This window comes from Pseudonocardia yunnanensis, assembly GCF_039534065.1.
In the GTDB taxonomy this organism is placed as follows: domain Bacteria; phylum Actinomycetota; class Actinomycetes; order Mycobacteriales; family Pseudonocardiaceae; genus Pseudonocardia; species Pseudonocardia yunnanensis.
In genome coordinates, this window is record NZ_BAAAUS010000027.1 from 227,814 (window position 1) to 340,725 (window position 112,912).

Sequence of the window (112,912 nt, forward strand, 5' to 3'; positions counted from 1 at the left end):
GCATCCAGCCCTTCCGGGTCGGCCGACACGTGCGCCAGCAGCGACTGGCCCATCCCGTTCGAGACCAGGTAGAGCGCGAAGGCGATCGCCCACGCCACGCCGAACGTGGCGGCGGCGTCCGCACCGAGGCGGGCCAGCACGAGCAGCGGCAGGCCGAAGTTGACCGACAGCGAGAAGAGCGTGCCGGCCCAGTCCGCGGACACGAACCCGACGATGGTGCGGGCCTGGAACGCCTCGGCGTTGTCCGAGGTGGCGGTGCCGTGGGCCGGGAGGGCGCGCCACAGCCAGACGCTGACCACCACCACGAGCACCGCGGTGGCCGCCGCCCAGGAGACGGAGATCGCGGTGAACATCGAGAGAGCCGCGCCCACCGGTAGCAGGACGATCTTCAGAACCGCGAAGACGAGGTTCTTGACCGGCACGAGGGTGGCGCGCTTGATCGCCGTGAGCGCGTAGTCCTGCATGACCCAGATCGACCACACGGGGGTGGCCAGCACGAAGAAGGCGAACAGTGGACCGCTTCCGACGGAGTCGAGCAGTTCGGATGCCCACAGTTCCGAGCCGAGCGCGAACACGGCGCCCGTGAGGCAGGCCGCCGCGATGCTGACCGCGTAGCACTTGACCACCAACGAGCGGGCCGAGTTGCCCACCGTGGGCACGAAACGCAGGAGCGCGTTACCCAGGTTGAGCTGCGCCGCGCTGCCGAGCAGCGTGAGCGTCGACGTCATCGTCGAGTTGACGCCGACGGTCTCGGGGTCGAACAGCCGCGCGGCGACCACCCAGTACAACAGGCCGATCCCCGAGGTGACCGCGGAGCTGAGTACAAGGGCCAATCCGTCACGGTGCTGCGGGGCCTTCCAGCTCGCCAAGGCATTTCTCATTTGGCGGCTCTCCTCATGGGAGGGCACAGTAAGGCAGGCGGTGAGGCGTGCACTGATCGCCCCAAGCCCTGGTCGGCCATAACGTCCCCTATGTCCTTGTCGTGCCGATCAGGCTGTTGCGGGCTCCGCTTCGGCGGGTTCCCCGGCCGTGCCCGGACCGCCCACAGCGATGCTGGTGGGGGCGGTGGCGGGGTCCTCCGGCGGGAGCGGGGTGTTGCCGAGGATCATGTCGGCAGCCTTCTCCGCCAACATCAGCACGGGGGCATAGGTGTTGGCGTTGGTGAGCGAGGGGATGATCGCGGCGTCGACGATGCGCAGCCCGTCCAGGCCACGCACCCGCAGCGTGGTGGGGTCCACCACGGCGCCCTCGTCGATGCCCATCCGGGCGCTGCACGCGAGGTGCAGCCCCACACGAGCGGTGCGGGCGACCCAGTCGACGACCTCGTCGTCGGAGCGGACCTCGGGTCCGGGGAGGCTCTCACCGCCGTTCAGCCGCTCCATCGCGGGCTGTGCCAGCAGCTCCCGTCCGATGCGGATGGCGTCCACCCAGCGCTGCCGGTCCTCCGCCCCTGTCAGGAAGTTCAGCCGGATCGCGGGGTGCTGCGACGGATCCGGCGAGGTGATCCGCACCGAGCCGCGGGCCGATGACCGCATGACGCCGACGTGCATCTGGTAGCCGTGCTCGCCGATCGGGATCGACCGCTCGGAGCTGTGCATCGCCAGCGGCGCGAGCAGGAACATCAGGTCGGGGTGGCTCTGGTCGGGGGTGCTGCGGACGAACCCGCCCGCCTGCATCGGGTTGCGGCTCCCCGGACCGGTACCGAGCAGCAGCGCCTCCGCGACGATCCCCGGCCAGTTGACCTTGCGGCGCACATGCGCCATGGACACCGGTTCCCGGCACACGTGCTGCAGATGTACCGCGAGATGATCCTGCAGGGACTCGCCCACACCGGGTAGGTCGTCGACCACGGGGACGCCGAGCCGGGCCAGCTGGTCGGCGTCGCCGACGCCGGAGACCTGCAGCAGTTGGGGCGTACCGATCGCGCCCGCGCACAGGATGATCTCGCGGGCGGTCACCACGCTCTCGGAGTCGTTGCCCTGCCGGTAGCGCACCCCGACAGCGCGGCCGCCGTCGACGTGGATGCGCGTGACCATCACCCGTGAGCGCACCTCGAGGTTGCGCCGGCGCCGCGCCGGATGCAGGTAGGCCCGTGCGGCGGACTCCCGCCTACCACCGCGCACGCCCTGGTCCAGCGGTGCGAAGCCCTCCTGCTCCGCGCCGTTGAGGTCGGGCAGCACCGTATGGCCTGCCTGCTCGGCGGCGGCGAGGAACGCCGCGAAGATCGGGCCGTCGGCCGGGCCGCGGGAGAGCGTGTGCGGACCGCCGTGGCCCCGGTAGGCGTCGTCGCGCTCGTCGAGGCAGTTCTCCAGCCGCCGGAAGTAGGGCAGGCAGTGCGCGTAGTCCCACTCGGGGGTGCCGCACTCCGCGGCCCACCGGTCGAAGTCCGCCCGGTGGCCGCGCTGGTAGATCATCCCGTTGATCGAGCTCGAGCCCCCGATTCCCTTGCCTCGCGGATGGTGCAGTCGCCGTGACTGCAGCCCCGGTTCGGGCTCGGACTCGTAGAGCCAGTCGTGGTGCTCGTTTCCTACGGGCATCCCCATCGCGATCGGCAGCTGGATCGGCAGGTCCCACCAGTAGTCGGGCCGCCCGGCCTCCAGGACGAGAACCCGGATGCGGGGGTCGGCGGTGAGGCGGTTCGCCAGCACACAGCCGGCCGTGCCGCCGCCCACGATCACGAAGTCGAACGGTCTCTGCGCCATGGAGGGTTCGCCCTTCGGGTGTCTGCAGCAAGGGGTGAGGAGCGGCGCCGGTGAGGAGTATGGGCTGAATGGATCACCGACATTGCTCCGATCGGCGGAATCGTAGCCGCCGGGGCGCCGCGGCCGTCTCAGGGCGTGCCGACGCTTCCCCTGGTCGGGTGAGGCGTTGCACGAATCACCACGGAATCGCGCGCTGAACCGCTCCCGCGACCCCCACCGGCCGGTTGATCCTGGCTGTGCCATGGTCCGCGCCGTCGCGACCTGCATCGGCCGGACCCGGCGACGACGAACGTCCAGGGAGGCAGCGCGATGGGGTCGATGACCGGCAGGGCGGGAGTGGTGACGGGGGCGGCGAGCGGGATCGGGCGCGCCACCGCGATCCGGGCGGCGCAGGAGGGCGCGCGGGTGCTCGTCGCGGACCTCGAGTCGGCGCGGGTGGGGGGCGAGGAGACCGTCAAGATCATCCGTGATGCCGGCGGCGAGGCCGATTTCCAGGCATGTGACGTGTCGCGGGCCGCCGACCACGAGGCGCTCGTCGCAGGCGTGCTCGACCGTTTCGGGTCACTCGACTTCGCCCACAACAACGCGGGGATCCCCGGCGGTGGCCGGCTCCTGGCCGACGTCGAGGACGAGGACTTCGATCGCGTCATCGCCGTGAACCTGCGCGGGGTGTTCCTCGGGATGAAGCACCAGATCCGCCAGATGCTGCGCGGGGGAGGGGGCTCGATCGTGAACACCGCCTCCAACGCCGGACTGCGCGGCGTGAAGCGGCTCGGGCCCTACACCGCGGCGAAGCACGGCCTGGTCGGCCTCACCAAGAACGCGGCGGTCGAGTACGCCGAGGACCACATCCGCGTCAACGCGGTCGCTCCGGGCACGATCATGACGGGTTTCGCGCGCGGGGCGACGCCCGAGCGGCTGGCGCAGATCATGAAGCCGCAGGCGATGCAGCGCATCGGCGAGGCCGAGGAGGTCGCGGCGGCCGTGGTCTGGCTCCTGTCCGACGACGCGTCGTTCGTGACGGGTGTGACGCTCCCGGTCGACGCCGGTTCGGTGGCGGGCTGGTAGGGGGAACGGTCCTACGGTGCGGCTCTAGTCGTCATCGTCGGAGTCGTCGTCGGAGTCGTCGTGCCGGTTGCGGTCCCGGTCGCGGTCGATGACGGCCGCGCGGTCGAACTCGCTCTGCCGCATGATCGAGACGCTGCCGAACGCGCCGTCGGCCTCCACCGCCACCTCTCGGAGGTAGGGGCCGGTACGGCAGGCCTCGTTGCAGTTGGTGCTGCCGAAGATGACAGTTCCGGACGGCCGCACGCTCACGTCGTCCGGAACGATGACGCGGAGGCTGCCGAACATCATGCCGACCTCGACCCGCTGCTGGTCGCTGCCGACGTTCACCGTCCTGCTGCCGAAGACGGAGGCGCCGTCGTCGGCGGAGAGAACCTGGATGCCGACGAAGATGCCGCCGCCGATCACCGCCGCGGTGACCAGCCCGCCGATGGCCCGGCCGACCAGCCCTGAGTCCGGCGTGGCCGGGGCGTCGGGAGCGGCCGTCTCGAGAGCGACGGTCGGCTCGGACGGGGGTGGCTCGGGCAGGTCCAGGGTGAGTGCGTTCAGCTCGCTGCGGGTGCGTGCTGCCCAGCAGAGCGCGGCCCGCTCGTCGTACTCGGCGAGCGTCAGCATCCCGTCGGCCAACGCCTCCTGCAGGCGGGCGTCCACCTCCCGCCGCTCGCGGTCGCCGATGCGCATCTCGGGCGGGGGTGGTTCCACCAGGCCATCCTGACGGGTCGGACCCTCACGTGGCGAGTACGGTCCCTCAGGCGCGAATCGTCATCCGGGTGACCAGGTCGTCCTGCACCCGGAACGAGAAGTGGCTCGGCCCGTTGAACCCGTCGCCGCCGACCTGGGCGGTCACCGTCACGACGCCGTCCTCGTCGACGACCTCGGTCGGCGTGAGCGAGACCCGCACCCCGATGAACTCGGCGTCGCTCCACGAGCGGATCCGCGACCGGCCGCGGAACTCCCGCCCCCAGTCGTCCACCACGCCTTCGGGGGTGAAGCCGCTCAGGAAGGCCTCGATGTCACCGCTGTTGGCGGCATCGAGCAGCGTGCGGACGGGGGCGGGAATGGGGGTGCTCACGTCTGCTCCGTTCAGCGGGCCGGTGTCGTACCGGCTCCATGATGGTCAGGCACTCCCGGCGCCGCTTCGGCCGTCCCCTCGATGGGGCCGAATGGCGGTCAGGGTGCCGACAGCTTGCGCAACCAGGCTGCGAGCTCGTCCGTCGTGCTCGACCCCGGCTGGTCGCTGCGCCGCACGAGACCGGCCTGCACCGTGGTCGGTCGGCCCTCCACGTCGAGAAGCGCGAAATCGGCGCATACCGCCTCACGGGCGTGGTCGGGGATGAACGTGGCCAGCACACCGAGCCCGGCGGCGGTGGCGAGGAAGCGGGTCTGCATGCCGTCGACCTCGATCACGGAGTGGTCGCCGGTGAGCCCGAACTCGCGGAGCACCTCACGGTAGAAGCTCTCCTCGACGCCGATGAACGGCGCCGTGATCAAACCCGCTTCGGCGATGTCGCACACCCTGATGGCATGCCGGCCGGCCAGTGGGTGGTCGCGGGATGCGACGAAGGTCAGCCGCAGGTCGTGGAGGAACTCGAACTCCGCATCGGTCGGCAGGTGCCAGCGCATGACGTAGGCGAGGTCGAGCTGGCCGTCCACCACGGCCTGTGCCTCCCGGGGGCTGTGCCCGAACCGCACGGACAACTGCGTGCCCTCGTGCCTGCGGCTGAACGGCCCGATCACGTCCTCGAAGAAGTACTTCTGCTCGAACGCCATGCTCACCCCCAGCCGGACGCGACCTCGTCGCCCGTTCCTGAGATCTCCCAGCGAGTCCTGCAGGCGGTGCTGTTCCGTCAGCATCACCAGTGCGGCCCGGTAGACCTCCCGGCCGGCGGCGGTGAGGTGGATTCCGCGGTCCCGGTACTGCAGGAGCTCGGCGCCGCAGACGCGCTCCAGCTCACTGACGTGACGGGAGACCGAGGGTTGAGCCAGGTTCAGCCGGCGGGCGGCGGCGGAGTAGCCGTTGCGGTCCACGACGGTGACGAAGACCTGCAGACGGAACAGATCCAGGTTCACGACCCGTTCTCCCTCCCCGCCGGTGCCCCCCGCCGGCTCTGTCCGTGCCTGTCAGACCAGGACGACGCTCGCGTAGGCGGAGTCCTTCCCGGGTGCGACCTCCAGGAGACCGTGCTCGTGCATCCACTGCTGCGTCACGTCGTACATCTCCCGCGTGTACGGCTCGAACACGATGCGCTCGCCCGACCCGAAGCGGCGGACGTCGACGAGGGCCGCGATGTCCTCGGGCAGCTCGCGGGTCCAGTACTGCAGGTACCGCTGAGGATGCAGGTCGATGGCCACCTGCGCCTTCTGCAGGGCCCGGAAGTATTTCTTCGTGTCGTCCAGGTCGGCGTCGGGGGCGATGAGGAAGCCGATCGCGAAGGTGGCGTCGGCAAGCTTGCGATACCCGAGCTGCTCGGCCACGTAGCACTGCGCGCCGAACAGGCTCGCGGCCTGCGCCTCCCCGCGCAGGAGCCGGCGCAGCCGGTCGTTCGGCAGGCCCATGAACGACAGCGAGATCTGCTCGAAGGGGATGAACGGCTCGAGCGCCTGAATCGTGGAGTAGTGGCTGCCGGAGTGGTAGCCCACTGCCACCTCCACGCCGGCGAGGTCGTCGGGGCGGTGCAGGTCGGAGTCGGGCGGGACGAAGACACCCGAGGGCGTGATCGAGTAGGCGTGGCCCCACATCTTGCCCACACCGGTGGCGGCCACCGCGTTCACGGCCCAGTGGCACGCGGCCGACACGTCACAGGCGCGCTCGCTCGACATGTCCTCGAATGCGCCCTTGCGAACCTCGACCGGGACGCTGTCGGCGGAGCGCACCGCCGAGGTGGTGTAGGCGCCGCTGGACAGGCCGTCGGCCTGGAACTCGTAGTCCAGCCCCTCTGCCGCGAAGTAGCCGTGCTCCTGCGCGACCCACTCCTGCAGCCGGGTGTGGGGCTGGATCGTGAATTTACCCATCGTGTCCGTTTCCCCTCGATGCGTCGATCGGATTCTCCAGATCGACGCTAAGGTCGCACCGGTCTGCCGACAATGCGCTGCGGTCGATAGCGGTATCGGGCCTTTCTATAGTGCCGCCGCAGAGCAGCGCAGGTGGGACGGTCAGCCCACGGCTGCGCCGACCAGCAGGCCCAGAACGTAGGTCGTAGCGGCGGCGCCCATCCCGATCGCGAGTTGGCGCAACGCGCGTCGCAACGGGGGACCGCCGGACAACACGCCCACGGTGGCGCCGGTGAGCATCAGGGCGAGCCCGACGAGGATCCCCGCGACGATGAGCGCCGGCGCGCCGCCCAGCCCGAACAGGAACGGGATGACCGGCACCGCGGCTCCCGAGGCGAAGAAGCAGAAGCTCGACAGCGCCGCGCTCCATCCGGTGCCGACCACGTCGTGGCCGCCGTCGTCCGCCCCGTCCGGCCCTCCCAGCGACTGTGGGTCGCCGCTGCGCAGCACAGCGGCAGCGCGACGGTCGGCCTCCGCGGCAGGCACCCCTCGCGCGCGGTAGACGAGCGCGAGCTCGTTGGCGTTCACGTCGAGCTCACGCAGCAGGGCATGCGCGTCGCGGACGTCGGGGGAGGAGGCGGCGAGCAGCTCGCGCTGCGACCGCACGGACACGTACTCCCCTGCGCCCATCGACAGGGCTCCGGCCAGCAGTCCGGCCACACCGGTGAGCACGATGGTGCTGGGGGATGCGCCACCGCCGATCACACCGAGCACGAGAGCGAAGTTACTGACCAGCCCGTCGTTCGCGCCGAAGACAGCGGCCCGGAACGTACCCGAGACGCGTGCGCGGCCGCGCGCGGCGAGGCCGCGAACGACCTCCTCGTGGACCCTCTCGTCGGCGGCCATGGCGGCCGTGGCGTCGGCGTCGGACCGGTAGGGCGACCGCGTCTCGGCGCGCTGCGCGAGCGCCAGGACGAACACCGAGCCGAACCGCCGGGCCAGGAACGCGAGCAGGCGCATCCGGGCGGCCCCGCGGCGGACCCTCCCGGCCTCGTCGCCGAGCAGCCGTTTCCAGTGTGCGGCGTGTCGCTCCTCGGCCTCGGCGAGCCCGAGCAGGATCTGCCGTTCCTCCCCGGTGCGGCGGGTGGCGAGGTCGCGGTAGACCTTCGCCTCCTCCCGCTCGTCCGCCAGCCGACGGCGCCAGCGGCGCACAGCCGACGGTGCGGGTGCCCTGGTGGCCGGATCCGGTCCATCCGGCCCACGGTTCTCCGACCCTCGGGACGATGGGGTAGCCACGGGCCCATCCTCCCTGACCAGACCGGGTGTGGCGGGGTGGCGGAGCGGCGCTGCGGACGGGCGTGATCGTCCCTGTGCCTACCGACGGTGACGGTCCACACGTCCGAGGACGAGTGTCCACTGTTCGTGGGCGGTGTGACCTGAGGCAGGCGCCGACCGGCGCGGTCGCCGGGCCGCGGCGCGGCATGGATCACATCACGCGCCGGGGTACGGCCGTGGTCGCCGGCGCGTCGGCGTGGTTACATCCCTTCATGACCTCGGCCGGCGGAATGTCTGGCGCGCCCCTCGATCCTTTCGGGGTCGGTCGCCGAGGGGATCAGTTCGATCGGTCCAGCGACTGATTCCCGCCGTCTGCCCCGTGGTCCGCGGGCAGGCGAACCGCCACCGTTTCCCTGCCGAGGTTGCCCTATGACAGTGAGCCCCGACCCGGACGCCGACCTGCGCGCGGCCTCCGGGAGGAACGTGCTGGTGACCTGGCTGCGCTCACATGCCCGGGTGGCAGAAAGATGGAGGGCCGACGTGCCGGCCCGGCGCGCGTGACGAGCACGCCGGCCGGGGCGTCAGCAGGCTGGTCCTTTGCCACTCGACCGGTGCGTCGTAAGCCATCGGCGGCGCCGACGAGGCAGGACAGAGCGCAACGGGGGAGATCGGCATGATCAGAGGGTGGCTGACCGGTCGCCGGGGCCACATCCACGTCCGGCGGTGGGTGCCCTGTGTCCAGCCGTCGGCTGTGCTGATGCTGCTGCACGGTCTCGGTGAGCACAGTGGCCAGTACGCCCCGCTCGCCGAGGCCGCGGCCGAAGCGGGCATCGAGACCTGGGCGCTCGACCACGCCGGGCACGGCTTCAGTGACGGCGAGCGCATGCTCGTCGAGCGCATCGACGATCTCGTGGCCGACGCGGAGACACTGCTCGGACGCATCACGGGGGCCCGGCCCCGGGTGCCGGTGGTGGTGGCCGGGCACTCGCTCGGGGCAGCGGTGGCCACGCTGCTGGTCGGGGAGATCCGCACAGGGGCGGCCCGCCCGGGGATCGGGGCCGCGGCCCGGCCCACCGACCCCGCCGCCGACATCGCGGGCCTGGTCCTCGCCGATTCCTCGCTGCTCGACGGAGCGCGGGGAGTCACCGCGCCGGCGGCGTCCGACCGGCACCCGGTGCAGGCGAGCAAGGACCACTCCGCGGTGGTGCGCATCCCTGAACAGGCCCGACGGCTGCGGGAGGACCCATCGGCGTGCGAGGGTGGGCTGCGGCCACAGACACTCGCGGCGCTCGCCGCGGCCGCTGCGCGCACTCGCGCGCTGGTCACCGACGGGGCACTCGACCACGTCCCGGTGCTGCTGCTGCACAGTGCGGAGGATGACATCGCGCCCGCATCGGACGCCGTCGCCGTGGCCGACCTGCTGCCGCGGGCGCGGGTCGTCGTGTACCCGCACGTTCGGCACGACGTCCTGCACGAGCTAGACCGGGCCGACGTCCACGCCGAGCTGCTGCGGTTCGTCGCCACCGTCACGTCCGTCCCGACCCGGTAAGGAGAGACCCCGATGCGGGTCAGACGACTCGTTCCCCTGCTGCTCGCTGTGGCGGTGCTCGTGGCGGGCTGCGGTGGCGAGGAGCCCGGTGGTGGCGGCGGCGCGGCCGCCGACACCACGCTCGACGTGCGGCTCGTGCTGGAACCGACCAGCCTGGACATCACCACCGTCGCGGGCGTGGCCCTTCCCCAGCTGCTGCTGGACAACGTCTACCAAGGGTTGCTCACCCGAGACAGCCACGGCACGATCGCACCTCTGCTCGCCGAGCGGTCCGACACCTCGGCCGACGGACTGACCTACACGTTCCGGCTGCGCGACGGCCTGACCTTCGCCGACGGCTCTCCGCTCACCTCCGCCGACGTCGTGTGGTCCTACCGGAACGTGATCGCGCCGGGCTCGAAGAACCCGAACAGAGCGGACTTCGCGGCGGTCAGCGACATCAGCGCACCCGATGCGGAAACGGTGGTGATCACACTCCGGCAACGGGACGCCAACTTCACCTACGGGCTCACCAATCGGGCCGGGGTGGTGCTGAAGCGGGGAACTGACCCCGCGACCCTCGCCGACACGACGAACGGGAGCGGACCGTTCGTGGTCCGATCCTGGCAGCGCGGGTCGTCGATCACGTTGGCGCGCAACGAGCACTACTGGGGCGAACCTGCGCAGCTCGCCACGGTGGTGCTGCACTACATCCCCGACACGACAGCGGCCAACAACGCGCAGCTCACCGGCGAGACCGACGTGATGACGGGCCCGGAGGCGACGTTGCTGGCGCCGTTCCAGGACAACCCGGACTTCACCGTGGCCGAGGGCGTCACGAGCGACAAGTTCGCGCTGGGCATCAACAACAGCCGTGGCGCGCTCGCCGACGCCCGGGTACGGCACGCGATCAGGCAGGCGATCGACAAGGACGGGTTGATCCGCGTGGCTCAGGCCGGCAAGGGGCAGCGGATCGGGAGCGCTGTGGCACCGACCGATCCGTGGTTCGACCCAAGCCTCACCGCGATCGACCCGTACGACCCCCCTGCGGCCCGGGCGCTGCTCGCCCAGGCCGGCTACGCGGGCGGGCTGGACCTGAACCTCGTGGTGCCGAACATCTACAACTCCGTGATCGGCGAGTACGTGGCCTCGCAGCTCGGCCAGGTGGGGATCCGGGTGCGCTTCGAGCCCGTGGAGTTCCCGACCTGGCTCGACCGCGTCTACACCAAGGCGGACTACGACCTGTCGATCGTCGACCACGCCGAAGCGCGTGACATCGCGACCTACGCCAACCCGGCCTACTACTGGCGCTACTCCGACATGCAGGTGCAGGAGTGGGCCGCCCAGGCAGCCACGGCGCCGAGCGACGGAGAGCGCGACGAGCTGTATCGGAAGGTCGCACGGAAGATCTCCGAGGACGCCGCGAGCGACTGGCTCTTCACCTCGAGCGGTCTCGTCGTGCTCCGGAAGGGCGTCACCGGGTTCCCCACCAGGGAGACGAACTCGCGGCTCGACCTCGCGCGCGTGTCGGCGACGCCCGCGCAGTAGCGAGACAGTGGTGACGGTGTTCCTCGTACGTCGCACGGCGCTGTTCGTCGCGTCACTGCTCGCCGCGAGCGTGCTGATCTTCCTGCTGCTCCGCCTGCTGTCCGGCGACATCGCGCAGGTGATCGCCGGGATGCAGGCGACACCCGCGCAGGTTGCGCAGCTGCGTCACGAGCTCGGCACCGACCGGCCGCTGCCCGTGCAGTACGCCGCCTGGATCGGGGGTGTGCTAGCCGGAGACTTCGGCACCTCCGCTCTGAGCGGGGTGTCGGTATCGGCGGAGCTGGGCGCGAAGCTGGCCGTCACCGGGCCGCTGGTCGCTGCGGCGATGCTGCTGTCGCTGCTCGTGGCGGTGCCGCTGGGGGTGCTCGCGGCGGTGGCGCACCGTCGGGGGCTCGGCGTCGTGATCTCGGTGGGGAGCCAGCTCGGCATCGCGCTGCCCACGCTGTGGGTGGGCCTCGTGCTCGCGATCGTGTTCGCGGTGTGGCTGCGCTGGCTGCCCGCACAGGGGTTTCCCGTCGCAGGGTGGGAACAGCCCGGCCGCGCGCTCCGCAGCCTGATCCTGCCGGCCGTCACGCTGGCGCTGGCCGAGGGCGCGGTGCTGCTGCGGTTCGTCCGGTCGGCGACGCTCGGCGTGCTGCACCAGGACTTCCTGCGCACGGCCAGAGCCACCGGCCTGACCAAGGCCGGGGCACTGCTGCGGCACGGGCTGCGCAACGCGGCGCTGCCGGTGGTGTCGATCCTCGGGCTGCAGGTCGCTGCGTTGCTGGTGGGCGCGGTGGTGGTGGAGGCGGTGTTCGCGCTGCCCGGGGTGGGGCAGATGCTGCTCGCCGACGTCGGCAACCGTGATCTCGTGAAGGTGCAGGGCGAGGTGCTGCTGCTCACCGCCGCCGTGCTCACCATCGGCTTCCTCGTGGACCTCGCCCATCGCCTGATCGATCCCCGCCTGCGGGTGCCCAGGTGAGTGTTCTACGCAGGCCGACGGGGCTCCTGGGCGCCGTCGTCGTGGCACTGTTGCTTCTCACCGCGCTGGTATCGCTGGTCTGGACGCCGTTCGACCCGACGCTCGTGGACCCGTCCTCGCCATGGCTTCCGCCGCTGTCGGGCGCGCACCTGCTCGGCACCGACGGCAGTGGCCGCGACCTCGCGAGCCAGCTGCTCGCGGGCGCGCAGATCACGGCGTTCACGGCGGTGACCGCCACGGTGGTGGCCGGGGTCGTCGGAGTGGGACTCGCCGTGCTCGCCGCCGTTCCCCGCCGTGGCGGTGAGCTGGTCGCGCACCTGATCGACGTCCTGGTGGCGCTGCCGACGTTGTTGCTCGCGATGGTGCTGGCCGCCGGTTACGGCGGCTCGGTGGGCACGGCGGTGGTGGCCATCGGCATCGGCGCAGGCGTGAACGTGGCCAGGGTGGCGCGCGCCGAGATGACCTCGGTGCTCGGCACCGACTACGTGCTGGCCGCCCGGGTGGCCGGCGCGGGCACCGCGCGCATCGTCCGCAGGCATGTGCTGCCGAACGTCGCGCCGGTGCTCGTCGTGCAGCTCTCGCTCGTGCTGGCGCTGGCGGTGCTCGCCGAGGCGGCGCTGTCCTACCTCGGGTTCGGCACACCGCCGCCCACGCCGTCCTGGGGACGGATGCTGCAGGACCTCCAGCAGTACGTCACCGTGTACCCGCTCGTGGTCATCTGGCCCGGCCTGTCGATCGCCCTCGTCGTGCTGGGCTTCACCTCGCTCGGCGACGCCCTGCGTGAGGCGATCGACCCGCGGCTGCGGCTCCCGGGGCGGGCGGCCGCTGCTGAGGTGCAGTCGTGACGGCCCTGCTGGAGATCGAGAACCTGACGATCCGGCTGGGCGGCCGGACACTCGTGAACGACGTGTCGCTGCGCCTCGACGCGGGGGAGCGGCTCGGGCTGATCGGCGCATCCGGGTCGGGAAAGTCGCTCACTGCGCTCGCCGCGATCGGGTTGTTGCCCGAGGGCGCGAGCGTCACCGGCAGCATCCGCTTCGACGGGAGGGAGCTGGCCGGCCGCTCCGACCGCGAGCTCGCGCAGGTGCGCGGCTCCCGGATCGGGATGGTGTTCCAGGAGCCGGCGACGGCACTGGACCCACTGATGCGGGTCGGGGCGCAGATCGCCGGGCCGGTGCGCAGGCTCACCGGCGCCACGCGGTCCGCGGCCGCTCGCCGCGCCGTCGAGCTGGCCGCGAGCGTGGGGCTTCCCGACCCGGAGGTGCTCGTGCGCGCCTACCCGCATCAGCTCTCGGGCGGCCAGCGACAGCGCGTGGGTATCGCGATCGCGCTCGCCGGCGGCCCTGACCTGCTGATCGCCGACGAGCCCACCACCGCGCTCGACGTCACCGTGCAGGCCGAGGTGCTTCGCCTGCTCGACGACCTGGTGCGCCGGCGGGGCACGGCCCTGCTGTTCATCAGCCACGATCTCGCCGTGGTGGCGCAGGTGGCGAGGCGGGTGGCGGTGCTGGCCGACGGGCGGTTGCGTGAGCACGGAGCGGTGGAACAGGTCCTGCACCACCCGCGCGACCCGGTGACCCGGGCGATGCTGGAGGCGGCGTGGCGGACGAGCTGGCACGCCCCGGCAGCTCAGGCTGCCCAGCCGGTAGTGGCGGAGTCGGCGCAGCCGTGAGCGACCTGAGCGGCCTATCCGACGCCGCGGTGGACCGCGAGGTGCTGCTGCGCGCCGAGGCGCTGCACCGGACCTATCCGCTGCCCCGGCAGCGGCTGTTCGGCCCGTGGCCGGTGCGGCACGCCCTGCGCGGGGTCGGCCTCGAGCTCGCCGAGGGCGGCAGCATCGGGATCGTCGGAGAATCGGGGTCGGGCAAGTCCACGCTGGTGCGGCTGTTGCTCGCGCTGGACCGGGCCGACTCGGGAACGGTGACCTACCGCGGCAGGCCCGTGAGCCCGGGAAGGCCCCGGACGCTGCGCTGGTTCCGTCGCGAGGTGCAGATGGTGCCGCAGGACCCGTTCACCTCGCTCGACCCGCGGATGCGGGTGGCCGACATCCTCGCCGAACCGCTGGAGTGCCTCGACGTACCCGGCGACCACGCGGCCCTGGTCACCGAGCTGCTCGGGGCCGTCGGACTGATCGCGGCGACGGCCAAGGACCGGTACCCGCACGAGTTCTCGGGCGGTCAGCGGCAGCGGATCGCGATCGCCCGCGCGCTCGCTCCCGGCCCCCGCGTGCTGGTCGGGGACGAGCCGCTCTCGGCGCTCGACGTCACCGTGCGCGAGCAGGTGATGGACCTGCTGCGGGGCCTCGCCACCGACCTCGGCCTGGCGCTGGTTCTCGTCTCGCACGACATCGGCGTGGTGCACCGGCTGTGTGAGCAGATCGTGGTGCTGCACGAGGGAGTGATCGTGGAGCGCGGCCGCACCGCCGACGTGCTCGCCTCACCCGCGGACCCCTACACACGGCGGTTGCTCGCCGCCGTGCCGCAGCTGCCCGAGCGGGAGACGGTATGAACATCAGCGTGCCGTTCACCGCGCCCGTTCCCGGGCCCCACAACGCGATCACGGACGTTCCCGGAGTCCGTGTCGGCCACGTCACACGCATCGGCGACGGGTTCCTCACCGGCACCACCGTCGTGCTGCTACCCCCGTCCGGGGCCCCGGCGGCGGTCGAGGTGGTCGGTGGCGGCCCGGCGACCCGCGACACCGCCGCGCTGGACCTCCGGTCGGGTGGCGCCGTCGCTCATGCCGTGGTGCTCACGGGCGGGAGTGCGTACGGGCTGTCGGCGGCGGGCGGAACGCTGGACTGGCTCGCCGCCCACTGCCGTGGGGCACGAGCGCTGAACGCTGCGTCGGACGTCCTGGTCCCGCTGGTTCCTGCGGCGGCGCTGTACGACCTCGGGCGCGGAGGGACGTTCACCGCCCGGCCGGACGCCGCGTTCGGCCGCGACGCCGCGCAGGCCGCGGCGGACTCACCGCCGTTCTCCCCGGTCGAGCAGGGATGCGTGGGGGCCGGCACCGGAGCCGTCTCCGCCGAGATGAAGGGCGGGCTCGGCACAGCCAGCAGCGTGCTCGCGGGCGGCACGGTCGTCGGGGCGCTCGTGGCCGTCAACGCGCACGGTTCCACCCTCGACCAGGCAACCGGGCTGCCGCTCGCCCTCGATGCCGGGGCCGACGGGGAGTTCGCACTCGCCCGACCTTCCGCCGCTGAACACGCGGCGGCGCAGCGCAGGCTCGCCGAGCCCGCCCGGGGGCGGACCGGCCTCGACCTTCCCAACACAGTGATCGGCGTGGTCGCCACGGATGCTCCGCTCGACCCCGCTGCCCTGCGCCGGGTGGCCGCCGCCGGGCAACGCGGGATGGCGCGCGCGGTGTCCCCGGCCCATGGGATGACCGACGGGGACACCGTGTTCGCGCTCTCGGTGCCCGGATCAGCGATCACCGCCGCCGACCCGCCCGCCGCAGTGCTGGCCGCGGCCGAGGCGGCGTTCGCCCGCGCGATGGTGCACGCCGTGTTGCATGCGGAGTCGGTGGTGACGCCGTTCGGCCACATCGCCTCCTACCGCGAGCTCTACCCGCACGCCACGGCCGGGCCGGCCTGACGCGCGTTCATGTAGCGGACGAGAGACCTCCGCAACGCGGCAGTCGACCACGGCGGTATGAAGGGGACCGTGACCCGGCGTCCCTGCCGGGACCGCGACGATCGAGGGAGAAGTGCTCCGTGCGCTATGACGCCGTGCTCGCCGAAACGGTGGGCATCCTGGGTGCCGGCAACGACGAGATCGAGGCCTACGCGGCCCGTCCCATGGACGGCGCGAGCCGTGGTGGCGTGCTGGTGATCCACCACATGCCCGGTTACGACCGCGAGAGCAAGGAGATCGTGCGGCGGTTCGCCGTCATGGGCTACAACGCCATCTGCCCGAACCTCTACAGCCGTGAGGCCCCTGGCGCGGACCCCGACGACGCCGCGGCCGCCGCGCGCGCCAGCGGCGGGGTGCCCGATGCCCGGTTCGTGGGCGACGCCGCGGGTGCGGTGCGCTGGCTGCGCGCCCTGCCGACCTCCAACGGCAAGGTCGGCACCATCGGCTACTGCTCCGGAGGGCGCCAGGCGTTCCTCACCGCCCTTGAGCTCGACATCCAGGGTGCCGTCGACTGCTACGGGGCGTTCGTCGTCGGCACGCCGCCGGAAGGCTTCCCGCTGCAGGTGGCGCCGCTCGCCGACCGGGTGGCCGAGGTGCGCGCCCCGGTTCTCGGGCTGTTCGGCAACGAGGACTCCTACCCCTCGCCCGACCAGGTCGACGAGCTGGAGAAGCTGATGCAGACGAACGGGAAGGAGTACGAGTTCCACCGCTACGACGACGCCGGGCACGCGTTCTTCTCCGTCGACCGGCCGGCCTACCGCCCGGCGGCGGCGGCCGACGGGTGGCAGCGGGTGGAGGCCTTCTTCGCGAAGAACCTGTCCGGGAAGGACTGAGCCCGCCATGTGCACGTACAGCACCGAGAAGATCGACGTCGCGGCCAGCAGCGGGAAGGGACCGGACGGCTGGTTCCCACTGCGGACGGCGACGGTCTACTACGACCACCCCGTGCACGCGCCGGACGCGCACACCGTGAACATCGACTTCCTCAACCCGGAGCGCGGCCCTGCGGCGCGGGTGGCCGTGGAGCTGAGCCTCGACTCGGCCCGCGCCCTGCTCGAAGCGCTGCAGGTCACCGTGGAGCGCGCCAAGCACCACTGACCGCGGTCCACACGTTCGGTGCGGTCCTCGCAGAGCCCCTGGATCTGCGAGGGCCGCACGCGGCGCGCGCTCAGCCGCCCAGCGTGAGGACGCCGCGGATGTTCTTGCCGTCGAGCAGGTCGCGGTAGCCGTCGTTGATCTGGTCGAGGGAGTAGCGCCGGGTGATCAGCTCGTCGAGCCGCAGGTCGCCCGCCCGGTAGAGGCCGAGCAGCCGGGGGATGTCGTAGAGCGGGTTGCACCCCCCGAACAGGGCGCCCTGCACCTGCCGCTGGTAGGCGACGATCATGGCGTCGTAGGCGACGATCTGGGGCTCGCCGTGGCGCCCCAGCGCCGTGACGGTGACCCGTCCGTCCTTGCCGATGACGCCGATGGCGTTGCCGACGACCTTCTCGTCGTTCACTCCGACCGTGATGATGGCGTGGTCGGCGTACTGGCCCCGGGTGGCGGTCTTGACGAACTCCCGGGCGTACTGCGGGTCGGTGAAGGTGTGGGTGGCACCCACCTCGCGCGCCTTCTCCAGCTTGAACTCGACCGGGTCGACCACGACGACGTGCTCGGCACCGGCGTGGGCGGCGCCCTGCACCGCGTTGATGCCCACGCCGCCGCAGCCGAAGATCACCACGGTCTGCCCGGCCTGCACCCCGGCGGCGTAGACGGCGCTTCCCCAGCCGGTGGGGACGCCGCAGCTCACGAGCGCCGCGACGTCGAACGGGATGTCGTCGTCGAGCTTCACGCAGGAGAATTCGCTGACCACCACACGCTCGGAGAAGGCGCCGACCGCGCACATCCCGCCGACGTCACGACCGTCGGGGCTGTGGAACCGGAAGGTGTCGTCCTGCAGCATGCCGCTCACGGCGTTGCGGCCGGCGTCACAGAGGTTCTGCCGCCCGGTCGAGCAGTAGCGGCAGGTGCCGCAGACGGGGATGAAGGAGCACACGACGCGGTCGCCCACCCCGACACGGCGCACCCCGGCGCCGACCTGCTCCACCACGCCGGCGGCCTCGTGCCCGCCGACCATCGGGTAGCGGACGGGCATGTCGCCGGTGCGGACGTGGTCGTCGGAGTGGCACAGGCCTGCCGCCTCGATGCGGATCAGTACCTCGCCGTCCTTCGGGTCGTCGAGGTCGAGCTCGACGACGTCCCACTGCTGGCCGGCCTCCCACATGACGGCGGCGCGCGTGGTGGTGGGCATGAGCAACTCCAGGAATACGGTCGGTGGAACCGGGGCCCGAGGAACGATCAACTCTCGTCCCCCGACGGTAGCCCGATCAGCCCGGCCGGGGTCCGGGGAGCCGTTTGGGCACCCACCGGGCCATCACTCCTGCCCCCACGGCGGCGAGGCCACCCATCGACAGGGCTGCGGCACCGAGTGCGGCCGCCGCGCTCACCACCGCGATCGCGGCCGGACCGGCGAGCATCCCGAGGTCGTGACACAGTCGCCAGGCGCCGAGGAACTCGGCTCGAGCGTCCGCGGGTGCGGCGTCGGCGCCGAGGGTCATGATCACCCCGTTGCTCAGCCCGTTGCCGACCCCCATCAGCAGAGTGACGGCGCCGAGTGTCACCGCGGTGGTCGCCAACGGCAGCGCGACGTGGGCGGCCGCGAACACCAGCAGCGAGGCGACCGCCACCCCGCGCCGTCCGCGCCGGTCCATGAGGCGCCCGGCGGGGTAGGACAACGCGACGTCGATCGCGGCCCCGATCCCGAACAGCAGGCTCGTCGACACCGCGTCCAGGCCGATGTGGTCGGCCCAGAGCGGCAGCACGGCGGTGCGCGACGCCCGTGCGGCTCCCATCAGCAGGGCCCCGACGCCCAACGTGCGCAGCACGCGGCTGTGAGTCGTGACGACCGTCCGCAGCGAGATCCCCGGCCGCCGCCCGCGCCCGCCGGGCTCGTCCGGACCGTGCTCGAGCCGCGGGAGGCCCGCCATCAGGGCGCCGGACGCGACCACCGCCACCAACTGCACCAGGAAGCCCCCGCGGGTACCGACGAAGTGCACCACCGCGGCGCCGAGGAACGGGCCGAGCAGGAACCCCAATCGCGACAGACCGGCCATCGCCGACAGCGCCCGCGCCCGCATCGCCTCGGGCACGGCGTCGATGACGTAGGACTGCCGGGCCAGCCCCCACACCGCGCTGGCCACCCCGAACAGCCCGACGCCGACGCCGAGCAGCACCACCGACGGCGCCACGAGGCTCAGCGCGACGCCGATCAGCCCGACGGCGCTGCCGAGCAGCACGGCGTTGCGCTCACCGAGCCGTGCCACGATCCGCCCGGCGGGGAGGTCACCGAGCACCTGGCCCAGCCCGAGCAGCGCGACGATCACCCCCGCAGCGGCCACCGAGCCACCGAGCTCGCGGGCGCTCAGCGCCACCACCGGTGCGGCGGCGCCCTGCCCGATCCCGAACACCGCGGCCGGCAGGAACGCGGGGACGACGAGCCGGCGCAGCGGCCGGTCCGCGGTGACCGGGGTGGGAGACGGGCTATGCACTGACCGCTGATGCGGTGATCCGGCCGGTCGGTCGGGGGAGTCCGAAGTGGTCGCGCAGGGTATGGCCCGTGTACTCGGTGCGGAACAGCCCGCGGTCACGCAGGATGGGCACCACGGCCTCGGCGAAGATCGTCAAGCCGCCAGGATAGTACGGCGGCATCACGTTGAAGCCGTCCGCCGCGTTCGACCGGAACCATTCCTCGATCGTGTCGGCGACCTGTTCCGGCGTGCCGGCGAACACGCGGTGGCCCCGTGCCCCGGCCAACCGGTGCAGCAGCCCGCGCACCGTCGGCCGTTCCCGCTCGACGATGCCCGCCACCACCTGCAGGCGGCTGCGCCCGTTGTCCGTGACGTCCCCGGCCCCGGCGAAGAGCGCCGGTGGCACGGGTGCATCGAGGTCGAGGTGGTTCAGCGACGCGCCGGTGATCCGTTCGAGCTGGAGCAGCCCGTACGCCGGCACCGTGAGCTCGTTGAACTCACGTTCCAGGGCCCGCGCCGCCGTCTCGGTGCCGGCGATGAAGGGGCTGATCCCGGGCAGGATCTTCACGTCCTCCGGCCGGCGGCCGAAGCTTGCGGCCCTGGCCTTGATGTCGGCGTAGAAGGCCTGGGCGTCGGCCAGCCGCTGGTGCGCCGTGAAGATCGCCTCGGCGTACCGGCCCGCGAAGGCGCGCCCGTCGTTGGACGCACCGGCCTGTACGAGCACCGGGTGCCCCTGGGGCGGGCGTGGCTGGTTGAACGGGCCCCGCACGCGTACGTACTCGCCCGCGTGACCGATCTCGTGGATCTTGCTCGCGTCGGCGTAGATCCCCGCTTCGCGGTCGAGGACGACCGCGTCGTCCTCCCAGCTGTCCCACAGCGCGATCACGGCGTCGACGAACTCCCGGGCACGCGCGTACCGCTCGGCATGCGGAGGGTGGGCGTCGAGGCCGAAGTTGGCTGCCGCGGCGTCGTTGCCGGTGGTGACGATGTTCCAGCCGGCCCGGCCACCGGAGATGTGGTCGAGCGAGCCGAACAGCCGCGCGAGGTTGTACGGCTCGTAGTACGTGGTCGAGGCGGTGGCGATGAGCCCGATGCGCTCGGTGGCCGCGGCGATCGCCGTGAGGAGGGTGATCGGTTCCAGCCGGCCCACCGCGTTGTGCGCGACGTCACCCTGCAGTGCCGGCCCGTCGGCGAAGAACACCGCGTCGAGGGTGGCGGCCTCGGCGGTTCGGGCGATCTCCTGGTAGTAGGACGCGTCGTAGATCCGTTCCGCAGCGCTCGCGGGGTGCCGCCAGGCCGCCTCGTGGTGCCCCGCGGGGTAGATGAACGCGTTGAGGCTCAGCTGACGCCGGTGCTCACGGTCGCTCACCTGTCCACCCCCAGCGCCGCGAGCAGGAACTCCCGGTGGGCGATGAACGCGGGGTCGCGGTGGGTCCGCGGCCGGTCGAGGCCGATCGCCCGGTCCACGGCGATCCTTCCGCGGTCGAGCACCAGCACCCGGTCGGCGAGCGACACGGCCTCGTCGACGTCGTGCGTGACCAGCAGCACCGCGGGCCGGTGCCGATCGTAGAGCTCACGCAGCAGCGCGTGCATCCGGATCCGGGTGAGGGCGTCGAGCGCCCCGAAGGGCTCGTCGGCGAGCAGCAGGGCGGGCTCACGGACGAGCGAGCGGGCCAGCGCGACCCGTTGCTGCTCGCCTCCCGAGAGCTCGTTCGGCCAGGCCCGCTCGCGCCCGGACAGGCCGACCTCGTCGAGCGCCGCGCTTCCGCGCCTGCGCGCATCGGGACCACCGAGGCCGAGCACGACGTTGTCGAGCACGCGCGCCCACGGCAGCAGCCGTGAGTCCTGGAACACCACCGCGCGCTCGGCGGGCACCCGCAGTTCGCCCGAACCCGCGACGCCGTCGTCGAGCTCCGCGAGGGCACGCAGGAGGGTGGACTTGCCCGACCCGCTGCGCCCGAGGAGCGCCACGAACTCGCCCGCCGTGATGTCCAGGTCGACGTCGTCGAGCACCGTCCGCCCGTCGAACCCGCGGGTCAGGCCGCGCGCCCGCACCGCGGGCGACACCGCCGGGCCGACCGCTCCCGGCAGGCTCGTCAGCTGCCCAGCGTCCGTCGCCATGACAACGCCCTCCTCTCGACGGCGCGGACCAGCGTGTCTCCCACCAGCCCGAAGGCGGCGTAGACGACCAGCCCGACGACGATGATCTCGGTCTGCCCGTAGGTGCGGGCCTGTGTCATCAGATAGCCGATGCCGCTGGTCGCGTTCACCTGCTCGACCACGACCAGCGCGATCCACGAGATCGTCACGGAGAGCCGCAGCCCCGTGAAGAAGCCCGGCAGTGCGCCCGGCAGCGCCACGCGGCGGATGAACTCCGCGCGGGAGAGCCCGACGGTCTCGGCGAGCTCGACGTACCGGTGGTCGACGCCGCGCAGCGCCGCATGGGTGTTGATGTACACCGGAACGAAGACGCTCGCGGCGATCATGATGATCTTCATCTCCTCGCCGATCCCGAACCAGATGATCGCGAGCGGGATGAGGGCCAGCGTCGGGACGGCACGCTTGATCTGCACCGGCCCGTCGATGAGCGCCTCGCCGACGCGGCTCAGCCCCGCGGCGAGCGCGAGCGCCACACCGATCCCGACGCCGAGCACGAGCGAGATCCCGGCGCGCTGCACGGACGTGAGGAGGTTGCTCTGCAACCTGCCGTCGGCGATCAGCTCGCCGAACGTCGTGACGACCGTCCACGGCGCGGAGAGGGTCTGCGGGTCGAGAAGCCCGGTCGCGGAGGTGACGACCCAGGCCAGCAGGAGCAGCACCGGGCCGAGGGCGAGCCCGCCCGGAACGGCCCGCCCGGGCCCGAGCCTGCGGCCGTGCCGGATCCGGTGAGCCAGCCGCGGGTCATCCGCGGCCTCGCCGTGGCGGCCGCGCTCGCGGGGCCGGGAGACCGACAGCTGGGTCATGACGCCCCTGCCGGTCCGTAGGCGGCGCCGACGGCCGGCACCGTGGTCGTCACGACCTGGTCGAAGCGCAGGTCGAAGCCGTCGCTCGCGCGCACCTGCTTCGGGAGCTCCCCGGCGCGGTCGATCACGTCGATCGTCTCCTGCTGGCGCTGCACCACCGCGGCGTCGAGGCGGGGGAACGTGATCTGCCCCAGCGAGTCGACGATCCGCTGCCCGTCGGCCTGGCTGATGCCCTGGTTCTCCACGTAGTACTGCTGCACCCACTCGGCCGGATGCTCGTTGATCCACTGCTGCGAGCGGATGTAGTGGTCGACGTAGGCACGCAGCGCCGCTGCCTTCGCCGGGTCCTCCAAGGCCTCGCGGCGTGCATAGAGATAGTTCAGCCCGGAGGAGGTGTCGGCCGTCTCCGCCGGGTCGATCACACCGCCGCCGCGCGGCCCGGCCTCGGTGAGGAACCGGGTCAGCCGCGGCTCGTTCAGCGGAGCGACGTCCACCTGCCCGGTGCGGACGGCGTCGTTGAAGTCGCCCAGCTGCAGCCGGACGAGCTCGACGTCGGACGTCCGCAGTCCGGCCTTCTCCAGCGCCCTCAGCACGATCACCTGTTGTGCGGTGCCCTCGGCGTAGGCGATCTTCGCTCCCCGCAGGTCGGCGAGCTTGCGGATGTTCTTGCCGGGCGTGACGGCGAGCTGCGTGCTCGACGGGTCGGTCTGGCGGGCCAGGATGATCGGGACGTCCTCACCGGCGGCGAGGGCCTGGATGGGCGGCGTGTCACCGACGCTGGCCACGTCGGCGGCGCCCGCTCGGAACGCCTCGAGGATCGCCGGGCCGCCGGTGAAGTTGGCGAACTGCGCGGTGAAGGGCAGCTTCTCGAGCTCTCCCGACGCCCGCAGCGCCACTTGCTGGGCCTCGGCCTGGTCGGCGATGACGAGGGTGGTGCCTGCGGGGACGTCGGTCGGCAGGGGGGCGTCGGCGGCGAGCCCGCCGCCGGCCGGGGTGGTGGTGGCGCAGGCCGCGACCACCACCGCGGCGAGTACGGCCGCGGTGGTGGCGAGCGTGCGTCGGGAACGGGAGGTGCTCACGGGTCCTCGGTCTCGGTGTCGTCGGGCCGGTCAGTCGACGACGACGGCGTGGTCGGCCGTGAGCGGGCGCCCCGCGAGGAGCTCGGACTCACGGCCGTCGGGCCCGACGGGGCGGTCGCCGATCACCGTGACGCGGTGCAGGGTCCGCCGTACGTCGAGGTGGTCGAGGTCGGCCGGGGCGAGGTGGGCGGTGGCCCGGTTGTCCCAGAAGGCGACACTTCCGGGCTCCCAGCGGAACCGCACGGTGTACTCGGGACGGGTGAGCTCGGCGTAGAGCAGGTCGAGGATCGCCCGGCTCTCCCGCGGCTCGACGTCGACGATGTGGCTGGTGAAGCCGGGGTTGACGAAGAGCGCGCGCTCCCCGGTGACGGGATGGACCCGCACCACCGGGTGGATCGCCACCAGCAGGTTGTCGTTGACACGGCGGGCGTAGGCGGAGCCGCCTGACGGCTTGTCGCTGCCGCCGTAGCGGTGCTCGGCCCGCAGCGTGTCGACGAAAGCGCGGACCGGGGCCGAGAGTCCTTCGTAGGCGGCCACGAGGTTCGTCCAGGTGGTGTCGCCGCCCACCTCGGGCACCACCTCGGCCCGCAGGATGGACGCGGCAGGCGGGTTCACCGCGGCGGTGACATCGGTGTGCCAGCCCGCGACGTAGCTGTACTTCCGCCGGGTGCGGACCGTGTACTCGCCGCCGTAGCGCTTCGCGTACCGCTCGGGGTCGACCGTGAAGATCTCCGGGTGGCCCTCCGGCGGGGTGTCGTCGTGCGGGTGGGCGTAGGTGAGCTCGCCGAAGTGCCTGCCGAAGCGGATCTGCGCGGCGTGATCGAGGTCCTGTCCGCGGAAGAAGATCACCTTGTACCGGTGCAGGGCGTCGGTCAGGCCCGAGACGGTCGTCTCGTCGAGCGGCGCGGACAGGTCGACGCCGGAGATGTCGGCGCCGATGTGTCCGGCCACCGGCCGGACGGAGAGAGCGGTGCGTTCGGGCGCGACGGTCATGTCGGTCCTTTCCTGAAAGTGGCAGCGAACATTCCCCGGCCACGACGCAATGCATGGGACCGGGGTGGTCAAATGTTCGGACTAATGATGCGGAGAGGTTTCAGGCAGCGAGCCGGGTGGCCGCGAATCAGTGGCGCCGAGCGCCGGCGGTCACCCGCAGGTACAGCACCCGGGGCGACATGCCCTGGTCAGGTGCGGCGCGCTCATGTGAACCATCGTGTGTGGGGGACCAGCGGAAGTCAATTTTGCGACTTCTGTAATTAAGTCCGCGCAGGTGGCGGGGCCGAATCCCCATGAGCGCGTATCGGGCTGATCGCTACGAGATCCAGGGTTCGGCCCTGCCGAGGGCGATAACCCGGATCTCGCGGCGATCAGCGACCATCAGGCCCCGGAAGCCGCCTGCCGGCCGAGCCGGCGGGTGCGGTCCTGCGCGTACTGCTCTGCCGAGGCCCGGAGGTACACGCCCCGGGCGACCGGGCCCGGGAACCCGAGGTCCGGCCTGTCGCGCAGCTGGTAGAAGCGGGCCCGGTTGACACCGAGCAACTCGGCGAACTCGTCGACGCCGACCAGGTCGGGGATGGTCGGCTCGTCGGGGCGGTCGTCGATGTCGTCGACGGTCAGTACCCGGAGCTCGATGGGCCGGATCAGGGCGCGCTCCCAGCCCTGGACCTCCCGGACGACAGCGTGGACGGTGCGCTCCAGCTCGAGGAGTGGGTGCGCGTACGCCCCGTCGGTCCGGGGCCGCAGGACGGTCCAGCTGACGCGGCCGTGGTCGGCGGAGAGGGAGGTGCCGGCCAGCGTGGCGTCGGAGCGTCGGGCGATCTCCCGGCCGAGCTGCTGGGCCGCCTGAGGCCCGGCGAGCGGCGGGTCGATGTCGGCGCTCAGCGACAGCGTCAGGGTCACGGGCGGCATCGACCCATCATTCAGCACGGCTGGACACATCATCTGGTTCGGGTGCGTGCTCAGTGCTCAGCTGCTGCCGGCCGGCGGGATCACCCGTTTCGCCTCCAGGCGCTGCAGCAGCTCGACGAACATGTCCTCGGTGTCGATGCATGCGCCGAAACCCGCGTGCCGTACCGCAACGGTGCTGTTCAGCGCCGGCACCGGCTGCCCGGCAGGCGCGCCGCGCATCATGTTGTCCGTGTAGACGAGCGAGTTGTAGCCGACGAGCTCCATGACGTCCGGAGAGCTGGCCAGACCGTACTTCGCGACGATCGCCGCCCACTCCCGCCTGCGGCGGGGCAGCTCCTCGCGCAAGGAGACCTCGCGGGGTTCGCCGAGCGGCATGCCGAGGGTGCGGGCGATGGCCGGCCACACGCCCGCCCACGTGAACACGTCGCCGTTGGTGAGGTTGTACGTGCCACCGGCCGCGGCGGGCGACGTCGCCGCCCAGCTGAGCGCATCGGCCACCAGGTCGGCGTGCACCGCCTCGCGCAGCCACGGCTCGAGGCTGCCGGCCGGATGGTCGAGCGGGCGCCCCTCTTCACGCAGGAGCGCGCCGTACACCGCGATCGGCAGCAGCGGGTTCATGTTGTTGCCTGCGGCCTCCCCGTAGATCACCGTCGGCCGGAAGACGGTCATCTGCCAGGTGCCGTGCACCTGCTTCTCCCGCAGGTAGCTCTCCTGGTCGAAGTAGAAGTTCCGGTGCTCGCGGCGGGGGTCGCGCTCCCGCAACGGGATCCGCAGCCCGTCGTACCCCAGGGACGGGTGGTGCACACCGTACGCCTTGGTGCCGTGCAGCAGGGAGATGTGGCGCAGGCCGGTGGCCACCTCGGAGAGCGGGTCGAACAGGTTGCGCAGCATCAGGGCGTTGCGCTCGATGTTCGTCTCGTCGAGCCAGCCCTCGAACAGCCCCGGCGTCTCCTGCAGCGCCGCGTAGACGAGGTGCGTGACGTCGCCCATCTTCCCGAACAGCTCCCGGGACGCCACCGCGTCGGTGAGGTCGATCGAGTGGAAGGCGGTGTTCCCGGCGTCTTCGGGAACACGCCGGGAGACACCCACGACCTTCCATCCGGGCCGCGCGGCGAACCGCCGGACGGCCGCTTCACCGACGAGGCCGGAGGCTCCTGCCACGAGCACCTTGTTCGTCACGCCTACACCGCAATCTCGTCGAGTTCCTTGCCCGCGTACTCCGTCTTCGCGACGACCAGGCCGATCAGCTGGATGATCAGGAGCACCGGAATGAGGAGGAAAGCCAGCTGGAACGAACCGGTGACGTCGCTGATCAGCAGCGCCAGGAACGGCACACCCTTGCTGATCAAGCCCGCCGTGCCCCACGAGATCCCCTGGCCGAGACCCCGGATCCTCGTCGGGAAGAGCTCGGCCGTGTAGGTCATGATCGTGCCCCACACCCCGATCAACCCGACGTTGGCCAGCAGGCCGAACGTGTAGATCGCCCACGGCTCCGTGCTCAGCGCCCACGGAATGATCGTGACGATACACAGCAGATTGCCCGCGAACATCGCGCTGAGCCGGCTGCGATGGTCGGCGATCCAGCCGAACAGGTAATAGCCGAGCGTGCCGGCGAGCCCCCACCAGATGGTGTACACGCTGTATTCGCTGGTGGTCCACCCGAGTTCGTTGTGCAGGTACAACGGCTGCCAGGCTCCGACGATCGTGAATGCCATCAGGCCGACGACCGGCACGAATATGGCGACGATCGTGCGCCGGCGCTGGTCGGCGAGGAAGAGCTGGCCCAGGCCCGGCTTCTCCGCCTTCCGCTGCCACGCGCTGTCCTCCGCGCTCACCTGCTCGCCGCGTGCCACGGCCGCACGGAGGCGGGTCCTGCGGTCCCGGGCCCGGAGCCAGTACGGCGACTCGGGGCAGAAGAAGCGCACGAACAGGGCGAGGAACGCGACCCCGGCCGGGAGCAGGAAGGCGTACCGCCAGCCGATCGTGGCCACCAGGGTGACGCCGAGCAGGCCGGCGAGTGCCGCGCCGTAGCCGTAGAACGACCGGGCGAAACTCAGCACCGAGGCACGTCGGCGGGCCGGCCACGTCTCGGAGATCAGGCAGGCCGCGACGCCCCACTCACCGACCTGCGCACACAGGTACAGGCCGTAGAACGCGATGAACGACAGCCAGTTCCAGGACAGTGCGACCAGGACGAGCGACAAGGCGCACAGGACGATGTTGATGATGAAGCAGGGCCGCCGCCCGATCCTGTCGGCCAGCCACGGCCAGAAGTAGGTGGCGCCTGCCGACAGGAGCCCGACGAGGAAGAGCGCGAAGGTCAGCTCGTTGAGATCGGCGTCGAAGTCGTCGAGCAGTTGCGGGATGATCAGCGCGTAGACCGCGGTGCCCATCGACTCGATCATGAATCCGAGGCCGCCGGCCCAGGCGATGAACCAGTGCGTCGTCGTGACCCGGTCGCCCGAGATCACATCCTGATATCGCCGCGAATTGATGTGCTTGGATTCAGCCGGACCGACCTGCTGACTCAGCTCTTCGGTGGTCATCGAACACCTGCCTGAATCTCCGCGCGACCCACTCCGTAGGGGGTCGTCCGGCAACGGGGCGTCGCCGAAAGGCGACTGCGATGAAAAGGCTTCCGAAGTTCGAGATGTCGAACGTCGCGGTCCGAGATATCGAATACCGCGTGCTGTGCCGTTCGAATTTAGTCGCGGTACCGAGACGCGTCAACATGGCTGTTTGTACAAATATTACTCATGCTTTACCGGTCGATCGTCCGTAGAACCGGCTCGGACGCCTGACGTACCGGACGCCATGGTCGTGCCTCCGGGGCGGGTCACCCGCGCGCAGGTGGCGGCCCCAATTCCAAGGGGCGCGCATACGCCTCGTGCAACACGATCGATCCCGCCGCCACGCCGAGCGTTCGGGTTCCGAACGAACTCGCCACCACGGTGCGCCGCGGATCGGCGGCGACGTGCGCGCGTTCCGCCACCTCGGTGTGCAGTTCGTCGAGCAGCTCGGGCCGCCGCGTGATCCCGGCCTCGGCCACCACCAGGATCTCCGGGTTGATCACGTCGAGCAGCAGGGCCACTGCGCGGCCGACCAGTCGGGCGCGTTCGCGGAACAGTGCGACAGCCCACGGCTCGTCCGCCTCCAGTGCGGCGAGCACGTCGGGAAAGCGGGCCTCGGGCAGGAGGCCGGTGCCTGCGGCGTGTTCGGCGAGCGCCTGTTCGGCCACCGTGGCCTGGAAGCAGCCGGTGCGTCCGCAGGGGCAACGACCGCCCGCGAGCGTCGGCCCCGACCCGACCGGGAGGTGGCTGACGTCGCCCGCCGCGGACCGGGGACCGTGGTGCACGGTCCCGCCCGTCACGATCGCGGCGTCGACCACGTTGCCGACGAACAGGTGCACCAGGCTCATCCGTGCGCGGGTTCGGTGGGAGCCGATCAACTGCTCGGCGCGGGCCAGGGCGCGGGAGTGGCTCTCGACGCGCACCGGCAGGCCGAGCTTCCCCTCCAGCACCGCCTGCGCCGGCACGTCGCGCCAGCCCAGCTGCGTGTGCCGCACGACGACCCCGCGCGCAGGGTCGATCCACCCGCCGCTGGCCAGCCCGACCCCGAGTGGCCTGCGTCCGCGGGTGTGCTCGTCGAGGAAGGCGACCATCCGGTCCCCGGCGTCGGCGAGCACGGCCTGCGCTGCGCGGTCCCGGTGCGGGATCCGCTGCTCGGCGAGCACCCGACCGCGCAGGTCCATCAGCACGAGTGTCGTGTGGCGCAGTGCGATGTGGATCCCGCCGGCCAAATGGGACCGCGTGTCGATGTCCACGGGGACGTGCGGGCGCCCGATCGCGGGACGCGGCCTGCGCACCGGTCGCTCGCGGATCAGGCCGAGATCGGCGAGCTCGGTCGACTGACGGCTCACCGCCGCCGCCGAGAGCCCGGTGAGCCTGGCGACGGTGCTGCGGGCCACCGGCCCGTGGTCGAGGATCGTGCGCAGAACGGATGCCGCGGTCGCGGTGCGCCGGCCGTCGCCGGCGAGCTGGTCACCGCCGTCGGGCTGCGGGGCGGGGGCGCGGAGGAGTGCGTGCATCGATGTCCCTGCCTGGATGGGCCCATCGTGCGTGAGCCCGTGACGGGTGCCTGCGGCCTGATGCGCGCGACGTGGATCAGTCGCGCGCGACGGGCGCCGCACACAGCGCGCTCGCCTGCCGACGGAGGTCGACGTGGCGGCGCGCCTTCAGCGTGGCGGCCTGGGACATCCCGGACATCGTCGCAGAGCGGCACCGGCCCGAGGCAGTGGTCGCCGTCACAATTTCTGATCGAATTCCTGGCGGTCCGACATTTCGACGGACATTTCCTGCCGACTGCTGAAGTATGGGAACGGGAAGCGGTAAATGTTCGAACGATGGGTCGGCATGGGAGTAGGGCCGAACTCGCACATCACATTTGGTTGCGCGAACTCCGCGCGCGTGCTCGGGTGGTATCCGTGAACGGGGTTCTGCTCACGCAGCGTCGGCATGTCGACCTCTGCCGACTCGCGTCCTGCGTGTGTCCTGGCTGACGCGCCACCCCGCCGGTTTTCTTGCCCGTGCCCGTCGGCCGGGCGCTTCCCCGCGAAATCGTTGAAGAAGGTTCGCCGTGTCTCCTGCTCCTCTGACCGCGCACTGGTTCCTGCCCACCTATGGCGACGGCCGCCAGCTCGTCGGGGGCGGGCACGGCGTCGGCGTCGGTTCTGCCGGTGGCGTCCGGCCCGCCTCGATCGGTTACCTGACCCAGGTGGCCCGCGCCGCCGAGCAGGTCGGCTTCGTCGGTGCCCTCACTCCGACGGGGGCGTGGTGCGAGGACGCCTGGCTCACCACGGCGATGCTCGTGGCCGAGACCGAGCGGCTGAAGTTCCTCGTCGCGTTCCGCCCCGGATCGGTCTCACCGACGCTCGCCGCACAGATGGCCGCCACCTACCAGCGGCACTCGGGTGGCCGGCTGCTGCTCAACGTCGTCACCGGCGGCGAGCCGGCGGAGCAGCGGGCCTACGGCGACTTCCTGGACAAGGACGCCCGCTACCGCCGCACCGGGGAGTTCCTCGAGGTGGTGCGGGCGTTGTGGCGGGGCGAGAAGGTCGATCTCGACGGCGAGCACGTCCGCGTCGAGAACGCGTTCCTCGATCGCCTGCCCGACCCGGTGCCGCCCATCTTCTTCGGGGGCTCGTCGCCCGCGGCGGGTGACGTCGCGGCCGAGCACGCCGACGTCTACCTGACATGGGGTGAGCCACCCGCGCAGGTCGCCGAGAAGATCGACTGGATCCGCCGCCTCGCCGCGAAGCGCGGGCGCACGATCCGCTTCGGTATCCGCCTGCACGTGATCACCCGCGACACCTCGGAGCAGGCCTGGTCCCACGCCGAGTCGCTGCTCGAGGCGATCGACCCGGCCGCGATCGAGCGTGTGCAGGCCGGTCTCGCCCACAGCGAGTCGGAGGGGCAGCGGCGGATGCGCGCCCTGCACGGCGGGTCGACGGCGAACCTGGAGGTGGCGCCGAACCTGTGGGCGGGCGTCGGTCTCGTCCGCGGTGGCGCCGGAACCGCGTTGGTGGGCAGCCACAGCGAGGTCGCCGACCGGATCGCCGAGTACCACGCCCTGGGCATCGAGGAGTTCATCCTGTCCGGTCACCCGCACCTGGAGGAGGCCTGGTGGGTCGGTGAGGGCGTGCTGCCCATCCTGGAGCGACGCGGCATCTGGAAGCGACCCGGCGGCCAGGCCCCGTCCGTTCCGGAGTCGCGGACCGTCCCGTTCGCCGCGGCCCAGTGAGGGCTCGGGGCCCGGTGACGGGGGAGGGCGAGCGATGAGCACGGCCGCGGTCCTCGCAGAACGTCCACCTGACGGGCCACCGCCCAGGACCCGCACCATCCTCCTGGCGAGCCTGGTCGGCACCACCGTCGAGTGGTACGACTTCTTCCTCTACGCCACGGCCGCGGGGCTGGTGTTCCCGCAGCTGTTCTTCCCCGTCGGCAACGAGCTCGTGGGCACCCTGCTGGCCTTCGGCACGTTCGCCGTGGGGTTCGTCGCCCGCCCCATCGGCGGGGTCCTGTTCGGGCACATCGGCGACCGGCTCGGGCGCAAGCGCACGCTCGTCGCCACGATGGTGCTGATGGGAGCGGCCACGGCGCTCATCGGGCTGCTGCCCTCGTACGCGTCGATCGGTGTCGCCGCGCCGGTGCTGCTCGTGGTGCTGCGCGTGCTGCAGGGCCTGGCCGTGGGCGGTGAGTGGGGCGGCGCCGTGCTGCTGGCGGTGGAGAACGCGCCGCCGGGGTCGCGCGCCCGCTTCGGGAGCGTGCCGCAGATCGGCCTGGGCCTCGGGCTCGCGCTGGGTACCGGGGTGTTCGCCCTGCTCGGCGAGGTGCTCGACGACCAGGCGTTCCTGGCTGTCGGGTGGCGCGTCGCGTTCGTGCTGAGCGTGGTGCTGGTCGTGGTGGGGCTGCTGGTGCGGCTACGGATTCTCGAGACGCCCGAGTTCCGCAAACTGCGCGACAGCGGTGGGACGGCGCGGGCGCCCGTGGTCCAGGTCTTCCGCACGTCCGGCCACCGCCGCGGTCTCGTGGCGGGGATGCTCGCCCGGTGGGCGGAGGGGGCGGCGTTCAACACCTGGGGCGTCTTCGCCATCACCTACGCCACGGCGACCGTCGGGATGAGCAAGATCGTCGTGCTCCTGGCCGTCACCGGTGGCGCGCTGCTGATGGCGGCGTTGACGCCGGTGGCGGGCCTGCTCGCCGACCGGTTCGGGCGGCGGCTCGTGTTCGGCACCGGTGTGGCCGGATTCGGGATCACCGTCGTGCCGTCGTTCTTCGCCGTGCACAGCGGGATCACGTGGCTGGTCGTGGTGGTCCTGCTGCTCCAGCTGGGTGTCTGGTACTCACTGATGACCGGCGCGGAGTCGACGCTGTTCGCGGAGCTCTTCGACACCGACGTCCGCTATACGGGGATGTCGCTGGTCTTCCAGGGATCGGGCATCTGGGCGTCCGGGCTCACCCCGGTGATCCTCACCGGGCTGCTCGCTCTTGGCGCAGGAACGCCGTGGTGGGCCGCGGGCTACCTGGCAGCCACCGCACTGATCAGCCTCGTCGCCATCGTGCTCATGCCGCGATGGATCCGCTGGCGTCCACAGTGGACGAAGGGAACACGCTGGTAGTCACCAGTGCTGATCGGCCCACGCCCGTCGGTGCGGTGCGGGTTGCTACAACTGGTCCGTGCTGACGGTGCGTGGGGCCGACCTGGTGTGGACGGGCGTGGTCGAGCAACCCGGTGGGGAGATCGCCTGCGGGCCTGACGGCCGCGTGGCCGACGGCCCGGTCGAGGGCGAGGTCCTCGACGCCTCGGGCTGTGTCGTCACGCCGGGGCTGGTCAATGCTCATCACCACCTGCTGCAGTCGGCGTTCCGGACCCTTCCGGGCACACGGGGCGTCCCGATGCGGGAGTGGCTGCCGCGGATGGCCGCCGCCTACGCAGCGGTCGGTGTCGACGGCGAGCTCACGCATGCGGCGGCGAGCGTCGGGCTGGCCGAGTCGCTGCTGTGCGGGGTGACGACCGTGGCCGACCATCACCTCACCTGGCCTCCGACCGCAGGTGACGGGGTGGAGCTGGCCTCGGCGGTCGCCGCGGCCGCGCAGGAGCTCGGCGCGCGTCTGGTGTTCGTGCGCGGCAGCGCCCGCGACGACCCCCAGTCCGCGGCGGCGTCGGCGGATGCGATCGCGTCGCGGCTGGGCGGCGACGCCACCGGCATGATTCAGGTGGCGGTGGGGCCTGCGGGGGTGCACAGCGACGCGCCCGAGACGTTCGCACTGCTCGGCGAGGTCGCGCAGCGGCACGGGCTGCGCCGGCGCACGCAGGCGAACGAGCAGGTGGACGTGGAGGTGGCCGCGGAGCGCTACGGGCGACGGCCGCTCGAGCTGCTCGACGAGTGGGGCTGGCTCGCCCCCGACGTCACGCTCGCGCACCTCTGCGGCGTGACGCCCGGTGAGATCGCCCGGGTCGCCGCGGGCGGGGTGAGCGCCACCCACGCGCCCGGCTGCGACCTGCCGATGGGGTGGGGAGTGGCGCCGATGGCGGCGCTGTCCGACGCCGGGGTCGCCGTGGGGCTGGGCACGAGCGGGGGCGGCAGCAACGACGCCGGGCACCTGCTCGCCGACGCACGGCTCGCGCTGCAGGTCGCGCCGTTGGCCGGGCGCGCGGTGAGCGCGCGGGAGGTGCTCGTCTGGGCGACCGCAGGGTCGGCCGGGGGCCTGGGTCGTGCCGAGCTGGGCCGCATCGAGCCCGGATGCGCCGCCGACCTCGTCTGCTGGGACGTCACCGGTGTCGCCGACGCCGGGGTGGCCGACCCGCTCGCCGGGCTCCTCTGGGCCGGGCCCGGCCGCAGACCGCGTCACGTGGTGGTGGCAGGCCGTGTGGTGGTGCGGGACGGGCAGCTGGTGGCGCGTCCGGAGATCGAGGTGGCCGGGTCGCTGCGTGGGCTGCTCGGCTCCCGCGCAGCCGGCTGAGCGCGGCCCGGCGTTCCAGGAACGATGGAAGCCCGATATGTGCCTGATTGCCACCACTGAAGTCGGGTCTGCCCAGGTCAGGGCCCCGGAATGTCGTGAGGTTGGCCATACAGCGCTGCACCGGTAGGGGCGTCCGGCGTGAACTTGTGGCGTGGCCGACAAGGCAGGGTACGACTACGTGGTGGTGGGTGCCGGCACCGCAGGCTGCGTGATCGCGGCGCGGTTGTCGGAGAACCCGGACGTGCGGGTGCTGCTGATCGAAGCCGGCAGCGGGCAACCGCCGCCCGCCGTGGCGGTGCCGCCCGGGTGGCCTGCCCTGCAGCGGACATCCGTCGACTGGGCGGGCACCACCGTGGTGCAGGGCGCGACCGGCACGGCCATCCCCTGGCCGCGCGGGAAGGTCCTCGGTGGGTCCTCCGCGATCAACGGCATGGCCTTCATCCGTGGGCATCGTTCGTCCTACGACGCATGGCCCGCGGCCGGGGCGAAGGGCTGGGGGTTCGACGACCTGCTCCCGTACCTGCGGCGCAGTGAACGCACCGAGGGGCGGGATCCGGCGCTCCGAGGCGCTGACGGTCCGCTGACGGTGGGGCCGGCGCGGTCGCCGCACCCCGTGGCGGTGGCCGGGCTGACCGCGGCGGCCGAGGCCGGGCATCCGTTGGCGGACGACATCAACGGCGGGCTGGAGGAGGGCTTCGGTTGGTGTGATCTGAACATCGTGGACGGCAGACGGCAGAGCTCGGCCGACGCCTATCTCGTCCCGGTGCTGCAGCGGCCGAACCTCGACGTGGTGACCGACGCGCCGGCCCACCGGCTGCTCCTGTCCGGCGGGCGGTGCACGGGCGTCGAGTACAGCGTGGGTAGCGCACTGCACACCGCGGCGTGCAATGGGGAGGTCGTGCTGGCGGCGGGCACGGTGGGTTCCGCGCAACTGCTGATGCTCTCGGGCATCGGGCCGCAGGAACACCTGCGTGAGGTCGGGGTCGACGTCGCACTGGACCTTCCCGGCGTCGGCTCCAACGTGCACGACCATCCGCGTTCGACCGTGGTCTACAGCTCGCCCGTGCCGATCCCGGCCGGAGTGAACAACCATGCGGAGATGATCGGGCTGGCCCGCAGCCACCTGGCTCAGGACGGGCCGGACCTGCAGTTCCAGGTGCTGGAGATCCCGTATTTCGCGCCTGCCCTGCCGCCCGCCCTTCCGGTGCCCGGCCAGGCCTACAGCGTCGCCCTCGGCAGCATGACCCCCAGCAGCCGTGGCTCGGTACGGCTGTCGGGCTCCCGGCCCGACGCGGCACCACTACTGGACCCGAACTACTACGGCGATCCCCGGGACGTCGAGGTCATGGCCGCGGGGCTGCGCATCGCCCGTGCCATCGGCCGTGCCGACGCGTTGGCTCCGTGGCGGGCCGAGGAGGTGCTCCCAGGACCCGGGGTGCGCGAGGATGACGACGAGGCCGTGCGGCACTACCTGTTCCGGAGCCTGCGGACCTACTCCCACCATGTCGGTTCGTGCCGCATCGGCACCGACGACATGGCGGTGGTCGACACCGAGCTGCGGGTGCGCGGGATCGACGGGCTGCGGGTGGCCGACGCCTCCGTCATGCCCTCCATCGTGTCGGCCAATACCAACGCCACCGTCTACGGCATCGCGGAGCGGGCCGCGGATCTCGTCAAAGCCGGCTGACCCCACAGCCGGTTGAGGTGATCACCGCCGTACCGGCGGGCGCCTGCAGCGTCATCGCTCTCTCTGTCAGCACTCATGGCGATGGCCGGTAGCTGGGATCTGCGTTGGTCATCAGTGGCCGAACGGCGCAGGGTGGAGGGGACAGCGTGGCATCGCGGACAGGACAGGAACGCGATGTCCGCCCCGTCCAGCCCATCATCTCCGAGAGCTGAGGTAGTCGATGTCTGAGCACGGTGCCCTGCAGCACGAGGAAGTCGTGATCCGGCGTGGCCGTCGATCCGGTGCCGCCATCACGGTCGCGGTGCACTCGCGGGCGCTCGGACCCGCCGTGGGCGGTTGCCGTATCTGGACCTATCCCGGCTGGCGTGAGGGAACGGCGGATGCGATGCGCCTCGCGGAGGCGATGACGTACAAGTGTGCGGCCGCCGGTCTCGAGTACGGAGGCGGGAAAACGGTCGTCGCGCTGCCGATGGGAACGGTACTGACCCCCCAGGTGCGCCACGACGTGCTCCACGACGTGGCCGAGATCGTCGCCGGTTTCGACGGTAGCTACTGCGTGGGACCCGACGTGGGCACCGGGCCCGAGGACATGATGGTCATCCGCGAGGTGACGCCCTACTCGTTCTGCCTGCCGCAGGAGCACGGCGGCACCGGGAGCTCGGGCACGCCCACGGCGCTGGGCGTCCAGGCCGCTCTGCGTGCCGGCGCCCGGCACGTCTTCGGCTCGGAGTCGCTGTTGGGCAGGCGGGTGGTGATCGCCGGGTTCGGCTCGGTCGGGTCGCGGCTCGCAGCCGACCTCTCCGCGCAAGGGGCCATGGTCGTCGTCTCCGATGTCGACGACCAGAAGCGCGAGGAGGCGAAGAACGCGGGGTACGGCTGGGTGGATCCGGATCGGGCACTCCTGACCCCGGCCGACGTGCTCGTGCCCGCCGCGGTGGGAGGGGTGCTCAACCCTCGGACCGTGGCCGCTCTCGACGTGCCGCTCATCATCGGGCCGGCGAACAATCAGGTGACCAGCGACTCGGTCGCACAGCTGCTCGCCGACGCCGGAACGGTGTGGGTCCCCGATTTCGTGACCAGCGCCGGTGGCGTGATCTACGTGCTGAGCCGCGAGGTCGGCGGTCTCGACCACGAGGCAGCCGCGGCACGGGTCGAGGCGATCGAGGAGACCGTGAACCACGTGCTCGACGCCGCTCGCACGGCCGGCACCACCCCGCTGCACGAGTCGATGGCACTCGCGCAGCGCAGGCTCAGCGCCGCGGCGACGCAGTAGCCGACGGCTTTCCGCCGACCTGGGCGGGCGTCCCCTCGAGGGGTGGGAAACGCCTGGTCACGGCAGGACCGGGAAGCAGCGCCAGCCGTCGGCCGCCTTGTGTGCCGCTGCCCCGGAGCGGCGGTCGCCGTCGAGGACGAAACGGGTCTTTCCGGGCGGGGTCACCTCGGTGCCGGCCTGCCAGAAGTCCACGCGGTCGGGTACGAGCCGGATCGTCGTCCAGCTCGGGGGCATCTCCCGGGTGGCGGGGTCGCGCGCCGCGGAGTCGTCGAACGAGCGCTCGACGGCCCCGCGCTCCACCTCGTAGCGCGGGGCCACGAGACCGGGCGCCAGGGCCTCGTAGACCCAGGCGATCAGCTGGAGCTGCCGCGGCCGGGTGGGGAACGCGACCCGGGACGCCGCGGCGTCGAGCTCCGCTGCCCGGCCCTGCAGCACCACCTGGCGACCGAGCGCCGGCCAGTGGAACACCGCCGAGACCGCGGGGTTCCGCTCCAGATCGCGGGTCTTCGTCGTGGGCCTGGAGGAGTGGAACTGCACGGCGGCGGCGTCGATCGCCGTCACGAGGACCGTCCTCGCGTGTGGCACGCCGTGCGCGTCGGCCGTGGCGAAGGTCATCGTGCTCGGCAGCGGGAGACCTGCGGCCTCGGCCTCCGCCACCCAGCGGGCCAGTACGTCGAGCGGGTTGCCCGCGAGCTCCTCACGCATCGCGCCCCCCGCTGTGGATGACGAGCACGACGCACGGCTCCGTGCCGAGCCGGCGGAACCGGTGCTCGACGAGCCCCGCGTAGGCAATCGTGTCGCGGGCGTCCAGCGTGGCCGTCCGGGCGTGACGCGACTCGCGCAGCTCCACCTCGATGCGCCCGCTGGCGACGTAGAGCATCTCCCGCCGCTCGTGGCTGAAGTACTCCCCGAACTCGGCGGGCACCCCGACGAACTCCGTGACGTCGGTGCCGGCCGCGTCGTGCAGCAACAACCGCGCGCCGCCCGTTTCGACGTCGACGAGCGCGGCGGTGCTCCCACGGACCGGCTCGTCGGACGGTCCACCCGCCGCCAGCGCAAGCAGCCTCTGCTGGGTCGTGCTGAGCGCAGCGGCGATCCGGAAGAGCGAGCGCATCGACGGCCGGGTGCGCCCGCGTTCGAGTTGGGACAGGAACGGCTGCGAGAGCCCGGAGGCCGCCGCCACCTGCATCAGCGTCAGGCCGCGGTCCTGACGTACGCCCCGGATCGCGCGTCCGAGCCGCACTTCCGCGTCGCGCTGTTCTTCCGGCGAATCTTGTCGGGTCCTGCGCACCATCGGCATGTTCACACGTCCGCGAATAGTCGGTCACACGGGCGAAACGGACTGTCCCTAGCGTCGCCCGATGTTGGCCCCATCAATATCCCGCAGGTCAGCTACCTACTCGACCATGGAGTACCCGTGCGGAGTACGCAGTCGATCGGCGCCCCTGACGCCGCCCCGCACCTGGCCGGGAGCGTTGTCCGCGCCCTGCGCGGCATCCGCCTGCTCGACGGCACCGTGGCCGACCTGCTGCTCGCCGACGGGGTGATCGAGGCCGTCCGCGGGCCGGGGCCATGGGACGGAGACATCGTCGCGGGCGTGGACCTGGATGCTTCGGGCTGGCGGGTGCTGCCCGCGGCGTGCGAGCCGCACGCCCACCTCGACAAGTCCCTCACCGCAGCGCGTATCGCCCCCGGGGCGGGCAACGATCTGGTGGCCGCGATCGAGCAGTGGCGAGCGGTTCTGCCCGGGATCGATGCCGCGGACATCTCCGCGCGAGCGCTGGCCGCGGTCCATCGCTACGTCGCCCGTGGGATCACGACCATCCGCACCCACGTCGACGTCCCGCCCGACGGCGACCGGTTCCGAGGCGTGGACGCGCTGGTGGCCCTGCGCGAGCAGCTCAGGGGCCGCGTGACGCTGCAGGTCTGCCTGCTCGCCGGCAGCGAGGTGCCGGAAGTCGTGATCGGCGAGGCGGTGGCCCGGGGGATCGACGTCGTCGGCGGCTGCCCGCACCTCGCGCCCGACCCGCACCACGAGGTCACCCGCATGCTCGACGTCGCGGAGCGGCACGGGCTCCCCGTCGACCTGCACGCCGACGAGCAGACCGACGTCAGCGGCCCGGACGCACGAATGGACATCGTCGACCTGGCCGAGCAGGTGCTGGCCCGGGGTCTCACGCAGCGGGTGACGGCGAGCCACTGCGTGCGGCTGGGGTCGCTGCCGCCCGCGCGGCTCGAGCCGGTGCTGGAGCTCGTGGCCCGCGCCGGGCTCGGCATCGTCACGCTGCCGATCACGAACCTGTACCTGCAGGGCCGGGAAGCCACGCATCTGGCGCCTCGCGGCCTGACGGCCGTGCGCCGGATCCTCGACGCCGGGATCGCGCTCGCCGCCGGTGCCGACAACCTGCGCGACCCGTTCAACCCGGCAGGCCGCGCCGACCCGTTCGAGACGACGTCGCTGCTGATGACGGCGGGGCACCTGGGGCCGGAGGAAGCGCTCGCCGCAGTCACCACCGGTGCCCGCACCGTCCTCGGCCTGCCCCCGGCATCCACGGCGCCCGGGGATGCGGCCGACCTGCTGCTCGTGCCCGACACCCACCTCGGTGACGTCCTCGCCGGGGCCGAGGACGCACGGATCGTCGTCTCCGGCGGCCGTGTCGTGGCCGACACCCGCGTCAACCGGTCGCTCGACCTGCCCGTTCCCCGTCCATCCCTCCCCGGGCTGTTGCCCGCCCGACCGCCGAGCTTCGTGAGGTGAGAACCGTCGCCGCCAGTGCGCCTCCCCAGGAGGCCCCCACCACCACCCTGACCCTCGACCGTGTGACCAAGACCTTCCCCACCGGCACCGTCGCGCTCACCGACGTGAGCCTGACGATCGCTCCCGGCGAGCTCGTCACGGTCGTCGGGCCGTCGGGGTGCGGAAAGTCCACCCTGTTGCGGCTCGCGTCCGGCCTCGAGCAGGAGACGAGCGGGTCGGTCGAGGTCACCGCCGCCTCCACCAGCTACGTCTTCCAGGACGCGACGCTGCTGGAGTGGCGCACCGCCCTGCGCAATGTCGAGCTGGTCGGTGAGCTGCGGGGCGTGCCGCGTGAGGAACGGCGGGCCCGGGCGCAGGAGGTCCTCGACCTCGTCGGACTGCGCGGGTTCGAGACACAGCACCCTCGTCAGCTCTCCGGCGGGATGCGGATGCGCGTATCGCTGGCGCGGGCGCTGGTCGCCGAGCCCGAGCTCGCACTGTTCGACGAGCCGTTCGGGGCGTTGGACGAGATCACGCGCCTGCAGATGCAGACGGAGCTGCAGAAGATCTTCCGGCTGAAGCGGTTCGCCGGGTTGTTCATCACGCACTCGGTGTCGGAGGCGGTCTACCTGTCGACCCGCGTGCTGGTGATGAGCGGGCGACCGGGGCGGATCGTCGCCGAGGTCGCGGTGCCGTGGGAGTACCCGCGGCCACCGGAGCTGCGCTACGAGCCGGAGTTCGCCGAGATCACCGGGCGGGTGTCCGCCGCGTTGGGGGAGCACTCATGACCGCCCGTCCTGCTTCTCCGTCCGTTGCTCCGGACGCCCCGGGCTCCGGCCACGCCGCGAGCAACGGCACGGCCTCCGACGGTCCGGCCATCGGCGGCGCTGCTCCCAGCCAAGGCGCCTCGTCGGCGGGCGCTGCGCTCGACCGGGTCGCGGACGGGTCGCCCACGGAGGCCGCTGCAACCGCCGGGCCACCCGCGCACGGCGGTGGCGCGGCGGCCGCGGTCACCGCATCCGGTGGGCCGACGCGGCGCGGGTGGGCGGGTGCGGCGCTGGGTCGGGCGGCGCCGATCATCGGGGCGCTGGCCGGGATCCTGGTCATCTGGTACGCGGTGTCGTACCTGGTGTTGCCCGCGAACCAGCGGTTCCTGCTGCCCCCGCCGCACGAGGCCTATGGCAGCGCGCTGTCGAACCCGCAGTTGATGCAGCCGATGCTGGAGGCGCTGGGCCGCAGCGTGGCGGTGGCGATGATCGGGCTGGTCGCCGCGGTGGTGCTGGGGATCGGGTACGCGGTGGTCATGTCCCAGTGGGGGTGGGCGGAGAAGATCCTCTACCCCTACGCGGTGATCCTGCAGACCATCCCGATCCTCGCGCTGGTGCCGCTGATCGGAATCTGGCTGGGCTATGCGTTCACGGCCCGGGTGGTGGTGTGCGTGATCATCGCGCTGTTCCCGATGATCTCCAACACGCTGTTCGGCCTGCAGTCCGCCGCCGCGGCGGCACATGACCTCTTCACGCTCAACCGCGCAGGCCGCTGGCAGCGCTTGTGGAAGCTGCAGTTCCCGGCGGCCGTGCCAGCGATCTTCACCGGGCTGCGCAACGCGGCGGGCCTGTCGGTGATCGGTGTGATCGTGGCCGACTTCTACTTCCAGCAGGGTTCCCCGGGCATCGGCGGGCTGCTGCGGATCTACACCCAGCGCCTGCAGATGGACGCCCTGTTCACCGCGATCACGCTCACCGCGCTGTTCGGCGTCGTGGTCTTCATGATCTTCGCCGCGCTCGACCGCGCCGTGGTCGGCCGCTGGTACGGCCGCACCGCCCGCTGACCCCCTCGAATCCCTCCCCGCCCCCCTGGAGCTCCCATGTCCCCGATGAGAACGACGAGTGGCCGGCGGACCGCGCTCGCCACGACGGCCCTGGCCGCCGCGCTCGCCCTCACCGCCTGCGGCGGCGGAACCGCCGACACGTCGGGCGCGAGCGCCGCACCCGCCGCCCCGGCCGCACCCGCGGGCGGGCCGCTCGATCTGGCCGGCGTGTGCCCCGCCACGGTGGTGATGCAGCAGGACTGGCAGCCCGAGGCCGAGCACGGCGCCATGTACAGCCTCGTCGGCGCCGACCGCACGATCGACGCGGCCGCCAAGTCGGTGACGGGGTCGCTCGTGGCCCAGGGCGTCGACACCGGGGTGGACATCGAGGTGCGCCCCGGCGGGCCGAACGTCGGCTTCCAGCCGGTACCCGCCCTGATGTACCTCGACGACTCCATCGTGCTCGGCGCGGTGAACACCGACGAGGCGATCAGCGCTGCCGCCTCGCAGCCCACCGTCGCCGTGACCTCGCAGATGACGATCAGCCCGCAGATCCTCATGTGGGACCCCGCGACCTACCCCGGAAAGTCCACCATCCGTGACATCGCCGCCACCGGCGCGCCCGTGGTGACCTCCGGCGACGTGATTCCCGCGTTGCTCGAGTCGCAGGGCATCATCACCCCGGCCCAGTCCGACACCAGCTACGACGGCACACCCGCCCGGTTCGTGTCCGACCCGAAGATCCTGCAGCAGGGCTTCGCCACGGCGGAGCCCTACATCTACCAGAACGAGATCGCCCAGTGGCGCAAGCCGGTGGGCTCGGAGAAGCTGGCCGACGTCGGCTACTCGATCTACCCCGAGCCCCTCGCCGTGCGCGCCGACAAACTCGACGCGCTGCGGCCCTGCCTCCAGAAGCTCGTGCCGATCATGCAGCAGGCCCAGATCGACTACCTGACGAACCCCGCGCCGACCAACCAGCTGATCGTCGACCTGGTCAACGCCTACCAGACCGGCTGGACGTACTCCGCCGGCGTCGCCGACTTCTCCGCCAAGGCGCAGGTCGAGCAGGGCTTCGTCACCAACGACCCCGCGTCCGGTGTGTTCGGCCGGCTCGACCCCACCCGCATGCAGCAGATCGTGAGCACCTTCGGGCCGATTCTGCAGCACAACGGGACGATCACGGCGGTGCCGGACCCGACGAGCCTCTACACCAACGAGTTCATCGATCCCGACGTCACGATGAAGATGGGCTGACCGGGTGGCCACCATCGCCGAACGCACCGCGGCCGCCGCGGCCGCCCTGGAGCGGCTCGGCGCGGGGTCGATCTCCACCGACCCCGCGCTGATCACCAAGGTCTCCTCGGACTGGTCACGGATGTCGCCGATCCTGCAGGAGAAGGTGCCGCCGGGGCGCTACCTCGCCGATGTCGTCGTGCGCCCCGCCCGGCCGGAGGACGTCCCGGCCGTGCTCAAGGTCGCCTTCGACCACGACGTACCCGTGACGCCGCGGGGTGCCGGCACCGGCAACTACGGGCAGGCCACGCCGTTCGACGGCGGGATCCTGCTCGACCTGCGCGGCCTGGACACGATCACCGTGGGCGACGGTGGCACGGTCACCGCGGGCGCGGGCGCCCGGATGACCGCGATCGACCGGGTGGCCCGCGCCGCGGGTCGCGACATCTGGATCTTCCCGTCCACGAAGAGTTCGACGATCGGCGGATTCGTCGGCGGTGGCAGCGCGGGTACCGGCACGATCGAGAAGGGCACGACGAGCGACGGCTGTGTCGTCGCGGCGACGGTCGCTCCCATGGACGGCAGTGGCGAGACGGTCACTGTGCGCGGCGAGGAGCTGATCCCCTACATCCACACCTACGGGGTCACCGGAGTCCTCGTCGACGTCGAGATCCGCACCGATCCGGCGCGCGACTGGACCGCGGTCTATGCGGCCTTCCCCTCCTACGCCTCGCTCGTCGCCGTGCACCGTTCGCTGCTCGATCTTCCGCGGCTGCCGCGCCTGGCCTCGGCCGACGAGCCGGCGCTCGTGCCGACGTTGCCCGCCTCGGTGGCCCTGGACCCACAGCTGCACAGCCTGCGGGTGATCGCGGAGGCGTCCACGGTGGACGAACTGACCGACCGGATCCGCGGCGGTGGGGGAGAGGTGGTGGCGGTGCTCGCCGACTACACCGAGACCGACCGGCTCTCGGGCATGTCCTACAACCATCCGGTCTGGTTCCTCCAGCGGTCCCGTCCCGAACGGAGCTTCTTCCACATGGAGACCAGCGGTGCCCCGCTCTGGGACGACCCCGACGCCGTCCGCGCGGTCTACCCCGGGCCGGTGCACCTGCATCTCGAGCTGTTCAAGCACGGACCAGGGGCGATGGTCGTGGCCGGCTACCGCGGTGAGGAGGCCGTGCTCGCCGGTGTCCCCGAGCTGGAGGCGATGGGGATCGGGGTGCACTCGCCGCACCAGTGGTACGTGGACCGTCACGTCGAGCTGGCGATCGAGACCGCGCGCCGCACCGACCCCAAGGGCCTGCTCAACCCCGGCAAGCTCACAGCGACGCCACCCGTCGACACCCGCGTGAACATCGGGGTGCGGTGATGAGCGCGCTTGCGGGCGAATCGATGCAGCCCATCGTTCCCCGGTTCGTCGACCTCACCGCCCCTCGGATCGCGGAACTGCCCGAGGACACGGTGGCGGTGCTGCCGCTCGGGGCCGTCGAACAGCACGGTCCGCACCTCCCGGTGTCCACCGACTACGTCACCGCCACGGAGGCGGCCGAGGCCGCGGTGGCGGCGGTCGCGCGCGACGGCTCCGCATCCGTGGTGTTGCTCCCCGGGCTGGCCTACACGAAGTCGGACGAACACCACTGGTCGCCGGGCACGATCTGGCTGTCGTGGGACACGCTCATGCGCACCCTTGTGGACATCGGCCGGTCCCTGCAGACCTCGGGGATCACCCGCCTGCTCTTCGTCAACGGCCACGGGGGCAACTCCGCGCTGGGCCAGGTCGCGTGCCGGGAGATCCGCAGGCGTTTCGGTCTCCGTACCTTCTTCGCGCACCTGTCGGTGCCGGTCGACCAGGGCGGCGGCGGATCCGTCACGTCCGAGCTGGGGATGGGGGTGCACGGCGGGCACAACGAGACCTCGCTCATGCTGCACCTGCGCCCCGAGCTGGTACATCTCGAACTGGCCGAGCGTCGGGTGCCGGAGAGGCTGGGTGAGTTCGAGCTGATCGGGTTCGGCAAACCGGTCTCGTTCGGCTGGACCAGTGACGACTTCGGCCCGGACGGCTACATCGGCGACCCGACGGGAGCCACCGCGGAGCACGGCAAGCTGCTCTTCGAGCTGGCCGTCGCTCGGCTCACCGAGGTGATCGGCGAGGCCGCCCGCTTCACCACGAGGTGAGCGGGATGCTCCCCCTCACCGTCGTCAACGCCGTGCTGTTGCCGATGGCGGACGCCGGGAGCGACGGGCAGCCCGACTGGTTCGTCGGCTGGATGCGGGTTGATGCGAGCGGGCGGATCAGCGGGATCGGGCCGGGCAACCCGCCCCCGGAGCACTCCGCCGGGCCCGCCTCGGCCGTGCTCGACGCCGGCGGGGCGATCGTCGCGCCGGGTTTCGTCTCCGCCCACTCGCACCTGTTCACCTCCGGCCTGCGCGGCATCGCTCCGGACTCCACCCTCTATCCCTGGCTGCGGGCGATGTCGGAGGTGTTCCGGCACGCGGACGCCGAGGCGATGTACTGGTCGACGGTGCACGGGTCACTCGACTTCCTCGCTTGCGGCATCACGACCGCGTACAACTTCACCCAGTCGCGGGTCAGCCGGGCTTTCGACCCGGCCACCGGGAAGGGCACCGTGGACGGGGTGCACCCGCCCGAGTACCTCACCCGCCAGTTCGACGGCGCGGCCGATGCCGGGCTCCGCGTCGTCAACGCGATCCGGCTCGACGACGACGCCGGGCCCGAACGCGAGGTGTTCGCGGAGTTCGCGGACATGGTCGCGGCCTCGGCGGGTCGGACGCCGCCCGACCAGCACCTCGGCGCCTCGGTCTTCGGATCGGTGCAGTGGGCAGCGACGCCCCGCACCGCCGAGCTGGAGGCCCGGGTGATGCGGGAGCACGGGATCGGCAACCAGGCACATTTCCTCGAGACCGCCGAAGAACTCGACGTGCAGCGCGAGAAGTTCGCCTGGTACGCCGACGCCGGGGTGCTCGGTCCTGCCCTCCTGCTCGGCCACTTCGTGCATCCCACCGACGAGATGGTCGCGGCAGCGGCGGAGGCGGGCTGCGCGATGGTCTGGCAGGCCACGTCGAACGGGCGGCTCGGGTCGGGGATCGCCGACGTCGTGCGGTACTCCCGCGCGGGGATGCGCATCGGGATGGGGCTCGACGACCAGTCGTGCACCGACCAGTCCGACCCGTTCGGCAACATGCGCATCGGCATGTACACGATGCGCGCGCTGCACACCGATGCCTCGGTGCTCCTGCCGCGCGAGGTGCTGCGGATGCACACGCTCGGCTCGGCGGAGGTGCTCGGGGTGGCCGATCGCGTGGGCAGCCTGGAGGTCGGCAAGTTCGCCGACTTCGTGGTGGTCGACCACCGGGCGCCCGGCACGGGCCCGGTCTGGGACGTCTACGCCACGTACGTGATGGCGTGCGGGCTGCGCAACCTGAAGCAGGTGTACGTGGGAGGCCGCCTGGCGAGTGCCGACGGCCGGTGCACGAGCCCGCTCGCCGCGGACGCCGACGGCGCGCTGTACGAGTGGATCGGCCGGGCCGCCGGCCAGGCCGGGATGCACCCGGCCCTGGATTCCGGCGGACAGGCGCCGGGCGCCCGGCCGTGACCGTCGCCCCTGGTCGCGGCTGCCCCAAGCGCATGACCTACGGGCCGTGCGGGGGAGTGGGCCCGGACGGCTCGTGCGAGATCGCCCCCGAGCCGTGCGTGTTCCTCGACGACCCGATCGTGCCCTGGGCCGGTGCGGCGTCTGCTCGCGGGCCCGGTGCCGCAGGACGGGAGTTCCGCGCTCTCATGCGCCGGCGGCCCGTGATCGTCGCGGAGATGCCCACTGTCCCGCTCGACGTCCGGTCGATCGCCGAGACGGCCGACGTCATGCGCGGGACGGTCGACGCGGTGACGACGGGAGACTCGCCTGCGGCGAGGGTCCAGTACCCGCCGGCGTATCGCGCGCTGCTGGTGCAGCAGCACGGTCTCCCGGTCTGGGCCGGGCTCAACTGCCGCGACCGCAACCGGGTCGCGCTGGAGGGGGAGATCGCCGCGCTCGCTCATGCCGGAGTGGTGGCCGTCCACTGCGTCACGGGGGACCACCCGGAGAGCGGGCACCGTCCCGACGCGATGCCGGTGTTCGACCTGGAGTCGCACGAGCTCGTCCCGCTGGCCCGGGCGGCCGGGCTGCTCGTCTCCGTCGCGGAGTCGCCGGCCGCTCCGCCGGTCACACACCGCGCCGGCCGCCTCGCCGAGAAGGTCCGGGCCGGGGCCCAGATATGCCTGCTCCAGTTCTGCGGAGAGGTCGAGGACGTCGCCGCCTTCACCGACGCCGCGCGCAGAGCGGGTGCGGACATCCCCGTACTGCCGGGTGTACCCCTCATCGTCGACGAGTACGGGGCGGCGCTCATGTCGTCCTTCGCCGCCGCGGTGCTCCCGGCCGGGTACGTCGAGTCGGTCCGCCGGGCCGCCGATCCGGTGTCGGCCGGCGTCGAGGCGGCTGTGCGCTACGCCCGGGCGCTGCTCACCGTCGAGGGCGTGGCGGGGGTGGTGCTGGGCGGCGCGCCCGACCCCGGCTCCGGCACGCTGCTCGCCCGCGCGCTGGCTGCCGTGGGGAAAGAGCTGGGCGCCGGTCGCTGACCGTTATCCGGTGCGGGTGCCGTCCAGGAAGACGGTGACCATCGCGCTGCTCGCCTGCTCCACCCCGAGCTCCTCCCGCACCACCAGGTGCAGGGCTCGCTCCAGCAGGCCGGTGAAGAGATCGAACAGCACAGGCACGGGGACGTCGGCCCGAAGCGTGCCGTCGGCGATCCCGCGGCGGAGCAGCTCGCGTACCGGTTCGCCGAGCTTCTTGTCGAGCTCGGCCTGGTCGGCGGGCTGCTTGCGCAGCGTCTGGAGGAGAGCGCCGTACTTGCTGCCCGCACCGATGAAGCCCCGCGTGACCCGCGCGACTCCCTCGGGCACGGCGACGGTGTCCAGTTCGGCGTCGGCGATCCGGTCGCAGAGCTCCGTCACCGCCGCCGCGGTCAACCCTCGGATCAGAGCGTCCCGGTTCGGAAAGTAGCGGTAGAGAGTGGCACGCCCGACGCCCGCGGCGTCGGCGATCTCGGCCATGCTCGCCGCCTCCCCGCGCCTGGCGAGTACGTCGGCTGCCGTGTCGAGGATGCCCGCGGCGACGCGATCGTGGATGGATGACTGCCGGACCATGCGGATGAGCATACGGACGTCTCATTCATTGACCGATTCGTCTCGTGTTGAGACACTGATGTCTCATACGAGGGGAGAGGTCATGATGCGACGACTAGGGGCGACCGGGGTCGGGATCACGCCGGTGGGCCTGGGCTGCATGCAGTTCTCGGGATCCGGGCTTGTCGAGCGCTTCTACCGGGCGCTGGACCAGTCGACGGTCACCTCGGTGGTGGGCGCGGCGCTGGACGGGGGGATCACCTGGTTCGACACGGCCGAGATGTACGGCCGTGGACGGTCGGAGCGGGCGCTGACCACGGCGTTGCGCGAGCGGGAGGTCGTAGCGGGCTCGGTCACGATCGCCACGAAATGGGCGCCGGCGGGCCGCACGGCGGCGAGCATCGGCCGAACGCTGGACGCCCGGGTCGCGTCGTTGCAGGGCTACCCGATCGACCTCCACCAGATCCACATGCCCTACGGCAGCCTCTCGCCCGTGTCCCGCCAGCTCGTGGAGATGGCGCGGCTCGCCCGGGCCGGCCGGGTGGGCGCCGTCGGCGTCAGCAACTTCTCGGCACGCCAGATGGAGAAGGCGAATGCGCTGCTGGGGTCGGAGGGGGTGCCGCTCGCCTCCAACCAGGTGCAGATCAGCCTCCTGCACCGCACCGTCGAGCGGAACGGCGTGCTGGACACCGCGCGCCGTCTCGGGATCACGCTCATCGCGTACTCGCCGCTGCGGTCCGGCGTCCTCACCGGGGTGTTCCACGCCGACCCCGCCCGCGTGCGTTCGCTGCCGTGGGTTCGGCGGACGATGACCGGCCTCGGAGCGCGGGGACTCGCGCGCACCGCACCGCTGATCGACGAGCTGGGCGCGATCGGCCGTGCGTACGGGGTGTCCGCGGCGCAGGTCGCGCTGAGTTGGCTGATCCGCTTCTACGGCGAGACGGTCGTGGTCATCCCCGGAGCGTCGAAGCCACAGCAGGCGAAGGAGAGCGCTGCTGCGATGCAGCTCGACCTCACGGACCGGGAGCTCGCACGACTCGACGATGTCTCGCGGCGGTGTGGCGGTTAGGGATCGCGCTCAGCCCAGGCCGAGAAGCCCGGGCACGTCGGCGATCGAGTCGACGACGTGCTGCGGGCGATGCCCGTCGATGCCGTCCTCGGCGTCCGGGCGGAACTTCCCGGTGCGCACGAGCACCCCGGTGAGCCCGTGGGCCTGCGCGCCGAGCACATCGGACTCCACGTCGTCGCCGATCATCACCGCCTCCCCGGCGCTCACGCCAAGACTGCGGAGCGCGGCGGCGAAGAACGCCTCCGCGGGTTTGCCGAGCACCACCGCCTCGGTGCCCGCCGCACGCTCCAGCCCCAGCAGGAACGCGCCGCTGTCGAGCTGCATCCCGGCGTCGGTGCGCCAGAACAGGTTGCGGTGCATGGCGATCAGTTCGGCTCCGCGCTGGAGGTGGCCGAACACGTCGTTGAGGGCCTCGTAGCCGAACTCGGGGCCGGCCCCGCCCAGCACCACGACGTCCGGCTCTGCGCCGGGCCCCGAGACGATCCGCACGCCCTCGAGGTCCTCGTCGACGTCACCGCTGTTCAGCAGCAGGCACGTCGCATCAGGACGGTGCTCGCGCAGGTACGCGGCCGTGGCAGCCGGTGCGGTGAGGACGTCCTGTCGGCTCACCGGGAACCCGGCGTCCGCGAGCGTGGCGGCGATCCGCCGCCGTGTGCGGGACGTCGTGTTGGTGACCAGCGCGACCGGGAGCCCGGCATCACGGATGGCGCGCAGGGCGTCGACGGCGCCGTCCAACGGTTCCCAGGAGACCGTCAGCACGCCGTCGATGTCGATCAGCACCCCGCGCACGGTGTCCATGGCGGCACGTTACCCGCGGGCACGGCCCCGCGATCGGTTCACCAGCTGCCGCGGTGGTCGGGCATCGAGATGATGAGCGGGACGGCGGCCAGCAGGATCACGGCGAACACGCCGAAGACGTAGGCCTGCGTGATCCCGGGCGATGTGCTGACCGACAGCACTGCCGTGGTGACCGTGATCGACACGATCGCGCCGGACTGGCGGAACATCCCGCGCAGCCCGGTGATGGCCGAGATCTCGCGGGGTGCGAGGTGCAGCGACGCGTTGTTGCTCGCGGGCGCGGCCATACCCATGCCGAGACCGGTGATCCCCGCGGCGATCGAGAGCCAGGCCTGCGGGGAGAGGCCCTGAGGGGGCAGGGCCAGCAGTACCAGCCCGACGGTCATGAGGACGAAGCCTGCGACCATGAGGATCCGGTGGCCGGTGCGGCGCAGCAGGAACACCGACAGCCCCGAGAGGCTGATCATCCCGAGCGCCCGGATCGCCAGCAGGCCGCCAGCGGCGAGCGGGGCGATGCCGTAGCGGTCCTCGGCATAGATCGGCACCAGGGTGCCGAACCCGAGCGCCGCCGCGCCGAACATCACGTTGACCGTGTTCATCGTTCCGAAGGTGCGGCCGCGCAGGAGCCGCATCGGCACCACGGCATGGGGATCCCGGCTGGCGTGCCGCAGGAACCGCCAGCAGAGAACCGCCGCCACCACCGCTGCGATCGAGGCCGCGATGATCTGCAGACGCAGGTTTCCCGGCGTGCCCAGCGCGGTGATCGCGGTCATCGTGGACAGCAGCAGCCCGCAGAGCAGCCCGATCCCCCGCAGGTCGATGGGGGCGGCGGCCGCGGTGCGCGGCGTCGTGCGGATCAGGACGGCCACGAGGATCACCAGCAGCACGCCCAATGGGAGGTTGATCAGGAAGATCGCCCGCCATGAGGTGTAGGTGACCAGCACGCCGCCGACGACGGGCCCGATGATCGCGCCGATCGGGAAGATGCTGGTGAACATCCCGATCGCCCGGTCGCGATCGCGCCCGAACTGGTCGGCGACGATGCCCGTGGCCGACGGCACGATCGCTCCGGCGGCCAGGCCCTGGAACACGCGTACGACAATGAGGGTGGCGATGTCGCCTGCCATCCCCGCGCACAGCGAGGTCACGGTGAACATCGTGATCGCGACCAGGAAGATCGTCTTGCGTCCGAACTGGTCGCTCAGCTTGCCGGCGATGGGCATGGACATGATCTGGCCGAGCGCGTAGACGGTGATCGTCCAGCTGCTCCACGCGAGGGAGCCGCCGAGGTCGTTCTGGATCGCGGGGAGTGCCGTGGCCACCGACGTCTGGTCGATCGAGGCCATCAGCAGGGCGATCGCGATCACGGCGAAGACGGTCCAGCGCCGCGGTAGGGGCTCCTCGCCCTGTCGTTGATCCTGTTTGATCGAACCACCGGCGGGCAGGGAGCGAAGCATGGATCGGATATTAATTGCTTGACGCTAAGCAAGCAAAGGGCTTGCAAGGTCTTGACGCCCACTCGGACGTGTGATTAGCGTCTTCATAACACATTCTTAGCGTTCATATTGTGAAATTCGCGTCCCGGTCTTCGATCCTCGGTCCAACGGTGGAGCGTGATCACGTGGTGACGACACTCGTGCAGACCCTGGTCAGCGGGATATTGGTGGGCGGGCTGTACGGGCTCTTCAGCAGCGGCCTCACCCTGATCTTCGGCATCACGCGGGTCATCAACTTCGCCCACGGCGATTTCGTGACGCTCGGCATGTTCGGGGCAGTGTTGCTCTTCACATGGCTCGGCCTGAGCCCGCTCCTGGGCATCGTGCCCGTGGCGATCGGGTCGCTGCTGCTCGGCGCGATCGTCCATCGGGTCATCGTCCGGCGGACGCTGTCGATCACCGGCATCAGCGCGGTCGATGCCCAGCACGGCCAGCTCGTGCTCACGCTGGCAGTGTCGATTCTGATCTCCAACGGGCTGCTCATGCTGTTCGGCCCGGCCCCACGCGCGGTGCAGGGCGTGCTGCCCGGCGTCTACGACGTGTTCGGGGTGTTCATCGCGCAGGCGCGGCTGGTGTCGTTCCTGATCGCGCTGCTGGTGTTCCTGATCCTCTACTACGCCCTGCAGCGCACGCTGTACGGGAAGGCGATCCGGGCCACCGTCGACGACAGGGACATGGCGGCCATGGTCGGCATCGATCCGGACCGCGTGTACGCGGTGAGCTTCAGCGTCGGGATCATGCTCACCGGGGTGGCAGGCTGCGTGCTCGCCACCTACTACCCGGTCACCCCCACCACCGGCGGCAGCTTCCTGATCATCGCCTTCGTCACAGTCGTGATGGGCGGGCTCGGCAACGTGGTCGGCGCGTTCGTCGCCGGACTCCTGGTCGGGGTGATCCAGCAGGTCACCGCGATCTATGTGGCCGTCGACCTGCAGGACGTCGGACTGTTCCTCGCGTTCGTGCTCGTGCTGGTGTTCCGCCCACAGGGCATCCTCGCGGGACGGAGGGCCCACGCATGATCGGGCGCGACCGCCGGATCACACGCGCGGCGCGCTCCACCGGCGGCGTGAGCGTCGCCGTCCTCGTGCTCGTCGCGAGCCTGCCGCTCTGGTTCATCCAGACGTACTTCGTCCTCAGCGTCGCCACCCTGACGCTGATCTTCATGGCCGCCTCGCTGGGCTGGAACGTGATCAGCGGCTTCGGTGGCCAGATCTCCTTCGGCCACAGCATCTTCTTCGGCCTGGGTGCCTACTCCTCGGCGCTCCTGCAGGCCGAGTACGGCGGCAACGCCTACGTCGGGCTCGTGCTCGGCGTGGTGATCGCGGTCGTCGTCGCCCTGCTCCTCGGCGCGGTCACCCTGCGCCTGCGCGGCATCTACTTCTCACTCGCCACATTTGCCCTGACGCTGGTCTTCGCCATCCTGACCGGCCACTACGAGCAGTTCACCGGCGGCGAGGTCGGTCTCACCCTCCCGCTGCTCGGTGACGACCCGGGCTCGTTCGCCTTCTCGGACAAGCTCGTCTTCTACTACATCGCGCTGGTGCTGGCGGCGCTGGCGTTCGCCGGTGGGTGGCTGGTGCAACGCTCCCGGCTGGGCCTGCAGCTGCGGGCCGTCGCCGTCGACCAGGAGGCCGCCCAGGCCTGCGGCGTGCTGGCGTTCCGGGTGAAGCTCGCCGGGCTCGCCATCAGCGCCGTCCCGGGTGCGCTGGCCGGATCCGTGTACGTCCAGTACATCGGGTTCATCGACCCGGACAGCGCCTTCGGTGCCGCGCTGGCCACGCAGATCGCGGTGATCGCGTTCGTCGGCGGGGCCGGCAGGCTCTGGGGTCCGGTGATCGGGGCCGTGCTGCTCGTGCCGCTGCAGCAGTTGCTGAACTCGCAGCTGTCCGCGTACCCGGCGGGGTTCAACCTGGTGGTCTACGCGCTGGTCGTGCTCGTGATCCTGTGGGTGGAGCCCCGCGGGCTCATGTCACTGCGCCGCCGGGCGCGACAAGCGGGGATCGCCTCCCCGCCGCCGGCCGCCGCCCCCCGGCCCGCGGGAGCGGCCGCGACCCGCGAGGGGAGCGCCGGATGACCACACCCGCCGTTCCGGTGGCGCCGACCGGCGCACCGCTGCTGCAGGTCGACGAGCTGACCGTGCGCTTCGGCGGCCTGGTGGCCGTGAACGCCGTGAGCTTCTCGGTGGCCGAGGGTGAGCTCCTCGGGATCATCGGGCCCAACGGCGCAGGCAAGACCACGAGCTTCAACGCCGTGGCCGGAGCGGTGCGACCCACATCGGGCACGATCACGCTGGGGGAGACCGTCGTCAGCGGTCTGCCGCCTGAGCGGGTGGCCCGGCTCGGCATCGCCCGTACGTTCCAGGCGGTGCGGCTGTTCCGGGCGATGAGCGTGGCGGAGAACGTCACGCTGGCGGCGAGCACGGTCTGCCGGTCACTGACCGCGGCGGCTCGCCGGGCGGACGAGGTGGCGGAGCTGCTGTCCATGGGGTCGCTGATGAACGCCGAGGTCGGCGCCCTTCCCCTCGCCGACCAGAAGCGCGTGGAGATCGCCCGCGCGCTGGCGCTCCGGCCGCGGCTGCTGCTGCTCGACGAGATGATGAGCGGTCTCAACCAGGAGGAGACCCTCGACATCATCGGCGTCGTCCGGCAGCTGGGCGCGCAGGGCCTGACCATCATCGTCATCGAGCACGTGCTGAAGGTGATCATGGAGCTGAGCCACCGCGTCCTCGTGCTCGACCACGGGGCGCTGATCGCGCAGGGTGCGCCGCGGGAGGTCATGCGCGACCCGCAGGTGGTGGCGGCCTACCTGGGCCCGCAGGCGGCCCGGACGTTCGGAGAGCCGTCATGAGGGTCCCGTGGTCGGCGCGGGCCGGCCGATCGGCGTCGGCCGCGGCGGCCCCGCTGCGGGTGGACGGGCTCTCGGTCGCCTACGGCAACATCCGGGCGCTTGTCGACGTGTCCTTCGAGCTGCGGCCCGGCGAGTTCATGGGCGTGCTCGGCGCCAACGGCGCCGGTAAGTCGACGTTGCTGAAGGCGATCTCCGGTCTCGTCCGCCCGTCCGAGGGCGCGATCTCGCTCGGCGATACCTCGGTGCTCGGCCTCGCGCCGCACCGCATCGCAGCGGCGGGGATCGCCCACGTGCCGGAGCGCAGGCGGGTCTTCCCGTCGCTCACGGTGCGGGACAACCTCGCCCTCGGCGCCTACGCGACGCCGCCTGCGGTGTCGCGGGCCCAGCTCCTCGACGAGGTCTTCGACCTGTTCCCGAAGCTCGCGGAACGCGCGACGCAGCTGGCCGGCTCGCTGAGCGGCGGCGAGCAGCAGATGCTCGCGGTGGGCCGCGCCCTGATGTCGAAGCCGCGGCTGCTGATGCTCGACGAACCCTCGCTCGGACTCGCACCCGTGATCGTCGAGGAGATGTTCGAGCGGCTGGCCCGCATCCACCGCGAGCTCGACGTGTCGATCCTGCTCATCGAGCAGAACGCCACGCAGGCCCTCGAGGTGATCGAGCGGGCCATCGTGCTGACCACCGGGGCAGTCACTTTCCGCGGCTCCCGTGAGGAACTGCTGGAAAGTGACTACCTCAAGCGGGCCTACCTCGGTCTCTAGCCGGCGCTCTCCCGATGGCCGTTGCCCGATGCATCCCCAGCCGCCCGTCCGTCGGCGGAACTGCGGACGGGCGGCTGATCGGGGAGCGGGAAGGCCTCGAGATAGCGCTCGTAGTCGGGCTCGACGTCGATCTGCAGGGTGCCGAGGATGCGGATCACCGCGTTGTAGAACGAGATGATGATGACCAGGTCGACCAGCCGGGGCCGGCCGAGGTGCTCCTCGAGCGTCGCCCAGGTGTCGTCGGCCATCCGGCCGTCCGTGGTGATCTGCCTGGCCGCGGTGAGCACGGCCGTCTCCACCGAGCCGAGTCCGTGCTCCCGCCCGGCGGTGGACGCGAGGACGGCGGTGATGTCGTCGTCGGACACGCCGAAGTCGTAGCCGATCTTCACGTGGTGGCTGAACTCGTACGGGCTGGCCGTGAGGTGCCCGACCTGCAGGATCGCGAGCTCGCGCAGCCGCGGGTCGAGCTCGCAGCCGTGGCGGATCCACTGCCCCAGCACGGAGAAGTGGCGCAGCCCGTCGGGGGAGTTGGCGAGGGCGCGGAAGAGGTTGATCGGGCGGGCCAGGAGCGGCCGGTCGGCCTCGGACAGGTCGGATTCGGAGAGGTAGGGAACGAGAGCCATCGGTTTGAACTCCATCGTTCGTGGCGTCGTCTGGGTCGTTGACGCGGTGCCGCCCACATGGTTACCGTTCTTCACGTAGTGATGCAAGGGTTCATAATTTGAAACCCGAGGTAACGCGATGAGCACTGACGCCCTCGCTCCGTTCCGCGGACGGCAGCCGTTCGCCATGGTTTCCGACCTGGTCGTACCGGGTGCCCTCGATCTGGACGCGGACGATCGGCTCTGGGTGCCGCAGGCGCCCGACGTCGCGTTCCGCCCTCTGCTGCTCTCGCCGTCGCAGGGCTACTTCGTGAACCTTCTCAGGGTGCGTCGCAGCGGGGTGCTCTCGCGACACCGCCACGCCGGTCCGGTCCACTCGTTCACGCTGCGCGGGCGCTGGCACTACCTGGAGCACGACTGGGAGGCGACCGAGGGCGGCTACGCCTTCGAGCCGCCGGGGGAGACCCACACGCTGGTCGTGCCGGACGGCGTCGCGGAGATGATCACGCTCTTCCACGTCACGGGCAGCTACGTCTACGTCGACCCCGACGGCAGGGCCACGGGGTACGAGGACGTTTTCACCAAGATCGAGAACGCACGGCGGCACTACGCGGAGATCGGACTCGGGGCGGAGCGGGTCGAGGAGTTCCTCCGCTAGTCAGGAGTCCGGCGATACGCGCGACGAAGGGGTCGACGACATGGGACAACGCGTGGCGGGCAAGGTGGCGGTCGTGGTCGGCGCCGGCCAGACGCCCGGACAGACAGCGGGCAACGGCCGGGCCACGGCCGTGCTGCTCGCTCGGGAGGGCGCCGTGGTGCTCGCGGCCGACCGCGACCTCTCAGCCGCCGAGGACACGGTCGCGGAGATCGAGGCCGAGGGCGGCAAGGCACTCGCGGTGCGGGCCGACGTCACCGACGAGGACGCCGTGGCGGCGATGGTCGCCACGTGCGTCGAGCGCTTCGGCCGGATCGACATCCTGCACAACAACGTGGGCGTGAGCATCGCGGGCGGCGACGCCCCGATCACCGAGATCGAAGCCGACGCGTTCGCCCGCATCATGGCGATCAACCTCCAGGGCATGGTGCTCACCTGCAAGCACACCATCCCCGTGATGCGCGAGCAGGGCGGCGGGGTGATCACGAACATCTCGTCGATCGCGGCGAACATCAACTACCCGTACGTCGCCTACCGCACCTCCAAGGCGGGCGTCGTCACGATGACCGAGCACATCGCGATCACGAACGCGGCCCACGGCATCCGCGCCAACGTGATCCTGCCCGGCCTCATGGACACCCCGATGGCGATCGAGAACCGCGTGGGGCGCGGCGGCGCCACGCGCGAGCAGGTGATCGCCGAGCGCAACAAGCATGTGCCGCTGCGCAACAAGATGGGCACGGCGTGGGACGTCGCCCATGCCGCGCTCTTCCTCGCCTCGGACGAGGCCGCGTTCATCACCGGTGTGGCTCTCGCCGTCGACGGCGGCCAGAGCCTCGCTGTCGGCTGACGTTCCCACTGCCCCGACGAATCTGCACCGCCTCCCCGCACCGACCCCGATCGGAGTCACACCGATGACACACGTCCGCGCACACGCGCCCCTGACCAGGGAGCCGGGCCCGTGAGCGCCCCGGCCGCGCCGACCGAGCAGCTTCTGGCCGACCTGCACCAGGTCTGGCGGATGCGGGCGTTCGAGGAGAAGGTCCGCGATCTGCGGCTCGCGGGCGACGCCGTCGGCTCGATCCACCTGGGCATCGGCCAGGAGGCCATCGCGGTCGGCGCGGCGGGGCTGATCGGCCCCGACGACGCCGTCTTCGCGACCTACCGCGGGCACTGCTGGGCCATGGCCTGCGGCGCCGCGCCCGCTGCCCTGTTCGGCGAGGTACTGGGCCGGGCCACCGGCACCAACGGGGGCCGAGGCGGATCAGCGCACCTCAGCGACCCCGCCCACCGCTTCTTCGGCGAGAACAGCATCGTCGGGGCCGGGGCGCCGATCGCGGTGGGAGCGGCGCTGGCCGGCCGGTTCGACGGCTCCGGGCGCGTGGCCATCACGGTGTTCGGCGACGGCGCGATGAACCAGGGCGCGGTGCACGAGGCGATGAACTTCGCGGCCGCCATGAACCTGCCCGTCGTGTTCGTCTGCGAGAACAACACGTGGTCGGAGCTGACCCCCATCGACGAGATGGTGCGCGACGCGGTCCTCTACCGGCGCGCCGCGGCCTACGGCATCCCCGGCGAGCGGATCGACGGGAACGATCCCGCGGTCGTGCGCGACCGGCTCGGTGATGCCGTCGAGCTGGCCCGGGAGGGCGGCGGGCCGACGCTGGTGGAGGCGATGACCGCGCGGCTGGTCGGCCACTACATCGGTGATGCCGAGCAGTACCGCAGGCCCGGCGAGCTCGATGAGGCCCGCAGGCGGGAGCCCGTCGCCAAGCTGAGCGGGCAGCTGCGGGCCGCCGGCGTGGACGAGACCGTGATCGAGGGCGCGGAGCGCGACGCCCGCGCGGAGATGGAGCGGGCGGCGGCCGAGGCGCTCGCCGCACCGCTCGCCGACCCCGCGACCGCGAAGGACCACCTCTATGTCTGAGATCTCTGCAACCGCGCTCCGCCCGTCGCAGGCGGACGGCACCGTCGCGAAGCTGACCTACGGTGAGGCCGTCAACGCGGCTCTGCGTCGCTGCCTCGAGGAGCTGCCGGAGACGCTGCTCTACGGCGAGGACATCGCCAAGCCGGGCGGTGTCTTCGGCGTCACCCGTGGGCTGCGCCGTGACTTCGGTGAGCGCGTCTTCGACACCCCGATCAGCGAGTCGGCGATCCTCGGCTCCGCCGTGGGCGCGGCCATGCTCGGCCGCCGTCCCATCGTCGAGATCATGTGGGCCGACTTCTCGCTGGTGGCCTTCGACCAGATCGTCAACCAGCTGGCCAACGTGCACTACGTCAGCCGCGGGGAGCTGCGGGCACCGGTCGTGGTGCGCACCCAGCAGGGCTCCGCCCCGGGGGCCTGCGCCCAGCACAGCCAGAGCCTGGAGGCGTTCTTCCTGCACGTTCCGGGCCTGCGGGTGTGCATGCCGTGGACCGCCCAGGACGCCTACGACCTGCTGGTCGCCGCCGTGTACTGCGACGACCCGACGATCGTGATCGAGAACCGCACGCTCTACAGCGCCGGGAAGCAGGAGGTGGTGCTCGGCGGACCCGTGCAACCGCCCGGTGGGTTGCGGGTGCGCCACGAGGGGTCCGACGCCACGCTCGTCACCTGGGGGGCGATCACGGCACGGGCCGTGGCGGCCGCGTCCACGCTCGCGGAGCAGGGGGTGTCGCTGGAGGTGCTCGAGCTGCCCTGGCTCAACCCGTTCCCCACGGAGGACGTGATCGAGCGGGTCCGGAGCACCGGCCGGCTCGCGGTGCTGCACGAGGCCAACGTGACCGGCGGATTCGGGGCCGAGGTGGTGGCGCGCGTCGCGGGATCCGGGGTGGCGCTGCGCAGCCCGGCGCTGCGCCTGGGACTGCCCGACACACGGGTCCCGGCCGCGCCCAGCCTGGTGGCGGGCCTCCTCCCCGACAGCGACGGGATCGCGGCGTCGATCCAGGGCTGGCTCGCCGCCGGCTGAGAACCTCCGCCGCCCGCCGAGGCGGCGCACTGCAAGGACCCAGCGGGGCAACGCTCGAAGAAGGGACCACCGGCCGTGCACATCGTGTTGGGCGTGGACACGCTCTCGTACCACTGCCGCCTCGCCACCGGCGAGATCCGCCTGGAGGACGTGCTCCGCGAGGTCGCGGATCTGGGCGCGGCGTTCGTGCAGTTCAACGCCGTGCACGTCGCCGACCGGCCCGCGGCCGGGCTGGCGGCGCTACGCGGACTCGCCGATGACCTCGGCCTGGAGATCACGCTCTCCGGAGACGTGGTCGGCCGTGCGGGAAACGGCGACAGCGTCGACTCCGGCGTCGAGCGCATCCGGCGCTGGACGGAGCTGGCCGAGGCGATCGGGAGCCCGTTCGCCCGTGTCTCCTCCGGCTTCTACCGCAACGAACTCATGGGCACGCCGGATCGCATCGTCGCGGAGCAGCGCTATGTCACCGACGTGCTGCGGCGGGCCGTCGACGAGGTGCCCGGTGACGTGCAGATCCTGCTCGAGAACCACTCCGACTTCACGGCCGAGGAGTACGTGGAGATCATCGACGGGGTCGGGAGCGACCGCGTGGCCGTCTTCCTCGACCTCATCAACCCGATCTCCTCGTTGCAGGACCCGCTCACCGTGATCAGCAGGCTCGCCCCGCTCGCGCCCGCCGGGCACGCCAAGGACTTCCGCATCGAGTCGCGCTACGTCGAGGACCGGTTCCACCGCCGCGGGTTCGACGTGCAGTGGTGCTACCCCGGTGAGGGCGTCGCCGACCTGACCTCCCTGATGGGCGTGCTCGTGGCCCAGGACGAGCGCGCCGAGCCGTACCGGCTCTCCGTGGAGGGCCTCGACAACTACCCCGGCGTCGCCGACCAGCGGGAACGGCTGGGGGCCTCGCTGCAGTTCCTGAGCTCGTTCCTGGTGGGCGCGCCCCCGGCGCAGCCCGCGGGTGCTGCCCGGTGAGACTCCGGCTGCCGGGTGCGGTCGTGGCCGCGATCCTGCTCGCCGCCGCCACGGCGTGCAGCGGCGGGATCGCGTTCCAGGACCGGTCCAGCGGCGCGGTGGACTGCGACGCCGGCGTGAAGATCGGCGCGCCCTACCCACTCAGCGGCGTGTGGGCGGAGAACGGCCAGAACTCGCTCAACGGCATGCTGCTCGCCGCGGACGAGATCAACGCGGCGGGCGGGATCCGGGCGCTGCACGGCGCGAAGATCAGCATCGTCAGCGGCGACACCAGCTCCGACAACCCCGGCCAGGCCAAGACCGTCACCGAGAACATGCTGCAGGGCAACGACATGTCGGCCGTGGTCGGCTCCTACCTGAGCAGCATGACGCTCACGACGGTGATCGCCACCGAGACCCGGAAGGTCCCCCTGCTGACGCAGTCGTTCGTCGACGAGCTGACGCAGAAGGGCTACCACTACCTGTTCCAGATCCCGCCGAAGGCATCGGCGTTCGGCACGGAGACGATGAAGGCCGTGGCCGGCGTGTTCGCCGAGCAGAGCCGCAGCCTGCGGACGGTCGCCGTGGCGGGCAGCGACGACGCCTCCACCAAGGCGCAGAGCGCCGGGATCGTGGCCGGGTCGCAGGCGCAGGGCCTCGACGTGCGCGAGCAGGTGACGTTCCCGAACGGGCTCTCCGACGCCACGGCGGTGGTGAGTAGGCTCGCCGACGCACGCACCGACGTGATCGTGCTCGGTGGCAACGTCTCCGACCTGTCGCTCATCATCCGGGGTCTGCGCTCCCGCGGTGTCACGACGCCGATCGCCACGTCGGGTGGAGGGGGTGCGCTCACCCCGCAGTTCTCCGCGGCCCTGGGCCCTGCCGCCGACGGCATCATGGCGTCGGCGGCCTGGAACGCCGACTTGAAACTCCCCGGCGTGCCCGAGGTGGCCGCGGCCTACCAGCAGAAGTACGGCGTGTTCATGCCGCAGGAGGCCGGCGAGTCGTGGGCGGCGGTCCACGCGCTCGCGCAGCTGATGGAGTCGGGCGCCACCTGTGACCCGGCGCTGATCCGCCAGGCGCTGGTCACCACCGACTTCACCGAGGGCCCTGCATCGGCGGTGCCGCCGGGCAAGGTCGGGTTCGACGGGACCGGGGCGAACAAGTACATCGTGCCGATCCTCGTCCAGTGGCAGGGCGGCGCGCTGCGCACCGTCTACCCGCCCGACGCCGCCGCGGTGGCGGCGCTGCCGCTCGGTGGCGGACAGGGCACCTGACCGCAGGTTCGGACATTCGAGGAAAGGCACGCGATGGATCTGGAACTCGCCGGGAGCCGCGCGCTCGTGACGGCCGCGAGCCAGGGGCTCGGCCGGGCCTGCGCAGCGGCGCTGGCCGGTGAGGGGGCGCGGGTCGTGATCTCCTCCCGCGACCGCGGCAAGCTCGAGGCCACCGCGGCCGAGATCGGTGCGGCCGGCAGCGTCGCCGCCGACCTCGGCTCGGCCGCCGACATCGGCCCGCTCGTGGAGCAGACCGTCGAGCTCCTCGGCGGGCTCGACCTACTGGTGGTCAACTGCGGGCCGCCGCCCGCCGGGCGGTTCGCCGACCTGGACGACGCCGCCTGGGACGCGGCGCACGAGGGCGTGCTGATGAGCGCCGTCCGGCTCATCCGCGCCGCGCAACCACACCTGCGGTCCTCCGGGCGGGGCCGGATCGTCAACCTCACCGGGTACGGCACCAAGGAACCCATCAGCGAGCTGGTGATCTCCGAGGCCAACCGCGCAGGCGTCACCGTGCTCGCGAAGGTGCTGGCCGACGAGCTCGCCCCGGCGGGCGTCACGGTCAACAACATCGCACCGGGGCCGATCCTCACCGACCGGCTGCGCGAGGTGCAGGGCAAGGCGGCCGCGAGCGCCGGGGTCGACCTCGACGAGCAGCTGCGGCGTTACGCCGAGCGGATCCCGGTACGCCGCGTCGGCAGACCCGAGGACATCGCCGACCTGTGCGCCTTCCTGTGTTCGCCGCGGGCGGGGTTCGTCACCGGGCAGACGATCGTCGTCGACGGCGGAATCAACCGGTCCATCTGATGACCCCGTCCCCGCAGCCCCTGCGCGTGGCCGTCGTCGGTGCGTCGCACTGGCACCTCGACCTGTACCTCCCGACCCTGCTGGAGCTGTCCGACGTCGAGCTGGCCGGTGTGAGCGACCGGGACGAGAGCGTGGCCAAGAGCCTGGGTGAGCGGCTGGGCTGCGCGTGGTCGGTCTCCGACGAGCAGCTCTACGACGACGTCCGGCCCGACTTCGTGCTGGCACTGGGCTCGCACACGGAGATGGTGGGGGAGGCCGAGCACCTGCTGGACCGCGGCATCCCGTTCGCCATGGAGAAGCCGTGCGGCACCGACGCGGAGCAGGTGCGCTGCCTGGCCCGTCGAGCCGAGGCCGAGGGTGCGTTCGCGGCGGTGCCCTTCGTGTGGCGGCAGAGCGAGCTGCTCAGCGTGATGCGCGAGCGGTTCGCCGACGACGAGATCGACTATCTGTCGTTCCGCTGGATCGCGGGCACGCCCCAGCGGTACCTCGACTCCGGCTGCGGGTGGATGCTCGACCCCGCACAGTCCGGCGGAGGGTGCACGATCAACCTCTCCGTGCACATGTTCGATCTCGCACGGGTGCTCTTCGGTCCCGGGGTCGAGGTGGCAGGCGCTGTCATGTCGAACGCCGCCCACGGGCTGCCGATCGAGGACCACTCACTCGTGAGTCTGCGCAGCGGTGCGCGCACGTTCCACGTCGAGACCGGCTATCTGCTGCCCGGCCCGCACTCGACGTTCGACATGCGGTTCAGCATCGTTGCGCGCGACCACTACCTCATCGCCACCGGGCCGGAGGACGTCGAGGTCCTCCGCGCCGACGGTGCCCGTGAGCACGTGCGGGCACACACCACCAACGTTCCGCACTACCCGGTTTTCGTCCGGGACGTCCTGCGCCGGGTCAGGGAAGGTGAGCCGCCGCTGGCGTCGCTCACCGACATGGCCGCGGTCATGGACCTCGTGCAGGACGCGTACACCCTGGCCGGCCCCCTGCCGGCCGGGATCGGGAACTCCGCAGAGGAAGGCTCACCATGAGCGATCGGGGCACCGGCCTGCTGCTCGTCATGATCGACATCGATCCGGCGTACGAGGAGGACTTCAACCGCTGGTACGACGAGGAGCACGTCCCGGAGCGGCTCGGGTGCCCGGGCTTCCTGTCGGCACGGCGGTTCGTCAGCGTCGAGGGCGAGCCGAAGTACCTCGCGCTCTACGAGCTGGAAGACCCGGAGGTGCTCGAGACCGACGCCTACAAGGCGATGCAGCCGCCCACCGAGTGGACGAAGCGCGTGACCCCCCATTGGACCTCCTACGTGCGCAACGTCTATCGCGAGATCCCGACCAGGGCGTCCTGACATGGCCAGGCACTCCGACGGCAGCTCGCTGCTGTTCCTGCACCCGGTCGGTCTCGACCGCCGTTGCATCGAGTGGCTGGACCTGCCCCCGGTACGCGCCGTGACGATGCCCGGCCACGGTGAGCGGGAGCGGGCCCGCCTCGGCCTCACCCTCGCCGACATGGCCGACGAGATCGTGGGCCACAGCACCGGGCCGCTCGACGTGGTGGGCGCGTCACTGGGCGGCATGGTCGCGATGCACCTGGCACTCGCACATCCGGACCGCGTGCGCTCCCTCGTGCTCGCCTGCACCACCCCGCGTGGCGACTCGGCCGTCATGAACGACCGGGCCGACGCCACCGAGGACAAGGGATCGGCGGGAATGCTCGAGGACACGCTGACCCGGTGGTTCACCCCGGCTGCGCTAGAGGCCGACCGGGACACCCCGTACATGGCGTACGCGCGGGAGCGGCTGCTCGCGATGGACCCGGGGGCGTTGGCCGACACCTGGCGCGCGATCGGCACGCACGACGTGCTGGAGCGGCTGGGCGAGATCCGCGTGCCCACCACGTGCATCGCGGGGATGCGCGACCTGTCGACCCCGATCGACGTCATGAGGGATCTGGCCGCGCGGGTGCCCGATGCGCGGCTGGTGGAGATGGACGCCCCGCACATGGCCTTCCTCGAACGGCCGCGGGAGTTCTCCGTGGCAGTACTGGAACACCTGGCGTGGGCCGGGGAGCACACACCCACCGAGGGAGCACTGCGCTGATGGGAGCACTGCGCTGATGGGAAGGTTGCGATGATCATCGATCTGCACCGCCACCTGTGGTCGATCTTCGAGCGGTACGCAGCGGTGCGGGAGATCGCCGCACGCGGGGGCGTCGCCGGGGTGCACCGGCACGCCGAGGCGCCCGTGCAGGACGTCGGCGCGCGGGCGGGTGAGATCCGTGCCGAGATGGAGAAGGCCGGGGTCGACCGCTCGTGCCTGCTGCTCGGTGACTACGGGCTGCGCCTCGGGGAAGGCGACCGGTCGATCGAGGAGGAGAACCGGCTCGCCACCGACCTCGCCCGGGAGGACCCGGAGCACTTCATCGCCTTCTTCGGGATCGACCCGCGCCGTCCGGGGGCGGTCGACATGTTCCGCGACGCGCTCGACGCCGGGGCCCGCGGGCTGAAGCTGCATCCCTGCTCCGGGTTCTCTCCCGCCGACCCGGTGTGCCATCCGCTCTACGCGCTGGCAGGCGAGCGGGGCGTGCCGGTGGCGGTGCACACGGGGCCGATGGCCGCGCCGCTGATCAGCACGTATGCGAGCCCGCTGCACCTCGACGAGCCGGCCGCGGACTTCCCGGACACGAACTTCGTGATCCTGCACGCCGGCCAGCGCGCGTGGTTCCCGCTGGCGCTCGACATGGCCCGCTGGAAGCCGAACCTGTACCTCGAACTCTCGCTGTGGCAGAGCCTGCTCATCGAGGACGAGGGCCGCTTCGTGTCGCATCTGGCCGAGATCAAGAACGGCATCGGGCTGGGCCGTGTGGTGTTCGGCAGCGACTGCCCGGGCGTATCGGCGGTGATGCCGCTGCACACCTGGGTGGAGACCTTCCGGGACCTTCCCGAGATTGCGGGCCGACACGGAGTCGAGATCACGACGGACGAGGTGGAGCAGATGCTCGGCGGCACGGCGGCAACCCTGATGGGGCTGTCATGACGGGCCCGGTCGACGGAGCGCCTGCGCAGCGGCGCCTGGAGGGCAAGGTCGCTGTCGTGACGGGCGGCGGTTCCCGTGCCGAGGGAATCGGTACGGGCCGGGCCGCGGCGATCCTGTTCGCTCGCCACGGCGCCCGCGTTCTCGTCGTCGACCGCGACGAGGCCGCGGCGAACAACACCGTGGACATGATCGCCGCGGAGGGCGGCGAGGCCGTCGCCGTCGCCGCAGATCTCACGGTGGAGGACGACTGCACCGCGATGGCGGCCGCGGCCGTCGGGCGCTGGGGGCGCATCGACGTCCTCGACAACAACGTCGGGATCGAGGGCCCCGGCACGATCCTCGACGCCACGTCGGAGGACTGGGACCGGGTCATGGCCGTCAACGTGCGGACGATCGTCCAGGCGAGCCGCGCGGTGGTGCCGGTGATGGCGACGGGGGGCGGGGGTTCCATCGTGAACCTGTCGTCGATCTCGGCGCTGCGCCCGCGCGGGCTCACGCCCTACACCGCCGCGAAGGGCGCGGTCATCGCTCTGACCAGGGCGATGGCGATCGACCACGCCGCCGCCGGGATCCGCGTGAACTGCATCGCGCCGGGACCGCTCTACACGCCGATGGTCTACGCAGCCGGGATGGCCGACGAGGTGCGCGAACGCAGGCGTGCCGCCTCGCCGCTAGGCGTCGAGGGCACTGGATGGGACGTCGGATACGCGGCGTTGTTCCTCGTGTCGGACGAGGCCCGCTACATCACGGGCACGGTCCTGCCCGTGGACGGAGGCGTCTCGATCCGCAGCCCGGACAGGTGAACGCGCCGTCCCCGAGCGGACACGCGAAGATGGAGCCGAAACGGTCGCATCGGACGTGAGGGATGACATGACCGACGAGATGAGAACGGGCACCCGGATCCGGTCGGTGTCCCGGGCCGCGCACCTGCTCATGCTCATCGCCTCACTGCCGGAGCAGGACCGGTCGGTCAACCGTCTGGCCAAGGAGCTCGGCACGTCGGTGCCGACGGTGTACCACCTGCTCAACACGCTGGTCGACGCGAAGCTGCTGGCCCGCGACGAGCGCAAGCAGTACCGCTTCGGCTTCGCGATGGAGGTGCTGTCGGCCGCGTACGCGCAGCAGACCGTCCCGCCTCCCGAGCTGCTGGCACCGCTGCGGTGGATCACCGACGCCACAGGCGAGAGCGCCTACCTCAGCGCGTGGCGGAGTGGGAACCCCGTGGTGCTCGCGCACCTGGCCGGGACGCACGCGGTGCAGGTCACCGACCTGCGGCCCGGTTATCGCGGAGCGGCCAACGCGCGGGCCTCGGGGAAGGTGCTGCTCGCCTTCGCCGAGCCCGCCGACCGCGAGCGCTACCTCGCCATGCACCCGCTGGAGAGCATGACGCCGAAGACGATCACCGATCCGGCCGTCCTCGATCGGGAGTTGGCACGGGTGGCGAAGAACGGCTACGCCACCGACATCGAGGAGTTCTCGGTGGGGGTCGCCTGCATCGCGGTACCGATCTGGAGCAACGGGATCGTGATGGGGTGCTACACGATCTCGGCGCCCGTGCAGCGCTACCGGCAGCACAAGGCGCGCTACCTGGCGAGCCTGCGGGAGGCGGTGCAGATGCTCGGCGATCAGCCGGCGACGCAGACGCAGGACGGCATGGGCGACCCCGCCTGAGGGGGGATCTCCGAGGGGCGAATCGGCCTCAGCGGGGAAGCTGGATGGAGGCCTCGCCGTCCATACGCGCGAGCTGGTTTTCCGAACCGTGCAGCGCCGACATCGTTCGCCACTCATCCCACGGAATCGTCCAGTCGTAGAAGTCGCCGTCTGCAGCGGAAAGTTGGATGCGGCTTCCGGTGACCTCGACCGGATCCCCGTAGAGAACCGAGTTGAAGTAGGCGCGTGCGTTCGCGGTGGAGAGGTTCACGCAGCCGTGGGTGACGTTCTGCCTGCCCTGCGCGTAGCCCGAAGCGGGGTTGGCGTGGATGAACTCGCCGTTGTTGGAGATCCGGACTGCCCAGTGCATGGGCACGTTCTCGTAGTCGTACGCCCGGTTGGTCATCAGTTCGGTGCGGGACTTGCCCATCACGACGTGGACGCCGCCTCGCGTGACCCGCCTCGGGTCGGATTCGAGCCCGAAGCTGGCGGGCACGTTGGACACCTCTTTGCCGTCCCTGATGACGACCATCCGGTGCCGCTTGACGTCGGCGCGCACGATCTGGGAGCGGCCGATGCTGAACTCGCTGGTGAGATCGGCGGCGCCGAACTCGGTATCGCCGAGGTCGAGCCCGTAGAGCCGGGCCTCGACGTGGACCTTCGTGCCGGGCGGCCAGTACTCGGCCGGTCGCCAGTGGATCCGCGAGTTGCGGGCGGTATCGGGCAGCCACGCCCAGGAGCCCACGACGGGCACGGACGTGCGCACCGAGAGGAGCCGTTCGACCGCGGCGCGGTCGGCCTCGGCGACGAGGCCGCTGAAGCGGATGTCGATCGGGGCGGCGATACCGACCACCGCGCCGTCGCCGATGCTCGTGGATGCGCGGAGCAGCCTGCTCGGGTCGACCACGGAGAAACCGCCGGTGACCGGAACGGAGCCGCCCTCGCCGGTGGCGCTGCCCGCGAAGCGGTAGGTGGTGCCGAACGCGAGGGCCGTCGACGCGGTCCAGGTCCGGCCGTCCGGCGACAGGGTTCCCGGGATCGAGGTGCCGTCCTCGGCGGTGAGGGCGACGTCGGTGAGCGCACCACCCGTCGCCTCCACGCTGATCGGTGCGAGCGGGGCCACGTCGGTGGCACCGTCGGCCGGGACGAGCCGGACGTGCGGCGCGGCCACAGCGACGGCGCCCGGGCCGACCGCACCGCTGGCGGCCGCCCCGGCGGCGAGGAGCAGCACGACGGCCGCGCCGAGCACCGCTACCGGCGTTCGGCGTCGCGCGCGATCCGATTCGGGCATGACCGTTGCTCCCCGCAGCCGATTTCCCCTTGAATCATCAGAGCAATTGCCCGAGTTCAGGTCAATGACGCCACGGTTCCCGAAAGCGTTCGGTCCTCAACCATTACCCGGACCGGTGAATATCGGCGTGGCGCGACGACGAAAATGAGCGGAACACAGAAATGACGCCAAGGTCGGCCCGGCTGCGGAGGTGACGACGGAGCATCCTGTGACCTGTGCGGACCAACGCGCTCGCGGAGCGTGTCCGCGGGAGCCTCGTCGAGGGGTCGGCATGGCACCGGTGCGGCCCACTACCGCGCAGGCCGCATCAGGCGGGGCGCACCCGTTCGGCGAAGTCGTCGTGGGTCATCCGCGTCAGGCTCTCCACCTCGAGAGCGTCGAGATGGACCTGACGGCCGGTCTCGAGGTCACGCACGAGCAGGCGGGGCCCGTTGGCGGTCTCGTCGAGCATGACCTCCACGGTGGCGAACTCGTTGCGCAGCACCAGGCGGGTCGGGGGAGCGTTGGTGCTCATCGGGCGCTCACAGTGCGGCTCAGACCAGGAACGTGAGGTTGAAGATGGGCGCCTCGCAGTTGACGAGGCGAGCGGTCCGGCGCCGGATCCGCCAGCCGGTCCCGTATGGGACCAGCCGGTGCTCGTACTCGCCCGCGAAGGACCGCTGGGTGCCCTTCCGGACCTCGAAGATCGCGAAGTTCGACCGCACGACGGGGCCGTGCTCCGCATCGGACACACGGACGTTCGTGATGAGGCGGCGGGTCACCGACGGCGGGATCTGGGCGTGGGCCGGTCCGACGCGCAGCCGCCAGATCCGCTCCTCGATCCGGCCCCTGTCGTCGTAGATCAACGACACGTGGCGCTGCGGGTCCGCCTCGTCGTGCCGGGCGGGCACCCAGTACACGGCGTCGTCGGTGAAGAGCTCCAGCCAGCGGTCGAGCTGGAAACCGTCGAGCAGTTCGGCCTCGTGGTAGAGGAAGTCCTCGGCGTCGCTGCGGGTGAGCGTGCGAGTTGCCCCGGTCGTGCCGGTCATGCCGTCCGCCCTTCCTGCAGCAGGCGCTTCCACTCCCGGAACAGGCCCCGCTGGGGCGTCTCGTCGCTCGGCTTGCCGCGGTAGCCGCCGCCGGGGAGCCGCTCCTCGTCGTGGAGGCCGCGCGAGAGCAGCAGCCACGGATCGACCTCGGCGGCCACGCCCTCCTGCACGCAGACGAACGCCTCCGAGTCGTCGGGGGCGATGAACGAGCCCGTGGCGAACGCCTCCTCGAACTCGCGCAGCCGCTCTGCGTTGAGATCGTCGGGAGCGTCCCCGATCAGCATCGGCGACATCGTGATCTGCGTGCGTGTCGGGCTGATCGGCGTGATCACGCGCAGGTTCTGCAGCGTGATGTGCAGGTTGGGGAAGATCAGGACGTTGAACTGGCCGAGAAAGTCCCGCAGCAGCTCGCTGCCGTGCTCGGACTCCAGGCGCGAGGTGTACTCGGGATAGGTCTTGCGGAACTCCTCGACGTCGCCCTCGCTGGGCCAGCGGGCGAGGAGCACGTGGCCGCCGGGGTGGGCCTCGCTGTAGCCGATGGTCTCGTCGCGCGAGCCCAGGCGTGCGTGCGGGCGGTCCGGGCTCTGGTCGCGGATCTTGAACCAGGTCTCGTGCAACGTGATCGCGTGGTAGCCGTCGACCCCGCCTTCGATGGCGTGTTTCCAGTTGGCCGGGTACTCGTGCACGTTGCGGCCCGCGCTCAGGTTGAGCGTCTTCTCGAACGCGGGGTGCAGGAAGACGCGGTCGAGGTAGTGGCGCGCTCCGCCGAGGTGCTCGGCGAGGTCGGGAACGTCGGGGTTGAGGCTCGCGAAGACGAGCCCCCGGTAGGAGTCCACCCGTGCCACCGGCGTGAGGCCCAGTGCAGACTTGTCGAGGTTCTCCGGGCTGTAGCGGCGGTTCATCGGCACGCCCAGCAGCTCACCGCTGTTGCGGTAGGTCCAGCCGTGGAACGGGCAACGGAAGAAGGTCGCGTTGCCCGAGCGCTCCCGGCAGACGACCGACGCGCGGTGCCGGCAGCGGTTGAGGAGCACGTGGATCCCGCCGTCCGCGTCGCGGGTGACGATCACGGGCTGAAGGCCGATCGTGGTGCTCCGGTAGTCGCCCGGCTGCGCGATCTCCGACTCGTGCGCCACGTAGACCCAGGTGCGGCCGAAGATGCTGCGCATCTCCTCGGCGAAGAGCGTGGGGTCGGTGTAGACGCTCCCGTGCACGCGGTCCGGCTGGACCAGGTGGTCGAGGTCCCCGTAGCTGGCGGTTCGCATCAGCGCCTCATTTCTCGCCGGCCGACTCCTCGCACTGATGTACGCTATGCGGACAGTCAGTACGGGTTGCGGACATTCGTAATGTCGCGCGCGGTAGTGACCACTGTCAAGGGAGATCGAGTGCCCAAGGAGCCGGACCAGCGCGAGTTCATCCAGTCACTCGAACGCGGCCTCGCCGTGATCCTGGCGTTCTCGGACCACCACCCGAGCCTCACGCTCAGCCGATGTGCCGAGCTCACCGGCTTGAGCAGGCCGACGGTCCGCCGGGTGCTGCTCACGCTCCAGCAGCTCGGCTACGTGCGCAGTGAAGGACGCTCGTTCGCCCTGACGCCCCGCGTACTTGCACTCGGCTACGCCTATCTGAGCTCCCTGAACCTGCCGGTGATCGCGCAGCCGTGGATGGAGGAGCTGGTCGCCGAGACGCGCGAGGCGTGCTCCCTGTCCACACTCGACGACACCGACATCGTCTACGTGACGCGCGTGGCGACCCATCGCAGGCCCAGCGTCGCCCTCGCCACGGGCACGCGGCTGCCCGCGCACGCCACCGCGATGGGCCATGTGCTGCTCGCCGACCTGCCGAAGACCGAGCTGGACCACTACCTCGCGCGAGCCGAGTTGGCGCCGCTGACCGCGCGGACGGTCCGCACGCCCGAGGAACTGCTGCACCGGCTCGACGCCGCGCGTGCACAGGGCTGGGCGATGATCGAGCAGGAGCTCGAGGAGGGCCTGCGGTCGGTGGCCGCCCCGGTCCGGGGTGCGGACGGGCGGGTCATCGCCGCCCTCGGGATGTCCGCCTCCGTGGCCTCGGCCGACGAGGAGACGATGCGCGAGCGGTTCGCGCCGATGCTGGTGCGCGCTGCCGCGGAGATCAGCGAGCGGCTCGGCGCCGACTTCAGCCCTTGCCGGCACCCGGAGCGGAGTGCCGGCGATGAAACGATGACGATCCGGGAGGATTCATGAAGCTCAGCTGTGCCGTGCTCGACGACTACCAGGACGTCGCGCTCCGGACGGCGGACTGGAGCTCCCTCGCCGACGCGGTCGACGTCGAGGTGTTCCACGAGCACATCGACGACGAGGATGCGCTGGTCGAGACGCTCGGCAAGCACGAGATCGTCGTGATCATGCGGGAGCGCACCCCGTTCCCGCGTTCGGTGCTGGCGCGGCTGCCCCAGCTGCGGCTCCTGGTGACCACCGGGATGGGCAACGCCTCCGTCGACATGGCCGCGGCCGCGGAGCAGGGTGTGGTCGTCTGCGGCACCGGCGGGCTCATGCCGCCGACCGCCGAGCTCACCTGGGCCCTGCTCCTCGGCCTGGCCCGGTCCGTGCCTACCGAGACGGCGTCACTGCGCGCGGGTGGCCAGTGGCAGCAGACCGTGGGCACCGACATCGACGGCAGCACCCTGGGCGTCATCGGCCTGGGCAGGATCGGCCGGCACGTGGCGAAGATCGGCCAGGCCTTCGGCATGGACGTGGTCGCGTGGAGCCAGAACCTCACGGCCGAAGCGGCGGCCGACGCCGGCGTGCGGCTCGCGGCCGGCAAGGAGGAGCTGCTCGAGGTCAGCGACTTCGTCACGATCCACCTGGTGCTCTCCGACCGGTCCAGGGGACTGCTGGGCGCGCCCGAGCTCGCCCGGATGCGTCCCACGGCGTACCTGATCAACACCTCCCGGGGTCCCATCGTCGATGAGGACGCGCTGGTCGACGCGTTGCGCGCGGGCCGGATCGCGGGGGCCGGGATCGACGTGTTCGCCGTGGAGCCGCTGCCCGCCGACCACCCGTTCCGCTCCCTGCCCAACGTGCTGGCCACGCCGCACCTCGGCTACGTCACGCGCAGGACCTACGACATGTTCTTCCGCGAGGCCGTCGAGGACATCGCCGCCTTCGTGGCGGGATCCCCGGTCCGCAAGCTGAACTGAGGCCGCCGCGAGGCGCACGCCGGTGCCCGTGCCGGGCGATGACGTGCGCCTCGCGGTGATCAGGCGGTCCGGAACGGGCGCCCATCGACGGCCACCTCGTCCAGGGGCACCGGGGCAGGCGGCTCGCACGTCGTCGAGACGGCGAGTCCGGTGCGCCGGTGTGCCGCGGACAGCAGGGTCTCCATCACGTCCAGGACGTGCACGGCCACCTCGGCCGAGGCGCGGTGCGGAAGGCCCGCACGATGGTTCGTCACGAGGTCGAGCACGCCGATCCCGCGGGCGGCGCCGGAGTAACCGGCCGACGGCGGGAGCGCCGTCCACTCCGCCGCTCCCCGACGGCGCAGCAGGACCTCGCCGTCGAACCGGTTCGGGTCCGGCACCGAGAGGGAGCCCTCGGTGCCGTGGATCTCGATGCGCGGCTGCGTGGAGGCGACAACGTCGAAGCTGGTGGTGAGGGTCGTGACCACGCCGCCTGCGTGCACGAGCGCGCCGGTGACATGGGTGTCGACCTCGACCGCGAAGTCCGTGCCTGCTCGCGGCCCCGAACCGATCGTGCGGATGTCGCGCGCGCGTCCCGCCGCGGCGACCACCCGCTCGACGGGGCCGAGCAGATGGACCAGTGCGGTGAGGTAGTACGGGCCCATGTCGAGAAGCGGGCCGCCGCCGGGGCGGTAGTAGAACTCCGGGTCGGGGTGCCAGGACTCGTGCCCGGGTGAGGTGAAGGCGGCGTTCGCGGCCGTGGGGGTGCCGATCACCCCGTCGGCCACGGCCTTGCGCGCGGTCTGCGTGCCGGTGCCGAGCACGGTGTCGGGCGCGCATCCGACACGCAGGCCGTCCGCGCCTGCCAGCACGGTGCGGGCCTGCACGAGGTCCATCGCGAACGGCTTCTCCCCGTAGACGTGCTTGCCCGACCGCAGCGCCGCCGTGGCCACCTCGGCGTGCGCCTCCGGGATCGTCAGGTTGAGCACGAGGTCGACCTCGTCGGAGGTGAGCAGCTCCTCCACCGGCACCGCACGGGCCCCCGGTGCGTGGTCGCGCGCGGCTTCGGCCCGGAGCGGGTCGCGGTCGGCCAGCGCGGTGACCCGCACGCCCGGCAGGTGGGCGAGGGTCGTCAGGTAGGCCCCACTGATCCTGCCGAGACCGACGATGCCGATCCTCATCGGCTCGCCCACGTGAGGCCCCGTTCGATGATGGTGCGGATCTCGGGTACGTCGAGGTCTTCCTGCTTGTGGCCGACGGTGCAGACGAAGACCCGGCCGGCGCCCCACGTGCGGGTCCACACGGCGGGGGAGACCACCGGCTCGGTCCACGGGTCGCCGGGCAGCGCGGCCACGGTGGTGGTGACCAGGACGTCGTTGCGGCTGTCGGTCAGCACCCAGTACTGCTCGGTGTGCAGCGTGACGCGGGAGACGCCGGCGACGATCGGGTGATCGGCCCGCTCGGGCACCACCTCGACGGTGTGGTCGACGAAGTTGCGGGGGTGGCAGGCGAACTGGCCGCCGACCATGTGCAGGTAGTCGGTGGAGCTGCGGAACGCGTCGGCGATCCCGCCGTGCCACCCGGCGAACCCCGTGCCGCCCGCCACGGCGGCACGCAGCGCGGCGAGCTGCTGGGCGGTGATCGTCCCCATGGTCCAGCACTGGAGGATGAGGTCGGTGCGGGCCATCAGGTCGGCGTCGAGATAGATGTCGAGGGTGTCCGAGACCACCGTCTCGTAGCCGGACTTCTCGAGAAACGGCAGGAAGCTGTCGGTGGTCTCGACGGGGCAGTGGCCCTCCCAGCCACCTCGGACAACGAGTGCAGTCAACTTTCGCAACTCCGCGGTGTTCTCCACCCCCCGAATCTCCCAGACAGTGGTAAAGCCGATCAATAGGCCGGAGTCCGTCATCTCGACCGGGATGAACGGGACGAAACGCGCAGCCTGTTTCTCGACTCCGAAAGCTCCTGTACCCTTCTTCGCACCATCGGCGACGTGAGTGGTGCATCACCGCGAAGGTCGGTCGGTGTCGAGGGGGGTTTACGTGCATCGTCACGAATCGTCGGCGCAGAACGTCGAAAAGGCGCTCGACGACGGGTCGCACTCCCGCTCGCGCAGCCCCCGCTCCGCCGGCGATGTGGGCATCCTCATGGCGCTGCAGCGCAGGGCCGGCAACACGGCGGTCGTGCGTGCCGTACAGGCTGCTCGAGAGGCCGCGGTGCACGCGGAGCGTGCCGTGGCGTGCCCGCGGGGCCGGCGGTCGACCGTCCACGACGTCGGACGCGCCACGGGGCGACCGCTCGACGCCGGGGTGCGCGGCGACAGGGAGGCCCGCCCCGGGACCGACGTCAGCGCGACGCCGGCGTCCTGGGCCGGGTACGACTCCCTCGGGACGGCTCCGGATCATCTCGTCGTCCAGCGCAAGGTCGGATTCGAGTTCGAGACCCCGTGGCGCGCGAAGAGGATCAGTACCGGTGAGCCGCTCGGGAAACGCGAGCTGATCGGCACTCGGTTCGACGGGTTCAAGGCCGAGGCCGATGCGGACCCTCAGGGCGGGCATTCGGAGATCGAGTTCATCGTCGACCCGCCGGTCGAGGAAGGCGATGCCGGTGAGCGACGCCTCACGACGGTGATGCGGGGCCTGACCCGTCTCGGCGAACAGATGGAGCGGACCTCGGTCAGAACCGACGCCAAACCCGTCGACGACGAGGAGAGCCTCCGGCCGACGCCGGAGATCCAGCTACCTTTCTTTCGGCAGTACAAGGCAACGGGTCGGTTGGTGGACGACGACTTCGCGATCATTCCGCGCGGGAGTCTGCGGGCCGCGGCGCAGGTCACGAGCGGGCTCAAGCTCGGTGCGATCCCGCGGCTGGGTGAGCGGCTCCGGCCGCGGCCGGGCGACGTGCGCGATGCCGGCGACGTGAGCAACGTGGGCGACATGGGAGACATGGGCGACCTCGCCCACATGGTCGACGCCATCGACTACGGCGACGGAGGCGCGCACGCGGACGCACGGGCCTTCGAGCTTCCGCCCGCGATGGCGCGCGGAGCGGCGACGCTGCGCGGCCGAGCGGCGCAGGTTCACGGCAGGCCGGGCCTCCCGAACCCCAGCGAGGATCTCAAGGGCCTCATCGGCGTCATAGCCGGCTATCTCGTTCAGGGAGCGGCGAGCATACCTCTCGCCTACCCCAAGCAGCTCGGCAATCTCCTGCTGGCCCGCACCGATTTCGCGAAGCTCTTCCAGCTGCTTCCGCAGAATGAGCAGACGTTACTCGGCGCCGACACCCAACTCTGGGTCGACCTCGTCGTCGAAGCAGGTTCACGTGGAAATGCGGCGCTTTTCAGAGGCCGCATCGACCCGAATCAGAATCTCATCAAATCCGGCACCGAAAGAACGGGCGCGGTGGATCTGACTGTCGGGCGCTGGCTGAGGGCGATTCCCGCGAACACGGATCTGCTCGCCACGATCGAGGGCAGCCAGTCGATGGGAGCGATGGGCGACAAGGTCGAGGACGTGGGGCCGGGCGCCGCGCGGGAGAAGGCAGGAATCTTCGAGTTCCGGGCCTCCCAAGGAGTGCCCCTCCCGTTGGCCGAGTGGTTCGACTTCGCTCTCGGTGCCCAGAGGTACATCTCGCGGCTGCACGGGGGCTGAGCCGGCCCGCCCTGGGCGTGGTCGCCACCGGCGGGGTGCCGGTCGTGGGCGACCACGATGTTGCCTGTCGGGGGCCACGCGGGAGTGCGTCACTCCTTAAGCTCTGCCCATGGCGCGCTACTTCGATGTTCACCCGGTCGATCCTCAGCGGCGCGCGCTCGGGCAGGTTGTCGAGATCATCAGGTCCGGGGGCCTCATCGCGTACCCCACGGACTCCTGCTTCGCCCTCGGCTGCCAGCTCGGCGACCGCGACGGGCTCGATCGGATCCGCGAGATCCGCCGGCTCGACGACAAGCACCACTTCACGCTGGTGTGTCGCGACTTCGCGCAGCTCGGGCAGTTCGTGCAGGTCAGCAACACCGTGTTCCGCACCATCAAGGCGGCCACGCCCGGCAGCTACACCTTCATCCTGCCCGCCACCAAGGAGGTGCCGCGCCGGCTGCTGCACCCGAAGAAGAAGACCGTCGGCGTGCGGATCCCCCAGCACACGGTGGCTCAGGCACTCCTCGCCGAGCTGGGGGAGCCGCTGCTGTCGTCCACGTTGCTGCTGCCCGACGAGCCCGAACCGCTCACGCAGGGCTGGGAGATCAAGGAACGGCTCGACGGTGCCGTCGACGCCGTGCTGGACTCGGGCGACTGCGGCACCGAGCCCACGACGGTGGTGGACTACTCCAGGCCGGAGCCGGAGATCATCCGCCGCGGCGCGGGCGACCCGTCCCGCTTCGAGTAGGGATCGGGCGCCGGCACCACCGGTGAGGGCAGCGCCGGCGTCCCGGCCTCCTGATCAGCCGCCCGCCATCGCTCCCACGATGAGCAGCGGCTCCGTTCCTCTGACGACGGCCTCGGGGAGCGGGTCGTCGGGCTCGGCGTGCGAGAGGTCCTGCTCGCAGGCGAAGTACCGCACGAACGCCCGGCGGCGCTGGGTGCGGTGGTCGCGGATCGTGCCGCGCAAGACGGGGTAGGTGCGCTCCAGCGCGTCCAGCACTGTGCGCTGGGTGGCAGGTCCGGTGACGTCGACGGCAACCTCGCTGTCGACCTGGGCGAGCTTGCGCAGGTGTGCCGGCAGCTTGATCCGCACCGTGGCCGTGGTGGTCATGGGATCGTCTGCACCTCCACCGAGAGCACGGCGGGCAGGTCCCGCACGATCGGGGCCCAGGTGTTCCCGGCGTCCGGGGAGGCGTACACCTGGCCGCCGGTCGTGCCGAAGTACACGCCGCAGTCGTCGAGGGTGTCGATGGCCATCGCGTCACGCAGGACGTTGACGTAGCAGTTCTCCTGCGGCAGGCCGGTGGTGAGCGGCTCCCACTCGTTGCCGCCGGCGCGGCTGCGGTAGACGCGCAGCCTTCCCTCCGGCGGGAAGTGGTGGGAGTCGCTCGTGATCGGCACGACGTAGATCGTGTCCGGCTCGTGCGCGTGGACCGAGATCGGGAAGCCGAAGTCGGTGGGCAGGTTGCCGCCGATGTCGTGCCAGGTGTCGCCGCCGTCGTCGCTGCGCATGACGTCCCAGTGCTTCTGCATGAAGAGCACGTCCGGCCGTGACGGGTGCATGGCGAGGTTGTGCACGCAGTGGCCCACCTCCGCGTCGGGGTCGGGGATGCCCTCCGACTTGAGGCCGCGGTTGGTGGCCCGCCAGGTCTTGCCGGTGTCGTCGGTGCGGAACACCCCCGCCGCCGAGATGGCGACGTGTATCCGGGCCGGGTCGCGTGGGTCGAGCAGAATCGTGTGCAGGCACATCCCGCCCGCCCCCGGCTGCCAGTGCGGGCCGGAGCCGTGCTCGCGCAGCCCCGGTAGCTCCTGCCAGGTGCGGCCGCCGTCGGCGGAGCGGAACAGGGCTGCGTCCTCGACCCCGGCGTAGACGGTGTCGGGGTCGCTCGGCGTCGGCTCCAGGTGCCAGACCCGCGCGAACTCCCACGGATGCGGTGTGCCGTCGTACCACTGGTGGGTGCCGGGCACCCCCTCGTAGGTGAACTCGTTGCCGACGGGCTCCCACGTGGCGCCGCCGTCGTCGGAACGCTGAATGACCTGCCCGAACCAGCCGCCCGACGGTGCTGCGTAGAGCCGGTCGGGGTCGGCAGGCGACCCCGTGACGTGGTAGACCTCCCACCCCGCGAAGTGCGGGCCGCTGACGTTCCAGCTCTCCCGCTTCCCGTCGGAGGTGAGGACGAAAGCGCCCTTGCGCGTGCCCACCAGAACCCGCACTCCTGTCACTGCACCTCTCCTGTTCCGCGCCGCCCTCGCGCCGCACGGAGTAGGGGACCGCTCGTGCGCCGCAAACTCATCGGTCGCAGCTGCACTTCGCCTGATCGCAGGAACTCCACCGCTCGTCCGTGCGCGGCCGTCCGTTCGTCGGCGGCGGGCGGCCGCGGACCCTCTTCCGGGATGGGCGAAATCGACGGGGCCGTCCGCCGCATGCAGCCGTGTCCTGAGCGCACTCTCGGCAACCGTGTGCCCGGGTCGAGCGGGGCGCGGTAACGTGCCGCGGGCTAGGACATGCCACTCTGCGTTGCGTCGCCGTGACAGACCCACTCGCGGCTTCGGGGGGAAGGAGAGGGGCGGATCGACCCGTGCGAGAGGACCGATTGGTGGGCGACAGGATGTTCGCTTCCGAGGGTGACTCGGTGAACGTCGGACGCCAGGGGTCTGCGGTATGGGCCGATAGGTGGGACGACATCCCACGGCCCCCATCGAGCGACGAGGCTGCCGCCGGGGTCGCCCGCCGCCTGCAGGCTCGCCTGGACCGGCACCTGTGGTTGCTGGAGCGGCTGCGGGCGGAACAGTCCTACCCCGAATCCCCGGGGTTCGCGGAGCTGGCGGAATCCGCCCACCGGATGCGGCGCGACACCGAGAGCCTGCTGGTGCTCGGCGGTCAGGAGCCGGGTGCGCGCGGTGGCGCGACCCGGAAGCTGTCCGACATCCTCGCCGAGGCCGCGGACGCCGCCGAGGAGCGCGGCCGCGTCGACGTCCGTCCTGCTCCCGCCGCCACGGTGGCCCCCGCTGCGGCAACCGAGTTCCTGCACGTGCTGTCCGAACTCGTCGACGACGTCACCTCCGTCTACCCGGGGGCGCGCCTCGACGTCGCGAGCCGCGTGGAAGGGCGCGGGATCGTCGTCGACGTGTCGGTCGACGGCGGAGCGCGCCTCGCCCTCGACGACATGAGCGGCGACGGGGTGGCGGTGATCGCCGAGCAGATCGCCGGGCGGTCCCGTCACGGCATCAGCCTGAGCCGCCCGCTGGCCGGTCCTCCGCGCAGTGGTCCGGGGCCGGTCGCGAGCGTGCACTGCCCGCCCGCCGCCGTCACGCTCGAGGAGCCGCGCCCGGTCCTCTCCGACCCCTTCCTTCCGACGAGGAACGGCAACGGGCTCGGCAACGACCCGCTGGGGCTCGGCAACGATCCGCTGGGCCTGGGCAGAGACCCGCTGGGGTTGGGCAACGACCGGCTGGGATCGGGCAATGACCGGCCGGGATCGGGCAATGACCGGCCGGGATCGGGCAACGACCCGCTGGGAATGGAAAGCGACCGGCCGGCAGCGGGGAGCGACCGGCTCGGGCTAGCCGGGAGCGATCGGCTGGGGCTGGGCAGCGACCCGCTGGGGCTGGGCGACGCCGCTCGCAGGCTGCGCAACGACCCCCTCGGGCTGGGTGCCGATCCGCTGGGGCTGGGCGACGGCTCGGTGCGCGGGAGCGACGATGCGCTCGGGTCCGCTGACGACAACCCGTTCGCGCCGCGCAACGGCTCGTCGGAGTACAGCTCGTCCCCGTTCGAGTCTCCGCAGTTCGAGTCTCCGCAGTTCGAGTCTCCGAAATACGACTCTCCGCAGTTCGAGTCGTCCACGTTCGAGTCATCCCGGTTCGGCTCGTACGAGCCGGGCAACGGGCAAGGTCTCCTGGCGAACGACTCCGTCTTCTCGAACAACGGGTCCGAGCAGCCGGTCAACGGGGCCGCCTACCCCGGGCTCCCCGCTGACGAACCGGCCGCGTCGGAGTACCCGCTCCCTTCCCGCTCGTCGTCGCCCCCGGTCGACGAGCTCTTCGGCCCGCTGCTGGACCTGCCGCAAGAGCCGATGGACGATCGGTTCTCCACCCCGATCTTCGAGGCGATCGCCTCGGCGTGGTTCCGCGACCCCGAACCGGAGCAGGACGACGACGGCTCCGGTGGCGCCGTCAACGGGTCCGGGCCGGTGGACTGGGAGTCGCCGAGCGACCGGGAGTGGCGAGAGGCTGCGGCCCGCGCCGCCCGCCCGGAGGCCGCATCGGGCACCACGTCGAGCGGGCTGCCGCGGCGCCGCCCCGGCGATCAGCTCGTGCCGCCGCCGCGCCCCCAGGACCCCAACCCCGTCACGGAGCGGGTTCCCGACCGCGTCCGCGAACGCCTCGCCACCTACCAGCGCGGGCTGCGCCAGGGGCGGCACCGTGCGCCCGGAGCCGAGGAACCCGACGCCTGGTGACGACGGATGCCACCCTGCGGCGATGGCGGAGTGGGATCACAACGGCTCGCCGTGGGCACTTGACCATGACAGGGTGCGGGTATGCCCTACGACGTCCGCGCCGTCCGTGATCACTTCCCCGCGCTGAAGGCCGGGTACGCCCACTTCGACGGTCCCGGCGGGTCGCAGGTGCCCGACGTCGTCGCCGACGCGGTGACTCGCACGCTGGTCTCCCCGCTCGCCAACCGCGGACGGGTCACGGCGGCCGAGCGCACTGCCGATGACATCGTCATCGGCGCGCGGCAGGCCATGGCCGACCTTCTCGGCGCCGACCCTCGTGGGGTCGTGTTCGGCCGCAGCATGACCCAGCTGACCTACGACATGGCCCGCACCCTCGCGGCCACGTGGCGCCCCGGCGACGAGGTCGTGGTGACGAGGCTCGACCACGATGCGAACATCCGGCCGTGGGTGCAGGCGGCGGAGGCGGTGGGCGCTGTCGTCCGATGGGCCGACTTCGATCCGGAGTCGGGTGAGCTCACCGAGGAGCACCTCGCCGCTGTCCTCTCGCCACGCACGCGCCTGGTGGCCGTCACCGCGGCGTCCAACCTGATCGGCACCTGCCCGCCCGTGCGGGCGCTCACCGACCTCGCGCACGAGGCGGGCGCCCTCGCCTACGTCGACGGTGTGCACTTCACCGCACACGCCGCCGTTCACGTCGAGGCGTTGGGGGCGGACTTCTACGCCTGCTCCCCGTACAAGTTCCTCGGTCCGCACTGCGGCGTGCTGGCGGCGGCCCCCGAACTGCTCGAGAGCCTGCACCCGCAGAAGCTCCTGCCGTCCACTGACGTCGTGCCCGAGCGGTTCGAGCTCGGCACCCTGCCCTACGAACTGCTCGCCGGCACCACCGCCGCCGTGGACTTCCTCGCGTCGCTCGGCCCGGCAGATCCGGCGGTCGGCAGGCGGGAACAGCTGGTGGCGGCCATGGGGGCGATGGCCCGGCACGAGGACCAGTTGCGTCGGCGCATCGAGGACGGCCTGGCGGCGCTCCCCGGGGTCACCGTGTACTCCCGGGCGGCCCACCGCACCCCGACGTTGCTGGTGGGGTTCGCCGACCGCGATCCGGCCGCGGCGTACGAGTTCCTCGCGGGGCGCGGGGTGAACGCGCCTGCGAGTTCGTTCTACGCGCTGGAGGCGTCGCGGCGCCTCGGGCTCGGCGACACCGGTGCGTTGCGGGTGGGGCTCGCCCCGTACATCGACGACGACGACGTCGACCGGCTCCTCGACGCGCTTCGCGCGTTCCTCGCCTGAGAGAGGATCACGCCGGCAGGTCGGGCGCCGCCCGCCTGCCGGCCGCGCGGGTGTGCTCGAAGATCAGACTGGTCTCGGTGCCTGCCACGGCCGGATCGCGGTTGAGGTGGTCGGCGACGAACCGGCGGAGCTCGTCGGTGCTCGCCGTGGCGACGTGCACGAGGAAGTCGTTCGCCCCGGCGACGAAGTAGACGTCGAGTACCTCGTGGCGGCTGCTGAGCTCGGTGACCAGCTCGGCCATCGAGGCGCGGGCGTGCGGCTGCAGCCGTATCGCGATCATCGCCTGGAGGTCGTGGCCGAGGGCCCGCGGGTCGATGTCGGCGTAGTAGCCGCGGATCACCCCGCTCTCCCGCAGCGCCCGCACCCGCGCCAGGCAGGTGGACTGGGCCACGCCCACCCGTTCGGCCAGATCCTTGTTGGAGACCCGGGCATCGCTGCCCAGCACCCGCAGGATCGCCAGATCGGTGTCGTCGAGCGGCCGAACATCCTGCGACGGGACCGGGCGCACGGACGACGATTCCGCAGAAGGCGATGACATGTAGGAAGAATATCGAATCTCCTGCAGCGGTGTTGCGCGAAATCAGTGGCATCTTCACTATGTGACTATGAGAATCGGTGTGCCCCGCGAGGTCAAGAACCACGAGTACCGCGTCGCGCTGACCCCCGCCGGGGCGCACGAGCTCACCCGCTCCGGGCACCACGTGCTCGTCGAGCGGAACGCCGGGCTCGGCAGCTCGATCACCGACGCCGACTTCGAGGCGGCAGGCGCCCGCATCGTCGCCACCGCCGACGACGTGTGGGACGCCGCGGACCTTCTGCTCAAGGTCAAGGAGCCGATCGAGCAGGAGTACCACCGGCTGCGCCGTGGCCAGGTCCTCTTCACCTACCTGCACCTCGCCGCGTCGCTGTCGTGCACCGAGGTGCTGCTGCGCTCCGGCACCACGGCGATCGCCTACGAGACGGTCCGGCTGCCCGACGGCACGCTGCCGCTGCTCGCCCCGATGAGCGAGGTGGCCGGCCGGCTCGCGCCCCAGGCCGGCGCCAACGCCCTCATGCGCGCCGCCGGTGGCCGCGGCGTGCTGCTCGGCGGCGTCCCGGGTGTGCCTCCGGCCAGTGTGGTGGTGATCGGCGCGGGTGTCTCCGGCCAGAACGCGGTGGCGATGGCCGTCGGGCTCGGCGCCGACGTCACGGTGCTCGACCTCGACATCACCAAGCTCCGCAAGCTCGACGACCGATACGCCGGCCGCGTGCGGACCGTCGTGTCCAACACCCACGAGCTGGAGAGGGCCTGCCTCGGTGCCGACCTCGTGATCGGCGCCGTGCTGGTGCCGGGTGCCCGTGCGCCGCAGCTGGTGAGCAACGATCTCGTGCGCCGGATGAAGCCGGGCTCCGTGCTCGTCGACATCGCCATCGACCAGGGCGGCTGCTTCGAGGACTCCCGGCCCACCACCCACGACGACCCGACCTACCGGGTGCACGAGTCGGTGTTCTACTGCGTGGCCAACATGCCGGGCGCCGTGCCGCACACCTCGACCCACGCGCTGACCAACGCCACCCTGCCGTACGTTCTGCGGCTGGCGAACCTCGGCTGGTCCGATGCGCTCGCGGCGGACTCTGCGCTCGCCGCTGGTCTGTCGACCCACAACGGTGCCCTGACCAGCCTCCAGGTGGCCCACGACCTCGGCCTGCCCTACGCCGAGCCTCAGGACCTCGTCGCGGCCTGAGGGCGTCACCTGCCGCCGGGCGATTATTGTTCCGTCGTGTCCGGCGACTGGTGGGTCCTCGTGCTGGCCGCCCTGCCAGTGCTGGCACTGCTGGTGGCCGTGGTCGTCCGGAGCAGCCCGGCGGCCGCTGATCCCGAGTCGCTGTCGGCGGAACCGGAGGACCGGCCGCTGCCCGCGGTCGTGGCCAACCCCATCCGCATCGAGCCCGGCACCCGCAGGCGGATCGAGTCGGTCTGCGCCAGCCTGGGCTGGGCGCCGCCGCTGTGGCTGGAGACCACCGTCGAGGATCCCGGCACCGGCCAGGCCAGGATCGCCATCGAACGCGGCGCCGACGTCGTGCTTGCCTGCGGCGGCGACGGCACCGTCCGGGCGGTGGCGCAGGCGCTCGCCGGCACCGGGGTGGCGATGGGCCTCGTCCCGGCCGGCACCGGCAACCTCCTGGCGCGCACCCTCGGCAACCCGGACAACGTGACCGCGGCCGTCCGCGTCGCTCTCACCGGCGACGACCGGAAGATCGACGTCGGTCGCGTGCGGGTCGACGACGGGGACGAGGAGCACGTGTTCCTCGTGATGGCCGGCACCGGCTTCGACGCCGCGATCATGGAGAGCACCCCGGAGGCGCTGAAGGTGCGTGTCGGCCCGCTCGCCTACGTGATCTCCGGCCTGCGGGCGATGCGAGGGCGCCGCACACGGGTGAGCCTGACCCTGGACGGCGACCAGCCGGTGCGAAGGCGCACTCGCACGGTGCTGGTGGGCAACAGCGGCACCTTGCTCGGCGGGCTCGTGCTGATGCCGAGGGCCACGGTCGACGACGGCGTGCTCGACGTCGTGAACATCGCTCCGAAGACCCTCGCCGGTTGGGTCGCCGTAGCCGGGCGGGTGATCAGCAGGCGGGGCGACGGCAACGCCCGGGTGGAGCACTGGCAGGCGCGGTCGATCGTCATCGAGGCGGAGGCCCCGCAGCCCTCGCAGCTCGACGGTGACCCGATCGGCGACGCGACCCGGTTGGAGATCCGCGTGGAGCCCGCCGCGCTCGTGATGCGCGTGGCCGACGTCCCTCCCGCGGACGCACCGGATCCGGGTTAGCGTCCAGCAGTGCGCACCGTGTACGTGATCGGTATCGGCGCAGGCGACCCCCAGCACCTCACGCTGCAGGCCGTCGCTGCGATGAACCGCGTCGACGTCTTCTTCACGATCGACAAGGGCGAGGACAAGAGCGATCTGGCGCGGCTGCGCACCGAACTCCTGGACCGGCACGTGACGCGGTCGCACCGCGTGGTCGCGGCGGGCGACCCGGAGCGGGATCGTTCGGCTGCGCCGGGCCGGTACGAGGAGGCCGTCGTCGACTGGCAGGAGCGCCGCGAGTCGATCTACGAGCGGATGATCGCCGACGAGCTCGACCCCGACGGCTGCGGCGCCTTCCTGGTGTGGGGCGATCCCGCCGTCTACGACGGGACGCTGCGCATCCTCGAGCGGATCGCTGGGCGCGGCGCCGTCACGTTCCGGGTGGAGTCGATTCCGGGGATCAGCAGCGTGCAGGCGCTCGCGGCGCAACACCGGGTGGCTCTCAACCGCACCGGGCGTCCGTTCGCGGTCACCACCGGTCGCCGGCTGGCCGGCGAGGGACTGCCGGCCGGGATCGACGACGTCGTCGTGATGCTGGACGCGCGCAACGCCTTCGCGAGCCTCACCGACACCGACATCGACATCTACTGGGGTGCCTACGTCGGCACCGCCGACGAGGTGCTGGTGCACGGCGATCTGCAGCAGGTCAAGGACGAGATCGTGCGGATCCGCGCCGAGTGGCGCGAGCGCAAGGGCTGGATCATGGACACCTATCTGCTGCGGCGGCGGGACGGGTGAAGGTTCTCGTGCTCGGCGGCACCGGCCAGGCACGCAGGCTGGTCGCCGCGCTGCACGGGCGCCCGGAGTTCGCGGTCACGTCGTCGCTGGCCGGGCGCGTGGCGGTGCCCGCACTCCCGCAGGGGGACGTCCGCATCGGTGGGTTCGGCGGCGCCGACGGGCTGGTGGCGTGGCTGCGCCGGCATGGGACCGACGTGGTCGTCGACGCCACGCATCCGTTCGCCGTCCGCATGACGGAGAACGCCGTGGCGGCCGGCGCCGCTGCCGGAGTGCCGCTGCTCCTGCTGCGGCGCGCGGGCTGGACCGCGGGCCCGGGCGACCGCTGGCACCGCGTCCCCGATGCCGCGAGCGCTGCGGCCGCGCTGCCCGCGTTGGGGGAGCGGGTCTTCCTGACCACCGGCCGCGGCGATCTCGCCGCCTTCGCCGCGCTCGACGGGCTCTGGTTCCTCCTGCGCAGCGTCGACCCGCCACCGCCACCGCTGCCGGCCCGGTGTGAGGTCATCCAGGCCCGCGGGCCCTTCACCGCCGACGCCGAGCGTGAGCTGCTGCGCGAGTACCACATCGACGTGCTCGTCACGCGCGACAGCGGCGGCGAGATGACCGCGGCCAAGCTGGTCGCGGCCCGCGAGCTGGGCGTTCCCGTCGTGATGCTCGACCGCCCGCCCGTGCCCGCCGCGCCGGCGGTGAGCACCGTCGATGAGGCGGTCCGGTGGTTGGAGGACCGCCTGCCCGCACTGCCGTGAGGATCGGCTAGGGGTCGGTCGCCCCGGGCTCGTCCTTGGCGAACTCCGCCCGCACGCCGAGCAGCCGCACCGGCCGTCGGGACGTGAACTTCTCGAGCACCTGAAGCGCTTCGGCGGCGAGGACGTCGGGATCGTGGGTGGGCGCGTCGAGCGTGGCGCTGCGCGTGTAGGTGGAGAACGGCGCGAACCGCACCTTGACCGCCACGCGCGCGGCCGGACGATCGCCGGCGATGTCGGCTGCCACTCGCCGGGCGAGCGCGGCGACCTCCGTGCGCACGTCGTCCCAGGCTGTGAGGTTCTCCTGGAAGGTCGTCTCCTTGCTCCGCGAGCGGGGCACCCATGGCGTGCCCTCCACCGTGGCGCGGCCGATCCCGCGCCCCAGCTGCACGTACCACGGTCCGAGGGCGGGGCCCAGGTCGGCGGCGAGGGCGACCGGGTCGGCCGCGGCGAGTTCGGCGACGGTGTGGATACCCCGGTCGGCGAGCTTGCCGGCGGTCTTCGCGCCGATGCCCCAGAGCGCCCGGGTCGGCCGGTGCGCCATGACCTCGTCCCAGTTCTCCGCGGTCAGCCGGAACACTCCGTCGCCCGTGCCCGGCTTGGCGAACTCCGTGGCGAGCTTGGCACGCAGCATGTTGTCGCCGATCCCGACCGAGCACGACAGCCGGGTGCGCGCGAGCACGGCGGCCCGGATGGCCCGCGCGAGCGCCTCGGGGTCGTCGGTGTGCGCCCCGACGAACGCCTCGTCCCAGCCCATCACCTCGACGACCACGCCGTCGAACCCGCGCAGGGTCGCCATCACCTCCGCGGACACCTCCTCGTAGTGGGGGTTGTCCGCAGGCAGGAACACCGCGTCCGGGCAGCGCTTCGCCGCCGTGCGCATCGGCAGGCCGGACCGGACGCCGTGTGCGCGCGCCTCGTACGACGCCGTGGCGACCACAGCGCGCTGTGTCGGATCGCCCTTGCCCCCGACCACCACGGGGAGCCCGGCGAGCTCGGGGCGACGCAGGATCTCGACCGCGGCGATGAACTGGTCGAGATCGACGTGCAGCACCCAGGAGGCCACGCGGTCAGTGTGCCGGGCCCATCGAGAATGAGAAGGGCGTTCCTCGGCATTCGCCCAACAGCGTCCCGTCGGGGCATGGGACCGCGCGGCGCCATGCCCTAAGGTCATCCGCACTCGTCCTGTCCCCGGGGCGGCACTCTCGGGAGGGCTGTGGTGAGGAACCCCCGCGCACTCGCCCTGATCGGCGTGCTCGTCGGCGTCGCGCTGGTTGCGCCGGTCGTGATGGTGGTGCCGAGGGTCGTGGCGCCCACGAGCACGGCGAGCATGGAGTTCGCGGAGTACACGGTCCTGCTCACCGCTACCGGTGACGCCGGCGTGCGCGCGGCAGCCGACGCGGCGGTGCAGGCCGCCGGAGGGCAGGTGCTGCGCGAGAACGCCGCGGTCGGCGCGCTGGTCGTGCAGGCGCCGGCCACGGGATTCGTCGAGGCCGTCACCGCTGACGACGCCGTGTTCGGGGCGGTCCGCGCGCGGGTCGTCGGTGCGGCGCCGCCCGCGCACACCGCGCAGGCCGCGTCCTCGCCTGCGGCCGCCCCGGCGGTCACGGCCGCTGCGACCCAGGGGCCCGCGGGGCTCGACCCACTGGACACGCAGCTGTGGGGACTGGCGATGATCAAGGCCGATGCCGCGCGCGCGGTGCAGGCCGGAGACCGGCGGGTGCAGGTCGGAATTCTCGACAGCGGCATCGACGCCACCCATCCCGACCTCGCCGCGAACGTCGACACGCGGCTGTCGCGCAACTTCGTCACCGACATCCCGCGCGACGAGACCGGCGCCGAGATGGACGGTCCGTGCGAGTTCGCCGACTGCATCGACCCCGCCGATCACGACGACGCAGGCCACGGCACGCACGTGGCCGGAATCGTGGCCGCCGCCGCCGACGGGTCGGGCATCTCGGGTGTCGCACCGGGCGTCACCCTCGTGAGCATCCGGGGCGGCCAGGACTCGGGGCTGATGTTCCTCCAGCCGGTGATCGACGCACTGACCTACGGCGCCGACATCGGGCTCGACGTGATCAACATGTCGTTCTTCGTCGACCCCTGGCTCTACAACTGCCTCGACAACCCCGCCGATCCGCCCGAAGCCCGTATCGCGCAGCGGACCACCGTGGAGGCGGTGAGCCGGGCGCTGGAGTACGCCCACGCCAAGGGCGTCACGCTGGTCGGCTCGCTCGGCAACGGGCACGTGGACCTCGGCAGCCCGGGTTCCGACCCGACCAGCCCCAACAGCCCGGCCGGTGGCGCCTACCCGAGGAAGATCGACAACGGCACGTGCCTGCTCCTTCCGGCCGAGGGTCCGCACGTCATCGGGGTGTCGGCGGTGGGGCCGTCGGGCATCAAGGCCGACTACTCGAACTACGGGCTCGAGCAGGTCTCCGTGGCCGCGCCCGGTGGCTGGTTCCAGGACGGGTTCGGGACGCCGAGCTTCCGGCGTGCGGACAACCTCGTGCTCTCCACCTATCCGCGCAGCCTTCTGGAGGCGAGCGGGGCGGTCGACGCGAAGGGCGCGGTCACGGCGCTCGGCACGGCCAACGGCGTGGAGAGTTTCTGCGGGTCGCGTGGCTGCGGCTACTACGTCCCCCTGCAGGGCACATCGATGGCCGCGCCGTACGTGGCGGGCGTGGCGGCACTGGTGGTGAGCGAGTTCGGCACCCCCGACCCGCAACACCCCGGGAACCTGACGATGCCCCCCGACGAGGTGGAGCGGGTGCTCGTGGATACGGCCGCGCCCAGGTCGTGCCCGGCGCCGGTCGTGTCCTACACCCGGGAAGGGCGGACGCCGGACTTCGACGCCCAATGCGCCGGCGATGCGGAGTTCAACGGGCACTACGGCGCAGGCATCGTCGACGCGCTGGCCGCCGTGAGCGCCGACGCTCGCTGATCCAGCTGGTCACTGGGAAAACCGGGGGATGATTCCGGGGTTCCTCCGGAGCCCTCCTGTGCCGCGGTCCTCGATGATCGCGGCCATGGCGAGCAACTCCCGTCGCTGGCGGCAGATGACGGTCTGGCTGCACGTCCTGACCTCGGCGGGCTGGATGACGCTGGCGCTGGTGCTCTTCGCGCTGCTCTACCTCGCCGTGACGGCCCGCGATCCGGCGACGGCGGCCGGGGCGACGGCGATGGCGCGCTACCTCGACGTCGCGCTGCTCGCCCCGCTCGGGAACGCGTCGGCGGCGACGGGGATCATGCTGGGGCTCGGCACGCAGTGGGGCCTGACCCACCATCGCTGGGTCCTCGCCAAGTTCGCGATAACGCTCGTGCAGCTCTACGCCGGCGTCTTCCTGCTCTCGCGGGCGCTCGACGCGGCAGGCGACGCCTTGGCCGCGGGTCCGTCGGCGGGCCTGCTCCTGGGCACCGTGGCGATGGCCTCGGCCATTGCGTTCCAGGCGTGGCTGTCGGTGGTGAAACCGGGTGGGAAGACCCGCTGGTCCCGCGATCGCCGCACCGGTCGTCCGGTGCGCCTCCCCACTGCGGCGCCCTGGATCTTCGCGGGCGCCGTGCTGGCGCCCGCCGCCGACATCGCCGTGGGCACGGCGCTCGGGTTCCCCAGCCCGTTCCTGTCGCTGGTCGTGGTCGGCGTTGCGGTCGGGGTGCGCCGCCGGACGCTGCGGGAGGCACGGGCGCTCGCCGTCACCCCGGGAGTGGGCTGAGCGTGGTCAGCGCGTGGGCGTCGGCGCGATGAGCCGCACCACCGACGAGGCCATCCGCAGCGAACCGACCCCGGTGGGATGGAACGGGAAGGGGTCGGCCATTCCCTGCAGGTCGGGCCCCAGACCATCGACACCGTCCTCGCACAGCAGCCCGAGCTCGGGGCGGGCCACCGCGAAGCCGTACTTCTGCGCCCCGGTCTCCAGCACCGCGTTGAGCTGCTCGTTGCGGTCGGTGAGCAGGCCGATCTTGCCTGCGTCGAGCCCTGGGTAGCCCTCGGCGCGCGTGTCGGAGCAGTCGGCGTCGGGCGGGAATGCGCCGTAGGAGGTCATCACGATGATCTGGGGGCGGCCGGGCAGGTCGTTGAGGTCGATGAGCAGGTCGCCGTAGACCCGGTCGAACGCCGCCATCCGATAGTCGAACTCGCCCTGGGTGAGCTGGTCGGAGCAGTCCGCCACGCCGTAGCAGTAGCGCAGGAAGTCGGTCCAACCGACGTCGTTCGGGCCGATCGCCACCACGACGAACCGCAGGTCCCGCACCTGTTTGAGCACACCGATCTGGGCGGGGACCAGCCGGTCGCCGCGCTGCTGCGGACCGCGCAGACCGGTGGTGACGGTGGCGCTCGGACAGGCGAGGTTGAGCACGTTCGCCGAGGTGAGATGGCCGATCTCGGCGGCGAGCGAATCGGTGCTGCGCTCACAGGCGGTGTCGTCCGCTGTGCCGCCGGGTAGCGACGGGCCGCCGACCCGGACGGCCCGCGAGTCGCCGATCACCGCGCCCTCGAACCCGCCGACCGGCGGCCCGACCGGATCCGGGCTCAGGTGGTACGCGCCGACGAGCTGAGCGAGCGAGGACACCCCGCGCAGCCCCTGCACGGCGCCGCCGTAGGCGAGCACCCCCGACACACCCCACGCCACGACGGAGGCGACGACCGCGATCGCGGTCATCCGCCGCGCCGCCCGCAGGCAGTACGCGACGATCTCGGGAAGCGGCGCGTGGCCCCCCGTCTCACGGCTCTGGCGGCGGAGCACCACGAGGGTGCGCACACCGGCTGCCCCGGCCGCGGCCGTGAGCGTGAAGGCGACCAGCCCGAGCCCGCCGAACACGTACCAGGTGACGAAGCCCTTGGTGACGGTCGAGATCGCGGCCTCGCCCGCCTTGGGGGCCGCGCCGGGGTCGAACACGGCGGCAGCGGCCGCGTTGCGCTGCACCGGGCCCATGGTCAGCTGCGGGCGCAGGGGCCCGTAGACACGCAACCGGTCGACGTCGAGTGCGGTGTTTCCCACCTGAACGAGCCGGGCGGGACCGGCGACGGACAGCTGCGGCGGCCGGGCCCCGACCTCGATGTGCTGGCCGAACACCTCGAGATCCTGAGCCGGGGTGAGCGCGACCGCGGTGGGGATGCCGACACCGAGGCAGAACAGCACGAGCAGCAGCGTCGGCCACGAACGCAGCTCCCGGAGCACGGTTCGCCGGCCATCCCCCCTGTCCAGTGCTCCGCCCCCGTTCGTCCGTGATCGGCGATCACCAACCAGGATGAGCGATCGCGACCACCGACGGTACCTGCGAGCGGTCGATCCCCGAGGTCCGATTCCTCCGGCCGGGTCAGCGTGCGGGTACGGCGCGCACCGCCAGGAGCGCCACGTCGTCGTCGAGCGGGTCGGCGGAGAAGCGTTCGACCGCCTCCCGTACCGCCGCGACGACCTGTCGCGCGGGCCGCCCGGCCGCACCGGTGGCCACGTCGAGCAGCCGCTCCGCGCCGAACTGCTCGCGGCCGCGACGGCGCTCGGTGACCCCGTCGGTGTAGACGAGGAGTGTGTCGCCCGGTCCGAGACGGTGCGGCGTGCACGTCAGGCGCACGGAGGGCAGCAGCCCGACGGCCGTGCCGAACTGCCCGATGAGCTCAGCGGTGCCGTCGGCGCGCAGGAGCACGGGTTGCACGTGCCCGGCGAGCACGAGCTCGACGTCGAGCCCGGCATGCGTGCTGCGGCCCGACGGATCCATCCCGGCCGGTCGGCGCCTGCTGATCATCGCGGCGGCGAGGGTGCAGAACTGCAGGGGGTCACCGGCCTCGATCATGACCTGGTTGAGCATCTCGATGGCCCGCGGCAGCGGCCGGTCGTCCCGCACGAGGACCCGCAGAACGTCCCGGACGAGACCGGTGCGCGCAGCGGCGCGGGCACCCTTCCCGCAGACGTCACCGATCGAGACCAGCCAGTGCGACGGGTCGACGGTGAGCACGTCGTAGAAGTCGCCGCCGACGTCGCTGCCCGTGCTCGCCGGGAGGTACTCGGCCGCGAAGTCGACGCCGGGCACCACCGGCAGCGCGCGGGGGAGCAGTGCCTGCTGGAGGGCCTGCGAGACGGCGACGTGGGCGCCGGTGCTCTGTGCGTTGTGGATCGTCAGCGCGGCGCGGCGGGCGATGTCGCCTGCCATCACGATGTCCTCGGGGCTGTGCGGGCGCCCGTCGGGGCGTCCGACGAGGAGCGTGCCGATCGTGCGGCCGCGAGCGCGCAGCGGCACCGCGATCCCGTCGGTCGGCACCGCGAAGCGCACCGGGGCGGAGCCGTCGCGGGCCAGCTCGGTGAACCGGGCCCGCAGCTCGGGGGGCAGGCCGGGGGAGCCGTCAGGATCGAGCACCCCGCGCAGCTCGGAGAGCTTGGTCTCGTCGGCGTGGGTGAGCGCGGCGAGCCGCAGGCGTCCGGAGGGCTCGACGAGGTGGACGGCGCACCACCGGCCGAGCCGGGGAACGACGACTTGGGGGACCACCGCGACCGCCAGGTCGACGTCCAGGGACTGGCCGAGCAGCTCGCTGGTCTCCGCGAGGTAGGTCATCCACGAGCGCCTGCGCTGGTCCACACCGCGCAGCCAGTTGGACTCGACGGCCATCGCGATGCGCGTGGCGACGAGCTCGGTGAGATCGCGGGTCCTGTCGGCATCGATGCTCGCGGTGTGCCGGGACGACCGGTGCACCACCCGCAGGACGCCGCGCAGCGGTGCCGTCATGGGCAGGCGCACCTCGACGGCGACGCCCCCGCTCGTCGCGGCGCCGTCCCGGGCGATCTCCCGCGAGCCGGTGCCGTCGCCCTCGTCGACCTCCACCTCCACCGACTCGGCGCCGAGGAGCTCGCGCAGCCTCCGGACCAGCTCGGCCACCAGCTCCACCGGTTCCAGCCGGTCACCGAGGGCCGAGGGAACGTGCAGCAGCCAGCGGGCCTGCTCGGCGCTGGTCCACACGCGCTCGGTGTCCGGCGGTGCGGCCGGTGCGGCGGGTGCGGCCGTGGTCCGGCCCCGGCTGAGGGAGAACCACGTGATGTGGCGCCCGTCGGACTCGTGGCGGGTGCCCCACGTCGTGGCGAGGCGCTGCACGAGTGCGAGGCCGCGGCCGTGGCTGGCCGCGCGGCCGTAGCGTTGCCGTGGCTGGGCGAGGTGCAGTTCGAGCGGGCCCGCGCCCCGGTCGGTCACGGCCACGGTGACCTCGTCGTCGGTGACGGTGAGGGCCACCTCGAACTCGGTGCCGGCGTGCAGGACGGCGTTCTCGCACAGCTCACTGGCGAGCAGCACGACGGTGTCGACCAGGTCGGCACCGTCGGCCCCGGTGCCGCCATCGCCGCTGGTGGCGGGGTCGAGATCGCGCAGTGCCTCCTGGAGCATTCGGCGCGCTCGTCCGGCCGATCGGGCATCCGGCGGCAGCCTGGTCCGCCGCTCGAGCTGAACGGGCACGGACGCAGTGTGCACTGTCGGCTGCGGACGCGCTCGCGCCGCCGTCCGGAGCGCCACCAGATCGATGAAAGCCGGACCGACTGCAACGGGATCGGTCACCATGGGATCCACTAAGGTCAGGTGCTGCGGCGGCCGCGCCGGTGCCGTGGTGCGCCCGTGTCCGGCCGCTGTCCGAGCATGGGAGGACGGCGGGCATGACCACCACACGGCCCCAGAGCTCCCCGGTTCCCGGGGAGCCCGCCGCGGTCGGCGACACCGCCTTGTTGGCGGAGCTGGCCGAGGCCCTGCGCAAGGTGCGGCTCGGTCGCTTCGAGGTCCGATTGCCGCGGCGGCAGGGGCCCGCGGGAGAGGTCGTCGACGAGTTCAACGAGATGGTCGCGCTCCAGGAGCGGCGCAACCGCGACCTGCTCCGGATCAGCCGGGTGGTCGGCCGCGAGGGCCGGATGTCCGACCGGCTCAACGAGGAGTCCTACGACGGGGCCTGGGCCACCGGGGTGCAGGCGGTCAACGCACTGATCGACGACCTGGCCGCGCCCACCGCCGAGATCGCGCGCGTGATCGAGGCCGTCGCCGAGGGCGACCTCTCGCAGCACATGGCGCTCGAGATCGAGGGCCGCCCGCTGCGCGGTGAGTTCCGGCGGATCGGCCGCACGGTCAACACGATGGTCGACCAGCTCTCGAGCTTCGCCGACGAGGTCACCCGCGTCGCCCGGGAGGTCGGCACCGACGGCAGGCTCGGTGGCCAGGCCGACGTCCGGGGCGTCGCCGGCACGTGGCGCGCGCTGACCGACTCGGTCAACACCATGGCGAGCAACCTGACCAACCAGGTGCGCTCGATCTCGTCGGCGGCCACCGCGATCGCGCAGGGCGACCTGTCGCGCACGATCACCGTGAACGCCCGCGGCGAGGTCGCCGAGCTCGCCGACACGATCAACGCGCTGACGGCCACCCTGCGCCTGTTCGCCGACGAGGTCACGCGGGTGGCCCGTGAGGTGGGCACCGACGGCCGGCTCGGCGGCCAGGCCGTCGTGCCCAACGTGGCCGGCACGTGGAAGAACCTCACCGACGCGGTCAACCTGATGGCCGCGAACCTCACCGACCAGGTGCGCGGCATCGCCCAGGTGGCCACGGCCGTCGCCACGGGAGACCTGTCGCAGAAGATCAGCGTGGACGCGCGGGGCGAGATCCTCGAGCTGAAGTCCACGGTCAACACGATGGTGGATCAGCTGTCGAGCTTCGCCGACGAGGTCACGCGCGTGGCCCGCGAGGTGGGCACCGAGGGCAAGCTGGGCGGGCAGGCCGCGGTGCCCAACGTCTCGGGCACCTGGCGGGATCTCACCGAGAACGTGAACCAGCTGGCGGGCAACCTCACCGCGCAGGTGCGCAACATCGCGCAGGTGACCACCGCCGTCGCGCGGGGCGACCTGAGCCAGAAGATCACGGTGGACGCGCGGGGCGAGATCCTCGAGCTGAAGTCCACGGTCAACACGATGGTGGATCAGCTGTCGAGCTTCGCCGACGAGGTCACGCGCGTGGCCCGCGAGGTGGGCACCGAGGGCATGCTCGGCGGCCAGGCCGAGGTGGAGGGCGTCGCCGGCACCTGGCGCGATCTCACCGACAACGTGAACTCCATGGCCTCGAACCTGACCAGCCAGGTGCGCAACATTGCGCAGGTGACCACGGCGGTGGCCGGTGGTGACCTGACGCAGAAGATCACGGTCGATGCTCGGGGCGAGATCCTGGAGCTGAAGTCGACGGTGAACACGATGGTGGATCAGCTGTCGTCGTTCGCTGATGAGGTCACGCGGGTGGCCCGTGAGGTGGGCACCGAGGGGAAGCTGGGCGGGCAGGCTGAGGTCAAGGGTGTCGCGGGGACGTGGCGGGACCTGACGGAGAACGTGAATCAGCTGGCGGGGAACCTGACCGACCAGGTGCGCAACATTGCGCAGGTGACCACGGCGGTGGCCGGTGGTGACCTGACGCAGAAGATCACGGTGGATGCTCGGGGCGAGATCCTGGAGCTGAAGTCGACGGTGAACACGATGGTGGATCAGCTGTCGTCGTTCGCTGATGAGGTCACGCGGGTGGCCCGTGAGGTGGGCACCGAGGGGAAGCTGGGCGGGCAGGCTGAGGTCAAGGGTGTCGCGGGGACGTGGCGGGACCTGACGGAGAACGTGAATCAGCTGGCGGGGAACCTGACCGACCAGGTGCGCAACATCGCGCAGGTGACCACCGCGGTCGCGCGGGGCGACCTGAGCCAGAAGATCACGGTGGATGCTCGGGGCGAGATCCTGGAGCTGAAGTCGACGGTGAACACGATGGTGGATCAGCTGTCGTCGTTCGCTGATGAGGTCACGCGGGTGGCCCGTGAGGTGGGCAGCGAGGGCATGCTCGGCGGCCAGGCCCAGGTCCGGGGCGTGTCCGGCACCTGGCGCGACCTGACCGAGAACGTCAACCAACTCGCATCCACGCTCACCACGCAGCTGCGGGCGATCTCGGCGGTCTCCACGGCGGTGGCCCACGGCGACCTCACCCAGCAGATCGCGGTGGCGGCTCGCGGTGAGATCGCCGACCTCAAGGACACGATCAACCAGATGATCGCCAACCTGCGCGAGACCACGCGGCAGAACGCCGAGCAGGGCTGGCTGGACTCCACCCTCGTGCGCATCGGCGGGTTGCTGCAGGGCCAGCGCGACCTCGGCGAGGTCTGCCGCATGATCATGAACGAGGTCGCCCCGCTGGTGAACGCCCAGGTCGGGGCGTTCTTCCTGGCGGCGGAGCCGGTGAGCGGCTCCCGGGACGCGCGCTGGGTGATGAGCGGTGGGTACGCGATGAATCCGGGCGACCCGCCCCTGTCGTTCGGAACGGGGGAGGGCCTCGTCGGGCAGGCGGCGGCCACCCGCAAGGTCGTGCGTGTCGAGGACGTGCCGGAGGGCTATCTGCCGATCCGCTCCGGGGTGGGCTCCGCCGCGCCACGGGCCGTGGTGGTGCTTCCCGTCCAGTTCGAGGGCGAGTGCCTCGGCGTGATCGAGCTGGGCTCGGTGTCACCGTTCTCGCCGCTGCATCTGACGTTCCTCGAACGTCTCGTCGCGACGATCGGCGTCGCGATCACCACGATCCGGGCCAACCGGCGCACCGAGGAGCTGCTGGCCCAGTCCCAGGGCCTGGCGATGGAGCTGCAGGACCAGTCCGCGGAGCTGCAACGGGCCAACTCCGAGCTGGAGGAGAAGGCCGAGGAGCTCTCCGAGCAGAACCGCAACGTCGAGATCAAGAACATGGAGATCGACGCGGCCCGCCGGGGCGTCGAGGAGAAGGCGCAGCAGCTCGCGCTCGCCAGCCAGTACAAGTCCGAGTTCCTCGCGAACATGAGCCACGAGCTGCGCACGCCGCTCAACTCCCTGCTCCTGCTCTCGCGCCTGCTCGCCGACAACCCGAACAACAACCTCACCGACAAGCAGATCGAGTTCGCCAGCACCATCCACAGCGCCGGGTCGGATCTTCTGCGGCTGATCGACGACATCCTCGACCTCTCGAAGATCGAGGCGGGGCGCGTCGACGTCGACCCGGCCCCGGTGGACCTCGTCCAGATCCGCAGCTACGTGGAGCAGGCGTTCCGTCCGCATGCCGAGGAGAAGAGCCTGGAGCTGCGCGTCTCGATCGATCCCGACCTTCCCGAGACGATCATCAGCGACGCCCAGCGGCTCCAGCAGATCCTGCGGAACCTCCTCGCGAACGCCATCAAGTTCACCGACTCCGGGTTCGTCGAGTTGTCGATCGGCGTAGCACCGCCGGGGACGCTGCACGGGGTGCCGACGCTCGACTCGGCGCGCACGGTCATCGCGTTCTCCGTCCGGGACACCGGGATCGGCATCCCGAACGCAAAGCTCGACATGATCTTCGAGGCGTTCCAGCAGGCCGACGGCACGACCAGCCGGAAGTACGGGGGCACGGGGCTCGGGCTCTCGATCTCCAAGGAGCTGGCCCGCATGCTCGGCGGCCGCATCGAGGTGACCTCCGAGGTCGAGGAGGGATCGGTGTTCACCCTGCTGCTGCCCGACGAGCTCCCCCCCGTCACGGCGGCGGCCGCCCGGATGATGCCCCGGCGTGTGCCGGACATGCCCGCGCTGGAACGTCCTGCCTCCGCGGGGCAGCCGATCCTGCGGCCTTCATCGGGCGACGGCCCGGTGGGCGGACGGCCCACGCCCGAGCTCGCCGGCGTCAACGTGCTCATCGTGGACGACGACGTGCGTAACGTGTTCGCCTTGACCAGCGCGCTCGAGCTGCACGGGCTGACGGTGCTCTACGCCGACAACGGCAGCGACGGGATCCGGCTGCTCACCCAGCACCCCGAGGTGGACGTGGTCCTGATGGACGCAATGATGCCCGACATCGACGGCAACGAGACGACCCGGCGGATCCGGACCCTGCCGCAGGGGCGGGACCTGCCCGTCGTGTTCCTCACCGCGAAGGCCATGCCCGGAGACCGGGAGTCCAGCCTGGCGGCAGGCGCCACCGAGTACGTCACCAAACCGGTGGATCTCGACGCGCTGCTCTCGCTGATGGCCGAGTGGGTGCGGCCGAGATCGGTGTCCGCACGTGCAGGGGAGCCGTCCGTATGACCGGGAGGCAGGCGGCCAGGGTGCTGGCTGTGGACGACCGCCGCGACAACCTGCTGGCGCTGCAGGCGATCCTCGAAGGGCTGCCGATCGAGATCGTGTCGGTCACCAGCGGCGAGGACGCCCTCAAGCGGCTGCTTGTGGAGGACTACGCGGTGATCCTGCTCGACGCCCACATGCCCGGCATGGACGGCTTCGAGACCGCGGGTCACGTCAAGCAGCGCGAGCGCACGCGACACATCCCGATCCTGTTCCTCACGGCGGTGGACTACGACCCGCATCTGGCGTTCCGCGGGTACCAGGCGGGCGCCGTGGACTACATCACGAAGCCGTTCGACCCGTGGGTGCTGCGGTCCAAGGTCACGGTGTTCGTCGACCTGTGGACGATGCACACGCAGCTCGCCGAGCGCGCCGCGGAGTGCGGAATGCTGCGTGCGGCCGTGGACGACGCGCTGGAACTGCTCGACGGCGGCGACCCGACCGGCAAGGACCGGGCCCGGGAGCGCCTCGCCGTGGCCCGGCCGCCCCGGCCCCGGTAGGCGCCGAGCACCCTCCTGACGGCCACGGGCCCGGCCGCTCCTGCGAGCGACCGGGCCCGGTATCGGTGAGGCAGCACGGGCTCAGCTGCGGCGGTAGACGTCCTTCATCTTCTCGCCGACCTGCCTCAGGTCGCCCTTCGCCTGGTCGGCGTGCCCTTCGGCCTCGAGCTGCTGATTGCCGGTGGCCTGGCCGACCTTCTCCTTGGCCTTGCCCCTGAGCTTCTTGGCCTTGTTGCGGACCTTGTCGCCCATTCCTCATTCTCCGTTCTCGTCGGATGCCGCGGATGCCCGCGGCCTCACCTGCAGTCCGGAGTTTCCCGAGGCCCGCTGAGCCCACACTCCGTGCGCGCAGGACTACTCGGACGTGTCAAGCCGGAGAGAGCGCCATGATCATCGTTTCTGGCCCTGCAGCCGCGGATGACACGGCTACCGGGTCCGAACTGCCGATCTTGAACGAGGGTGGGCGGGCCGACGGGCGCGAGGGCCCGGCCGCTCCGGGAGCGACCGGGCCCTATCCGCGATGAGCGGAGCGACAGACTCAGCTGCGGAAGACGTCCTTGATCTTCTCGCCGGCCTGCTTGAGGTTGCCCTTGGTCTGGTCGGCGTGGCCCTCGGCCTCGAGTTCCTCGTCGCCCGTGGCGTGGCCGACCTTCTCCTTGGCCTTGCCCTTGAGCTCCTCGGCCTTGTTGTTGATCTTGTCGTCGGTACCCATGTGGAGCCTCCGTTCCTCGGATGCCCAGGGAGCTCCCTCGGCATCGACTGCTGGAACGGGCCTACCCGGGGTTCGGAGATCCCACACACCTGCTGCTCCCGCCGACCAGGGAGAGTGACGTGCGCCTCCTGCCCGGCTAGTCGGCGGGTGAGGCCAGACAGAGGCAGAACGGGTGGCCCGCCGGATCGAGGTAGACCCGGAAGGTGGTGCCGGGCTGGTGCTCGTGCTTGCGGGCACCGATCGCGAGCACCTGCGCCTCCGCGGCGTCGAGGTCGGGCACGTCGAAGTCGAGGTGGATCTGCTGCGGCTGCTCCTCGCTCGGCCACTGCGGCGGCACGTGACCGGGAGCCAGCTGGAAGGCCAGCGCGACGCCACCCTGGTCGGCGAGCTGCACCCAGTCGTCATCCGAACGCACGACGGGCGCGCCGGAGAGCGCGCTGTAGAACTCGGCGAGGGCCTTGGGCTCGCGGCAGTCGAGGGCGATGGCGCCCAGCGTGGCGATTCCGGTAGTGGTCGTCATGGGGCGGACGGTAGCGGGGAGACCTGACATTTCGGGCCGACATTTCCGGCCGGTCAGGGCCGGGGGCGCAGGACGTAGCCCGTGTAGCCGTAGTCGCCGCCGTACGCACGACGGATCTCGATCTCGTGCGCCACCTCGTCCAGGGCCGCTCCGTCGATCCCGTCGGCCCGCAGTGTCTCGATGCGTGCGGCGAGGGGGTCGTAGTAGGCCGCCCAGTCGGAGTCGGGGAGCAGATAGGTCGCGGCGACGGTCCAGCCTGCCGCGAGCGCTGCGCGGACGTTGCCGTCGGTGGTGCGCATGGCCGGGTATGCCGCGTCCCAGAACGCGCGGGCACCCGAGGCGGGCTCGGGGGTGGTCCACTCGCATTCGGTGAGCACCAGCGTGCCGCCCGGGGCCAGCAGGTCTCGCCACGCCGCGAGTGCCTCGTCGAACCCCATGAGGTAGACCGAGCCCTCGGCCCAGATCAGGTCCACGGAGCCGGCGGGGAGCGGCAGATCCTGCATCCGCGCGGCCACGGTGCGCACCCGGCCGCCGACACCGGCTGCGACGGCGGCTGCTCGCGCCTGCTCCAGAAACGGCTCGTGCGTGTCGACGGCCACCACCTCGGCGCCCGCCTCCGCGGCGAGAAGGACGCTCGCCTGGCCACCACCACAGCCGATGTCCACCGCGCGAGGTCGGGCCGGCAGCGGTCCGGCCAGCCGCAGCAACGAACGGGTCGTCGCGGCCGACCCTGGTGCCTGCTGAGCGAGCCCGTCATGGGCCAGCCAGAACGCTTGCTCGACGGTCATGGCGCCCACCCGATCGTATGAGCGGCACGTTCGTCCAGCGAGTTCGGACGGGTGTGCCGCTCGTGCGGTCAGGGCTCCGGCGCGCGGCCGCGCCGGCCCACCAGTCGGGCCAGCAGCGGGGCCACGAGCAGCATGAGGACCAGCCGCAGCACCTGTACCGCCACGACGAAGGTGGCGTTCGCGCCCGACGAGACAGCGGTCGCCAGCACCGCGTAGATCCCGCCCGGTGTGGTCGCGAGGTAGGTCTCCAGCGGGGTGGCGCCGGTCAGGCCCGTGAGCAGCAGCCCGAGGCCGGCGCACGCGACGATCACCGCGGCGATGAGCGCTGTGGCGAGCGGCAGCACCCCGAGCACCATGCGCAGGCTCTCGCGGGTGAAACGCACACCTGCCTGCCAGCCGATCACGGCGTAGGCGACCTCGACGATCAGCGTGGGCGGGGTCGCGCCGAAGGACCAGCCCGCGAGGTTCAGCGCGATCGCGACGGCCATCGGCCCCAGCAGGCCGCCCGCCGGCACCCGGGCGAGGTGGGTCAGCGTGAGCCCGACGGCGGAGCAGACCACGAGGAAGCCGATGTCGATGTACCAGGCCGGCCCGCCCGTGTCCGGGCCCGAGGTGGTCGAGCCGGACGCGCCGAACACGAGCGCCGCCACGATCGGCATGGTCGCGGTGACCAGGCCGACGCGCAGGTACTGCACGACGGCCACGACCCGGTCGTCGGCACCGAGGTCCCGGCTGACCGCGACGAGCCCGGAGGCCCCGCCCGCGGTGAGCGCGAGCATCCCGGTCAGGGGGGTGACACCCGGGCGCAGTCCGAGGAGCAGGCCTGCCGCCATGCTGACGCCGAGCGTGGCCACGCTCACCAGCAGCACCGGCAGCCAGTCCGCCGCGAGCTGGGTGAGCGTGGAGGGCTGGGCGAGAACGCCGATGACCACTCCGATAACCGCCTGAGCGGCGGTGGTGGCCGACGGCGCCACCTGCTGCGGCGCCCAGCCGACGAGCGCGAGCACGGTGGCGACGACAAGTCCGGCGAAGAGGCCGGGAGACGGCACGGCGAGCAGGGCCATCCCGCCCGTCACCACCGCCGTCAGCGCGACCAACAGTGCCCACTGTGCCCAGCCGCGCGATCTCATCGCCTCGATCCTCGGCCACGAGGGCGCCGGCATGCACTATCGACGGGCCGACAAACCCCACCTCAGTGACGAGACGAACAGTGCGGGCTACTCCACTCCGCCGCTCCCGCTGCTCCCCGGTTCAGATCAGGTTGCTGACCTGTGGCTCGACGCCGAGCAGCGCGCGTCCGTAGATCTCGCGGCTCAGGTCGGGGGAGAGGATCTGGTGCCGCGCCACCGTCTCCAGGTCGCGCCAGATCCGCTGGACCGGGTTGGCCAGGTCGAACCCGCCGGCCCCGCCCACGTCCAGGAGCAGGCCCACTGCCCGCTGTGTGCTCCGCATGACCGTGCCGACGTCCATGCGGATGCGGGCCCGGGTGGCCAGGTCGAGCGGGTGGCGCTCGCGGACGCCCTGGTTCATGTCCGCGACTGCCCGGTCGGTGTGCATCCTGGCGGTGTCGATCAGCCTTGCGGCGTCGGCGACGTTGAACTGCACGCTCGGTGCGTTGATCGCGTTCTGGTAGATCGACGTCCCGACCGCCCGGCCCGCGCCGAGCACATCCAGCGTGTGTTCCAGAGCCGCGGTAGCCAGGCCGAGCGCCGGGGCGGCCTGGGCGACGGCCACCAACGAGGACGCCGAAATGGCGTTCTGCGGCTCGTCGGGATGCTCGGCCGCGTAGTCGCCGGCGAGCGCTCTCGGCAGCGACAGAATGCGATGTTCAGGCACGAAGACCTCGTCGACGACGACGGTGTTGCTGCCCGTTCCCCGCATTCCGGCGACATTCCAGGTCTCCTCGATGCGGGTCTGGTTCATCGGCACGAGTACCAGTTTCCGATCGACGACCGCGCCCTGTCCGTCGTGGACCGGTACGCCCCCCATGACCCACTGGGCGTGGTTGCAGCCGGACATCGGCCGCCACCGCCCGCTGACGACCATGCCACCGTCCACGGCGCGGCCCCCTGCACTGGGGTTCGGGTTCATACAGATCGTCGCGTGCGGGCCGGCGGCCCAGACATCGGAGCGGGCGCGGTCCCCGAGCAGGGCGGTGAAGTGCGAGCCCATCGAGAGGAGCGTGGCGACCCAGGCGCTGGAGCCGCAGCCTCGGGCGAGCTCCGCGATCACGTCGACCCATGTCCGGAAGTCGGCCTCGGGTCCTCCGAAGCAGTGCGGGGTGCCGAGCGTGAAGAAGCCCGCGTCGCGCAGCGCGGTGACGTTGTCGTCGGGGAGAGTACCGAGACGCTCGGTCTCGGCGGCGTTAGCACGCAGGAGCGGTACGAGCGCTCGCGCCCGATCGAGCAGTTCGCCTGCCGAACTCGTGCATTCCGCCGGAACCGACGGTGAAGGACCGTTCACAGTTCCTCCACAGTCCGGGTCGACGTTTGGCGAGAATGGGTGACCACGTTCGCAGTATTGGCGCCGAGGCCGCTCATGGGCAATGCGCGGGGTCACAGCAAACGGAGTCGCACGCGGCGTCGTCGGACGTGTGCCGTCGGCCATGTTTCGGTGTCCGGGCTCGCGGCTAATCGCCGGCATGGCGGGGGCGAGCACGGTACGAACTGATGTTCCGGCTCGGATGGACCGCCTCCCTTGGGTGCGCTGGCACTGGCTCGTGCTGCTGGGCCTGGGCACCGTCTGGATCCTCGACGGTCTCGAGGTCACGATCGTCGGCGCACTCGCCGCCCGGCTCACCGAGCCGGACAGCGGCCTTGCGCTGACCGATACGGAGGTCGGGCTCGCGGCCGCGATCTACGTCGCAGGCGCCGTCGTCGGCTCGCTGGTGTTCGGCTACCTGACCGACCGGTTCGGCCGCAAGAAGCTCTTCCTCGTGACGCTCGGGCTCTACCTCGCGGCCACGATCGCCACCGCCTTCTCCTTCACCGCCTGGTTCTTCCTCGTCATGCGGTTCCTGACCGGCGCAGGCATCGGCGGGGAGTACGCGGCCATCAACTCGGCGATCGACGAACTGGTGCCCGCCCGCATGCGTGCCACCGTGTCACTGGCCGTGAACGGCTCGTACTGGGCCGGCGCCGCGGTCGGAGCCGCACTCACCCTGGTGCTGCTCGATCCCGTGCTCATCCCGGCCGACGTCGGCTGGCGGGTGGCGTTCGCCCTCGGCGCCGTGCTGGGCGCGGTGATCCTGATCGTCCGCCGGCACGTGCCGGAGAGCCCGCGCTGGCTCTACACGCACGGCCGCAATGACGAGGCCGAGGCTCTGGTCGGCGACATCGAGCGCGGGGTCGAGCGGGAGACCGGTTCGCGGCTGCCCCCGGTGGACGACTTCCTGGAGGTCACCCAGCGACGGAGCACCGGCTTCGGCGAGATCGCCGGGACGGTGCTGGGGACCTATCCCCGGCGGGCGCTGCTCGGGCTCGCGCTCTTCGTGGGCCAGGCGTTTCTCTACAACGCCGTCTACTTCACGTTCGGGCTCGTCCTGGCCACCTTCTTCGGGGTGCCGAGCGGCTCCACCGGCCTCTACCTCATCCCGCTGGCGCTGGGCAGCCTGATCGGCCCGCTGGTCCTCGGCAGGCTGTTCGACACGATCGGACGCCGGACGATGATCACGGTGAGCTATGTCGGTTCGGGTCTGCTGCTGGTCGGCACGGCGTGGCTGTTCTCGGCGGGCGTGTTGTCGGCCTGGACCCTCGTGGCCTCCTGGACCGCCGTCTTCTTCCTCGCGTCCTGCGGGGCCAGCGCGGCCTATCTCACGGTGTCGGAGATCTTCCCGATGGAGATCCGGGCGATGTGCATCGCCCTCTTCTACGCCGTGGGAACGGGACTCGGCGGGATCATCGGGCCGGTGCTCTTCAGCTCGCTCGCGGCGAGCGGCCGCGAAGAGAACGTCGCATTCGGTTACTACATCGGCGCCGGGGTCATGATCATCGCCGGACTCGCCGAGCTCCTGCTCGGGGTCGAGGCTGCCGGCCGGTCGCTGGAGGACGTCGCGCCACCGCTGTCGGCCCAGCCGGCGGCTCGACAGGCCGGGCAGCGTGCGGAGACCGACGGGCGGCCACCAGGCCGTCCGGCCGTCGCTGCCCGCAGCTACCATCAGACGCCGCTGATCGACGATCCCGACCGGGACCGAGAGCTGGGCGCGATCCTCGAGGCGCTGCGCAGCGGCCCGTTGCCGTCGGCGGAGCTGGGCGAACGCGTCGGCGCGGACGCCTGGCCGCCCGATCGCTTCGCTGCGGCGCTGCGCTACGGGCTGGCCGTGGGCGCACTGGTCGACGACGGGCCGGACGGTGCGGTGCGGGCCCGCTTCCCGGACTGAGGGCCAGATCACCCACCCGCCGACCGAGTGGCGTGGTTGCGCCCCAGGTCGGCGGGGAGCATCGTTGAGTCTGCCCGGGGTTGGTGGTGCCCCGCATTTACCTCACCACCGGAGGTGAGTATCGGATGACACGGCGCTTCGAGCTCGCCTCGGCCGGCTCCGAGGTCCCGCGGCCGCGCACTCCCGTAACGCTGCGTCCCGATCTGCTGACGGTGCCGGTGTCCGAGCCGCGGAGCGGAGTGCTCGTCGTCGCACCTGCGGGCGAGGTGGATCTGTCGACCGCAGGGCTGCTACGTGAGGTGGCGTTCCGGGCCGTGGACGCGGAGCCGAAAGGGCTGGTCGTGGACATGTCCGGCCTGCTGTTCTGCGGTTCGACAGGGCTCGTCGTGCTGATGGACGCCCGCAGTCGCGCAGACGCCGGCGGAGTCTCCTTCCGCACGGCGGCCGCCGGACGGGCCGTGCGCCGCGTCCTTCAGATCACCAACCTGCTCGAGGTGTTCCGCCACTGCGACAGCCTCGACGAGGCGATCGCCGAGATCGCCTGAGCCGCGAGCCGCGCCCATGAGGTCGTCGGCTTCCGGAACGCAACGGAGCGTAGTAATTGGCTCCGACGAGTAGCAGTTGCGCCTGTGAGGTTTTCTTCGCAGTGGCAAGAGTTAACCCCCCTGGCGTGAACATGCTGCTGTGGCACGTGAACGGCTCGTGGACGACGTCCGTCGTCGGGAGGAGCTGCTGCTGATGCGTATCGCGATGGTGTCCGAGCACGCCAGCCCCCTCGCCGCACTGAGCCGGACCGACGCCGGTGGCCAGAACGTGCACGTGCTGGAGCTGAGCTCCGCTCTTGCCGCGATGGGCCACGACGTGACGGTGTGGACCCGCCGCGACGATCCGACGCTTCCCGACACGGTGCCGTTGCGACCGGGTGTCGTGGTCCGGCATGCATCCGCGGGCCCGGCCGAACCGCTACCGAGGGACGAGCTGGTGCCACACCTCCCGGCCTTCACGGACACGCTGAAGGCGGCCTGGGCGACCGATCGGCCCGATGTCGTCCACGCGCACTTCTGGATGTCCGGCATGGTGGCGCTCGCCGCTGCGGGCGGCCGGATACCCGTCGTGGAGACCTTCCACGCACTCGGGAGCGTGACGCGCCGCCACCAGGGCAGCGACGACACGAGCCCGGAAGGGCGCATACGCGCGGAGCTCGCCGTGGCTCGCACGGTGGATCGGGTGCTCGCCACCTGCACCGACGAGGTCTTCGAGCTGGCGCGGCTCGGCGCGCCGCGCCGGCGGATCAGCGTGGTGCCGTGCGGGGTCGACACCGGCCTGTTCACTCCCGAAGGACCGGTGGCGCGACGTTCCGAGCGACCACGCCTCGTCTCGCTCGGCCGGCTGGTGCGGCACAAGGGTGTCGACGAGGTGATCGAGGCGTTGCGACGCATTCCGAACGCCGAGTTGGTGGTGGCCGGCGGGGCGCAGGCCGGCGATCCGCACGCCGAGCGGCTGCGCTCGCATGCGGAGGCCGCCGGGGTGGCCGATCGGGTTCGGCTGATCGGGCCGGTCGGCAGGAACGAGGTCCCCGCCCTGCTGCGCTCGGCCGACGCGGTGGTGTGCGTGCCGTGGTACGAGCCGTTCGGGATCGTCCCGCTCGAGGCGATGGCGTGCGCGCGTCCGGTGGTGGCCAGCGCCGTCGGAGGCATCCAGGACACGGTGGTGGACCAGGTCACCGGCGTGCTCGTACCGCCTCGCCGTCCGGACGCCGTGGCCGCCGCGGTGCGTGACCTGCTCGCCTCCCCGACGCGGGCCACGGCCTACGGCATCGCCGGGCACGACCGCGTGCTCGCCCGCTACGACTGGGAACGGGTGGCCGCGGCCACAGCGGCCGTCTACGAGGAGGTCATCGAGGTGCGCAACGGCCACGTCCGTGCCGCCGCGGATCCCGAGCCGGACGTGGACAGAGCCGAGATGGACGTGGACAGCGTCGAGATGGACGGGACGAAGACCGCAGGGGCGGGCCGATGAGCCGGCCGCGGCGTCCGTGCCGGGCGTATCGGTGCCGGCCGACCACGTCGACCGGCACATCGGCCATGCAGATCGCGTCCTTCCTGTTCTCCGGCGACGCCGGTGACCCCGATCGACTTTCGCGGGATCAGATTTTCAAGGTCGGGTTGTAGATATCGAGCCAGATGGCCAGGTCGATGGTCCGTTCCAGGCTGCGGCGGGTGCTCGGCCGCACCGGCCCGTCCTCGACGACGGCGCCGGCCAACCAGTTGCGATCGACCAGATCGACAACCGGATGGGCTGAGCCGACGACATAGTCTCGGCAGATGCCCCGCAGCTTGGTCACGTAGGCGGGGTCCTGAGTGGAAGGGTAGGGCGCTTTTCTGCGGTTCAGTACGGAGTCGGGCAAAAGGTCACCGACGGCCCCGCGCAGCAGCGACTTCTCCCTCCCGTCATATACCTTCAAAGGCCACGGTGCGTTGTAGACGTATTCGACCAGCCGGTGGTCACAGAACGGGACCCGGACCTCCAGGCCGACGGCCATGGACAGCCGATCCTTACGGTCCAGCAGCAAGCGAAGGAAACGGGTCAGGTAGAGATGGCTGAGCTGGCGCATCCGATACTCGTGATCATCGTCGTCGGCCAGGCGTGGAACCGACGCGACCGCACTGTCGTATGTGTCCCTGGCGTACTCGGGCAACGCCAGTGTGGCCTGCAGTCCGGGATCGAGAGTTTCGACGTCGAGGCCCCTCATGGGTGTCACCTCCGTCAACCAGGGAAAGCTGCGGGCCTGCAGCGCCTCTCGACTGAAGAACTCGCGGTAGCCGCCGAAGATCTCGTCGGCCGACTCGCCGGACAACGCAACCGTGGAGTGTGCCCGCAAGTCTCGGAACAGCAGATACATCGACGTGTCCATATCTCCGAGGCCCTGGGGGATGTCTCGGGAGCGCACGACTGCGGTGCGGACATCGATGTCGGTCAGGGCGTCGGGGTCCAGCAGGATGTCCTGATGCTCGGTGCCGGCATGCGCAGATACCTCGTGCGCGAACGGGGTGTCCGGAGCGTCGCGGGCGGTATCGGCGACGAAGCGCTCGGTCTGGCCGGCGTACTCGACGGAGAAGGTGCGGATGGTCTCACCTACACGGGCCTGCCGGCCGGCGGCGATCTCGGTGATGACGGACGAGTCGAGGCCGCCGGACAGCAGGGTGCAGCGCGGCACGTCCGACACCAGTTGACGAGCCACGATGTCCTCGAGCAGTTCCCGGACGTGGGCGACGGTGGCATCCCGGGAATCGGTGTGCTCGCGGGTGGGCAAGCTCCAATAGCGTGTGGCCTGGAGGCCGCCCCGGTGGGTGGTGACCACACAGCCGGGCTCGACCTCACGCATGCCCTCCCACACGGCCACCGTCGGCGACTTGGATTGACTGAACATGTCGCGCAACCCGTTCAGGCCGACGACACGCTCGGCGAGCGGGTTGGCCAGGATCGCCTTCGGCTCCGAGCCGAACAGCACACCGTCCTCGGTTTCGTAGTAGTACAGAGGCTTGACGCCCATGCGGTCGCGGATCATGACGAGCCGTTGAATCCGCGCGTCCCACACGGCGAACGCGTACATCCCGTTCAGGCGCTCCGCCGAGGCGCTGCCCCATTCCAGATAGGCGCGCAACACAACCTCGGTGTCTGAATGCGTCTCGAAATAATGACCTCGGGAGGCGAGCTCGTTGCGCAGCTCGGTGAAATTGTAGGTCTCGCCGGAGTAGACGAGCGCCACCGGGCCGTCGGCGGTTTCTTCGACCATAGGTTGCCGACCGCCCGCCACGTCGATGATGCTCAGGCGCCGGTGTCCCAGCGCCGCGTGCCCGCGCACCCAGGTGCCCTCGTCATCGGGGCCTCGGCAGGCCATCGTGTCGGTCATCGCGTTGATGGCTTCGAGTTCGGCGTGCAGGTCGGCGTCGAATGCCACCCAGCCGGTTATTCCACACATGGAGGCCCCCCGGATGCATGATCCTCAGAGCGAGGATGCGAGAGCTGTGTCAAAATCACGATCGGTGATGATCGCGGCTGCTGCTATGTGTCCGCATATCGTCGACCGTGACGATGCCGGCTGCAGCTGAAAGCGAGCGACCAGGCCAACGTACGCCACATGGATCGCGGGGCGCTATCGTCGCAGGATCACAGTGATGTCGCTCACGGGAATTCGACGCCGACGCGATATCATTCCTGCTTCCTACTCATGAGAAAAACTGATTGCTGGGAACGGCTGAGGTTGTGATGGATGCCGGCCACCAGGAAGTCTTGATGCGGGCGCGGCGTGCGTCATTTCCTCCAGTCGCTGAGCTCGACCCGCTCGGCGAGCGCTCGGATGGCCTCCGCACCGCCCGTACCGAGCCCGCGCCGGACGACGTTCAGGGCCCCGCACGCCGCGCCGGTGCGCAGCGCCTCCTGCACCGGCTCACCCTGGACGAGTGACGCCACGACGCCCGCCGTCATCGAGTCGCCCGCCCCGCGGGTCTCAGCGGGCGTCAGCTCCGGCACGCGGATCTCCAGGACGTCGCTCCCGTCGTCCTGTCCCTCCGGCAGGAGGGCGAGCGCGGGCTCGGCGGCCCGCGAGACGATCACTGTGTCGGCGCCCTCCGCGCGCAGCTGCCGCATCGCTGCGACCAGCGTCGCCGGGTCGTCGTTCTCGGCGCGGCCGTCCGCGAGCAGCTCTTCGTGGCTCACCTTGATGACGAACGGGCCACCCTCGAGCACGGCGTCGAGACGTTTGCCCGAGAGGTCGGCCGCCACGCGGCAGCCGTTGCGGGAGAGGTCGGTGGCGAGACGGGCGTAGAGCGCCGCCGGGATCACGTCGTCGGAGTTCGGGCCGCCGAGCAGTGCGGTGCCGTGCGTGATGCCTTCGTGCAGCATCAGTTCGTAGAGCGCGTCCTGCTCGTGGCGGTCCAGCGGCGAGCCGGGCGCCTCCGCTATCGGGTCGCGGTCACCGTCGCGGCGGTCGTGCACGTAGCCGCCGTTGCGCGAGTCGACAGGCACGGCACGCAGCTCGACGCCCTCGCTCGGGAGCAGGTGCCCGAGCACGTCTCCTGCCTCTCCGCCCAGGGTGGCGCACAGCACCACCGGGACGCCGAGGCTGGAGATCATGCGAGCCTGCCACACCGCTTGTCCGCCGGCGTGGACGTGGATGTCGGGCACGCCGGCCCGGTCTTCGATGGTGACGGTCAGCAGGGGAGAGGGAGCGAAGACGACGACTGTCGGTGACATGTCCGGTTCGTACCCGTATCACCTTTTTGCTACGCGATGGATATCTCAGGTCGCGGAGCGTCACGCAGGGTCGGGAGCCTCCGACGGAGGACCGTGCTCGGCTCGGCCGTCGGTGCCCTGACGGTCCTCGTCCTCGTCCTCCTCGGGCTCGAGGGCGTCAGGCCGGATGCTGCTGGGACGGTCGCCCGGGTCGAGCCGGGGTCGGGCGCCCTCGACGGGCTCGTGTTCGTGCTCGGTCATGTGCTCGGGTACCCCGGCTGGTCATGACCGACTCGTGGGCCACGAACGTGCACCGGTTCCGGGGAACCGGTGCACGTTCGACGCGCGTCAGGACAGGTTCATGATGTTTCCGTCGGCGTCCAGGTCGATCTTGTGCGCCGCGGGATGCGCCCCGAGCCCCGGCATGGTGCGCATGTCGCCGCAGATCGGGTAGATGAAGCCCGCTCCCACCGAGGCTCGCACCTCGCGAACCGGTAGTCGCCATCCCGTCGGTGCACCCTTGAGCGAGGGGTCGGACGAGATCGACAGGTGCGTCTTCGCGATGCACACGGGGAGGTTGCCGAACCCGTTGCGCTCGTAGGAGTCGAGCTGGCGGGCGGCGGGCGGGTCGTAGTCCACCCCGTCGGCGCCGTAGACCTCCCGCGCCACGATCTCGATCTTCTCCCGCAGCGGGGCGCTCTCGGGGTAGAGGAAATGGAAGTCCGACGGTTCGTCGGCTGCCTCCGCCACCGCGCGCGCCAGGTCGGTGGCGCCGCGTCCGCCGTCGGCGAAGTGCGTGCACACCGCCGAGCGGGCACCCATCGACTCCGCGATCTCGGCGATCGCGGCGTGCTCGCTCGGGTGGTCGTCGGGGAAGGCGTTGATCGCGACGACAGCGGGGATCCCGTGCAGGCGGATGTTCTCGATCTGCTTGCGCAGGTTGGCCCCGCCGATGTGCACCTCGTCCGGGTTCTCGGCGAGCAGCGCCTCCGGCAGCGGCCGACCGGCCACGATCCGGTGGTTGCCCGAGTGCGCCTTGAGCGCCCGGACCGTGGTGACGACGACCGCGGCGTCGGGGGTCAGGCCCGACGCGCGGCACTTGATGTTGAAGAACCGCTCGGCACCCATGTCGGCACCGAACCCGGCCTCGGTGATGAGGTAGTCGCCGGAGTGGATGCCGATCAGGTCGGCCACCACCGACGAGTTGCCGTGCGCGATGTTGCCGAACGGGCCGGCGTGCACCAGCACCGGGGTGTTCTCCAGTGTCTGCAGCAGGTTGGGCGCCATCGCGTCCCGCATGATCACGGCCATCGCGCCGGCGCCGCCGATGTCCTCGGCCGTGACCGGCTTGCCGTCGCGGGTGTAGGCCACGACGATGCGTCCGAGTCGTTCGCGCATCTCCGGCACCGACCGGGCGAGCGCGAAGATCGCCATCACCTCGGAGGCCGCCGTGATGTCGAACCCGGTCTGGCGCGGCACGCCGTCGAGCCGCGATCCCAGCCCGACGATGACGTTGCGCAGGGCCCGGTCGTTGACGTCGAGAACGCGGCGCCAGGTGATGTTGTGCTGGTCGATCTCGCTCTCGTTGCCCTGGAACAGGTGGTTGTCGAGCACCGCCGAGAGCATGTTGTGGGCCGCGGTGACGGCGTGGAAGTCGCCGGTGAGGTGCAGGTTCAGCTGCTCCATCGGCACCACCTGCGAGTAGCCGCCACCGGCGGCGCCACCCTTGATGCCGAACGTCGGCCCCATGGACGGCTGGCGGATCGCGATGGTGGCGCGCTTGCCGATGTGGCGCATCGCCTGGCCGAGCCCCACGGTGGTGGTGGTCTTGCCCTCACCGAGCGGCGTGGGGGTGACCGCGGAGACCACGATGTACTTGGCGCGCGGCCGGTCGGCGAGCTCGTCGATCGCCGCGAGCTCGATCTTCGCGACCTGCCGGCCGTAGGGCGTGACGAGGTGCTGGCCGATGCCCATCTCGGCGGCGATGTCCCCGAGGGGCTGTAGCTTCGCTGCCTTCGCGATCTCCAGGTCGGTCGGAAATCCGGCCATCAGTCGAGCCCCGCCGCTGCGCGCAGCTCGTCGGCCTTGTCGGTGCGCTCCCACGTGAAGTCGGGGTCGTCACGGCCGAAGTGGCCGTAGGCGGCGGTCTTGCCGAAGATCGGGCGGTTCAGCTGCAGATCCCGGCGGAACGCGGCCGGACGCAGGTCGAAGTGCTCGTCGACGAGCTTGCGGATGTTCGCGAGGGGCACGTGCTCGGTGCCGAAGGTCTCCACCAGCACCGACAGCGGCCTGGCCACCCCGATCGCGTACGCCACCTGCACCTCCACCTTGTCGGCGAGCCCGGCGGCCACCAGGTTCTTCGCCACGTAGCGGGCAGCGTAAGCGGCGGACCTGTCGACCTTGGACGAGTCCTTGCCGGAGAACGCGCCGCCGCCGTGGCGGGCGAAGCCGCCGTAGGTGTCGACGATGATCTTGCGACCGGTGAGGCCGGCGTCGCCGACCGGGCCGCCGATCACGAAGCGGCCCGTCGGGTTGACGAAGTAGTTCTCCTTGAGGGCCTCGGCGGAGTAGAGCTCGGCCGGGATCTCGCGGGTGACGACGTGCTCCCAGAGGTCGTTGCGGATCTGCTCGGTGGAGACCTCCTCGGCGTGCTGCGTGGAGATCAGGACCTTCTCGACGGCGACCGGAACGCCGTCGCGGTAGCGCACGGTGACCTGCGTCTTCCCGTCGGGACGCAGGTAGGGCAGCGTGCCGTCCTTGCGCACGGCCGACAGTCGCCGGGAGAGCCGGTGCGCCAGCGCGATCGGCAGGGGCATGAGCTCGGGGGTCTCCCGCGTGGCAAAGCCGAACATCATCCCCTGGTCGCCGGCGCCCGCGCTGTCGAGCTCGTCCTCGGAGAGCTTGCCGCGGTGCTCGTGGGCGACGTCGACACCCTGGGCGATGTCGGGTGACT

General features: G+C 71.5%; 108 protein-coding genes (2 of these 108 only partly in view). 60 read left to right on the forward strand and 48 right to left on the reverse strand.

All coding sequences use genetic code 11. The features are described 5' to 3' along the window. Together ABD743_RS25800 and ABD743_RS25805 are read right to left on the reverse strand one after the other, a co-directional pair. Positions 1-833 carry the 5' portion of a lipopolysaccharide biosynthesis protein gene (locus tag ABD743_RS25800; protein WP_344724795.1) on the reverse strand. 592 nt of this gene lie to the left of the window's left edge, so the window shows 833 of its 1,425 coding nt (coding positions 1-833); the start codon lies at positions 831-833; its stop codon lies off the left edge, out of view. A 156-nt stretch (positions 834-989) separates the two neighbouring features. Further along, the gene (locus tag ABD743_RS25805; RefSeq protein ID WP_344724796.1) at positions 990-2,702 is read right to left on the reverse strand and encodes a choline dehydrogenase; all 1,713 of its coding nucleotides are present in this window, start codon (positions 2,700-2,702) and stop codon (positions 990-992) included. Between the two features lie 309 nt (positions 2,703-3,011). Here ABD743_RS25805 and ABD743_RS25810 point away from each other — a divergent pair, with 309 nt between their 5' ends. Next, positions 3,012-3,770, forward strand: a complete 759-nt coding sequence (locus ABD743_RS25810) for a glucose 1-dehydrogenase (RefSeq protein WP_344724797.1) — start codon at positions 3,012-3,014, stop codon at positions 3,768-3,770. Between the two features lie 24 nt (positions 3,771-3,794). On the opposite strand, the gene ABD743_RS25815 is transcribed toward ABD743_RS25810, so the two are convergent. The 5 genes from ABD743_RS25815 to ABD743_RS25835 all read right to left on the reverse strand — a co-directional run bounded on the left by ABD743_RS25815 (position 3,795) and on the right by ABD743_RS25835 (position 8,054). Then, complete coding sequence (locus tag ABD743_RS25815; RefSeq protein ID WP_344724798.1) at positions 3,795-4,469, reverse strand: DUF1707 SHOCT-like domain-containing protein; 675 nt, start codon at positions 4,467-4,469, stop codon at positions 3,795-3,797. Between the two features lie 46 nt (positions 4,470-4,515). Next, positions 4,516-4,839 (reverse strand): nuclear transport factor 2 family protein, encoded by a 324-nt coding sequence (locus tag ABD743_RS25820; RefSeq protein ID WP_344724799.1) that lies wholly within the window; start codon positions 4,837-4,839, stop codon positions 4,516-4,518. A 98-nt stretch (positions 4,840-4,937) separates the two neighbouring features. Further along, positions 4,938-5,837 carry a LysR family transcriptional regulator gene (locus tag ABD743_RS25825; protein ID WP_344724800.1) on the reverse strand — a complete coding sequence of 300 codons (900 nt, stop codon included), beginning with the start codon at positions 5,835-5,837 and terminating at the stop codon, positions 4,938-4,940. A 51-nt stretch (positions 5,838-5,888) separates the two neighbouring features. Then, positions 5,889-6,779: an ABC transporter substrate-binding protein gene (locus ABD743_RS25830; RefSeq protein WP_344724801.1), complete on the reverse strand. Its 891-nt coding sequence runs from the start codon at positions 6,777-6,779 to the stop codon at positions 5,889-5,891. A 141-nt stretch (positions 6,780-6,920) separates the two neighbouring features. Beyond that, positions 6,921-8,054 (reverse strand): VIT1/CCC1 transporter family protein, encoded by a 1,134-nt coding sequence (locus ABD743_RS25835; RefSeq protein ID WP_344724802.1) that lies wholly within the window; start codon positions 8,052-8,054, stop codon positions 6,921-6,923. Between the two features lie 408 nt (positions 8,055-8,462). On the opposite strand from ABD743_RS25835, the gene ABD743_RS25840 reads away from it, so the two are divergent. The 10 genes from ABD743_RS25840 to ABD743_RS25885 all read left to right on the forward strand — a co-directional run bounded on the left by ABD743_RS25840 (position 8,463) and on the right by ABD743_RS25885 (position 16,803). Further along, a complete protein-coding gene (locus tag ABD743_RS25840) occupies positions 8,463-8,594 on the forward strand; it encodes a hypothetical protein (RefSeq protein ID WP_344724803.1) in 132 nt (43 codons plus the stop codon). A 112-nt stretch (positions 8,595-8,706) separates the two neighbouring features. After that, positions 8,707-9,582, forward strand: a complete 876-nt coding sequence (locus tag ABD743_RS25845; RefSeq protein ID WP_344724805.1) for an alpha/beta fold hydrolase — start codon at positions 8,707-8,709, stop codon at positions 9,580-9,582. Positions 9,583-9,594: 12 nt separating this feature from the next. Continuing rightward, a complete protein-coding gene (locus ABD743_RS25850; RefSeq protein WP_344724806.1) occupies positions 9,595-11,109 on the forward strand; it encodes an ABC transporter substrate-binding protein in 1,515 nt (504 codons plus the stop codon). A gap of 10 nt (positions 11,110-11,119) precedes the next feature. Then, positions 11,120-12,070: an ABC transporter permease gene (locus ABD743_RS25855; RefSeq protein WP_344724807.1), complete on the forward strand. Its 951-nt coding sequence runs from the start codon at positions 11,120-11,122 to the stop codon at positions 12,068-12,070. Continuing rightward, positions 12,067-12,915, forward strand: coding sequence for an ABC transporter permease (locus tag ABD743_RS25860; protein ID WP_344724808.1), 849 nt, complete (start codon positions 12,067-12,069; stop codon positions 12,913-12,915). Before ABD743_RS25855 ends, ABD743_RS25860 begins: the two co-directional genes overlap by 4 nt. Further along, a complete protein-coding gene (locus ABD743_RS25865) occupies positions 12,912-13,742 on the forward strand; it encodes an ATP-binding cassette domain-containing protein (RefSeq protein WP_344724809.1) in 831 nt (276 codons plus the stop codon). Before ABD743_RS25860 ends, ABD743_RS25865 begins: the two co-directional genes overlap by 4 nt. An 80-nt stretch (positions 13,743-13,822) precedes the next feature. Beyond that, positions 13,823-14,578 carry an ABC transporter ATP-binding protein gene (locus ABD743_RS25870; RefSeq protein ID WP_344724966.1) on the forward strand — a complete coding sequence of 252 codons (756 nt, stop codon included), beginning with the start codon at positions 13,823-13,825 and terminating at the stop codon, positions 14,576-14,578. Next, a complete protein-coding gene (locus ABD743_RS25875) occupies positions 14,575-15,666 on the forward strand; it encodes a P1 family peptidase (RefSeq protein ID WP_344724810.1) in 1,092 nt (363 codons plus the stop codon). Before ABD743_RS25870 ends, ABD743_RS25875 begins: the two co-directional genes overlap by 4 nt. A 119-nt stretch (positions 15,667-15,785) precedes the next feature. Beyond that, on the forward strand, positions 15,786-16,538 hold the full coding sequence (locus ABD743_RS25880; protein WP_344724811.1) for a dienelactone hydrolase family protein: 753 nt from the start codon (positions 15,786-15,788) through the stop codon (positions 16,536-16,538). A gap of 7 nt (positions 16,539-16,545) precedes the next feature. Next, a complete protein-coding gene (locus ABD743_RS25885; RefSeq protein ID WP_241035476.1) occupies positions 16,546-16,803 on the forward strand; it encodes a DUF6295 family protein in 258 nt (85 codons plus the stop codon). 70 nt (positions 16,804-16,873) lie between these two features. On the opposite strand, the gene ABD743_RS25890 is transcribed toward ABD743_RS25885, so the two are convergent. The 12 genes from ABD743_RS25890 to ABD743_RS25945 all read right to left on the reverse strand — a co-directional run bounded on the left by ABD743_RS25890 (position 16,874) and on the right by ABD743_RS25945 (position 29,483). After that, positions 16,874-17,995: an NDMA-dependent alcohol dehydrogenase gene (locus ABD743_RS25890; protein WP_344724812.1), complete on the reverse strand. Its 1,122-nt coding sequence runs from the start codon at positions 17,993-17,995 to the stop codon at positions 16,874-16,876. 76 nt (positions 17,996-18,071) lie between these two features. Then, complete coding sequence (locus tag ABD743_RS25895; RefSeq protein WP_344724813.1) at positions 18,072-19,292, reverse strand: MFS transporter; 1,221 nt, start codon at positions 19,290-19,292, stop codon at positions 18,072-18,074. Beyond that, positions 19,285-20,640 (reverse strand): LLM class flavin-dependent oxidoreductase, encoded by a 1,356-nt coding sequence (locus ABD743_RS25900; protein ID WP_344724814.1) that lies wholly within the window; start codon positions 20,638-20,640, stop codon positions 19,285-19,287. Before ABD743_RS25900 ends, ABD743_RS25895 begins: the two co-directional genes overlap by 8 nt. Then, a complete protein-coding gene (locus tag ABD743_RS25905) occupies positions 20,637-21,392 on the reverse strand; it encodes an ABC transporter ATP-binding protein (protein ID WP_344724815.1) in 756 nt (251 codons plus the stop codon). The genes ABD743_RS25900 and ABD743_RS25905 overlap by 4 nt, the downstream gene beginning before the upstream one ends. Further along, positions 21,368-22,234: an ABC transporter permease gene (locus ABD743_RS25910; RefSeq protein WP_344724816.1), complete on the reverse strand. Its 867-nt coding sequence runs from the start codon at positions 22,232-22,234 to the stop codon at positions 21,368-21,370. Before ABD743_RS25910 ends, ABD743_RS25905 begins: the two co-directional genes overlap by 25 nt. Then, complete coding sequence (locus tag ABD743_RS25915) at positions 22,231-23,313, reverse strand: ABC transporter substrate-binding protein (protein WP_344724817.1); 1,083 nt, start codon at positions 23,311-23,313, stop codon at positions 22,231-22,233. The genes ABD743_RS25910 and ABD743_RS25915 overlap by 4 nt, the downstream gene beginning before the upstream one ends. A 30-nt stretch (positions 23,314-23,343) precedes the next feature. Beyond that, positions 23,344-24,306 carry a TauD/TfdA dioxygenase family protein gene (locus ABD743_RS25920; RefSeq protein WP_344724818.1) on the reverse strand — a complete coding sequence of 321 codons (963 nt, stop codon included), beginning with the start codon at positions 24,304-24,306 and terminating at the stop codon, positions 23,344-23,346. Between the two features lie 381 nt (positions 24,307-24,687). Next, positions 24,688-25,218 carry a hypothetical protein gene (locus tag ABD743_RS25925; protein ID WP_344724819.1) on the reverse strand — a complete coding sequence of 177 codons (531 nt, stop codon included), beginning with the start codon at positions 25,216-25,218 and terminating at the stop codon, positions 24,688-24,690. 57 nt (positions 25,219-25,275) lie between these two features. After that, positions 25,276-26,397 (reverse strand): NAD-dependent epimerase/dehydratase family protein, encoded by a 1,122-nt coding sequence (locus tag ABD743_RS25930; RefSeq protein ID WP_344724820.1) that lies wholly within the window; start codon positions 26,395-26,397, stop codon positions 25,276-25,278. Positions 26,398-26,399: 2 nt separating this feature from the next. After that, entirely contained in the window at positions 26,400-27,764 is a 1,365-nt protein-coding gene (locus tag ABD743_RS25935) for an MFS transporter (RefSeq protein WP_344724821.1), read from the reverse strand. A 290-nt stretch (positions 27,765-28,054) separates the two neighbouring features. Beyond that, positions 28,055-29,305 (reverse strand): ROK family transcriptional regulator, encoded by a 1,251-nt coding sequence (locus ABD743_RS25940; protein WP_344724822.1) that lies wholly within the window; start codon positions 29,303-29,305, stop codon positions 28,055-28,057. A 76-nt stretch (positions 29,306-29,381) separates the two neighbouring features. Then, positions 29,382-29,483 carry a putative leader peptide gene (locus ABD743_RS25945; protein ID WP_344724823.1) on the reverse strand — a complete coding sequence of 34 codons (102 nt, stop codon included), beginning with the start codon at positions 29,481-29,483 and terminating at the stop codon, positions 29,382-29,384. A gap of 137 nt (positions 29,484-29,620) precedes the next feature. Between ABD743_RS25945 and ABD743_RS44560 the strand changes: the two genes are divergently transcribed. The 6 genes from ABD743_RS44560 to ABD743_RS25970 all read left to right on the forward strand — a co-directional run bounded on the left by ABD743_RS44560 (position 29,621) and on the right by ABD743_RS25970 (position 36,700). After that, entirely contained in the window at positions 29,621-29,776 is a 156-nt protein-coding gene (locus ABD743_RS44560; RefSeq protein ID WP_379658876.1) for a putative leader peptide, read from the forward strand. A 77-nt stretch (positions 29,777-29,853) separates the two neighbouring features. Further along, a complete protein-coding gene (locus ABD743_RS25950) occupies positions 29,854-31,017 on the forward strand; it encodes an LLM class flavin-dependent oxidoreductase (protein ID WP_344724824.1) in 1,164 nt (387 codons plus the stop codon). Positions 31,018-31,051: 34 nt separating this feature from the next. After that, on the forward strand, positions 31,052-32,395 hold the full coding sequence (locus ABD743_RS25955; protein WP_344724825.1) for an MFS transporter: 1,344 nt from the start codon (positions 31,052-31,054) through the stop codon (positions 32,393-32,395). Positions 32,396-32,453: 58 nt separating this feature from the next. Next, a complete protein-coding gene (locus ABD743_RS25960; protein WP_344724826.1) occupies positions 32,454-33,740 on the forward strand; it encodes an amidohydrolase family protein in 1,287 nt (428 codons plus the stop codon). 151 nt (positions 33,741-33,891) lie between these two features. Continuing rightward, positions 33,892-35,427 carry a GMC family oxidoreductase gene (locus tag ABD743_RS25965; protein WP_344724827.1) on the forward strand — a complete coding sequence of 512 codons (1,536 nt, stop codon included), beginning with the start codon at positions 33,892-33,894 and terminating at the stop codon, positions 35,425-35,427. 220 nt (positions 35,428-35,647) lie between these two features. Beyond that, positions 35,648-36,700 (forward strand): Glu/Leu/Phe/Val dehydrogenase dimerization domain-containing protein, encoded by a 1,053-nt coding sequence (locus ABD743_RS25970; RefSeq protein ID WP_344724828.1) that lies wholly within the window; start codon positions 35,648-35,650, stop codon positions 36,698-36,700. Positions 36,701-36,757: 57 nt separating this feature from the next. Here the strand turns inward: ABD743_RS25970 and ABD743_RS25975 are convergent, their stop codons facing one another. Together ABD743_RS25975 and ABD743_RS25980 are read right to left on the reverse strand one after the other, a co-directional pair. Next, entirely contained in the window at positions 36,758-37,405 is a 648-nt protein-coding gene (locus ABD743_RS25975) for a pyridoxine/pyridoxamine 5'-phosphate oxidase (RefSeq protein ID WP_344724829.1), read from the reverse strand. Next, complete coding sequence (locus ABD743_RS25980) at positions 37,398-37,991, reverse strand: helix-turn-helix domain-containing protein (RefSeq protein WP_344724830.1); 594 nt, start codon at positions 37,989-37,991, stop codon at positions 37,398-37,400. Before ABD743_RS25980 ends, ABD743_RS25975 begins: the two co-directional genes overlap by 8 nt. Positions 37,992-38,117: 126 nt before the next feature. Between ABD743_RS25980 and ABD743_RS25985 the strand changes: the two genes are divergently transcribed. Genes ABD743_RS25985 through ABD743_RS26020 form a run of 8 tightly spaced genes read left to right on the forward strand, consistent with a single transcriptional unit; the run spans position 38,118 to position 47,113 of the window. Beyond that, positions 38,118-39,458 carry an amidohydrolase family protein gene (locus ABD743_RS25985; protein WP_344724831.1) on the forward strand — a complete coding sequence of 447 codons (1,341 nt, stop codon included), beginning with the start codon at positions 38,118-38,120 and terminating at the stop codon, positions 39,456-39,458. Beyond that, positions 39,455-40,225 carry an ABC transporter ATP-binding protein gene (locus ABD743_RS25990; RefSeq protein WP_344724832.1) on the forward strand — a complete coding sequence of 257 codons (771 nt, stop codon included), beginning with the start codon at positions 39,455-39,457 and terminating at the stop codon, positions 40,223-40,225. Before ABD743_RS25985 ends, ABD743_RS25990 begins: the two co-directional genes overlap by 4 nt. Further along, positions 40,222-41,268 (forward strand): ABC transporter permease, encoded by a 1,047-nt coding sequence (locus ABD743_RS25995; RefSeq protein ID WP_344724833.1) that lies wholly within the window; start codon positions 40,222-40,224, stop codon positions 41,266-41,268. The genes ABD743_RS25990 and ABD743_RS25995 overlap by 4 nt, the downstream gene beginning before the upstream one ends. Before the next feature lie 45 nt (positions 41,269-41,313). Continuing rightward, entirely contained in the window at positions 41,314-42,501 is a 1,188-nt protein-coding gene (locus ABD743_RS26000; protein WP_344724834.1) for an ABC transporter substrate-binding protein, read from the forward strand. A gap of 4 nt (positions 42,502-42,505) precedes the next feature. After that, entirely contained in the window at positions 42,506-43,849 is a 1,344-nt protein-coding gene (locus ABD743_RS26005) for an FAD-binding oxidoreductase (protein ID WP_344724835.1), read from the forward strand. Beyond that, positions 43,849-44,655, forward strand: coding sequence for a creatininase family protein (locus ABD743_RS26010; RefSeq protein WP_344724836.1), 807 nt, complete (start codon positions 43,849-43,851; stop codon positions 44,653-44,655). The genes ABD743_RS26005 and ABD743_RS26010 overlap by 1 nt, the downstream gene beginning before the upstream one ends. Before the next feature lie 5 nt (positions 44,656-44,660). Continuing rightward, positions 44,661-46,094, forward strand: a complete 1,434-nt coding sequence (locus ABD743_RS26015; RefSeq protein WP_344724837.1) for an amidohydrolase family protein — start codon at positions 44,661-44,663, stop codon at positions 46,092-46,094. After that, the gene (locus tag ABD743_RS26020) at positions 46,091-47,113 is read left to right on the forward strand and encodes a methylenetetrahydrofolate reductase C-terminal domain-containing protein (protein ID WP_344724838.1); all 1,023 of its coding nucleotides are present in this window, start codon (positions 46,091-46,093) and stop codon (positions 47,111-47,113) included. The genes ABD743_RS26015 and ABD743_RS26020 overlap by 4 nt, the downstream gene beginning before the upstream one ends. 3 nt (positions 47,114-47,116) lie before the next feature. Here ABD743_RS26020 and ABD743_RS26025 read toward each other — a convergent pair whose 3' ends face one another. Further along, on the reverse strand, positions 47,117-47,680 hold the full coding sequence (locus ABD743_RS26025) for a TetR/AcrR family transcriptional regulator (protein ID WP_344724839.1): 564 nt from the start codon (positions 47,678-47,680) through the stop codon (positions 47,117-47,119). Positions 47,681-47,762: 82 nt separating this feature from the next. Here ABD743_RS26025 and ABD743_RS26030 point away from each other — a divergent pair, with 82 nt between their 5' ends. Further along, positions 47,763-48,728, forward strand: coding sequence for an aldo/keto reductase (locus ABD743_RS26030; protein ID WP_344724840.1), 966 nt, complete (start codon positions 47,763-47,765; stop codon positions 48,726-48,728). Positions 48,729-48,737: 9 nt separating this feature from the next. On the opposite strand, the gene ABD743_RS26035 is transcribed toward ABD743_RS26030, so the two are convergent. Together ABD743_RS26035 and ABD743_RS26040 are read right to left on the reverse strand one after the other, a co-directional pair. Beyond that, positions 48,738-49,526, reverse strand: coding sequence for a TIGR01458 family HAD-type hydrolase (locus ABD743_RS26035; RefSeq protein WP_344724841.1), 789 nt, complete (start codon positions 49,524-49,526; stop codon positions 48,738-48,740). 38 nt (positions 49,527-49,564) lie between these two features. Beyond that, on the reverse strand, positions 49,565-50,983 hold the full coding sequence (locus ABD743_RS26040; RefSeq protein ID WP_344724842.1) for an MFS transporter: 1,419 nt from the start codon (positions 50,981-50,983) through the stop codon (positions 49,565-49,567). A gap of 164 nt (positions 50,984-51,147) precedes the next feature. Between ABD743_RS26040 and ABD743_RS26045 the strand changes: the two genes are divergently transcribed. The 4 genes from ABD743_RS26045 to ABD743_RS26060 are packed head-to-tail and all read left to right on the forward strand — an operon-like array spanning position 51,148 to position 54,627. Beyond that, the gene (locus ABD743_RS26045) at positions 51,148-52,041 is read left to right on the forward strand and encodes a branched-chain amino acid ABC transporter permease (RefSeq protein WP_344724843.1); all 894 of its coding nucleotides are present in this window, start codon (positions 51,148-51,150) and stop codon (positions 52,039-52,041) included. Continuing rightward, positions 52,038-53,096, forward strand: a complete 1,059-nt coding sequence (locus tag ABD743_RS26050; protein WP_344724844.1) for a branched-chain amino acid ABC transporter permease — start codon at positions 52,038-52,040, stop codon at positions 53,094-53,096. The genes ABD743_RS26045 and ABD743_RS26050 overlap by 4 nt, the downstream gene beginning before the upstream one ends. After that, a complete protein-coding gene (locus ABD743_RS26055) occupies positions 53,093-53,869 on the forward strand; it encodes an ABC transporter ATP-binding protein (protein ID WP_344724845.1) in 777 nt (258 codons plus the stop codon). Before ABD743_RS26050 ends, ABD743_RS26055 begins: the two co-directional genes overlap by 4 nt. After that, positions 53,866-54,627, forward strand: a complete 762-nt coding sequence (locus tag ABD743_RS26060) for an ABC transporter ATP-binding protein (RefSeq protein WP_344724846.1) — start codon at positions 53,866-53,868, stop codon at positions 54,625-54,627. Before ABD743_RS26055 ends, ABD743_RS26060 begins: the two co-directional genes overlap by 4 nt. On the opposite strand, the gene ABD743_RS26065 is transcribed toward ABD743_RS26060, so the two are convergent. Next, positions 54,624-55,250: a carboxymuconolactone decarboxylase family protein gene (locus ABD743_RS26065; protein ID WP_344724847.1), complete on the reverse strand. Its 627-nt coding sequence runs from the start codon at positions 55,248-55,250 to the stop codon at positions 54,624-54,626. The genes ABD743_RS26060 and ABD743_RS26065 overlap by 4 nt on opposite strands. Before the next feature lie 118 nt (positions 55,251-55,368). On the opposite strand from ABD743_RS26065, the gene ABD743_RS26070 reads away from it, so the two are divergent. The 13 genes from ABD743_RS26070 (at position 55,369) to ABD743_RS26130 (ending at position 66,573) form a co-directional block, all read left to right on the forward strand. Beyond that, positions 55,369-55,887 (forward strand): 2,4'-dihydroxyacetophenone dioxygenase family protein, encoded by a 519-nt coding sequence (locus ABD743_RS26070; protein WP_344724848.1) that lies wholly within the window; start codon positions 55,369-55,371, stop codon positions 55,885-55,887. Positions 55,888-55,927: 40 nt separating this feature from the next. Next, complete coding sequence (locus ABD743_RS26075; protein WP_344724849.1) at positions 55,928-56,734, forward strand: SDR family NAD(P)-dependent oxidoreductase; 807 nt, start codon at positions 55,928-55,930, stop codon at positions 56,732-56,734. Between the two features lie 111 nt (positions 56,735-56,845). Further along, the gene (locus ABD743_RS26080) at positions 56,846-57,811 is read left to right on the forward strand and encodes a thiamine pyrophosphate-dependent dehydrogenase E1 component subunit alpha (RefSeq protein ID WP_344724850.1); all 966 of its coding nucleotides are present in this window, start codon (positions 56,846-56,848) and stop codon (positions 57,809-57,811) included. Next, a complete protein-coding gene (locus ABD743_RS26085; protein WP_344724851.1) occupies positions 57,804-58,832 on the forward strand; it encodes an alpha-ketoacid dehydrogenase subunit beta in 1,029 nt (342 codons plus the stop codon). The genes ABD743_RS26080 and ABD743_RS26085 overlap by 8 nt, the downstream gene beginning before the upstream one ends. 93 nt (positions 58,833-58,925) lie before the next feature. Beyond that, positions 58,926-59,804 carry a sugar phosphate isomerase/epimerase family protein gene (locus tag ABD743_RS26090; RefSeq protein WP_344724852.1) on the forward strand — a complete coding sequence of 293 codons (879 nt, stop codon included), beginning with the start codon at positions 58,926-58,928 and terminating at the stop codon, positions 59,802-59,804. After that, the gene (locus ABD743_RS26095; protein WP_344724853.1) at positions 59,801-61,060 is read left to right on the forward strand and encodes an ABC transporter substrate-binding protein; all 1,260 of its coding nucleotides are present in this window, start codon (positions 59,801-59,803) and stop codon (positions 61,058-61,060) included. The genes ABD743_RS26090 and ABD743_RS26095 overlap by 4 nt, the downstream gene beginning before the upstream one ends. A gap of 33 nt (positions 61,061-61,093) precedes the next feature. Continuing rightward, positions 61,094-61,867, forward strand: coding sequence for an SDR family oxidoreductase (locus tag ABD743_RS26100; protein WP_344724854.1), 774 nt, complete (start codon positions 61,094-61,096; stop codon positions 61,865-61,867). Then, positions 61,867-62,898: a Gfo/Idh/MocA family protein gene (locus ABD743_RS26105; RefSeq protein ID WP_344724855.1), complete on the forward strand. Its 1,032-nt coding sequence runs from the start codon at positions 61,867-61,869 to the stop codon at positions 62,896-62,898. Before ABD743_RS26100 ends, ABD743_RS26105 begins: the two co-directional genes overlap by 1 nt. Further along, positions 62,895-63,215, forward strand: a complete 321-nt coding sequence (locus tag ABD743_RS26110; protein ID WP_344724856.1) for a DUF4286 family protein — start codon at positions 62,895-62,897, stop codon at positions 63,213-63,215. The genes ABD743_RS26105 and ABD743_RS26110 overlap by 4 nt, the downstream gene beginning before the upstream one ends. A 1-nt stretch (position 63,216) precedes the next feature. Then, the gene (locus tag ABD743_RS26115; protein WP_344724857.1) at positions 63,217-63,966 is read left to right on the forward strand and encodes an alpha/beta fold hydrolase; all 750 of its coding nucleotides are present in this window, start codon (positions 63,217-63,219) and stop codon (positions 63,964-63,966) included. Positions 63,967-63,996: 30 nt separating this feature from the next. Next, a complete protein-coding gene (locus ABD743_RS26120) occupies positions 63,997-64,902 on the forward strand; it encodes an amidohydrolase family protein (protein WP_344724858.1) in 906 nt (301 codons plus the stop codon). After that, the gene (locus ABD743_RS26125; protein ID WP_344724859.1) at positions 64,899-65,705 is read left to right on the forward strand and encodes an SDR family NAD(P)-dependent oxidoreductase; all 807 of its coding nucleotides are present in this window, start codon (positions 64,899-64,901) and stop codon (positions 65,703-65,705) included. The genes ABD743_RS26120 and ABD743_RS26125 overlap by 4 nt, the downstream gene beginning before the upstream one ends. Positions 65,706-65,772: 67 nt before the next feature. Beyond that, positions 65,773-66,573, forward strand: a complete 801-nt coding sequence (locus tag ABD743_RS26130) for an IclR family transcriptional regulator (RefSeq protein WP_344724860.1) — start codon at positions 65,773-65,775, stop codon at positions 66,571-66,573. Between the two features lie 28 nt (positions 66,574-66,601). Here ABD743_RS26130 and ABD743_RS26135 read toward each other — a convergent pair whose 3' ends face one another. From ABD743_RS26135 to ABD743_RS26150, 4 genes are all read right to left on the reverse strand, one after another. After that, positions 66,602-67,843, reverse strand: coding sequence for a L,D-transpeptidase (locus tag ABD743_RS26135; RefSeq protein ID WP_344724861.1), 1,242 nt, complete (start codon positions 67,841-67,843; stop codon positions 66,602-66,604). A gap of 307 nt (positions 67,844-68,150) precedes the next feature. After that, positions 68,151-68,357 carry a hypothetical protein gene (locus tag ABD743_RS26140; protein WP_344724862.1) on the reverse strand — a complete coding sequence of 69 codons (207 nt, stop codon included), beginning with the start codon at positions 68,355-68,357 and terminating at the stop codon, positions 68,151-68,153. A 19-nt stretch (positions 68,358-68,376) separates the two neighbouring features. Beyond that, positions 68,377-68,871: an aromatic-ring-hydroxylating dioxygenase subunit beta gene (locus ABD743_RS26145; RefSeq protein WP_344724863.1), complete on the reverse strand. Its 495-nt coding sequence runs from the start codon at positions 68,869-68,871 to the stop codon at positions 68,377-68,379. Then, on the reverse strand, positions 68,868-70,133 hold the full coding sequence (locus ABD743_RS26150; RefSeq protein WP_344724864.1) for a Rieske 2Fe-2S domain-containing protein: 1,266 nt from the start codon (positions 70,131-70,133) through the stop codon (positions 68,868-68,870). The genes ABD743_RS26145 and ABD743_RS26150 overlap by 4 nt, the downstream gene beginning before the upstream one ends. A gap of 120 nt (positions 70,134-70,253) precedes the next feature. On the opposite strand from ABD743_RS26150, the gene ABD743_RS26155 reads away from it, so the two are divergent. Further along, complete coding sequence (locus ABD743_RS26155) at positions 70,254-71,093, forward strand: IclR family transcriptional regulator domain-containing protein (RefSeq protein ID WP_344724865.1); 840 nt, start codon at positions 70,254-70,256, stop codon at positions 71,091-71,093. Further along, entirely contained in the window at positions 71,090-72,049 is a 960-nt protein-coding gene (locus ABD743_RS26160; RefSeq protein WP_344724866.1) for a D-2-hydroxyacid dehydrogenase family protein, read from the forward strand. Before ABD743_RS26155 ends, ABD743_RS26160 begins: the two co-directional genes overlap by 4 nt. 59 nt (positions 72,050-72,108) lie before the next feature. Here the strand turns inward: ABD743_RS26160 and ABD743_RS26165 are convergent, their stop codons facing one another. Both ABD743_RS26165 and ABD743_RS26170 read right to left on the reverse strand, forming a co-directional pair. After that, on the reverse strand, positions 72,109-73,221 hold the full coding sequence (locus ABD743_RS26165; protein ID WP_344724867.1) for a Gfo/Idh/MocA family protein: 1,113 nt from the start codon (positions 73,219-73,221) through the stop codon (positions 72,109-72,111). Then, the gene (locus ABD743_RS26170) at positions 73,206-73,856 is read right to left on the reverse strand and encodes a ThuA domain-containing protein (RefSeq protein WP_344724868.1); all 651 of its coding nucleotides are present in this window, start codon (positions 73,854-73,856) and stop codon (positions 73,206-73,208) included. The genes ABD743_RS26165 and ABD743_RS26170 overlap by 16 nt, the downstream gene beginning before the upstream one ends. 214 nt (positions 73,857-74,070) lie before the next feature. On the opposite strand from ABD743_RS26170, the gene ABD743_RS26175 reads away from it, so the two are divergent. Together ABD743_RS26175 and ABD743_RS26180 are read left to right on the forward strand one after the other, a co-directional pair. After that, entirely contained in the window at positions 74,071-75,678 is a 1,608-nt protein-coding gene (locus ABD743_RS26175) for a hypothetical protein (RefSeq protein WP_344724869.1), read from the forward strand. A gap of 109 nt (positions 75,679-75,787) precedes the next feature. After that, a complete protein-coding gene (locus ABD743_RS26180; protein ID WP_344724870.1) occupies positions 75,788-76,408 on the forward strand; it encodes an L-threonylcarbamoyladenylate synthase in 621 nt (206 codons plus the stop codon). Between the two features lie 54 nt (positions 76,409-76,462). Here the strand turns inward: ABD743_RS26180 and ABD743_RS26185 are convergent, their stop codons facing one another. After that, entirely contained in the window at positions 76,463-76,774 is a 312-nt protein-coding gene (locus ABD743_RS26185) for a MoaD/ThiS family protein (protein WP_344724871.1), read from the reverse strand. Further along, positions 76,771-77,886, reverse strand: coding sequence for a WD40/YVTN/BNR-like repeat-containing protein (locus tag ABD743_RS26190; RefSeq protein ID WP_344724872.1), 1,116 nt, complete (start codon positions 77,884-77,886; stop codon positions 76,771-76,773). Before ABD743_RS26190 ends, ABD743_RS26185 begins: the two co-directional genes overlap by 4 nt. A gap of 410 nt (positions 77,887-78,296) precedes the next feature. Between ABD743_RS26190 and ABD743_RS26195 the strand changes: the two genes are divergently transcribed. Further along, a complete protein-coding gene (locus tag ABD743_RS26195; protein ID WP_344724873.1) occupies positions 78,297-80,123 on the forward strand; it encodes a hypothetical protein in 1,827 nt (608 codons plus the stop codon). Positions 80,124-80,204: 81 nt separating this feature from the next. Beyond that, the gene (locus tag ABD743_RS26200) at positions 80,205-81,410 is read left to right on the forward strand and encodes a cysteine desulfurase-like protein (protein ID WP_344724874.1); all 1,206 of its coding nucleotides are present in this window, start codon (positions 80,205-80,207) and stop codon (positions 81,408-81,410) included. Positions 81,411-81,417: 7 nt separating this feature from the next. Here the strand turns inward: ABD743_RS26200 and ABD743_RS26205 are convergent, their stop codons facing one another. Next, the gene (locus ABD743_RS26205; RefSeq protein ID WP_344724876.1) at positions 81,418-81,948 is read right to left on the reverse strand and encodes an Lrp/AsnC family transcriptional regulator; all 531 of its coding nucleotides are present in this window, start codon (positions 81,946-81,948) and stop codon (positions 81,418-81,420) included. 67 nt (positions 81,949-82,015) lie between these two features. On the opposite strand from ABD743_RS26205, the gene ald reads away from it, so the two are divergent. The 4 genes from ald to ABD743_RS26225 are packed head-to-tail and all read left to right on the forward strand — an operon-like array spanning position 82,016 to position 85,740. Beyond that, positions 82,016-83,134: an alanine dehydrogenase gene (ald, locus tag ABD743_RS26210; RefSeq protein ID WP_344724877.1), complete on the forward strand. Its 1,119-nt coding sequence runs from the start codon at positions 82,016-82,018 to the stop codon at positions 83,132-83,134. A 36-nt stretch (positions 83,135-83,170) separates the two neighbouring features. Further along, the gene (locus ABD743_RS26215; protein ID WP_344724878.1) at positions 83,171-84,220 is read left to right on the forward strand and encodes a diacylglycerol/lipid kinase family protein; all 1,050 of its coding nucleotides are present in this window, start codon (positions 83,171-83,173) and stop codon (positions 84,218-84,220) included. A gap of 9 nt (positions 84,221-84,229) precedes the next feature. Continuing rightward, positions 84,230-84,997, forward strand: coding sequence for a precorrin-6A synthase (deacetylating) (cobF, locus tag ABD743_RS26220; RefSeq protein WP_344724879.1), 768 nt, complete (start codon positions 84,230-84,232; stop codon positions 84,995-84,997). Then, on the forward strand, positions 84,994-85,740 hold the full coding sequence (locus ABD743_RS26225; RefSeq protein WP_344724880.1) for a cobalt-precorrin-6A reductase: 747 nt from the start codon (positions 84,994-84,996) through the stop codon (positions 85,738-85,740). The genes cobF and ABD743_RS26225 overlap by 4 nt, the downstream gene beginning before the upstream one ends. Before the next feature lie 7 nt (positions 85,741-85,747). Here ABD743_RS26225 and ABD743_RS26230 read toward each other — a convergent pair whose 3' ends face one another. Beyond that, entirely contained in the window at positions 85,748-86,803 is a 1,056-nt protein-coding gene (locus ABD743_RS26230; RefSeq protein ID WP_344724881.1) for a DNA polymerase IV, read from the reverse strand. 153 nt (positions 86,804-86,956) lie between these two features. Here ABD743_RS26230 and ABD743_RS26235 point away from each other — a divergent pair, with 153 nt between their 5' ends. Continuing rightward, positions 86,957-88,681, forward strand: coding sequence for a S8 family peptidase (locus tag ABD743_RS26235; RefSeq protein ID WP_344724882.1), 1,725 nt, complete (start codon positions 86,957-86,959; stop codon positions 88,679-88,681). Positions 88,682-88,766: 85 nt separating this feature from the next. Next, complete coding sequence (locus ABD743_RS26240) at positions 88,767-89,450, forward strand: hypothetical protein (RefSeq protein WP_344724883.1); 684 nt, start codon at positions 88,767-88,769, stop codon at positions 89,448-89,450. 6 nt (positions 89,451-89,456) lie between these two features. On the opposite strand, the gene ABD743_RS26245 is transcribed toward ABD743_RS26240, so the two are convergent. Together ABD743_RS26245 and ABD743_RS26250 are read right to left on the reverse strand one after the other, a co-directional pair. Continuing rightward, complete coding sequence (locus ABD743_RS26245; protein WP_344724884.1) at positions 89,457-90,914, reverse strand: SGNH/GDSL hydrolase family protein; 1,458 nt, start codon at positions 90,912-90,914, stop codon at positions 89,457-89,459. Positions 90,915-91,053: 139 nt separating this feature from the next. Then, positions 91,054-93,171, reverse strand: a complete 2,118-nt coding sequence (locus ABD743_RS26250) for a SpoIIE family protein phosphatase (protein WP_344724885.1) — start codon at positions 93,169-93,171, stop codon at positions 91,054-91,056. A 194-nt stretch (positions 93,172-93,365) separates the two neighbouring features. On the opposite strand from ABD743_RS26250, the gene ABD743_RS26255 reads away from it, so the two are divergent. Next, positions 93,366-97,790, forward strand: a complete 4,425-nt coding sequence (locus ABD743_RS26255) for a HAMP domain-containing protein (protein ID WP_344724886.1) — start codon at positions 93,366-93,368, stop codon at positions 97,788-97,790. Beyond that, the gene (locus ABD743_RS26260) at positions 97,787-98,326 is read left to right on the forward strand and encodes a response regulator (protein WP_344724887.1); all 540 of its coding nucleotides are present in this window, start codon (positions 97,787-97,789) and stop codon (positions 98,324-98,326) included. The genes ABD743_RS26255 and ABD743_RS26260 overlap by 4 nt, the downstream gene beginning before the upstream one ends. An 81-nt stretch (positions 98,327-98,407) precedes the next feature. On the opposite strand, the gene ABD743_RS26265 is transcribed toward ABD743_RS26260, so the two are convergent. From ABD743_RS26265 to ABD743_RS26290, 6 genes are all read right to left on the reverse strand, one after another. After that, positions 98,408-98,578, reverse strand: coding sequence for a CsbD family protein (locus ABD743_RS26265; RefSeq protein WP_344724888.1), 171 nt, complete (start codon positions 98,576-98,578; stop codon positions 98,408-98,410). 286 nt (positions 98,579-98,864) lie between these two features. Continuing rightward, complete coding sequence (locus tag ABD743_RS26270; protein ID WP_344724890.1) at positions 98,865-99,038, reverse strand: CsbD family protein; 174 nt, start codon at positions 99,036-99,038, stop codon at positions 98,865-98,867. A gap of 136 nt (positions 99,039-99,174) precedes the next feature. Beyond that, entirely contained in the window at positions 99,175-99,558 is a 384-nt protein-coding gene (locus ABD743_RS26275) for a VOC family protein (protein WP_344724891.1), read from the reverse strand. A gap of 53 nt (positions 99,559-99,611) precedes the next feature. After that, entirely contained in the window at positions 99,612-100,346 is a 735-nt protein-coding gene (locus ABD743_RS26280; protein WP_344724892.1) for a class I SAM-dependent methyltransferase, read from the reverse strand. A gap of 68 nt (positions 100,347-100,414) precedes the next feature. Beyond that, complete coding sequence (locus ABD743_RS26285; protein ID WP_344724893.1) at positions 100,415-101,476, reverse strand: AbrB family transcriptional regulator; 1,062 nt, start codon at positions 101,474-101,476, stop codon at positions 100,415-100,417. A 121-nt stretch (positions 101,477-101,597) separates the two neighbouring features. Next, positions 101,598-102,809, reverse strand: coding sequence for an acyl-CoA dehydrogenase family protein (locus ABD743_RS26290; RefSeq protein WP_344724894.1), 1,212 nt, complete (start codon positions 102,807-102,809; stop codon positions 101,598-101,600). 220 nt (positions 102,810-103,029) lie between these two features. Between ABD743_RS26290 and ABD743_RS26295 the strand changes: the two genes are divergently transcribed. The 3 genes from ABD743_RS26295 to ABD743_RS26305 all read left to right on the forward strand — a co-directional run bounded on the left by ABD743_RS26295 (position 103,030) and on the right by ABD743_RS26305 (position 106,743). Further along, a complete protein-coding gene (locus ABD743_RS26295) occupies positions 103,030-104,724 on the forward strand; it encodes an MFS transporter (protein ID WP_344724895.1) in 1,695 nt (564 codons plus the stop codon). 125 nt (positions 104,725-104,849) lie between these two features. Next, positions 104,850-105,269 (forward strand): STAS domain-containing protein, encoded by a 420-nt coding sequence (locus tag ABD743_RS26300; RefSeq protein WP_344724896.1) that lies wholly within the window; start codon positions 104,850-104,852, stop codon positions 105,267-105,269. A gap of 193 nt (positions 105,270-105,462) precedes the next feature. Beyond that, positions 105,463-106,743 (forward strand): glycosyltransferase, encoded by a 1,281-nt coding sequence (locus ABD743_RS26305; RefSeq protein ID WP_344724967.1) that lies wholly within the window; start codon positions 105,463-105,465, stop codon positions 106,741-106,743. 127 nt (positions 106,744-106,870) lie between these two features. Here ABD743_RS26305 and asnB read toward each other — a convergent pair whose 3' ends face one another. The 5 genes from asnB to metK form a co-directional block, all read right to left on the reverse strand. After that, positions 106,871-108,706 carry an asparagine synthase (glutamine-hydrolyzing) gene (gene asnB, locus ABD743_RS26310; RefSeq protein WP_344724897.1) on the reverse strand — a complete coding sequence of 612 codons (1,836 nt, stop codon included), beginning with the start codon at positions 108,704-108,706 and terminating at the stop codon, positions 106,871-106,873. Positions 108,707-109,038: 332 nt separating this feature from the next. After that, positions 109,039-109,980, reverse strand: coding sequence for a 1-phosphofructokinase family hexose kinase (locus ABD743_RS26315; RefSeq protein WP_344724898.1), 942 nt, complete (start codon positions 109,978-109,980; stop codon positions 109,039-109,041). Between the two features lie 60 nt (positions 109,981-110,040). After that, positions 110,041-110,220, reverse strand: coding sequence for a hypothetical protein (locus ABD743_RS26320; protein ID WP_344724899.1), 180 nt, complete (start codon positions 110,218-110,220; stop codon positions 110,041-110,043). A gap of 87 nt (positions 110,221-110,307) precedes the next feature. Continuing rightward, complete coding sequence (locus ABD743_RS26325) at positions 110,308-112,008, reverse strand: formate--tetrahydrofolate ligase (protein ID WP_344724901.1); 1,701 nt, start codon at positions 112,006-112,008, stop codon at positions 110,308-110,310. Further along, positions 112,008-112,912: the 3' portion of a methionine adenosyltransferase gene (gene metK, locus ABD743_RS26330; RefSeq protein WP_379659419.1), read on the reverse strand. 301 nt of this gene lie beyond the right edge of the window; 905 of the gene's 1,206 nt are visible here — the last part of the coding sequence; its start codon lies off the right edge, out of view; the stop codon is at positions 112,008-112,010. Before metK ends, ABD743_RS26325 begins: the two co-directional genes overlap by 1 nt.

What these genes read in the sequence shown, in the direction of transcription:
- ABD743_RS25845 (WP_344724805.1), top strand. Translation starts at nt 8,707, where the DNA reads ATGATCAGAGGGTGGCTGACCGGTCGCCGGGGCCACATCCACGTCCGG.
- ABD743_RS26040 (WP_344724842.1), bottom strand. Translation starts at nt 50,983, where the DNA reads ATGCTTCGCTCCCTGCCCGCCGGTGGTTCGATCAAACAGGATCAACGA.
- ABD743_RS25890 (WP_344724812.1), bottom strand. Translation starts at nt 17,995, where the DNA reads ATGCCCACCACCACGCGCGCCGCCGTCATGTGGGAGGCCGGCCAGCAG.
- ABD743_RS26260 (WP_344724887.1), top strand. Translation starts at nt 97,787, where the DNA reads ATGACCGGGAGGCAGGCGGCCAGGGTGCTGGCTGTGGACGACCGCCGC.
- ABD743_RS26055 (WP_344724845.1), top strand. Translation starts at nt 53,093, where the DNA reads ATGACCACACCCGCCGTTCCGGTGGCGCCGACCGGCGCACCGCTGCTG.
- ABD743_RS44560 (WP_379658876.1), top strand. Translation starts at nt 29,621, where the DNA reads ATGGGTCGGCATGGGAGTAGGGCCGAACTCGCACATCACATTTGGTTG.
- ABD743_RS25910 (WP_344724816.1), bottom strand. Translation starts at nt 22,234, where the DNA reads ATGACCCAGCTGTCGGTCTCCCGGCCCCGCGAGCGCGGCCGCCACGGC.
- ABD743_RS26075 (WP_344724849.1), top strand. Translation starts at nt 55,928, where the DNA reads ATGGGACAACGCGTGGCGGGCAAGGTGGCGGTCGTGGTCGGCGCCGGC.
- ABD743_RS26120 (WP_344724858.1), top strand. Translation starts at nt 63,997, where the DNA reads ATGATCATCGATCTGCACCGCCACCTGTGGTCGATCTTCGAGCGGTAC.
- ABD743_RS26300 (WP_344724896.1), top strand. Translation starts at nt 104,850, where the DNA reads ATGACACGGCGCTTCGAGCTCGCCTCGGCCGGCTCCGAGGTCCCGCGG.
- ABD743_RS26325 (WP_344724901.1), bottom strand. Translation starts at nt 112,008, where the DNA reads ATGGCCGGATTTCCGACCGACCTGGAGATCGCGAAGGCAGCGAAGCTA.
- ABD743_RS26285 (WP_344724893.1), bottom strand. Translation starts at nt 101,476, where the DNA reads ATGAGATCGCGCGGCTGGGCACAGTGGGCACTGTTGGTCGCGCTGACG.
- ABD743_RS26185 (WP_344724871.1), bottom strand. Translation starts at nt 76,774, where the DNA reads ATGACCACCACGGCCACGGTGCGGATCAAGCTGCCGGCACACCTGCGC.
- ABD743_RS25920 (WP_344724818.1), bottom strand. Translation starts at nt 24,306, where the DNA reads ATGACCGTCGCGCCCGAACGCACCGCTCTCTCCGTCCGGCCGGTGGCC.
- ABD743_RS26060 (WP_344724846.1), top strand. Translation starts at nt 53,866, where the DNA reads ATGAGGGTCCCGTGGTCGGCGCGGGCCGGCCGATCGGCGTCGGCCGCG.
- ABD743_RS26160 (WP_344724866.1), top strand. Translation starts at nt 71,090, where the DNA reads ATGAAGCTCAGCTGTGCCGTGCTCGACGACTACCAGGACGTCGCGCTC.
- ABD743_RS26205 (WP_344724876.1), bottom strand. Translation starts at nt 81,948, where the DNA reads ATGTCATCGCCTTCTGCGGAATCGTCGTCCGTGCGCCCGGTCCCGTCG.
- ABD743_RS25975 (WP_344724829.1), bottom strand. Translation starts at nt 37,405, where the DNA reads ATGCGTGAGGAGCTCGCGGGCAACCCGCTCGACGTACTGGCCCGCTGG.
- ABD743_RS25805 (WP_344724796.1), bottom strand. Translation starts at nt 2,702, where the DNA reads ATGGCGCAGAGACCGTTCGACTTCGTGATCGTGGGCGGCGGCACGGCC.
- ABD743_RS26035 (WP_344724841.1), bottom strand. Translation starts at nt 49,526, where the DNA reads ATGGACACCGTGCGCGGGGTGCTGATCGACATCGACGGCGTGCTGACG.
- ABD743_RS26315 (WP_344724898.1), bottom strand. Translation starts at nt 109,980, where the DNA reads ATGTCACCGACAGTCGTCGTCTTCGCTCCCTCTCCCCTGCTGACCGTC.
- asnB (WP_344724897.1), bottom strand. Translation starts at nt 108,706, where the DNA reads ATGTGTGGAATAACCGGCTGGGTGGCATTCGACGCCGACCTGCACGCC.
- ABD743_RS26280 (WP_344724892.1), bottom strand. Translation starts at nt 100,346, where the DNA reads ATGACCGTCGAGCAAGCGTTCTGGCTGGCCCATGACGGGCTCGCTCAG.
- ABD743_RS26105 (WP_344724855.1), top strand. Translation starts at nt 61,867, where the DNA reads ATGACCCCGTCCCCGCAGCCCCTGCGCGTGGCCGTCGTCGGTGCGTCG.
- ABD743_RS26265 (WP_344724888.1), bottom strand. Translation starts at nt 98,578, where the DNA reads ATGGGCGACAAGGTCCGCAACAAGGCCAAGAAGCTCAGGGGCAAGGCC.
- ABD743_RS26240 (WP_344724883.1), top strand. Translation starts at nt 88,767, where the DNA reads ATGGCGAGCAACTCCCGTCGCTGGCGGCAGATGACGGTCTGGCTGCAC.
- ABD743_RS25830 (WP_344724801.1), bottom strand. Translation starts at nt 6,779, where the DNA reads ATGGGTAAATTCACGATCCAGCCCCACACCCGGCTGCAGGAGTGGGTC.
- ABD743_RS25945 (WP_344724823.1), bottom strand. Translation starts at nt 29,483, where the DNA reads ATGTCCGGGATGTCCCAGGCCGCCACGCTGAAGGCGCGCCGCCACGTC.
- ABD743_RS26140 (WP_344724862.1), bottom strand. Translation starts at nt 68,357, where the DNA reads ATGAGCACCAACGCTCCCCCGACCCGCCTGGTGCTGCGCAACGAGTTC.
- ABD743_RS26180 (WP_344724870.1), top strand. Translation starts at nt 75,788, where the DNA reads ATGGCGCGCTACTTCGATGTTCACCCGGTCGATCCTCAGCGGCGCGCG.
- ABD743_RS26000 (WP_344724834.1), top strand. Translation starts at nt 41,314, where the DNA reads ATGAGAACGACGAGTGGCCGGCGGACCGCGCTCGCCACGACGGCCCTG.
- ABD743_RS26200 (WP_344724874.1), top strand. Translation starts at nt 80,205, where the DNA reads ATGCCCTACGACGTCCGCGCCGTCCGTGATCACTTCCCCGCGCTGAAG.
- ABD743_RS25925 (WP_344724819.1), bottom strand. Translation starts at nt 25,218, where the DNA reads ATGCCGCCCGTGACCCTGACGCTGTCGCTGAGCGCCGACATCGACCCG.
- ABD743_RS26065 (WP_344724847.1), bottom strand. Translation starts at nt 55,250, where the DNA reads ATGGCTCTCGTTCCCTACCTCTCCGAATCCGACCTGTCCGAGGCCGAC.
- ABD743_RS26025 (WP_344724839.1), bottom strand. Translation starts at nt 47,680, where the DNA reads ATGGTCCGGCAGTCATCCATCCACGATCGCGTCGCCGCGGGCATCCTC.
- ABD743_RS26320 (WP_344724899.1), bottom strand. Translation starts at nt 110,220, where the DNA reads ATGACCGAGCACGAACACGAGCCCGTCGAGGGCGCCCGACCCCGGCTC.
- ABD743_RS25940 (WP_344724822.1), bottom strand. Translation starts at nt 29,305, where the DNA reads ATGCACGCACTCCTCCGCGCCCCCGCCCCGCAGCCCGACGGCGGTGAC.
- ABD743_RS25905 (WP_344724815.1), bottom strand. Translation starts at nt 21,392, where the DNA reads ATGGCGACGGACGCTGGGCAGCTGACGAGCCTGCCGGGAGCGGTCGGC.
- ABD743_RS26150 (WP_344724864.1), bottom strand. Translation starts at nt 70,133, where the DNA reads ATGCGAACCGCCAGCTACGGGGACCTCGACCACCTGGTCCAGCCGGAC.
- ABD743_RS26070 (WP_344724848.1), top strand. Translation starts at nt 55,369, where the DNA reads ATGAGCACTGACGCCCTCGCTCCGTTCCGCGGACGGCAGCCGTTCGCC.
- ABD743_RS25840 (WP_344724803.1), top strand. Translation starts at nt 8,463, where the DNA reads ATGACAGTGAGCCCCGACCCGGACGCCGACCTGCGCGCGGCCTCCGGG.
- ABD743_RS25810 (WP_344724797.1), top strand. Translation starts at nt 3,012, where the DNA reads ATGGGGTCGATGACCGGCAGGGCGGGAGTGGTGACGGGGGCGGCGAGC.
- ABD743_RS25995 (WP_344724833.1), top strand. Translation starts at nt 40,222, where the DNA reads ATGACCGCCCGTCCTGCTTCTCCGTCCGTTGCTCCGGACGCCCCGGGC.
- ABD743_RS25885 (WP_241035476.1), top strand. Translation starts at nt 16,546, where the DNA reads ATGTGCACGTACAGCACCGAGAAGATCGACGTCGCGGCCAGCAGCGGG.
- ald (WP_344724877.1), top strand. Translation starts at nt 82,016, where the DNA reads ATGAGAATCGGTGTGCCCCGCGAGGTCAAGAACCACGAGTACCGCGTC.
- ABD743_RS26125 (WP_344724859.1), top strand. Translation starts at nt 64,899, where the DNA reads ATGACGGGCCCGGTCGACGGAGCGCCTGCGCAGCGGCGCCTGGAGGGC.
- ABD743_RS25935 (WP_344724821.1), bottom strand. Translation starts at nt 27,764, where the DNA reads ATGACCACCGAAGAGCTGAGTCAGCAGGTCGGTCCGGCTGAATCCAAG.
- ABD743_RS26130 (WP_344724860.1), top strand. Translation starts at nt 65,773, where the DNA reads ATGACCGACGAGATGAGAACGGGCACCCGGATCCGGTCGGTGTCCCGG.
- ABD743_RS26110 (WP_344724856.1), top strand. Translation starts at nt 62,895, where the DNA reads ATGAGCGATCGGGGCACCGGCCTGCTGCTCGTCATGATCGACATCGAT.
- ABD743_RS26100 (WP_344724854.1), top strand. Translation starts at nt 61,094, where the DNA reads ATGGATCTGGAACTCGCCGGGAGCCGCGCGCTCGTGACGGCCGCGAGC.
- ABD743_RS26010 (WP_344724836.1), top strand. Translation starts at nt 43,849, where the DNA reads ATGAGCGCGCTTGCGGGCGAATCGATGCAGCCCATCGTTCCCCGGTTC.
- ABD743_RS26135 (WP_344724861.1), bottom strand. Translation starts at nt 67,843, where the DNA reads ATGCCCGAATCGGATCGCGCGCGACGCCGAACGCCGGTAGCGGTGCTC.
- ABD743_RS26270 (WP_344724890.1), bottom strand. Translation starts at nt 99,038, where the DNA reads ATGGGTACCGACGACAAGATCAACAACAAGGCCGAGGAGCTCAAGGGC.
- ABD743_RS26275 (WP_344724891.1), bottom strand. Translation starts at nt 99,558, where the DNA reads ATGACGACCACTACCGGAATCGCCACGCTGGGCGCCATCGCCCTCGAC.
- ABD743_RS26085 (WP_344724851.1), top strand. Translation starts at nt 57,804, where the DNA reads ATGTCTGAGATCTCTGCAACCGCGCTCCGCCCGTCGCAGGCGGACGGC.
- ABD743_RS25955 (WP_344724825.1), top strand. Translation starts at nt 31,052, where the DNA reads ATGAGCACGGCCGCGGTCCTCGCAGAACGTCCACCTGACGGGCCACCG.
- ABD743_RS26145 (WP_344724863.1), bottom strand. Translation starts at nt 68,871, where the DNA reads ATGACCGGCACGACCGGGGCAACTCGCACGCTCACCCGCAGCGACGCC.
- ABD743_RS26305 (WP_344724967.1), top strand. Translation starts at nt 105,463, where the DNA reads ATGCGTATCGCGATGGTGTCCGAGCACGCCAGCCCCCTCGCCGCACTG.
- ABD743_RS26030 (WP_344724840.1), top strand. Translation starts at nt 47,763, where the DNA reads ATGATGCGACGACTAGGGGCGACCGGGGTCGGGATCACGCCGGTGGGC.
- ABD743_RS26255 (WP_344724886.1), top strand. Translation starts at nt 93,366, where the DNA reads ATGACCACCACACGGCCCCAGAGCTCCCCGGTTCCCGGGGAGCCCGCC.
- ABD743_RS26295 (WP_344724895.1), top strand. Translation starts at nt 103,030, where the DNA reads ATGGACCGCCTCCCTTGGGTGCGCTGGCACTGGCTCGTGCTGCTGGGC.
- ABD743_RS26050 (WP_344724844.1), top strand. Translation starts at nt 52,038, where the DNA reads ATGATCGGGCGCGACCGCCGGATCACACGCGCGGCGCGCTCCACCGGC.
- ABD743_RS25850 (WP_344724806.1), top strand. Translation starts at nt 9,595, where the DNA reads ATGCGGGTCAGACGACTCGTTCCCCTGCTGCTCGCTGTGGCGGTGCTC.
- ABD743_RS26115 (WP_344724857.1), top strand. Translation starts at nt 63,217, where the DNA reads ATGGCCAGGCACTCCGACGGCAGCTCGCTGCTGTTCCTGCACCCGGTC.
- ABD743_RS26015 (WP_344724837.1), top strand. Translation starts at nt 44,661, where the DNA reads ATGCTCCCCCTCACCGTCGTCAACGCCGTGCTGTTGCCGATGGCGGAC.
- ABD743_RS25875 (WP_344724810.1), top strand. Translation starts at nt 14,575, where the DNA reads ATGAACATCAGCGTGCCGTTCACCGCGCCCGTTCCCGGGCCCCACAAC.
- ABD743_RS25970 (WP_344724828.1), top strand. Translation starts at nt 35,648, where the DNA reads ATGTCTGAGCACGGTGCCCTGCAGCACGAGGAAGTCGTGATCCGGCGT.